The sequence below is a fragment of the Streptomyces sp. PTY087I2 genome, from assembly GCF_001687325.1.
Classification (GTDB): Bacteria; Actinomycetota; Actinomycetes; order Streptomycetales; family Streptomycetaceae; genus Streptomyces.
Genome location: NZ_LZRD01000030.1, coordinates 1 through 89,476, shown reverse-complemented (window position 1 = coordinate 89,476; position 89,476 = coordinate 1). Strand labels below are relative to the sequence as shown.

The 89,476-nt window shown below is 71.7% G+C and carries 83 protein-coding genes and 2 riboswitches; of the genes, 48 read left to right on the top strand and 35 right to left on the bottom strand.

Going from position 1 to position 89,476, the window contains the following annotated elements; genetic code table 11:
* The 4 genes from A3Q37_RS29120 to A3Q37_RS29105 form a co-directional block, all read right to left on the bottom strand.
* Positions 1-672, bottom strand: a 672-nt coding sequence (locus A3Q37_RS29120; RefSeq protein WP_304364745.1) for a biotin/lipoyl-containing protein, incomplete at its 3' end; no start/stop codon positions are given.
* Between the two features lie 62 nt (positions 673-734).
* Entirely contained in the window at positions 735-2,123 is a 1,389-nt protein-coding gene (gene lpdA, locus A3Q37_RS29115; RefSeq protein WP_030583661.1) for a dihydrolipoyl dehydrogenase, read from the bottom strand.
* Between the two features lie 343 nt (positions 2,124-2,466).
* Positions 2,467-4,014 (bottom strand): leucyl aminopeptidase, encoded by a 1,548-nt coding sequence (locus A3Q37_RS29110; protein ID WP_065488953.1) that lies wholly within the window; start codon positions 4,012-4,014, stop codon positions 2,467-2,469.
* Positions 4,015-4,216: 202 nt separating this feature from the next.
* Positions 4,217-4,999, bottom strand: a complete 783-nt coding sequence (locus A3Q37_RS29105; RefSeq protein ID WP_065488951.1) for an adenosylcobinamide-GDP ribazoletransferase — start codon at positions 4,997-4,999, stop codon at positions 4,217-4,219.
* Positions 5,000-5,087: 88 nt separating this feature from the next.
* On the opposite strand from A3Q37_RS29105, the gene A3Q37_RS29100 reads away from it, so the two are divergent.
* The gene (locus tag A3Q37_RS29100; RefSeq protein WP_065488949.1) at positions 5,088-5,852 is read left to right on the top strand and encodes a hypothetical protein; all 765 of its coding nucleotides are present in this window, start codon (positions 5,088-5,090) and stop codon (positions 5,850-5,852) included.
* On the opposite strand, the gene A3Q37_RS37390 is transcribed toward A3Q37_RS29100, so the two are convergent.
* The 3 genes from A3Q37_RS37390 to A3Q37_RS29085 all read right to left on the bottom strand — a co-directional run bounded on the left by A3Q37_RS37390 (position 5,800) and on the right by A3Q37_RS29085 (position 9,189).
* Positions 5,800-6,537: a hypothetical protein gene (locus A3Q37_RS37390; RefSeq protein WP_065488947.1), complete on the bottom strand. Its 738-nt coding sequence runs from the start codon at positions 6,535-6,537 to the stop codon at positions 5,800-5,802. The genes A3Q37_RS29100 and A3Q37_RS37390 overlap by 53 nt on opposite strands.
* Positions 6,538-6,687: 150 nt before the next feature.
* Positions 6,688-7,803: a nicotinate-nucleotide--dimethylbenzimidazole phosphoribosyltransferase gene (cobT, locus tag A3Q37_RS29090; RefSeq protein ID WP_065488945.1), complete on the bottom strand. Its 1,116-nt coding sequence runs from the start codon at positions 7,801-7,803 to the stop codon at positions 6,688-6,690.
* A 183-nt stretch (positions 7,804-7,986) separates the two neighbouring features.
* Positions 7,987-9,189 carry a bifunctional adenosylcobinamide kinase/adenosylcobinamide-phosphate guanylyltransferase gene (locus A3Q37_RS29085; RefSeq protein WP_065488943.1) on the bottom strand — a complete coding sequence of 401 codons (1,203 nt, stop codon included), beginning with the start codon at positions 9,187-9,189 and terminating at the stop codon, positions 7,987-7,989.
* A 79-nt stretch (positions 9,190-9,268) separates the two neighbouring features.
* On the opposite strand from A3Q37_RS29085, the gene A3Q37_RS29080 reads away from it, so the two are divergent.
* Entirely contained in the window at positions 9,269-9,478 is a 210-nt protein-coding gene (locus tag A3Q37_RS29080; protein WP_010057779.1) for a hypothetical protein, read from the top strand.
* A gap of 63 nt (positions 9,479-9,541) precedes the next feature.
* Here the strand turns inward: A3Q37_RS29080 and A3Q37_RS29075 are convergent, their stop codons facing one another.
* The 3 genes from A3Q37_RS29075 to A3Q37_RS29065 form a co-directional block, all read right to left on the bottom strand.
* On the bottom strand, positions 9,542-10,630 hold the full coding sequence (locus A3Q37_RS29075) for a S1C family serine protease (protein ID WP_065488941.1): 1,089 nt from the start codon (positions 10,628-10,630) through the stop codon (positions 9,542-9,544).
* A gap of 70 nt (positions 10,631-10,700) precedes the next feature.
* Positions 10,701-11,408, bottom strand: coding sequence for a methyltransferase domain-containing protein (locus A3Q37_RS29070; protein ID WP_079138032.1), 708 nt, complete (start codon positions 11,406-11,408; stop codon positions 10,701-10,703).
* Positions 11,409-11,491: 83 nt separating this feature from the next.
* Positions 11,492-12,091 carry a DUF3043 domain-containing protein gene (locus A3Q37_RS29065; RefSeq protein ID WP_065488936.1) on the bottom strand — a complete coding sequence of 200 codons (600 nt, stop codon included), beginning with the start codon at positions 12,089-12,091 and terminating at the stop codon, positions 11,492-11,494.
* Positions 12,092-12,432: 341 nt separating this feature from the next.
* Between A3Q37_RS29065 and A3Q37_RS29060 the strand changes: the two genes are divergently transcribed.
* From A3Q37_RS29060 to A3Q37_RS29040, 5 genes are all read left to right on the top strand, one after another.
* Positions 12,433-13,218: a PspA/IM30 family protein gene (locus A3Q37_RS29060; RefSeq protein ID WP_024263376.1), complete on the top strand. Its 786-nt coding sequence runs from the start codon at positions 12,433-12,435 to the stop codon at positions 13,216-13,218.
* Between the two features lie 10 nt (positions 13,219-13,228).
* Positions 13,229-13,507 (top strand): PspA-associated protein PspAA, encoded by a 279-nt coding sequence (locus tag A3Q37_RS29055; RefSeq protein ID WP_006123934.1) that lies wholly within the window; start codon positions 13,229-13,231, stop codon positions 13,505-13,507.
* Positions 13,508-13,671: 164 nt separating this feature from the next.
* The gene (locus tag A3Q37_RS29050) at positions 13,672-14,991 is read left to right on the top strand and encodes a sensor histidine kinase (protein ID WP_065488965.1); all 1,320 of its coding nucleotides are present in this window, start codon (positions 13,672-13,674) and stop codon (positions 14,989-14,991) included.
* On the top strand, positions 14,988-15,704 hold the full coding sequence (locus A3Q37_RS29045) for a response regulator transcription factor (RefSeq protein WP_065488931.1): 717 nt from the start codon (positions 14,988-14,990) through the stop codon (positions 15,702-15,704). The genes A3Q37_RS29050 and A3Q37_RS29045 overlap by 4 nt, the downstream gene beginning before the upstream one ends.
* A 198-nt stretch (positions 15,705-15,902) precedes the next feature.
* Positions 15,903-19,058 (top strand): efflux RND transporter permease subunit, encoded by a 3,156-nt coding sequence (locus tag A3Q37_RS29040; RefSeq protein ID WP_065488929.1) that lies wholly within the window; start codon positions 15,903-15,905, stop codon positions 19,056-19,058.
* Between the two features lie 128 nt (positions 19,059-19,186).
* Here A3Q37_RS29040 and A3Q37_RS29035 read toward each other — a convergent pair whose 3' ends face one another.
* Together A3Q37_RS29035 and nadA are read right to left on the bottom strand one after the other, a co-directional pair.
* The gene (locus A3Q37_RS29035) at positions 19,187-21,364 is read right to left on the bottom strand and encodes a tetratricopeptide repeat protein (protein WP_065488926.1); all 2,178 of its coding nucleotides are present in this window, start codon (positions 21,362-21,364) and stop codon (positions 19,187-19,189) included.
* Positions 21,365-21,578: 214 nt separating this feature from the next.
* Positions 21,579-22,763, bottom strand: coding sequence for a quinolinate synthase NadA (gene nadA, locus A3Q37_RS29030; RefSeq protein WP_079138030.1), 1,185 nt, complete (start codon positions 22,761-22,763; stop codon positions 21,579-21,581).
* A gap of 243 nt (positions 22,764-23,006) precedes the next feature.
* Here nadA and A3Q37_RS29025 point away from each other — a divergent pair, with 243 nt between their 5' ends.
* On the top strand, positions 23,007-23,363 hold the full coding sequence (locus A3Q37_RS29025; protein ID WP_006123927.1) for an iron-sulfur cluster assembly accessory protein: 357 nt from the start codon (positions 23,007-23,009) through the stop codon (positions 23,361-23,363).
* Between the two features lie 94 nt (positions 23,364-23,457).
* Here the strand turns inward: A3Q37_RS29025 and A3Q37_RS29020 are convergent, their stop codons facing one another.
* Positions 23,458-24,897, bottom strand: a complete 1,440-nt coding sequence (locus tag A3Q37_RS29020) for a hypothetical protein (protein ID WP_065488922.1) — start codon at positions 24,895-24,897, stop codon at positions 23,458-23,460.
* A gap of 217 nt (positions 24,898-25,114) precedes the next feature.
* Positions 25,115-25,312 (bottom strand): hypothetical protein, encoded by a 198-nt coding sequence (locus A3Q37_RS29015; protein ID WP_065488918.1) that lies wholly within the window; start codon positions 25,310-25,312, stop codon positions 25,115-25,117.
* 156 nt (positions 25,313-25,468) lie between these two features.
* Between A3Q37_RS29015 and A3Q37_RS29010 the strand changes: the two genes are divergently transcribed.
* Positions 25,469-26,443 (top strand): carbohydrate kinase family protein, encoded by a 975-nt coding sequence (locus tag A3Q37_RS29010; RefSeq protein WP_006123924.1) that lies wholly within the window; start codon positions 25,469-25,471, stop codon positions 26,441-26,443.
* A 15-nt stretch (positions 26,444-26,458) separates the two neighbouring features.
* Here A3Q37_RS29010 and A3Q37_RS29005 read toward each other — a convergent pair whose 3' ends face one another.
* Entirely contained in the window at positions 26,459-27,841 is a 1,383-nt protein-coding gene (locus A3Q37_RS29005; RefSeq protein WP_065488913.1) for a cysteine desulfurase/sulfurtransferase TusA family protein, read from the bottom strand.
* Positions 27,842-28,113: 272 nt separating this feature from the next.
* On the opposite strand from A3Q37_RS29005, the gene coxB reads away from it, so the two are divergent.
* The 4 genes from coxB to A3Q37_RS28985 all read left to right on the top strand — a co-directional run bounded on the left by coxB (position 28,114) and on the right by A3Q37_RS28985 (position 32,605).
* The gene (coxB, locus tag A3Q37_RS29000; RefSeq protein WP_065488910.1) at positions 28,114-29,082 is read left to right on the top strand and encodes a cytochrome c oxidase subunit II; all 969 of its coding nucleotides are present in this window, start codon (positions 28,114-28,116) and stop codon (positions 29,080-29,082) included.
* Complete coding sequence (ctaD, locus tag A3Q37_RS28995; RefSeq protein ID WP_032784633.1) at positions 29,079-30,815, top strand: cytochrome c oxidase subunit I; 1,737 nt, start codon at positions 29,079-29,081, stop codon at positions 30,813-30,815. Before coxB ends, ctaD begins: the two co-directional genes overlap by 4 nt.
* Positions 30,812-31,210, top strand: a complete 399-nt coding sequence (locus tag A3Q37_RS28990) for a cytochrome c oxidase subunit 4 (protein ID WP_010057805.1) — start codon at positions 30,812-30,814, stop codon at positions 31,208-31,210. Before ctaD ends, A3Q37_RS28990 begins: the two co-directional genes overlap by 4 nt.
* A 141-nt stretch (positions 31,211-31,351) precedes the next feature.
* Positions 31,352-32,605 carry an Ig-like domain-containing protein gene (locus tag A3Q37_RS28985; RefSeq protein ID WP_065488963.1) on the top strand — a complete coding sequence of 418 codons (1,254 nt, stop codon included), beginning with the start codon at positions 31,352-31,354 and terminating at the stop codon, positions 32,603-32,605.
* 84 nt (positions 32,606-32,689) lie between these two features.
* On the opposite strand, the gene A3Q37_RS28980 is transcribed toward A3Q37_RS28985, so the two are convergent.
* Positions 32,690-33,091, bottom strand: a complete 402-nt coding sequence (locus A3Q37_RS28980; protein ID WP_065488904.1) for a response regulator transcription factor — start codon at positions 33,089-33,091, stop codon at positions 32,690-32,692.
* Between the two features lie 199 nt (positions 33,092-33,290).
* On the opposite strand from A3Q37_RS28980, the gene A3Q37_RS28975 reads away from it, so the two are divergent.
* The 6 genes from A3Q37_RS28975 to A3Q37_RS28950 all read left to right on the top strand — a co-directional run bounded on the left by A3Q37_RS28975 (position 33,291) and on the right by A3Q37_RS28950 (position 40,462).
* Positions 33,291-33,911, top strand: coding sequence for a heme-copper oxidase subunit III (locus A3Q37_RS28975; protein ID WP_003969635.1), 621 nt, complete (start codon positions 33,291-33,293; stop codon positions 33,909-33,911).
* A gap of 56 nt (positions 33,912-33,967) precedes the next feature.
* Positions 33,968-34,777: a c-type cytochrome gene (locus A3Q37_RS28970; protein WP_032780254.1), complete on the top strand. Its 810-nt coding sequence runs from the start codon at positions 33,968-33,970 to the stop codon at positions 34,775-34,777.
* Positions 34,774-35,826 (top strand): ubiquinol-cytochrome c reductase iron-sulfur subunit, encoded by a 1,053-nt coding sequence (locus A3Q37_RS28965; RefSeq protein ID WP_065488901.1) that lies wholly within the window; start codon positions 34,774-34,776, stop codon positions 35,824-35,826. Before A3Q37_RS28970 ends, A3Q37_RS28965 begins: the two co-directional genes overlap by 4 nt.
* A complete protein-coding gene (locus A3Q37_RS28960) occupies positions 35,823-37,472 on the top strand; it encodes a cytochrome bc complex cytochrome b subunit (protein ID WP_065488896.1) in 1,650 nt (549 codons plus the stop codon). Before A3Q37_RS28965 ends, A3Q37_RS28960 begins: the two co-directional genes overlap by 4 nt.
* A 124-nt stretch (positions 37,473-37,596) precedes the next feature.
* Positions 37,597-38,661, top strand: a complete 1,065-nt coding sequence (gene trpD, locus A3Q37_RS28955; protein ID WP_032770744.1) for an anthranilate phosphoribosyltransferase — start codon at positions 37,597-37,599, stop codon at positions 38,659-38,661.
* A 96-nt stretch (positions 38,662-38,757) separates the two neighbouring features.
* Positions 38,758-38,875, top strand: a riboswitch (SAM riboswitch).
* 207 nt (positions 38,876-39,082) lie between these two features.
* Positions 39,083-40,462 (top strand): aminotransferase class V-fold PLP-dependent enzyme, encoded by a 1,380-nt coding sequence (locus A3Q37_RS28950; RefSeq protein WP_065488893.1) that lies wholly within the window; start codon positions 39,083-39,085, stop codon positions 40,460-40,462.
* A gap of 77 nt (positions 40,463-40,539) precedes the next feature.
* Here A3Q37_RS28950 and A3Q37_RS28945 read toward each other — a convergent pair whose 3' ends face one another.
* Positions 40,540-40,821 (bottom strand): Lrp/AsnC family transcriptional regulator, encoded by a 282-nt coding sequence (locus A3Q37_RS28945; RefSeq protein WP_065488891.1) that lies wholly within the window; start codon positions 40,819-40,821, stop codon positions 40,540-40,542.
* Positions 40,818-41,567, bottom strand: a complete 750-nt coding sequence (locus tag A3Q37_RS28940; protein WP_065488889.1) for a rhomboid family intramembrane serine protease — start codon at positions 41,565-41,567, stop codon at positions 40,818-40,820. The genes A3Q37_RS28945 and A3Q37_RS28940 overlap by 4 nt, the downstream gene beginning before the upstream one ends.
* A 194-nt stretch (positions 41,568-41,761) precedes the next feature.
* On the opposite strand from A3Q37_RS28940, the gene A3Q37_RS28935 reads away from it, so the two are divergent.
* The 5 genes from A3Q37_RS28935 (at position 41,762) to A3Q37_RS28915 (ending at position 47,286) form a co-directional block, all read left to right on the top strand.
* On the top strand, positions 41,762-42,004 hold the full coding sequence (locus tag A3Q37_RS28935) for a hypothetical protein (RefSeq protein ID WP_003969643.1): 243 nt from the start codon (positions 41,762-41,764) through the stop codon (positions 42,002-42,004).
* 39 nt (positions 42,005-42,043) lie between these two features.
* On the top strand, positions 42,044-43,405 hold the full coding sequence (locus A3Q37_RS28930; protein ID WP_065488887.1) for an NYN domain-containing protein: 1,362 nt from the start codon (positions 42,044-42,046) through the stop codon (positions 43,403-43,405).
* Positions 43,406-43,698: 293 nt separating this feature from the next.
* The gene (locus A3Q37_RS28925) at positions 43,699-44,724 is read left to right on the top strand and encodes an NlpC/P60 family protein (protein WP_065488885.1); all 1,026 of its coding nucleotides are present in this window, start codon (positions 43,699-43,701) and stop codon (positions 44,722-44,724) included.
* 260 nt (positions 44,725-44,984) lie between these two features.
* A complete protein-coding gene (locus tag A3Q37_RS28920) occupies positions 44,985-46,013 on the top strand; it encodes a C40 family peptidase (protein ID WP_065488875.1) in 1,029 nt (342 codons plus the stop codon).
* Between the two features lie 16 nt (positions 46,014-46,029).
* Positions 46,030-47,286 carry a hypothetical protein gene (locus A3Q37_RS28915; RefSeq protein ID WP_079138029.1) on the top strand — a complete coding sequence of 419 codons (1,257 nt, stop codon included), beginning with the start codon at positions 46,030-46,032 and terminating at the stop codon, positions 47,284-47,286.
* On the opposite strand, the gene A3Q37_RS28910 is transcribed toward A3Q37_RS28915, so the two are convergent.
* The gene (locus tag A3Q37_RS28910; protein ID WP_065488871.1) at positions 47,262-48,512 is read right to left on the bottom strand and encodes a glycosyltransferase 87 family protein; all 1,251 of its coding nucleotides are present in this window, start codon (positions 48,510-48,512) and stop codon (positions 47,262-47,264) included. The genes A3Q37_RS28915 and A3Q37_RS28910 overlap by 25 nt on opposite strands.
* Before the next feature lie 106 nt (positions 48,513-48,618).
* On the opposite strand from A3Q37_RS28910, the gene A3Q37_RS28905 reads away from it, so the two are divergent.
* A complete protein-coding gene (locus A3Q37_RS28905) occupies positions 48,619-49,761 on the top strand; it encodes a glycosyltransferase family 4 protein (RefSeq protein WP_065488961.1) in 1,143 nt (380 codons plus the stop codon).
* 196 nt (positions 49,762-49,957) lie between these two features.
* Here A3Q37_RS28905 and A3Q37_RS28900 read toward each other — a convergent pair whose 3' ends face one another.
* Complete coding sequence (locus A3Q37_RS28900; RefSeq protein ID WP_065488869.1) at positions 49,958-51,754, bottom strand: long-chain fatty acid--CoA ligase; 1,797 nt, start codon at positions 51,752-51,754, stop codon at positions 49,958-49,960.
* Between the two features lie 277 nt (positions 51,755-52,031).
* Between A3Q37_RS28900 and A3Q37_RS28895 the strand changes: the two genes are divergently transcribed.
* The 6 genes from A3Q37_RS28895 to A3Q37_RS28870 all read left to right on the top strand — a co-directional run bounded on the left by A3Q37_RS28895 (position 52,032) and on the right by A3Q37_RS28870 (position 56,990).
* Positions 52,032-52,838, top strand: a complete 807-nt coding sequence (locus tag A3Q37_RS28895) for a metallophosphoesterase (protein WP_065488867.1) — start codon at positions 52,032-52,034, stop codon at positions 52,836-52,838.
* 109 nt (positions 52,839-52,947) lie between these two features.
* Positions 52,948-53,397, top strand: a complete 450-nt coding sequence (locus A3Q37_RS28890; RefSeq protein ID WP_032761660.1) for an SRPBCC family protein — start codon at positions 52,948-52,950, stop codon at positions 53,395-53,397.
* Positions 53,398-53,402: 5 nt separating this feature from the next.
* Positions 53,403-54,590 carry an ArsA-related P-loop ATPase gene (locus A3Q37_RS28885; RefSeq protein WP_065488865.1) on the top strand — a complete coding sequence of 396 codons (1,188 nt, stop codon included), beginning with the start codon at positions 53,403-53,405 and terminating at the stop codon, positions 54,588-54,590.
* Between the two features lie 82 nt (positions 54,591-54,672).
* Entirely contained in the window at positions 54,673-55,140 is a 468-nt protein-coding gene (locus A3Q37_RS28880; RefSeq protein WP_065488863.1) for a DUF5304 domain-containing protein, read from the top strand.
* A gap of 75 nt (positions 55,141-55,215) precedes the next feature.
* Positions 55,216-56,157 carry an ROK family glucokinase gene (locus A3Q37_RS28875; RefSeq protein WP_030086593.1) on the top strand — a complete coding sequence of 314 codons (942 nt, stop codon included), beginning with the start codon at positions 55,216-55,218 and terminating at the stop codon, positions 56,155-56,157.
* A gap of 80 nt (positions 56,158-56,237) precedes the next feature.
* Entirely contained in the window at positions 56,238-56,990 is a 753-nt protein-coding gene (locus tag A3Q37_RS28870; RefSeq protein WP_065488860.1) for an endonuclease/exonuclease/phosphatase family protein, read from the top strand.
* Between the two features lie 44 nt (positions 56,991-57,034).
* Here the strand turns inward: A3Q37_RS28870 and A3Q37_RS28865 are convergent, their stop codons facing one another.
* Positions 57,035-57,730: a hypothetical protein gene (locus tag A3Q37_RS28865; protein ID WP_065488857.1), complete on the bottom strand. Its 696-nt coding sequence runs from the start codon at positions 57,728-57,730 to the stop codon at positions 57,035-57,037.
* A complete protein-coding gene (locus A3Q37_RS28860; protein WP_065488855.1) occupies positions 57,723-58,502 on the bottom strand; it encodes a carboxylesterase in 780 nt (259 codons plus the stop codon). The genes A3Q37_RS28865 and A3Q37_RS28860 overlap by 8 nt, the downstream gene beginning before the upstream one ends.
* A gap of 235 nt (positions 58,503-58,737) precedes the next feature.
* On the opposite strand from A3Q37_RS28860, the gene A3Q37_RS28855 reads away from it, so the two are divergent.
* From A3Q37_RS28855 to A3Q37_RS28840, 4 genes are all read left to right on the top strand, one after another.
* A complete protein-coding gene (locus A3Q37_RS28855; protein WP_176711531.1) occupies positions 58,738-59,493 on the top strand; it encodes a 1-acyl-sn-glycerol-3-phosphate acyltransferase in 756 nt (251 codons plus the stop codon).
* 31 nt (positions 59,494-59,524) lie between these two features.
* The gene (gene macS, locus A3Q37_RS28850) at positions 59,525-60,778 is read left to right on the top strand and encodes a MacS family sensor histidine kinase (protein WP_065488853.1); all 1,254 of its coding nucleotides are present in this window, start codon (positions 59,525-59,527) and stop codon (positions 60,776-60,778) included.
* A complete protein-coding gene (locus tag A3Q37_RS28845; protein ID WP_065488851.1) occupies positions 60,775-61,479 on the top strand; it encodes a response regulator transcription factor in 705 nt (234 codons plus the stop codon). Before macS ends, A3Q37_RS28845 begins: the two co-directional genes overlap by 4 nt.
* An 84-nt stretch (positions 61,480-61,563) precedes the next feature.
* Positions 61,564-62,562 carry a 2-hydroxyacid dehydrogenase gene (locus tag A3Q37_RS28840; RefSeq protein WP_065488850.1) on the top strand — a complete coding sequence of 333 codons (999 nt, stop codon included), beginning with the start codon at positions 61,564-61,566 and terminating at the stop codon, positions 62,560-62,562.
* Between the two features lie 3 nt (positions 62,563-62,565).
* Here the strand turns inward: A3Q37_RS28840 and A3Q37_RS28835 are convergent, their stop codons facing one another.
* The gene (locus A3Q37_RS28835; protein WP_107471606.1) at positions 62,566-64,464 is read right to left on the bottom strand and encodes an anthranilate synthase family protein; all 1,899 of its coding nucleotides are present in this window, start codon (positions 64,462-64,464) and stop codon (positions 62,566-62,568) included.
* A 92-nt stretch (positions 64,465-64,556) separates the two neighbouring features.
* Positions 64,557-64,625 (bottom strand): trp operon leader peptide, encoded by a 69-nt coding sequence (locus tag A3Q37_RS38390; RefSeq protein WP_106429850.1) that lies wholly within the window; start codon positions 64,623-64,625, stop codon positions 64,557-64,559.
* 102 nt (positions 64,626-64,727) lie between these two features.
* Between A3Q37_RS38390 and A3Q37_RS28830 the strand changes: the two genes are divergently transcribed.
* Both A3Q37_RS28830 and A3Q37_RS28825 read left to right on the top strand, forming a co-directional pair.
* Complete coding sequence (locus A3Q37_RS28830; RefSeq protein WP_065488957.1) at positions 64,728-66,074, top strand: class II 3-deoxy-7-phosphoheptulonate synthase; 1,347 nt, start codon at positions 64,728-64,730, stop codon at positions 66,072-66,074.
* A gap of 163 nt (positions 66,075-66,237) precedes the next feature.
* Entirely contained in the window at positions 66,238-66,480 is a 243-nt protein-coding gene (locus tag A3Q37_RS28825; protein ID WP_065488849.1) for a bacterioferritin-associated ferredoxin, read from the top strand.
* Between the two features lie 24 nt (positions 66,481-66,504).
* Here the strand turns inward: A3Q37_RS28825 and bfr are convergent, their stop codons facing one another.
* The gene (gene bfr / locus A3Q37_RS28820; RefSeq protein ID WP_007451289.1) at positions 66,505-66,984 is read right to left on the bottom strand and encodes a bacterioferritin; all 480 of its coding nucleotides are present in this window, start codon (positions 66,982-66,984) and stop codon (positions 66,505-66,507) included.
* 158 nt (positions 66,985-67,142) lie between these two features.
* Between bfr and A3Q37_RS28815 the strand changes: the two genes are divergently transcribed.
* Positions 67,143-67,775 carry a sulfite oxidase-like oxidoreductase gene (locus A3Q37_RS28815; RefSeq protein WP_065488848.1) on the top strand — a complete coding sequence of 211 codons (633 nt, stop codon included), beginning with the start codon at positions 67,143-67,145 and terminating at the stop codon, positions 67,773-67,775.
* Between the two features lie 7 nt (positions 67,776-67,782).
* Here A3Q37_RS28815 and A3Q37_RS28810 read toward each other — a convergent pair whose 3' ends face one another.
* The 5 genes from A3Q37_RS28810 to thiO form a co-directional block, all read right to left on the bottom strand.
* Positions 67,783-68,655 carry a deoxyribonuclease IV gene (locus A3Q37_RS28810; protein WP_065488847.1) on the bottom strand — a complete coding sequence of 291 codons (873 nt, stop codon included), beginning with the start codon at positions 68,653-68,655 and terminating at the stop codon, positions 67,783-67,785.
* Between the two features lie 6 nt (positions 68,656-68,661).
* Entirely contained in the window at positions 68,662-70,596 is a 1,935-nt protein-coding gene (gene pknB, locus A3Q37_RS28805; RefSeq protein ID WP_065488846.1) for a Stk1 family PASTA domain-containing Ser/Thr kinase, read from the bottom strand.
* Between the two features lie 153 nt (positions 70,597-70,749).
* A complete protein-coding gene (locus A3Q37_RS28800) occupies positions 70,750-71,544 on the bottom strand; it encodes a thiazole synthase (RefSeq protein ID WP_065488844.1) in 795 nt (264 codons plus the stop codon).
* Positions 71,545-71,546: 2 nt separating this feature from the next.
* Positions 71,547-71,759 carry a sulfur carrier protein ThiS gene (gene thiS / locus A3Q37_RS28795; RefSeq protein WP_065488842.1) on the bottom strand — a complete coding sequence of 71 codons (213 nt, stop codon included), beginning with the start codon at positions 71,757-71,759 and terminating at the stop codon, positions 71,547-71,549.
* Positions 71,756-72,964, bottom strand: a complete 1,209-nt coding sequence (thiO, locus tag A3Q37_RS28790) for a glycine oxidase ThiO (RefSeq protein WP_065488840.1) — start codon at positions 72,962-72,964, stop codon at positions 71,756-71,758. The genes thiS and thiO overlap by 4 nt, the downstream gene beginning before the upstream one ends.
* Positions 72,961-73,074: riboswitch (TPP riboswitch) on the bottom strand. (Overlaps the previous gene by 4 nt.)
* 52 nt (positions 73,075-73,126) lie before the next feature.
* Here thiO and A3Q37_RS28785 point away from each other — a divergent pair.
* From A3Q37_RS28785 to A3Q37_RS28760, 6 genes are all read left to right on the top strand, one after another.
* Complete coding sequence (locus A3Q37_RS28785; protein WP_065488838.1) at positions 73,127-73,468, top strand: hypothetical protein; 342 nt, start codon at positions 73,127-73,129, stop codon at positions 73,466-73,468.
* A 140-nt stretch (positions 73,469-73,608) separates the two neighbouring features.
* A complete protein-coding gene (locus A3Q37_RS28780) occupies positions 73,609-74,784 on the top strand; it encodes an NAD(P)/FAD-dependent oxidoreductase (protein WP_255311976.1) in 1,176 nt (391 codons plus the stop codon).
* Between the two features lie 71 nt (positions 74,785-74,855).
* Positions 74,856-75,221, top strand: a complete 366-nt coding sequence (locus A3Q37_RS28775) for an Rv2175c family DNA-binding protein (RefSeq protein ID WP_065488835.1) — start codon at positions 74,856-74,858, stop codon at positions 75,219-75,221.
* A 104-nt stretch (positions 75,222-75,325) separates the two neighbouring features.
* Complete coding sequence (gene thiE, locus A3Q37_RS28770; protein WP_065488834.1) at positions 75,326-75,985, top strand: thiamine phosphate synthase; 660 nt, start codon at positions 75,326-75,328, stop codon at positions 75,983-75,985.
* A gap of 148 nt (positions 75,986-76,133) precedes the next feature.
* The gene (metF, locus tag A3Q37_RS28765; protein WP_065488833.1) at positions 76,134-77,051 is read left to right on the top strand and encodes a methylenetetrahydrofolate reductase [NAD(P)H]; all 918 of its coding nucleotides are present in this window, start codon (positions 76,134-76,136) and stop codon (positions 77,049-77,051) included.
* Between the two features lie 49 nt (positions 77,052-77,100).
* On the top strand, positions 77,101-78,033 hold the full coding sequence (locus A3Q37_RS28760; protein ID WP_065488831.1) for a US12 family protein: 933 nt from the start codon (positions 77,101-77,103) through the stop codon (positions 78,031-78,033).
* Positions 78,034-78,073: 40 nt separating this feature from the next.
* On the opposite strand, the gene A3Q37_RS28755 is transcribed toward A3Q37_RS28760, so the two are convergent.
* From A3Q37_RS28755 to A3Q37_RS28735, 5 genes are all read right to left on the bottom strand, one after another.
* The gene (locus A3Q37_RS28755) at positions 78,074-79,588 is read right to left on the bottom strand and encodes an NAD(P)/FAD-dependent oxidoreductase (RefSeq protein WP_176711530.1); all 1,515 of its coding nucleotides are present in this window, start codon (positions 79,586-79,588) and stop codon (positions 78,074-78,076) included.
* 31 nt (positions 79,589-79,619) lie between these two features.
* A complete protein-coding gene (locus tag A3Q37_RS28750; protein WP_065488825.1) occupies positions 79,620-80,237 on the bottom strand; it encodes a DUF4126 domain-containing protein in 618 nt (205 codons plus the stop codon).
* A gap of 375 nt (positions 80,238-80,612) precedes the next feature.
* Entirely contained in the window at positions 80,613-81,224 is a 612-nt protein-coding gene (locus A3Q37_RS28745) for a TetR/AcrR family transcriptional regulator (RefSeq protein WP_065488824.1), read from the bottom strand.
* A gap of 53 nt (positions 81,225-81,277) precedes the next feature.
* On the bottom strand, positions 81,278-83,365 hold the full coding sequence (locus A3Q37_RS28740) for a YhgE/Pip domain-containing protein (protein ID WP_065488823.1): 2,088 nt from the start codon (positions 83,363-83,365) through the stop codon (positions 81,278-81,280).
* Positions 83,337-84,179, bottom strand: a complete 843-nt coding sequence (locus A3Q37_RS28735; protein WP_065488822.1) for an ATP-binding cassette domain-containing protein — start codon at positions 84,177-84,179, stop codon at positions 83,337-83,339. The genes A3Q37_RS28740 and A3Q37_RS28735 overlap by 29 nt, the downstream gene beginning before the upstream one ends.
* A gap of 519 nt (positions 84,180-84,698) precedes the next feature.
* Between A3Q37_RS28735 and A3Q37_RS28730 the strand changes: the two genes are divergently transcribed.
* Genes A3Q37_RS28730 through A3Q37_RS28715 form a run of 4 tightly spaced genes read left to right on the top strand, consistent with a single transcriptional unit; the run spans position 84,699 to position 89,390 of the window.
* The gene (locus tag A3Q37_RS28730; RefSeq protein WP_369691474.1) at positions 84,699-85,355 is read left to right on the top strand and encodes a TnsA-like heteromeric transposase endonuclease subunit; all 657 of its coding nucleotides are present in this window, start codon (positions 84,699-84,701) and stop codon (positions 85,353-85,355) included.
* Entirely contained in the window at positions 85,352-87,412 is a 2,061-nt protein-coding gene (locus tag A3Q37_RS28725) for a Mu transposase C-terminal domain-containing protein (RefSeq protein ID WP_065488818.1), read from the top strand. Before A3Q37_RS28730 ends, A3Q37_RS28725 begins: the two co-directional genes overlap by 4 nt.
* Positions 87,409-88,419: a TniB family NTP-binding protein gene (locus A3Q37_RS28720; RefSeq protein ID WP_079138028.1), complete on the top strand. Its 1,011-nt coding sequence runs from the start codon at positions 87,409-87,411 to the stop codon at positions 88,417-88,419. The genes A3Q37_RS28725 and A3Q37_RS28720 overlap by 4 nt, the downstream gene beginning before the upstream one ends.
* Positions 88,416-89,390: a TniQ family protein gene (locus tag A3Q37_RS28715; protein ID WP_107471604.1), complete on the top strand. Its 975-nt coding sequence runs from the start codon at positions 88,416-88,418 to the stop codon at positions 89,388-89,390. Before A3Q37_RS28720 ends, A3Q37_RS28715 begins: the two co-directional genes overlap by 4 nt.
* Positions 89,391-89,476 lie beyond the last annotated feature (86 nt).

Below are 89,476 nucleotides of genomic sequence, written 5' to 3'. Positions count from 1 at the left end.
CGGGGCCTCCTGGGCCGGGGCGGCGGGCTGCGCCGGAGCGGCGGCCGGAGCCGCGCCCGGGGCGCCGATGACGGCGAGCTTGGCGCCGACCTCGGCGGTCTCGTCCTCGCCGACCACGATCTCCAGCAGCACACCGGCGACCGGGGCGGGGATCTCGGTGTCGACCTTGTCCGTGGAGACCTCGAGGAGGGGCTCGTCCTCCGCGACCTCCTCGCCGACCTCCTTCAGCCAGCGGGTGACGGTGCCCTCGGTGACGCTCTCGCCGAGCGCGGGGAGGGTGACGTCGGTGCCGGAGGCGCCACCGGCCGGGGCAGCGGCCGGAGCCGGAGCCTCGGGAGCCGGAGCGGCGGGGGCCTCGGCGGCCGGGGCCGGAGCCTCGGCCGGGGCGGCAGGCGCCTCGGCGGCGGGGGCCGCGGCCTCGGCCGGAGCGCCGGAGCCGTCGTCGATGACGGCCAGCTCGGCGCCGACCTCGACGGTCTCGTCCTCGGCGACCTTGATGGAGGCCAGCACACCGGACGCGGGGGCGGGGATCTCGGTGTCGACCTTGTCGGTCGAGACCTCGAGCAACGGCTCGTCGGCCTCGACGCGCTCGCCCTCGGCCTTCAGCCAGCGGGTGACAGTGCCCTCCGTGACGCTCTCGCCGAGCGCCGGAAGGGTTACGGAAACCGACATGGTTTCAGTTGCTCCTTACGAAAATGCGGAAGTGGTCGGTCGTCGCGCCCGGGACCGGGGGATCAGTCGTGGGCGTGGAGGGGCTTGCCGGCCAGCGCCAGGTGAGCCTCGCCCATCGCCTCGTTCTGCGTCGGGTGTGCGTGGATGAGCTGGGCGACCTCGGCGGGCAGCGCCTCCCAGTTGTAGATCAGCTGGGCTTCGCCGACCTGCTCGCCCATGCGGTCGCCCACCATGTGGACGCCGACCACGGCACCGTCCTTGACCTGGACGAGCTTGATCTCGCCCGCGGTCTTCAGGATCTTGCTCTTGCCGTTGCCCGCGAGGTTGTACTTGAGGGCGACGACCTTGTCCGCGCCGTAGATCTCCTTGGCCTTCGCCTCGGTGATGCCGACGGAGGCGACCTCGGGGTGGCAGTACGTCACCTTGGGCACGCCGTCGTAGTCGACCGGGACGGTCTTCAGACCGGCCAGGCGCTCCGCCACCAGGATGCCCTCGGCGAAGCCGACGTGGGCGAGCTGGAGGGTGGGGACGAGGTCGCCCACGGCCGAGATCGTCGGGACGTTGGTCTGCATGTACTCGTCGACCAGGACATAGCCGCGGTCCATCGCGACGCCCTGCTCCTCGTAACCGAGGCCCTGCGAGACCGGGCCGCGGCCGATCGCGACGAGGAGGATCTCCGCCTCGAAGGTCTTGCCGTCGGCGAGCGTCACACGGACGCCGTCCTGCGTGTACTCGGCCTTGTCGAAGAAGGTGCCGAGGTTGAACTTGATGCCGCGCTTGCGGAACGCGCGCTCAAGAAGCTTGGAGCTGTTCTCGTCCTCGACCGGGACGAGGTGCTTGAGGCCCTCGACGATCGTGACCTCGGTGCCGAAGGACTTCCACGCCGAGGCGAACTCGACGCCGATGACGCCGCCGCCCAGCACGATCGCGGACTTCGGGACGCGGTCCAGCTTCAGCGCGTGGTCCGAGGAGATGATCCGGTTGCCGTCGATCTCCAGGCCCGGCAGCGACTTCGGCACGGAGCCGGTCGCCAGCAGCACATGGCGGCCCTGGACGCGCTGGCCGTTCACGTCCACCGAGGTGGGGGAGGAGAGCTTGCCCTCACCCTCGATGTAGTGGACCTTGCGCGAGGCGATGAGACCCTGGAGACCCTTGTACAGGCCCGAGATCACATCGTCCTTGTACTTGTTGACGGCCTCCATGTCGATGCCCTCGAAGGTGGCCTTCACGCCGAACTGGGCCGACTCGCGGGCCTGGTCCGCGATCTCGCCCGCGTGCAGCAGGGCCTTCGTGGGGATGCAGCCGTTGTGCAGGCAGGTACCGCCGACCTTGCCCTTCTCGATCAGGGCGACGTCCAGGCCCAGCTGCGCTCCGCGCAGGGCCGCGGCGTAACCGCCACTGCCACCGCCGAGGATCACTAGGTCGAAAACGGTGCTGGCGTCGTTCGCCACGTCACGTCCTCCATGCATGTGCGCCGTACGCCGGGCCCCGTCGCTGGGGTGTGACCGGCCGGTCGGCTGGTGTGCGGCCGCTTTTGTCTTCGGCCCTGTGGTGGGGGCCCTGTCCTGCCGAGAACCCATCTTCGCACTTGTCGACGGTGGGCGGGACGCGGGGCCCGGGTCCGGGACGGATGATCGTCCGTTCCGGAGGGTTACTGCTGCGTAGATACCTACGGATCCGGTCGGTGTTCGTCGAGAGCGAAACCCCGCCCCCTTCTCACCGGCACCGCCCGGACAACACGTACGGCCCCGGACCTTATGCCCGGGGCCGTACGTGTCATCGGCGGATTCCGGCTCAGCCCAGGTCGCCGTCGGCGGTGCGCTCGGCGAGCCGCACCAGCGTGCGGACCGCGGAGCCGGTGCCGCCCTTCGGCGTGTAGCCGTACGGGGCGCCCTCGTGGAAGGCCGGACCCGCGATGTCCAGGTGCGCCCAGGCGATGCCCTCGCCCACGAACTCCTTGAGGAACAGACCGGCGACCAGGCCGCCGCCCATCCGCTCGCCCATGTTGGCGATGTCGGCGGTCGGGGAGTCCATGCCCTTGCGCAGGTCGGCGGGGAGCGGCATCGGCCAGGAGGCCTCGCCGACCTCGTCGGCGATCTCGTGGATCGACGTACGGAAGGCGTCGTCGTTGGCCATGATGCCGAAGGTGCGGTTGCCGAGCGCCAGCACCATCGCACCGGTCAGGGTCGCCACGTCGACGATCGCGTCCGGCTTCTCCTCCGAGGCGCGGGTCAGCGCGTCGCCCAGGACGAGCCGGCCCTCGGCGTCGGTGTTGAGGACCTCGACGGTCTTGCCGCTGTACATGCGCAGGACGTCACCGGGGCGCGTGGCGTTGCCGGAGGGCATGTTCTCGGCGAGCGCCAGCCAGCCGGTGACGTTGACCTTCAGGCCCAGGCGGGCGGCCGTGACGACGGCGGCGAACACGGCGGCCGCGCCGCTCATGTCGCACTTCATCGTCTCGTTGTGGCCGGCCGGCTTGAGCGAGATGCCGCCCGAGTCGTAGGTGATGCCCTTGCCGACGAAGGCCAGGGTCTTCTCCGCCTTCGGGTGCGTGTAGGCGAGCTTCACCAGGCGCGGGCCGTTCGCCGAGCCCTGGCCGACGCCGAGGATGCCGCCGAAGCCGCCCTTGACGAGGGCCTTCTCGTCGAGGACCTGGACCTTGATGCCGTGCTCCTTGCCCGCGGCGGCGGCCACGGCGGCGAAGGACTCGGGGTACAGGTCGTTCGGCGGGGTGTTGATGAGGTCGCGGGCCCGGTTGATCTCCTCGACCAGGGCCAGGGCACGCTCGACGGCCGCCTTGTAGGCCTTGTCGCGCGGCTTGCCGCCGAGCAGGGCCACCTCGGCGAGCGGCTGCTTCGGGCCGCTGTCCTTGGACTTGGCGTCCTTGGGGGCCAGCTTGTTCTCGCCGCCCTGGTAGGCGGTGAAGGCGTACGAGCCGAGGAGCGCGCCCTCGGCGACGGCGGCGGCGTCCTCGACGGAGCCGGCGGGCAGCGCGAAGCCCGCCTTCTTCGAGCCGGACAGCGCACGGGCCGCGGTGCCCGCCGCACGGCGCAGCGCCTCGGCGTCGTAGGCGTCCTCCTTGTCCGGGACCGGACCGAGGCCGACCGCGACGACGACCGGGGCCTTGAGGCCGGACGCGGCGGGCAGCTTGGTCAGTTCGCCCTCGGCACCGGTGGCACCCAGGGTCGCGAGGACGGCGGCGAGCTTGCCGTCGAACGCCTTGTCCACGGCCTCGGAGCCGGGTGCCAGGACCGGTCCCTTGACGCCCTTGGCGACGCCGACGACGAGTGCGTCGGCGCGCAGCGTCGCCGCACCGGCAGTGCTGAGAGTGAGAGCAGTCACGGTGGTGAAATCTCGCTTCCGTTGAGTTCGAGTTCGGTCGAGGGGTGGGCCGACCGTGCCCGGCGCATCGTAGACGCCCCGACGATGTGCCGGGAATGAGCCTACGCGCGCACTTCCTGCTCCGTGACGGCGGCGGGCCTTCCCGACCGTCTTTCCGACCGGTAAGGCGGTCGGGAAACGGCCCCCGGGGTGTGCCGCACCGTCAGGTCCCGAACGTCAGCACCACCAGGGCCGCCGTCGCCGCGGTCTCCTCCACGCCCCCGAAGACATCCCCGGTGACCCCGCCGAACCGCCGCACGCAGTGCCGCAGCAGCAGTTCGGCGGCGGCGAGCGCACCCAGCACCGCGAGCCCGTGGCGCAGCGCCCCGTACGGACCGAACACGGCACCCGCCGCCGCGCACAGCGCCACCGTCGCCGCCACCGCGAGCAGCGCCCGCCCGGCCGGAACCGTGCCCGCCACCGTCGCCCCGAGCCCCTCCGGCCGGGCCGCCGGGACGCCCTGACGGGACGCCAGGGTCAGCGCCAGCCGGGCGGCGACGGCCGCGACGACGGTCCCGAGCGCCCCGTGCGCCCAGCCCTCCCCGTACAGCTCGAAGAGGACCGCGACCTGCGCCAGCAGCACCAGCAGCAGGGTGATGACACCGAACGGCCCAATGTCGGACTGCTTCATGATCCGCAGCGCGTCCTCGGCCGGTTTCCCGCTGCCCAGCCCGTCCGCCGTGTCCGCCAGACCGTCGAGATGCAGCCCCCGGGTGAGCACGGCCGGCACCGCGACCGAGGCCACCGCCGCGAGCAGCGGCCCCGGGCCGGCCAGCAGCGACAGCGAGCCGAGGGCGGCGGCGAACAGCCCCACGACGAGCCCGGCGAGCGGGGCGCAGAGCATGCCGGAGCGGGCGGTCGCGCGGTCCCAGCGGGTCACCCGGACCGGCAGCACGGTCAGGGTGCCGAAGGCGAAACGTATGCCGTGGCTGTTCAGGGAGGTCACCGCGCGCAGGCTAGCCGCTGGGCCGCACGGATAGATTGGGCGAAACGCGCCTGTCTGTGCGAAACCTGACGTATCGGGAGTGGGTGGCATGGGTCACTGGTGGCACGAGAACATCGCGGAGCCGGGCAAGCTGCCGCTGCTCCTCGCGCTGGCCGCCTTCGTCCTGACCTTCGCGATCACCCGCACCATCACCCGCATGATCCGCGCCGGGAAGGGCCCGTTCCGCAACATCACGCCGGGCGGGGTGCACATCCACCATGTGGTGCCCGGGGTCGTCCTCTCCGTCGTCGGCGGGTTCGGCGCGGTGGCCAGCGGGCGGCACGGGGTGGCCGCCGGGGTGTTCGCGGTGATCTTCGGGGTGGGGGCCGGTCTGGTGCTCGACGAGTTCGCCCTGATCCTGCACCTGGACGATGTGTACTGGACCGAGGAGGGGCGCCAGAGCGTGGAGGTGGTGGTGCTCACCGCCTCGCTGGTGCTGCTGGTCCTGGCGGGCTTCTCCCCGCTCGGCGTCGACGACGTCAGCGACGAGGAGCAGCAGGGCAGGCTCGGCGTCATCACGACGTACGTCATCAACTTCTGCTTCGTCCTGATCTGCCTGTTCAAGGGCAAGCTGCGGATGGCGGTGCTCGGCACCCTCGTCCCGTTCGTCGCGCTGGTCGGCGCGATCCGGCTGGCCCGCCCCGCGTCCCCGTGGGCCCGGCGCTTCTACCGCCACCGCCACCGGACCCGCTCCCGGGCGATGCTGCGGGCCTACCACCACGATGTGCGGTGGGCCGGGCCGCGCCGGAAGTTCCAGGACCTCATCGGCGGCGCCCCGGACCGGGTTCCGCTGCCGCCCGGCCCCAAGTCCTGACCGCCGCGCCGGGGTCCCGGGCAGTGCGCCGCCGCCCGCGCCACTCCCGTACGCCGCACACCACCAGGACGGCGGCGATCGCGGCCAGATGCTCGCGGCCCGCCAGGTTGTCCTTGACCAGGACCTCCACCACCATCGCGAGGACCACCAGCGCCCCGGTGAACCAGGCGCGCCGCTGGTGGCAGACGTACACCGCGAGCCCGACGACCGCCGCCGACGGACCGGTGTCCACCACCTGCGCGTCGGAGGCGGGCAGCCCCAGGAACGTCTCCGGCCCGAGGGCGATGCCGACCCGGGCGTACAGCGTCCCGGCCAGCGTCGCCCCGTACGCCACCGCGAGCGTGCGCCACCGCCCCAGGCACACCTCCGCCACCCCGAACACCAGCAGGATCTGGGCCAGCGCACCCCACACCGGCAGATGGAGCGCGGGCACGAACAGCGACAGCGGGGTACGCAGCAGGGCCGACGGCAGCGGGTCCTCGGCCCGGACGGCACCGAGGCTCCGCACCGGCTCGTAGCCCCAGGGCTGGTTCTGCGTCACCTGGACGACGGCCGTCAGCGCCACCGCGGTCAGCGTCAGCGCGAGCGCCCGCACTCCGTGCGCGGCGAGCCCTTGCCGTACGGCGGTGAACAGCGAGCCCCACTCCCGTACCGCCGCCCGGCGCAGCGCGGAGAGACGGTTCATCCGCTCTTCAGGAACAGCATGGAAAGGGCCCCCGGTCGGTCGTTCGGTCGGTTCGTCGGTCGGATCCCTTCCGAAGACGGACCGGGGCGGCACGAAGTTGAGCGGCATCGGGGTGACGCCGATCTCGTCCGCGCGGTGGGGGAGCGGCCCTCAGGACCGGTCGACGGCCGCCGCCTCCTCGGACTCCGACGCCTCTGCTCCCTCTCCCTCGTCCTCCTCGGCCTTCTCCGGCTCGCGCTCCGGGAGTTCGGCGGCCAGCGCCGCCGCGGCCTGCACCAGCGGCAGGGCCAGCAGCGCACCGCTGCCCTCGCCCACCGTCACCCCGTGGTCCAGCAGCGGGGTCAGCGCCATCCGGTCCAGCGCCTTCGACTGCGCGGGCTCCCCGCTGACCTGGCCGGCCAGCCACCAGTCCGGCGCCCGGAACGCCGCCCGCTGCGCCACCAGCGCGCAGGCCGCCGAGACCACCCCGTCCAGGATCACCGGCATCCGGCGCACCGCGCTCTGCAACAGGAACCCCGTCATCGCCGCCAGATCCGCCCCGCCCGACGTGGCCAGCAGCTCCACCTGGTCGCCCAGCACCGGCCGGGCCCGGCGCAACGCGTCCCGGATCGCCGCGCACTTACGCATCCACGCCAGGTCGTCGATGCCCGCACCACCGCGCCCGGTCACCACGGAGGCGTCCGTTCCGCAGAGGGCGGCGACCAGGGTGGCCGCGGCCGTCGTACCGCCCACGCTGAGGTCGCCGAGCACCACCAGATCGGTGCCGGAGTCCGCCTCCTCGTCGGCGATCGCCACACCGAGGCGGATCGCCTGCTCGGCCTCCTGTGCGGTCATCGCGTCCTCGACGTCGATCCGCCCCGAACCCCGTCGCACCCGGTGCCGCACCACGGACTCGGGCAGCAGCTCCGGATCGCAGTCCAGCGATACGTCCACGATCCGCGTGGGCACCGAGAACCGCCGGGCCAGCACGGCGGTCGGGCTCGCCCCGTCCAGGACGGCCCGCACCAGCTCGTACGCGCCGCCCGCCGGCCGGCCCGAGACACCCAGCTCCGCCACCCCGTGGTCACCGGCGAAGAGCACCAGGCGCGGCTGCTCGACGGCCTTGACCGGCACGGACTGCTGCGCGGCGCTGAGCCACTCGCCCAGCTCGTCCAGGCGCCCGAGCGCTCCCGGAGGGACGGTCAGCCGCTCGCGCCGCTCCTCGGCATCGCGCCGCACACCCCCGTCGGGGCGTTGGATCAGGTCGGAGAAGTCGTCCAGGTTCACGGAGGTCTGCCTCGCGGGTCGTCAGGTCGGTCCGGTCCGGGAACCCTGCGGGCCCCCGCCCGGAACAGTACCGGTCAGCCCCGGAGACGGGACGGGCCGCGAGCGGCGGAACCGGCCACGCCCGTACCCCACGGGAGCCGCAGGCCCGAGCACTGGCACCCCCTCACCCGCTGCCGCCCCCCTTCACCCCCGCAGCACCAGCACCTGCCCCGCCGCCACCAGCAGCACCTGCTCGCACTCGGCCGCCACCGCCGCGTTCAGCCGCCCCAGCTCGTCCCGGAACCGCCGCCCCGCCGCCGTCGCCGGGACCACCCCCGACCCCACCTCGTTGGTCACCAGCACCACCTGCCGCCGGGTTTCCCGCACCGCGGCCACCAGCTCCGCGACCCGCTCCCGCAACGCCGCCTCGCCGCCGTCGCGCCACCGCTCGTCCTCCCAGGCCCCCACCCGGTCCATCGCGTCGGTCAGCCACAGCGACAGGCAGTCGATCAGCAGCGGCGGCCCGTCCGCCCCCAGCAGCCCCGTGAGTTCGCAGGTCTCCTCGGTCCGCCAGACGCCCGGCCGGCGCTCCCGGTGCAGTCCGATCCGAGCCGCCCACTCCGGGTCCCCGTCGCGGCGGCCGCCGGTCGCCACGTACACCACCTCGGGGAACGTCTCCAGACGCTGCTCCGCCTCCAGCGACTTCCCCGACCGCGCGCCCCCTGTCACCAGCACCCGGCGCGGCACGTCCGGCACCGCGTGGTACTCGCCCACCACCAGCGTCGTCCCGTCCGGCACCGCCCGCGCCCCGGCCGCCGCGAGCCGCCGCTCCAGCGCCGGGCCCGGCGGGGCGTCATGGTCCAGATGGACCGCGATCACCTCGGTCGTCGGGCCCACCGCGTCGGCCGCCCGCAGCCGGGCCACCGCGTCGGGGCGCCCGATCACATCGAGGACGACCATCTCGTACGGCCGCTCCACCCGCTCGGGCAGCCCGGCGGGGGCGGCGCCCGGCGGCAGGTACAGCAGCCGCTCGCCCTCCGGGGAGGTCACCTCGTAACCCGTCCCCGGGGCGTCCATCGCCACCGCCCGGACCCGGTGCCCGCTGATCAGCGTCAGGACCTGGCCGTCCGGGACCCGCGCGGCGGGCGGCAGCAGGGCGGGCAGTTCGACGGCGGGCCCGTCGTGCGGGTGGGTCAGCAGCACCTGGCGGACCGCGCTCAGCGAATGCCCCGCACGGGCGGCCGCGAACATCGCGCCGGGGGTGAGGTCGAGCAGCAGCGCGTCGTCGACCAGCAACGCCGTCGCGGCCCGCGCCCACGGGCCGCGGGCCGATGCGCAGACCGCACAGGGGCAGGAGGGGCGCGGCAGCCCGTCGGGGGCTCCGGTGCCGAGCAGTGTCAGTTCCACCCCTTGATCCTCCCGTGTCCCCCGGTCAGGTGCGCGCCCGGCTAGGCTGCGGAGCAGCAACGCGACCCAGGAGGCGGACATGGCGTGGACGTGGCGGTTCGAGAAGTCCGACGGTACGGAGACGGAGCCGGCGTTGCAGCCGGAGGAGTTCACCACCCAGGGCGACGCGGAGTCCTGGATCGGTGAGTACTGGAAAGAGCTCCTGGAGGGCGGTGCCGCACAGGTGACGCTCTTCGAGGACACCACCAAGATCTACGGCCCGATGAGCCTTCAGGCCGACGGCGCCTGACGCGCGAGCGGTCGAAAGGGGCGGTACGGGAAACCCGTACCGCCCCTTTCGGACTCCGGGGGCTCAGATCTCCCCGAGCGTGACCTCCGCCGTCCGGCTGTCGCCGTCGCGCGTGTACGTCACCGTCACCTTCTGGCCCGGCTTGTCGCCCGCCAGCGCCTCGGAGAGCGAGGTGATCGTGGTGACCGGGGTGTCACCGATCTTCGTGATCGTGTCCCCGGGCTTCAGCCCCGCCTTGTCCGCGGCCCCGCCCCGCTCCACGCTGACCAGCGCCACCCCGGCGGGGCGGTAGTCGGCGTCGACGACCGTGCGGCCGGTGATGTTCAGCGCGGCCCGGCCGGAGTCGGTGACCTTGCCGTCCTTGATGATCTGGTCGGCGACCGTCTTCACCATCGACACGGGGATCGCGAAGCCGATGCCCGGCGCCGCGCTGTCGCCCATCTGCGGGTCGGTCGCGGCCAGGGTCGGGATGCCGATCACCTGACTGTCGAGGTTCACCAGCGCACCGCCGCTGTTGCCCGGGTTGATCGCCGCGGACGTCTGCACCATGTTGGCGATCGTCGCGCCCGTGCCCCCGCCCGCGCGGCTCTCGCTCACGGTCCGGCCGAGCGCGGAGACGATGCCCTGGGTGACGCTGCTGGACAGCCCCAGCGGCGAGCCCATCGCCAGGACGATCTGCCCGACCTCGACCTTCTCCGCGTCGCCGAACTTCGCGGCCCGCAGCCCGTCCGGCACCTCGTCGAGCTTGATCACGGCCAGGTCCTGCTCCGGGTAGGAGGAGACCAGCGTGGCGCTCAGCACCGCCTCCCCGGTGGCGACGCTGACCTTGAACTTCTTCTCGTCACCGACCACATGGGCATTGGTGACGATGTGCCCCTTGTCGTCGTACACGATCCCGGAGCCGAGCCCCTCCGAGGCGTCGATCTGCACCACCGACGGCAGCACGTCGTTGATGACGTTCCGGTAGGCGTTCTCCAGATCGTCGGGGGCGCGCTTCACCGCACCCTGCGCCGTGCCCGACGCGCTGGCCTCGGGGGCCGGGGCCGCCGGATCCGTACCGGAGCAGCCGCCGGCCAGGGCGATGGCGCAGACGGCCGCGGACAGGGGGAGCAGCAGCCTGCGCGCCCGGCTGCGGGAGGGGGATGCGTCCATATCCGGAGTCTGGGGCCCGGCCCGTACGGGTGCCCCTGCTGATGGGCCGAACGGGCCCGCCGCCCTCCGGCTAGCCGCGCACCCCGCACAGATGCAGCAGCGCCGCCACACCCCGGTACGGGTCGGTCCGCCCGGCCCGGTCCTCCAGGGTCAGGACCCGCTCCAGCTCCTCGGCCGGCAGCTCCACGTCGTCGCCGACGTTGTCCGTGAAGACCCGCACCCCGTACCAGGCGTGCAGCGGCGCGGCGATTCCGGCGAGCGTGGCGCGCAGGGCGTCGAGCCGGTCCGCGCGCACGGTGAGGCCGAGGCGGTCGGTGTACGCGGCGGTGTCGAAGGCGGTCAGGGCCGCACCGAAGTCACCGGCGAGCCCCGGGCGCATCGCGAGCGCGTCCGCGTTCCGTACGAGCAGGGAGAGCAGACCGCCCGGTGCCAGCATCCGGGCGAGCCCGGCCAGCATCGGGTCCGGCTCCTCGACGTACATCAGGACGCCGTGGCACAGCACCACGTCGAAGCTGCCGGGCAGGAAGTGCACGCCGGTGTCCCGGCCGTCGCCCTCGATCAGCCGGACCCGCTCCCGGATGCCCTCCGGCTCGCCCGCCAGGGCCGCCCGGGCCGAGGCCAGCATCTTCGCGTCCGACTCCAGCCCGGTCACCGAATGACCGGCCCGCGCGAGGCGCAGCGCCTGGGTGCCCCGGCCCATGCCGACGTCCAGGACGCGCAGCCGACGGCCCACCGGGAACCGTCCGGCTATCTGCTCGTCCAGCTGCCGGGCGACCAGCTCCTGACGGACCGTGTCGCGTACGCCGCCGAGACCCGCCGGCCGTGCCGAGGAGACCCCGGTGAAGCCGGAGGCCTCCGTGCTCAGGGCCGCTCTCCGCGCTTGACCTGCGGCTTCGGCAGCCGCAGCCGGCGCATCTGGAGCGTGCGCATCAGGCCGTACGCCACGGCGCCGCGCTTCGGCGTGTCCGGGAAGCGCTCGCGGAGCTGCTTCCTCAGGCGGAACGACAGACCGATCGAGTCGATCACGATCAGGATGATCACACCGAGCCACAGCAGCAGCGAGATGCTCTGGATGTTCTGCACCTGGATCACGCTGAGGATCAGGATGATCACGGCGAGCGGCAGGAACCACTCGGCGACGCAGAAGCGCGAGTCCACGTAGTCGCGGACGAAGCGCCGGACCGGGCCCTTGTCGCGGACCGGGAGGTACTGCTCCTTACCGCTCGCCAGTGCCTCACGCTGGCGGGCCAGGTCGGCGCGGCGCGCTTCGCGCTGGCGCTTCATGGCCGCCTTGCGGTCGGCGGGCGCCGCGGACGCGGCACGCCGCCGCTGCGACTGGGCCTCGCTGCGCTTGGGGGTGGGGCGACCCTTGGGAGCCTGCGGGTCGCGGGGCTGCTGGGAGAGGTCCGCCGTCACCTTGTCGGTGGGGGCCTTCTCTGTCTTGGCACGGCTACGGAACACAAAACCCAAGGGTACGGGGTCGGCGCGCCGACCCGGTGCCCCGGGCGGGCACGATCCGGCAACGGAGCGGGTGCCCACAAGGGCCCCGACCGGCCGATACGGGCGTTTACCGGCTGTTCCGAAGCCCGTCACGGGCCGGTCCGGCAGTCCGTCGGGGACGGTCCCGGGGCCTCACCTACACCCTGGGCGGGAGCGTTCGCCGGACGCAGTCGTCCTTGGGGAGGAGCACATCCGCGTCCGAACAGTGCGGTAATAGAGGCAGGGCCCGTACTGTGGGTTCTATCGGGAGTGCTGGAGCTCAGTCCGTCAGAAGGGGGCGCGCGAAGCCCATGAGCGGTGTCATGAAGCGTATGGGGATGATCTTCCGCGCGAAGGCAAACAAGGCCCTTGACCGGGCCGAGGATCCGCGCGAGACCCTCGATTACTCGTATCAGAAGCAGCTGGAGCTGCTTCAGAAGGTGCGTCGCGGCGTCGCCGACGTGGCGACGTCCCGCAAGCGCCTGGAGTTGCAGCTGAACCAGTTGCAGGGCCAGTCGTCCAAGCTGGAGGACCAGGGCCGCAAGGCGCTGGCGCTGGGCCGTGAGGACCTGGCGCGCGAGGCGCTGTCACGGCGCGCCGCCCTCCAGCAGCAGGTCACCGACCTGGAGACGCAGCACACCACGTTGCAGGGCGAGGAGGAGAAGCTCACCCTCGCGGCCCAGCGCCTCCAGGCCAAGGTCGACGCCTTCCGCACGAAGAAGGAGACCATCAAGGCCACCTACACGGCGGCCCAGGCCCAGACCCGGATCGGCGAGGCCTTCTCCGGCATCTCCGAGGAGATGGGCGACGTCGGCCTCGCGATCCAGCGGGCCGAGGACAAGACGCAGCAGCTCCAGGCGCGGGCCGGCGCCATCGACGAGCTGCTCGCCTCCGGCGCCCTGGACGACCCGACCGGCACGGCGAAGGACGACATCGCCGCCGAGCTGGACCGGATCTCCGGCGGCAGCGACGTGGAGCTGGAGCTCCAGCGCATGAAGGCCGAGCTGGCCGGCGGTTCCTCGTCCTCGCAGCAGGCCATCGAGGGCGGCGCCCAGGACGGTTCACAGCAGTCGCAGCAGTCGTCCCCGCACAAGTTCGACAAGCAGTAAGGGCAGCGTCATGATCGTACGGATCATGGGGGAGGGCCAGGTCAAGCTGGCCGACAGTCACTTCGTCGAGCTGAACGAGCTCGACGACGTCCTGCTCAAGGAGATGGAGAGCGGCGACGGCCCCGGCTTTCGCACCACCCTCCACGCACTCCTGGACAAGGTGCGCGAGCTCGGCACTCCGCTGCCGGACGACTCCCTGGAGCCGTCCGAGCTGATCCTGCCGGCGCCCGACGCCACCCTGGAAGACGTCCGCGCCATGCTCAGCGACGACGGGCTCATCCCCAACTGACCCACGGGCCGCCCACCAGCACCCAGGGCCTGTCGGCCCCAGCACCCCTGCCCCGCGTCCGGTCCGCCGGCCGCGGGGCAGGGGTGCTTCCGGGCCGGGCCCCCGCCCGTGCTTGTCGGGGAAGGCTCACGCCGCCGAGGAGCGGCCGCGTACCGTTGCTGGACGTGACCACCCTTTCGTCCGGCTTCGCGCGCGCCCGCCGCTGGCTGCGGGATCATCCGCTCGCGTTCGACGCGGCCCTGGCGTTCTGCACCCTCGTCGCGATGATCTTCAGCTCGTTCACCGCCCCGGGCGACGGCCACGGGCCCCCGGCCTTCGGGGCCCGTACCCCCGAGCTGTTCAGCGTGTTCCTGATGACCCTCGCCGCCGCGGCCCTCGGCCTGCGGCGCCGCCGCCCGATGCAGGTCCTCGCCGTCACCGCGGCGCTCGCGGCCGTCGAGTACATCGTGATGGACCCGCCCGCCCCGGTGGTCATGAGCACCGTCATCGCCCTCTACACCGTCGCCTCGCGCACCGACCGCCCCACCACCTGGCGGGTCGGGCTGCTGACCATGGGAGGGCTCACCGCCGCCGCGATGGTCTTCGGCTCCACCCCCTGGTACAGCCAGGAGAACTTCGGTGTCTTCGCCTGGACCGGTCTCGCCTCCGCCGCCGGGGACGCCGTACGCAGCAGGCGCGCGTTCGTCGACGCCATCCGGGAGCGGGCCGAGCGGGCCGAGCGGACCCGGGAGGAGGAGGCCCGCCGCCGGGTCGCCGAGGAGCGGCTGCGGATCGCCCGGGACCTCCACGACGTCGTCGCCCACCACATCGCCCTGGTCAACGTCCAGGCCGGGGTCGCCGCCCACGTCATGGACAAGCGCCCCGACCAGGCCAAGGAAGCGCTCGCCCATGTCCGCGACGCCAGCCGCTCCGCCCTCAACGAGCTCCGGGTCACCGTCGGCCTCCTGCGCCAGCAGGGCGACCCCGAGGCGCCCACCGAACCGGCCCCCGGGCTCGCCGTCCTCGGTGAACTGGTCGCCACCTTCCGCAACGCCGGGCTCCCCGTCGAGGTGGCCTGCGCCGACCGCGAGCGGCTGCCCGCCGCCGTCGACCTCGCCGCCTACCGGGTCATCCAGGAGGCCCTGACCAACGTCCGCAAGCACGCGGGCGCCGGGGCCAGGGCCGAGGTGAGCGTCGTACGGGTGGGCGCCACCACCGAGGTCACCGTGCTCGACAACGGCCGGGGGAGCGCCGGCCGGCGCCCCGGGGCCGCACCGGGCGGCGGGCCGGGACCGGCCGACGGAGGTCCGGCCGACGGGCAGGGCCTGGACGGCGGCCACGGCCTGGTCGGCATGCGGGAACGCGTCACCGCCCTCGGCGGGGCCCTCACCGCGGGACCTCGGTACGGCGGCGGCTTCCGGGTCCATGCGATCCTTCCCGTCGAGGCCCGCACGGGTGAACCGGACCGGCCGGGCACAGCGGGCGGGACGGGGCTCCGCCGATGAACCAGCCGACGCCCGACGCCCGGGAAGCGCCGATCAGGGTGCTGCTCGCCGACGACCAGGCGCTGCTGCGCAGCGCGTTCCGGGTGCTGGTGGACTCCGAGCCGGACATGGAGGTGGTCGGCGAGGCCGCCGACGGGGCCCAGGCCGTCGAGCTGGCCCGCGCCACCGGCGCCGACGTGGTCCTCATGGACATCCGGATGCCGGGCACCGACGGGCTCGCCGCCACCCGCATGATCAGCGCCGACCCGGAGCTGGCCGCGGTGCGGGTGGTCATGCTCACCACCTTCGAGGTCGACGAGTACGTGGTCCAGTCGCTGCGCGCCGGAGCCTCCGGCTTCCTCGGCAAGGGCGCGGAGCCGGACGAACTCCTCAACGCCATCCGGATCGCCGCGGCCGGCGAGGCGCTGCTCTCCCCGGCGGCGACCAAGGGGCTCATCGCCACGTTCCTGGCCCAGGGCGGCCGTTCGGAGGAGGGGCCGGACAGCGCGGAGTACGCGGAGCGGCTGGCGGCGCTCACCGGCCGCGAACGCGAGGTGCTGGTGCAGGTCGCGGGCGGCCACCCCAACGACCGGATCGCCGAGCGGCTGGAGGTCAGCCCGCTCACCGTCAAGACCCATGTGAACCGGGCGATGGCGAAACTCGGCGCCCGGGACCGGGCCCAACTGGTGGTCATCGCCTATGAATCGGGCCTGGTGCGCCCCCGCGCGGACTGACGCGGACCGACCTGGAGGGCGGGCACGGTGTACGGAGGTGTACTCCACCTGCGGTATGCGCGGCCATGAGAAAGCAGCCCGGCGGGCGACGTTTCGGCTGTGCGGAGCGGAGATCGTAGGACTGGGCTGGAGGGGTGGTCCCCGCTGTTCCCCCTTCCCCGCCCTCTGCCGCGTACGCCACAGAAGAGAGACCCACCCATGTCCTGGCTGTCCAGATTCAGCCTCGCGCAAAGGGCCCTGATCGGGCTGATCTCGATCGTCGCGCTCGTCTTCGGCGCGATAGCGATCCCGCAGCTCAAGCAGCAACTGCTGCCCACCATCGAACTGCCGATGGTCTCGGTGCTGGCGCCCTACCAGGGTGCGTCCCCCGATGTGGTCGAGAAGCAGGTCGTCGAACCGCTGGAGAACTCCCTCAAGGCCGTCGACGGCGTCGAGTCCGTCACCTCCACCGCCAGCGAGGGCAACGCCCTCATCATGGCGACCTTCGACTTCGGCGACGAGGGCACCAAGCAGCTCGTCGCGGACATCCAGCAGGCGGTCAACCGGGCCCGCGCCCAGCTGCCCTCCGATGTCGACCCCCAGGTCATCGCCGGTTCCACGGACGACATCCCGACCGTGGTCCTCGCCGTCACCTCCGACAAGGACCAGCAGACGCTGGCCGACCAGCTCGACCGCACGGTCGTCCCGGCCCTCCAGGACATCGACGGCGTCGGCCAGGTCACCGTGGACGGCGTGCAGGACCTCCAGGTCTCCGTCGTCCCCGACGACCGGAAGCTCGCCGCGGCCGGCCTGAACGCGGCCACGCTCGCCCAGGCCCTCCAGTCGGGCGGCGCCACCGTCCCGGCCGGCTCCTTCTCCGAGTCCGGCAAGAGCCGCACCATCCAGGTCGGCGGCCCCTACACCTCCCTGAAGCAGATCGAGGACCTCCAGGTCGTCGCCAAGGCCCCGGCGGGCGGCGGGGACGAGCCGGGAAAGCCGGTGCGCCTCGGTGACGTGGCCGAGGTGAAGCAGGAGCCGTCCACGGCGGTCTCCATCACCCGCACCAACGGCAAGCCGAGCCTCGCCGTGATGGCGACGATGGACAAGGACGGCAGCGCCGTCGCCATCTCGGACGCCGTCAAGGACAAGCTGCCCGACCTCCGTAAGGACCTCGGCGCGGGCGCCGAGCTGACCGTCGTCTCCGACCAGGGGCCCGCCGTCTCCAAGTCGATCTCGGGGCTGACCACGGAGGGCGCGCTCGGCCTGGTCTTCGCGGTCGTCGTGATCCTGGTCTTCCTCGCCTCGATCCGCTCGACGCTGGTCACCGCGGTCTCCATCCCGCTCTCGATCGTCCTCGCGCTGATCGTGCTCTGGACCCGCGACCTGTCGCTCAACATGCTCACCCTCGGCGCGCTCACCATCGCCATCGGCCGGGTCGTCGACGACTCGATCGTGGTCCTGGAGAACATCAAGCGGCACCTCGGCTACGGCGAGGAGCGCCACGAGGCGATCATCAACGCGGTCAAGGAGGTCGCCGGAGCGGTCACCTCCGCGACGCTCACCACCGTCGCGGTCTTCCTGCCCATCGGTCTGGTCGGCGGCATGGTCGGCCAGCTCTTCGGCTCGTTCTCGCTGACCATCACCGCGGCGCTGCTCGCCTCCCTGCTGGTCTCGCTCACCGTGGTGCCGGTCCTGTCGTACTGGTTCCTGCGCGCGCCCAAGGGCACCCCCGAGGACGCGGCGGAGGCCCGGCGCCTGGCCGAGGAGAAGGAAGCGGCCAGCAGGCTCCAGCGGATCTACGTCCCGGTCCTGCGCTTCGCGACCCGCCGCCGGATCACCAGCCTCGTCATCGCCGTCGCCGTGCTGCTGGGCACCTTCGGCATGGTCCCGCTGCTGAAGACGAACTTCTTCGACGCCGGTGAGCAGGAGGTCCTGACCGTCAAGCAGGAACTCGCCCCCGGCACCAGCCTGGAAGCCGTCGACGAGGCGGCTCGCAAGGTCGAGAAGGTCCTGACCGAGGACAAGGGCGTCAAGGACTACCAGGTCACCGTCGGCTCCTCCGGCTTCATGGCCGCCTTCGGCGGCGGCACCGGCGCCAACCAGGCCTCCTACCAGGTCACCCTGAAGGACGCCGCGGACTACGAGGACGCCCAGGACCGTATCGACGAGGCCCTCGGCAAGCTCGACGGCATCGGCGACACCACCATCACCGCGGGCGACGGCTTCGGCGCCCAGGACCTGAGCGTCGTCGTCAAGGCCGCCGACGCCGACGTCCTGAAGAAGGCGTCCGAGGCGGTCCGGGACGAGGTCGCCACCCTCAAGGACGTCACCGACGTCCAGAGCGACCTGGCGCAGAGCGTCCCGCGCATCGCGGTCACCGCCAACGACAAGGCGGCCGCCGCCGGATTCGACTCCGCCGCCCTCGGCGGGATCGTCGCCGGAGCCGTACGCGGTACGCCCGCCGGCTCCGCGACGCTGGACGACACCGAGCGCGACATCGTCATCCGGTCCGCGAAGCCGGCCGCCACCGTGGCCGAGCTGAAGGCCCTGCCGCTCGGCCCGGTGAAGCTCGGCGACATCGCCGACGTGAAGGTCGTCCCCGGCCCGGTCTCGATGACCCGGATCGACGGACAGCGCTCGGCGACGATCACCGCCAAGCCCGTCGGCGACAACACCGGCGCGGTCTCCACCGATCTCGCCGCGAAGATCGACGCCCTGGACCTGCCGGAGGGCGCCACCGCCACCATCGGCGGCGTCACCGAGGACCAGAACGAGGCCTTCGCCCAGCTCGGCCTCGCCATGCTGGCGGCCATCGCGATCGTCTTCATGCTGCTGGTGGCCACGTTCCGGTCGCTCGTCCAGCCGCTGATCCTGCTGGTCTCCGTGCCGTTCGCGGCGACCGGCGCGCTGGCCCTCCTGCTCGTCACGGGCACCCCGCTGGGCGTCCCCGCGATGATCGGCATGCTGATGCTCATCGGCATCGTGGTCACCAACGCCATCGTGCTGATCGACCTGATCAACCAGTACCGGGCCCAGGGCCTCGGGATCATGGAGGCGGTCGTCGAGGGCGGCCGCCACCGCTTCCGCCCGATCCTGATGACGGCGCTCGCGACCATCTTCGCCCTGCTCCCGATGGCGCTCGGCGTCACCGGCGAGGGCGGCTTCATCTCGCAGCCGCTGGGCGTCGTGGTGATCGGCGGTCTGATCAGCTCCACGCTGCTGACCCTGCTGCTCGTGCCGACGCTGTACGCGATGGTCGAGCTGCGCAAGGAGCGCCGCGCGAAGAAGAAGGCCGCCAAGCGCGCGGCCAGGGCGGGCGTCCCGGATCAGCCGGAGCCGGAGGAGGCCCGCGAGGGCGAGCCGGCGCAGGCCTGACCCGCAGGCGGAACCCGAAGGCCTGAAGGAAGGGGCCCGGTCCACGCACCCCGCGTGGGCCGGGCCCCTTCTGGGTGCTTTCCGTACGGCCGCGCCTACGACGGCGTACGGCAGGCCTCAGGGAGCCCTCAGGCCTCCCCTCCCAGCGCCTGGACGATCCGGCTCCACATCTCCCCGCGCTGGTCGGGGAGCCGGACGCTCAGGGCGACCGTCTCCCGCACCAGCCGGGCCCGGGTCTCCTCCGGGGCCTTGTGCCGGAGCGCGGCGAGGTCGTCCGGTTCGAAGCCGTCGGTGGCCCCCGCGAGCACCAGGGCCACCTGCGCGTGGGTGAGCGAGGAGAGCCGGTCGCCGAAGACCTGCCCCTCGATGCCCCCGCCGTGCATCAGCGCCACGCCGTCCCCGGCCTCCAACGCCCGGTCCACGTACGCCTGAAGGGCCTCGCGGTCCTCGACGAGACGGTAGGCGGCGTCCAGACCCTCGGCGCGGCCGATGTCGAGCATCGCCACATGGGCCAGCGGGGTGTCCCCGGGCGGCTGGACCGTCAGGAGGCGCGGGTGCTCCTCCAGATAGGCCCGCGACTCCTTCCAGTCCGCGCACTCCAGCCACTGCGCCAACTGCTCCTGGAGGATCAGCGGATCGTAGGCGGCGGTCACCCCGTGGGCGAGGACGGCCTCCCGGAGCAGGGCGTGCCGCCGCGCACCGCGCGGGTGCAGGACGGCCAGCTCCTCCAGCGCCACCGCCGCACCCTCCCCGCCGAGGACTTCGGCGTTCTGCGACCAGAAGTCGCGGGAGCGGGGCCAGTCCGGTGCGAACATCCAGGCGCTGACGAGATCCAGGGTCTCCCGCGACAGCGCGAGCCAGTCCGGAACGGGCGTGAACGTCTCCTCCTCCCACGCCGTGCGCACCGCCGCGGCATCGCCGTGACCGCGCAGCGCCTGCCGGGCCCGTACGGTCACGGCGTCCGGGCCGCCGGCCCGCTCCGCGTCCTCGTCGAGCCGGTTCACCAGCTCGGTCACCCCGGTCGCGGGCCAGGGGTCAGGGCAGCGCAGCAGGAAGGCGCTCCGCTCCACGGCGAGGCGCCGGGCGACCGCTGGATCGGCCTCCGCGAACTCCTTGACGCTCTCGTCGAACTCCTCGATCGCCGCCGCGTGTTCGCCGGTACGGGCGAGGGCCCGGGCCAGATCGTCCAGAGCGGCGACGAGCGCGGAGACCGGAGGGGCGCCGCCGGGGGTCTCCAGCGCCAGGGACCGGTGGAGGGCCAGCGCCTCCCAGAACGCTTCGACAGCCCCCTCGTCATCGCCGCTCCCCTCCAGGTGTGTGCCGAGCACCTGGAGGGCGCGGGCCAGCTCGGGCAGGAAGGCGTCCCCTCGGTCCCGCAGGAGCTCGACGGCCTCCCGCGCCGGGGGCAGGGCCTCCTCCGGGCCACCGGTGACGGGCGGGCTCCCGGCGAGGGTGCCCAGCGCGGCGGCGAGTCCGGCGCCGAAGGCCTCGGGGCGCTCCGCCGCCAGCTCGCGGTACAGGGCGACGGCCTCCTCCGCGACCTTGCGGCCCGTCGGGTCGCCGGCCCGGGTGAGATGAGCGGCGAGGCCGTCGAGCGCGGTGGCCAGCTCGGGGCGGAAGGCGCCCGGCCGCTGCTCGGCGAGCGCGCGGAAGCGGCTGCGCGCCTCCTCGCCCGCGTCGACCGCCCCGGAGACGTCGCTCACGGCCGCGCGGTGGTGACCGAGGGCGTGGGCGGCCGAGGCGAGCCGGGGGAGGTAGGTGCCGGGATCCTCCTCGGCGAGGGACCGGAGGAGCCCGACCGCCTCCTCCGCACAGGGCACGGCGTCCACGGCCTCCCCGGCGTCCGCCAGCCGTCCGGCGCAGTTCAGGAGGTACGCCGCGAGCGCCGGGACGGACGCGCCCGGCTGCTCCTCCTCGACCAGCTCGCGCTGGAGCCGTACGGCCTGCTGCGCGAACGCCACGGCGGCCGCCGGGTCCCCGGTGTCGGCGACGCGATCGCCCAGGGCGCCCATGGCCATGGCCAGCTCCGCCTGATAGTCCCCGGGGCGCTTCATGCCGAGCTCGGCGTAGATCCGGGCGGCCTCCTTCGCCGGGGCCAGCGCGCCGGAGCGGTCCCCGGCGGCGGCACGCAGACCGGAGAGCCGGTGCAGCGCCCCGGCGAGCGAGGGCAGTCCGGAGGCAGGATCCCGCTCCGCGTCACTCCGTCGATCCCGTACGTCCGCCTCGGCCCGCGCCAGCGCCTCGGCGGGGTTTTCCGCCGCCCCCGTTTCCTCGCCCGCACCCGTCCCACGGTCCTCGTGGTTCATGCCCGCCCCACCGTCCTTGCCGTTCCCACCCGCGCGAAAACTCGCTGCGGTGAGTAGCAGCGTAGTTACGCGGTGGCGTCATCCGTGGCCGTATGGCAGAACCGGCCCGACCGAGGGGCGTATCCCGGCCACGGCTCCCGGGGCACGTGAAAGCCCCGGCACACCGACCAGCGGCATATCGGGGCTTCCGGGCGTTCCCGTAACGGATACGGCGTTACGGCAGCGCCAGCATCCGCTCCAGCGCGAGCTTGGCGTACTTCTCCGTCTCCGGGTCGACCTCGATCCGGTTGACCAGCTTGCCGTCGGCCAGCGACTCCAGGGCCCAGACCAGGTGCGGCAGGTCGATGCGGTTCATCGTCGAGCAGAAGCAGACCGTCTTGTCGAGGAAGACGATCTCCTTGTCCTCGTCGGCGAAACGGTTCGCCAGGCGGCGTACCAGATTCAGCTCCGTACCGATGGCCCACTTCGAGCCGCGCGGGGCCGCCTCCAGGGCCTTGATGATGTACTCCGTCGAGCCCACGTAGTCCGCGGCCGCGACGACCTCGTGCTTGCACTCCGGGTGCACCAGCACGTTGACCCCGGGGATCCGGGCCCGGACGTCCTCGACCGACTCGACCGAGAAGCGGCCGTGGACCGAGCAGTGGCCGCGCCACAGGATCATCTTGGCGTCCCGCAGCTGCTCGGCGGTGAGGCCGCCGTTCGGCTTGTGCGGGTTGTAGACGACGCAGTCGTCAAGGCTCATCCCCATGTCCCGCACGGCCGTGTTGCGGCCCAGGTGCTGGTCGGGGAGGAAGAGGATCTTCTCGCCCTGCTCGAAGGCCCACTCCAGGGCCCGTTTCGCGTTGGACGAGGTGCAGATCGTGCCGCCGTGCTTGCCGGTGAAGGCCTTGATGTCGGCGGAGGAGTTCATGTACGAGACGGGCACCACCTGGTCGGCGACCCCGGCCTCCGTCAGCACGTCCCAGCACTCGGCGACCTGCTCGGCGGTGGCCATGTCGGCCATCGAGCAGCCGGCCGCCAGGTCGGGCAGCACGACCGCCTGGGCGTCCGTGGTCAGGATGTCCGCGGACTCGGCCATGAAGTGCACACCGCAGAAGACGATGTACTCCGCCTCCGGGCGCGCGGCGGCGTCACGGGCCAGCTTGAACGAGTCACCGGTGACGTCCGCGAACTGGATGACCTCGTCGCGCTGGTAGTGGTGGCCGAGGACGAACACCTTGTCCCCGAGCTTCTCCTTCGCGGCACGGGCGCGCTCCACCAGGTCCGGGTCGGACGGGGAGGGGAGGTCGCCGGGGCATTCGACGCCGCGCTCGCTCCTCGGGTCGGCCTCGCGGCCGAGCAGCAGCGCGAGGGGTGTGGGAGTTACGTCCAGGGGCTGGGCCGTGGTCACGTCACGCACCCTTTCTTCTCTGCGTTCTGCTCTGCGGCTTCGGCGAACGCGCCTTTTCGTCTATTTGACGCTATCTATGATAGCCGCTTCGTGTCACTTTGACGATGCCGATAGCGTCGATGTGACGCATCCCCCGGGCGAGCGGGTGTGCGAGCATGAAAAGGAACAGACACGCGCTTGGCCCGGAATGATTCCGGGGCTGAGACGGTTGAACCGTCGGCAAGCAGTCCGTACAACCCGGGAGAGAAGCAGATGTCCGTATCGGACGAGACCACCACCGTGAGCGACGGCATCCTCCTGTCCGACGCCGCCGCAGCCAAGGTCAAGGCCCTGCTGGAGCAGGAAGGCCGCGAGGATCTGGCGCTGCGCGTCGCCGTTCAGCCCGGCGGTTGCTCGGGCCTGCGCTACCAGCTCTTCTTCGACGAGCGCTCGCTCGACGGTGACGTGGTGAAGGACTTCGACGGTGTCAAGGTCGTCACCGACCGGATGAGCGCCCCGTACCTGGGCGGCGCCTCCATCGACTTCGTCGACACCATCGAGAAGCAGGGCTTCACGATCGACAACCCGAACGCCACCGGCTCCTGCGCCTGCGGCGACTCGTTCAGCTAAGCGCCGCGAGCGGGAAGCACGCGGCATACGGAGGCGGCCCCGGGAATCACTCCCGGGGCCGCCTCCGTACGCATGCCCTACGCGCGCCTCCGCGTCAGCCGCGCGGCACCGCACCGCCCGAGGCCGCGTCGATCACCGTGCGGTCGCCCAGCGGCTTCTCCAGCGTCACCGTCCGGGTCAGCTCCTTGGCGATCATGATGCAGGCCTTCTTGCCCTCCTGCGGCTTCTCCGTCACCGTGATCCGCACCTGGCCCGCGCTCTCCTCGGCGCTCGCCGTGTACGTACTGCACACCCCGCCCCAGAAGGTCACCTCAAGCGTCCGCCCGTCCGCGCCGTACGAGGTCACCTTCCGGTCCCCGGAGGGCGTCGGCGTCTCCGGCTTCTCGATGAACTTCGGGTCCACCGCCACCTGCGTGACCGTGTTCTCCGGGCCGCCCGGCGCCTGGCGGACCGTGAAGAGCCAGGACGGCACCAGCGTCTGCCGGCCGTCCACGTAGTTCAGCGCGAGACCGAACACCGCGTCCTCGACCGTCTGCGTCACCGGCGCCCGCTTGCCGTTCGACGGCACGCACTGCGGATCGGCGGGGGGCTTCGGCTCGCCCTCCAGCGGTACGGGAGTGGCGCAGCCGCCGATGTCCCGGCCGCCGTCGCCCTTGCCCCGGCTCGCCTCGTTGAGCTGCTTCAGCGCCTCGTCCGCGCTGACCGCCGGGTAGGTGGCGCCCTTCTCCAGCGCCTTCAGGTGTCCGCTGCCGCCGGTCACCTTGCCGTCCGGGCCCACCTGGACCCCGGTCGACCAGCCGTACGTCGGGAGCCCGTCGACCTTCGGATCGGCGTTCACCACGCGGACGTCGCCCATCAGCTGGCCCGCGTTCAGCGCCGCGTCGTCCTGGCCGGCCGCCTTGAGCACCGGGGCCGCGGCCGCCTTCGCCGCCTTCTCGCTCACCGGGTCGCCGCCGGACTCCGTGGCGCCGTTCGCGCACATCTTGCCCGGCTCGCAGGGCTTGGACGGGGTGGTGCGGGCGAACGTCCAGGTGCCCGGGGCCTGCTTGGCCACCTTCAGGAGCGCGCCGGGACCGTCGTCGTCGCCGACCACCCACGAGGTGCCCTCGGTGCGCGGCGAGCCCGGGATGCCCAGCGCCTTCGCCAGCCGGGCGACATCGGCGGATGCCACCGTGCCCTTCGCGTGGTGGACGGCCGCCTCGTCCGGACCGTCGGGCAGCTCGCCCGCGGCCCGGTAGATCACGGGCGGGCCGCCCGGGTCCGGTTCACCGGGGGCGATACCGGCGGGCGGGGAGTCCGAGGCCGAGGACGGGGAGCCCGGGCCGTCCGCCGCGGTGTCCAGGGCCAGCAGGGGGGCCGATTTCTTCGCCGCCGTACCGCTGTCGGCCCCGCCGCCGTCGCCCGAGGCGGTCGAGGCCCAGTACGCCCCGCCGCCTCCGGCCAGCAGCACGGCCGCGGCCACCGAGGCCACCGCGAGCGGCGGACGCCGCCGCCGGGGGCCGGTCACGTCGTTGTCGGGTCGCTCGGTGCTCACCGGATCGCTCCTTCGCCTGCGTTGCCGTCGCGGCGCCTACCGCGTGCCCCCGGACGGGGACACCGGTGGGACGGAGCCGAGGAGCGTACGGTTCCACCGGCCGGGAAAGACCCGGACGCGGGCATCGCACGATTCACGCCGGGGCGGGCGCGGAAAGGCCGAAAGGCGATCCCGCCCGGCCGGTCCCTCGCCGGACCTTGCCGGTCCTCGCCGGTCCTCAGTCCCCGTACTCGGACATCGCGTCGATCAGCCGCGCCGACGCGGGCGGTACTGTCACCCCGCTGATCAGGGCGGGCTTCACCGGAACCGGGGCGCTCTTCACCGGCGTCGTCCAGTGCGGAGCCATCCGCGCGCAGTCACCGCGCAGTGCGGCCAGGCTCAATTCCGACTCGGGCAATGCGGTGTGCTTCGACATATCCGCACCGTAACCACGGTCGCACTCAGGTAGAAAGCCCTACTATCGGGTAGTTTTCCCTTTTCCTGGAGGTCGGGTCACCCGGTAGCGTGAACTGTCACGTCGTCCCGGAGGGCGCACTCACGGCCCTTCGCCTTCCGCAGGAGCAGTCTCCCCGTGCGTATTGCAGTCACCGGCTCGATCGCCACCGACCACCTCATGACCTTCCCCGGCCGCTTCGCCGACCAGCTGGTCGCGGATCAGCTGCACACGGTCTCCCTCTCCTTCCTGGTCGACAACCTCGACGTCCGCCGCGGCGGTGTCGCCGCCAACATCTGCTTCGGCATGGGCCTGCTCGGCACGAAGCCGATCCTGGTCGGCGCCGCCGGGGCCGACTTCGACGAGTACCGCGCCTGGCTCGACCGGCACGGCGTCGAGACCGGCTCGGTCCGTATCTCCGAGGTCCTGCACACCGCCCGCTTCGTCTGCACCACCGACGCCGACCACAATCAGATCGGCTCCTTCTACACCGGCGCGATGAGCGAGGCCCGCCTCATCGAGCTGAAGAGCGTCGCCGACCGCGTCGGCGGCCTCGACCTCGTCTCCATCGGCGCCGACGACCCCGAGGCGATGCTCCGCCACACCGAGGAGTGCCGCTCCCGGAACATCCCGTTCGCCGCCGACTTCTCCCAGCAGATCGCGCGCATGGACGGCGAGGAGATCCGCATCCTCCTCGACGGCGCCACCTACCTCTTCTCCAACGAGTACGAGAAGGGGCTCATCGAGTCCAAGACCGGCTGGAGCGACGAGGAGATCCTCTCCAAGGTCGGCCACCGCGTCACCACCCTCGGCGCCCGCGGTGTCCGGATCGAGCGGGCCGGCGAGCCGGTCATCGAGGTCGGCTGCCCCGAGGAGGACACCAAGGCCGACCCCACCGGCGTCGGCGACGCCTTCCGCGCCGGCTTCCTCTCCGGCCTCGCCTGGGGCGTCGGCCTGGAGCGCGCCGCCCAGGTCGGCTGCATGCTCGCCACCCTGGTCATCGAGACGGTCGGCACCCAGGAGTACACCCTGCGCCGCACCCACTTCATGGACCGCTTCACCAAGGCGTACGGTCACGAGGCCGCCGCCGAGGTCCAGCAGCACCTGGCGTGAACCGCACCCTCTGACTCAGCCGAGCCGGCGGACCACATAGGCCGAACCCCGGTCCGCCGGCTCCTCGCCCACGTACTTCTGACCGCGCATCTCGCACCAGGCCGGGATGTCCAGGCGCGCCGCCTCGTCGTCGGCGAGCACCGTCACCGTGGCGCCCACCGCTACCTCCCCGATCACCTTTGCGAGTTCGATCACCGGGATCGGGCAGCGGCGGCCCAGCGCGTCGACCACCAGCGACGCGGCGGGCGCGGGGGAGGAGGGCGCGGACACCGGGGCCCCGAGCCGCTCCCGTACCTCCGCGACCACCCCCGGCACCACCTCCAGGAAACGGTCCACGTCCGCCTCCGTCGTACCGAGCGGCAGCGACACCCGGACGTTCCCCTCCGAGAGCACCCCCATCGCCTTGAGCACATGGCTCGGTGTCAGCGTGCTGCTCGTACAGGACGAACCGGACGATACGGAGAACTCCTTCCGGTCCAGCTCGTGCAGCAGGGTCTCCCCGTCGACATAGAGACAGGAGAAGGTGACCAGATGCGGCAGCCGCCGCACCGGATCGCCCACCACCTCCACATCGGGCACCCGCTCGGCCACCACGCTCCGGATCCGGTCCACCAGGGCCCGCAGCCGCACCGCCTCCGCCGCGGCCCCGTCCCGTACCGCGCGCAGCGAGGCCGCCGCCGCCACGATCGCCGGCAGGTTCTCGAACCCCGGCGCCCGCCCCGACTCCCGCTCCCCGGCCGGGCCTTGGGGCGAGAAGCGGGTTCCCTTGCGGACCGCGAGCAGCCCCACCCCGGCCGGTCCGCCCCACTTGTGCGCGCTCGCCGTCAGCAGCGACCAGCCCGCCGGGACCGGCCCCCAGCCGAGCGACTGGGCCGCGTCCACCAGCAGCGGAACCCCGGCTTCGGCGCAGAGCGCGGCGACCTCGGCCACCGGCTGCTCGGTGCCCACCTCGTGGTTGGCCGACTGGAGACAGGCCAGCGCGGTGTCCGCCCGCAGCGCCGCGCCGAACACCGCCGGGTCCACCGCCCCGAACCGGTCCACCGGGACCTCCGTGCACGAACCGCCCGCCGCCTCGTGGGCCGCCGCCGAATGGAGCACCGACGAGTGTTCGACCGCCGAGTGGGCCAGATGGCGGCCGACACGCCGACGCCCCGAAAGAGCCCCGGCAATTCCCGCGTGCACCGCCGTCGTCCCGGACGAGGTGAAGACCAGCTCGTCGGGGCGGCACCCGACGGCCTCCGCGGCCGCTTCCCGGGCCGCGTCCAGGAGCAGCCGGGCCCGCCGCCCCTCCCGGTACAGCCTGGCGGGATCGGCCCAGCCCTCGTCGAGCGCGGCAAGCAGCGCCTGGCGTGCGACGGGGTGCAGGGGGGCGGCGGAGGCGGCATCGAAGTAGGGCACCCCGCCACGCTAGCCCGCACCCGGCCCGGCCTCGCCGGGGGCCGCTCCTCCCGGGCGGGCGAGTGGGCGTCAGATGGGGCCCGGAGGCCCGCATTCCACCCCAAGGGGGTGTCGGGCGGCGCGTTGGGCACCCTCCCCGCGCGACCCCAAATAGCGTCCAGTAGGGTTTGGTCCGCATAAACATCCAAACCCCTGCCCGCGTCAGGGCGGCGACCGACCAGAGACATACGGGCGCGCCGACCGTGCGGGCGAGACTCTCGGGAAGGCGCTACGTGAGTCCCAACGGCTCCGACCGCTCGTCGCGGCGCCCGATGCGGCGGAAGCTGCCGCAGGTGCTGACTGCGGGCCTGGTCCTGGCGACGGCCTCCGGTTGTTCATACAACTGGGAGGATTTTCCCCGCCTCGGTATGCCCACCCCGGTGACGGAAGAGGCCCCTCGGATCCTCTCCCTCTGGCAAGGCTCGTGGGCGGCAGCGCTCGTCACGGGTGTCCTTGTCTGGGGGCTGATCCTCTGGAGCGTCTTCTTCCACCGGCGTAGCCGGACCAAGGTGGAGGTACCTCCGCAGACCAGGTACAACATGCCCATCGAGGCGTTGTACACAGTGGTTCCCCTCATCATCGTGTCGGTGCTCTTCTACTTCACCGCGCGTGATGAGTCGAAGCTCCTCGAGCTCTCCGACAAGCCCGCCCACACCGTCAACGTGGTCGGCTTCCAGTGGAGCTGGGGCTTCAACTACATCGAGAAGGTGGATGGCCAGCCCGCGGCGGGCCCCGAGGTCCCCAAGGAGCTCGACGCCATCCCCGACCGGTTCCGCAAGGACTTCCCCGAGGGCGCCGGCGGCGTCTACGACGTGGGCATCCCCGGGACCCGCAACCCGCAGAACGGCAACCCGGGTCCGACCCTGTGGCTGCCGAAGGGTGAGAAGGTCCGTTTCATCCTCACTTCGCGTGACGTCATCCACTCCTTCTGGGTGGTGCCGTTCCTCATGAAGCAGGACGTCATTCCGGGCCACACCAACGCGTTCGAGGTCACTCCCACCCGGGAGGGCACCTTCATGGGCAAGTGCGCCGAGCTCTGTGGCGCCGACCATTCCCGGATGCTCTTCAACGTCAAGGTCGTCTCCCCCGAGCGTTACCAGCAGCACCTCAAGGAGCTCGCTGAGAAGGGTCAGACGGGCTACGTGCCGGCAGGCATCGCGCAGACGGATCCGGCCAGGAATGCGGAGAAGAACCAACTGTGAGCATCCTCAACGAACCTCAGGGTGCCGCTCCGGCAGACGACTCGTACGAGGACGAACTGCCCGTGCGGCGCAAGCAGCCGGGAAACATCGTCGTGAAGTGGCTGACCACCACCGACCACAAGACGATCGGTACGCTCTACCTGGTCACCTCGTTCGTGTTCTTCTGCATCGGCGGACTCATGGCGCTCTTCATGCGCGCCGAGCTGGCCCGTCCGGGCACGCAGATCATGTCGAACGAGCAGTTCAACCAGGCGTTCACGATGCACGGCACGATCATGCTGCTGATGTTCGCGACGCCGCTGTTCGCCGGATTCGCCAACTGGATCATGCCGCTTCAGATCGGCGCGCCCGATGTGGCGTTCCCGCGGCTGAACATGTTCGCCTACTGGCTGTACCTCTTCGGCTCGCTCATCGCGGTGGCCGGGTTCCTCACCCCGCAGGGTGCGGCCGACTTCGGCTGGTTCGCCTACTCCCCGCTCTCGGACGCGGTCCGTTCGCCGGGCGTCGGCGCCGACATGTGGATCATGGGTCTGGCCTTCTCCGGCTTCGGCACGATCCTCGGTTCGGTCAACTTCATCACCACGATCATCTGCATGCGCGCCCCCGGCATGACGATGTTCCGCATGCCGATCTTCACCTGGAACGTCCTGCTGACCGGTGTTCTGGTCCTGCTGGCCTTCCCGGTTCTCGCCGCCGCGCTCTTCGCGCTGGAGGCGGACCGTAAATTCGGTGCGCATATCTTCGACTCCGCCAACGGCGGCGCCTTGCTCTGGCAACACCTCTTCTGGTTCTTCGGCCACCCAGAGGTGTACATCATCGCGTTGCCATTCTTCGGAATCATCTCCGAGGTCATCCCGGTCTTCAGCCGCAAGCCGATGTTCGGCTACATCGGTCTGATCGCCGCGACGATCGCCATCGCCGGCCTTTCCGTGACGGTGTGGGCGCACCATATGTACGTCACCGGCGGCGTCCTGTTGCCGTTCTTCTCCTTCATGACGTTCCTCATCGCCGTACCAACAGGCGTGAAGTTCTTCAACTGGATCGGCACGATGTGGAAGGGGTCGTTGTCCTTCGAGACACCGATGCTCTGGGCCGTCGGCTTCCTGATCACCTTCACCTTCGGTGGTCTGACCGGCGTCATCCTCGCCTCGCCCCCGATGGACTTCCACGTCTCCGACTCGTACTTCGTCGTCGCGCACTTCCACTACGTCATCTTCGGCACCGTGGTCTTCGCGATGTTCTCCGGATTCCACTTCTGGTGGCCGAAGTTCACCGGCAAGATGCTGGACGAGCGGCTCGGCAAGATCACGTTCTGGACGCTGTTCGTGGGCTTCCACGGCACGTTCCTGGTGCAGCACTGGCTCGGTGCCGAGGGCATGCCGCGGCGTTACGCGGACTACCTCGACGCCGACGGATTCACCGCGCTGAACACGATCTCGACGATCTCCTCGTTCCTGCTCGGCCTGTCGATGCTCCCGTTCTTCTACAACGTCTGGAAGACCGCGAAGTACGGCAAGAAGATCGAGGTCGACGACCCGTGGGGGTACGGCCGTTCGCTGGAGTGGGCGACCTCCTGCCCGCCGCCGCGGCACAACTTCCTCACCCTGCCGCGGATCCGTTCCGAATCCCCGGCGTTCGACCTGCACCACCCGGAGATCACCGCGCTGGAGCAGCTCGGCCATGACTCCGAGTCGGACAAGGCTCTGGCCGGCGGCAAGGAGGCAGGCAAGTGAAGATCCAGGGACAGATGTTCATCTGGCTGAGCGTCTTCATCCTCGGCATGGCCGTCGTGTACGGCGTGTGGTCGAAGGAGCCGGTCGGCACCACGGCCCTCTTCCTGGCCTTCGGCCTGGCCATCATGATCGGCTTCTACCTGGCCTTCACGGCCAACCGGGTCGACGCGATGGCCCAGGACAACAAGGAAGCCGATGTCGCCGACGAGGCGGGCGAGCTGGGGTTCTTCTCCCCGCACAGCTGGCAGCCGCTCTCCCTGGCGGTCGGCGGGGCCTTCGCCTTCATGGGCGTCGTCTTCGGCTGGTGGCTGCTCTACTTCTCCGCCCCCCTGCTCCTGATCGGCCTCTTCGGCTGGGTCTTCGAGTACTACCGGGGCGAGAACCGCACCCAGTGACACCGCACCCCGTGCCACCGCACCGCCGGTGACACGCGCTACACCACGAAAGGCCCGCGCCGCCGCAAGCGACGCGGGCCTTTCGCCCGTTTGCAGTCACTGAACGCGCTGGAACGGAGGAACCTTCCTAGCGTGGAGCGCATGAACCACACGCCACGCATCCGCACCGTAGTGAGCTGCACCCTCCTGGTCGTGACCCTCGCCGCGGGTGCGACCGCATGTGGCTCGCCCGACGGCCACCCGCTCTCGACGAAGCCCTACGACGCGGGCGACCAGATCTCCTTCAACGGCCCCTCCGACAAGGAGAAGGCCGACCCCGACAAGCCGCTGGAAGTCACCGTCAAGGGTGACGACGGGCGCATCACCGACGTCAGCGCCGTGGACACCGGCGGCCGCCACCTCGCGGGCGAACTCTCCGCCGACGGCAGGCGCTGGCGCTCCACCGCCCCGCTCGCCGCCGGCACCGGATACACCGTCAGGGTCTCCACCGAGAACGGCGACGGCGCCCCAGGCGTCCGTACGCTCTCCTTCGACACCTCCTCGCCCAAGAAGCTGCTGAAGGTCGCCTTCGGCCCGGAGGCGGGCACCTACGGCGTCGGACAGCCCATCACGGCGGAACTCAGCGCTCCGATCACCGACAAGGCGGCCAGGGCCACCGTCGAGCGCGCCCTGAAGGTCCGCTCCACCCCGGCCACCACCGGCTCCTGGTACTGGGTCGACGACAAGAAACTGCACTACCGTCCGAAGGAGTACTGGCCGGCGAAGGCCACCATCGAGGTGCGCTCCAACCTGGCCGGCATCAAGGTGACCAACGCGCTCTACGGAGCCGAGGCCAAGCCCCTCAAGCTCACCACCGGCGACCGGATCGAGGCCGTCACCGACGCCTCGGACCACTCCATGACGGTGCTCCGCAACGGAGAAGTGATCAACACCATTCCGGTCACCACCGGCAAGCCCGGCTTCTCCACCCGCAACGGCGTCAAGGTGGTGCTCGCCAAGGAGCAGTTCGTCCGTATGCGCGGCGAGTCCATCGGCATCGCGGCCGGCTCGTCGGAGTCGTACGACCTGCCGGTCTACTGGGCCACCCGGGTGACCTGGAGCGGCGAGTACGTCCACGCCGCCCCCTGGTCCACCGGCTCCCAGGGCAACGCCAACGTCAGCCACGGCTGCACCGGCATGAGCATGAGCAACGCCGAGTGGTTCTTCGACACCGTGCGCGAGGGCGACATCGTCAAGGTCGTCGGCAGCCTGGGCGAGGACATGGACCCGTTCGGCAACGGGTTCGGCGACTGGAACCTCTCCTGGGAGAAGTGGCAGAAGGGCAGCGCCCTCCACGAAGGGGCGCCGGACAGCCCGCAGACGCTCCAGACCGCCCGGCTGCGGCCCCACGTCTGACCGGCAGGGCCCCCGCCACGTACGCCGAGAAGCCCCCACGCCCTCCTGCGGGCCGTGGGGGCTCCTCCGTGCCTCGGGCGGCTCTCAGGCCTCCACGGCGAGCCGCTGCCGCAGCAGCGCCGCCAGCGCGTCGGCGAACTCCACCGGGTCCACCGGCAGCGTCACGGCGGAGTCCGCCCGGCTCCAGGTGGCCAGCCACGCGTCCTGCGGGCGGCCGATCAGCAGGAGGACCGGCGGGCAGCGGAAGATCTCGTCCTTGATCTGGCGGCAGACGCCCATGCCGCCGACGGGAGCCGTCTCCCCGTCCAGCACACAGACGTCGATGCCGCCGCCGTCCAGCGCCTTCAGGACGGCCGGGAGCGTCGCGCACTCCAGGAACTCCACCGGTGGGACGTCCGCGGCAGGCCTGCGACCGGCTGCCAGCCTCACCTGCTCCCGGATGTTGGCGTCGTCGCTGTAGACCAGGACCGTGGCGGTCGCCTGCATTGTTCCTCCGTGACATCGACGTCGTCGGGGCTCTCGGGGCATGAACCGATGCGCGGATCGTACTCCGCCCGACCGGCCGTCAGCACCGGTAATGACGACGCCGGGATGGGCCGTTCGGCGCAGGGCAGGACCCCTGCGGACGGTACGGACACACCGAACGGCACCCCCCGGGGTGAGGGCGGGATAAGCGACCGACATAATGTCGGTCGTGGCGACAGCAACGACAGTAGAAACCGGGCACGCGCACCCGTCGGTCAATCGGCCGAACCTCACCAGCGTCGGAACCATCATCTGGTTGAGTTCCGAGCTGATGTTCTTCGCGGCCCTCTTCGCGATGTACTTCACCCTGCGATCGGTGATGGGACCCGATTACTGGAAGGAGATGTCCGATCATCTGAACTTCCCGTTCTCGGCGACGAACACCACGATCCTGGTGCTCTCCTCACTCACCTGCCAGCTCGGCGTCTTCGCCGCCGAGCGGGGCGATGTGAAGAAGCTCCGCACCTGGTTCATCATCACGTTCGTGATGGGTGCGATCTTCATCGGCGGCCAGGTCCTGGAGTACACCGAGCTGGTCAAGGACGCGGGGCTCTCCCTCTCGTCCGACCCCTACGGCTCGGTGTTCTACCTGACCACCGGCTTCCACGGTCTGCACGTGACAGGCGGTCTCATCGCCTTCCTGCTGGTCCTCGGCAGAACGTACGCGGCCAAGAGGTTCACCCACGATCAGGCCACCGCCGCCATCGTCGTGTCCTACTACTGGCACTTCGTCGATGTCGTATGGATCGGCCTGTTCGCAACGATCTACATGATCAAGTAACCCGGGCTCGCACCCGCCCACCATCGACGCAGAAGATCCTGACACCGGGGTAATCCGTGAAAAAGCTCTCCGCACGACGACGCCATCCGCTGGCGGCGGTCGTCGTACTACTCCTCGCGCTGGCGGCTACCGGGGGGCTGTACGCCGCGTTTGCGCCCGCGGGCAAGGCGCAGGCCGATGAAACCGCCCAGTCCCTCGCCATCGAAGAGGGCAAGAAGCTCTACGCCGTAGGCTGCGCCAGCTGCCACGGAACCGGCGGTCAGGGCACCACCGACGGGCCGTCCCTCGTGGGCGTCGGCTCCGCCGCCGTCGACTTCCAGGTCGGTACGGGCCGGATGCCCGCGCAGCAGCCGGGCGCCCAGGTACCGAAGAAGAAGGTCATCTACAGCCAGGCTGAGATCGACCAGCTCGCGGCGTACGTCGCGTCGCTCGGCGCCGGTCCGGTCACCCCGACCGACAAGCAGGTCGACCCGGCGGGCGCGGACGTCGCCAACGGCGGCGAGCTGTTCCGTACCAACTGCGCCCAGTGCCACAACTTCACCGGTAAGGGCGGAGCCCTGACGGAGGGCAAGTACGCACCGGACCTCGAGGGTGTGAGCCCGAAGCACATCTACGAGGCCATGCAGACCGGCCCGCAGAGCATGCCCTCCTTCCCCGACACGATGATGCCGGAGCAGGAGAAGAAGGACATCATCGCGTACATCGAGTCCGTGAACGGTGACGAGACGGAGAGCCCCGGCGGTCTGGCCCTCGGCGGTCTCGGTCCGGTCAGCGAAGGTCTGTTCGCCTGGATCTTCGGACTCGGCGCGCTCGTCGCAGTCGCCGTTTGGGTCGCGGCCCACACCGCTAAGGCCAAGAAGTCATGAGTAGCCAACAGATTCCAGAAGACAGCCTGCCCGTGGTGCAGGAGACCGCGCACGGCGCGGTCGAGGGTACGGACGACCCGTTCGCCGACCCGGGGCTGCCGGCCCACAAGCCGCGCATCCAGGACCTGGACGAACGCGCCGCGAACCGCTCCGAGCGGGCCGTCGCGCTCATGTTCACCCTCTCGATGCTGGCGACGGTGGGCTTCATCGCCTCCTACGTCATCTTCCCGGTGGACAAGATCGTCTACATCTGGCCGTTCGGCCATGTGAGCGCGCTCAACTTCTCCCTGGGTCTCACCCTGGGCGCGGCGCTCTTCTTCATCGGAGCGGGGGCCGTCCACTGGGCGCGCACCCTGATGTCCGACGTCGAGGTCGCCGCCGAGCGTCACCCGATCGAGGCGGCGCCCGAGGTCAAGGCCCAGGTCCTGGCCGACTTCAAGGCCGGTGCCGAGGAGTCCGCGATCGGCCGTCGCAAGCTGATCCGCAACACCATGTTCGGTGCGCTGGCCCTGGTGCCGCTCTCCGGTGTGGTGCTGCTGCGCGACCTCGGTCCGCTGCCGGAGAAGAAGCTCCGCAACACCCTCTGGGCGGAGGGCAAGCAGCTCATCAACATGAACACGATGAAGCCGCTGCGCCCCGAGCACATCACCGTCGGGTCGCTGGCCTTCGCCATGCCCGAGGGGCTCGACCCGGAGGCGCACGACTTCCAGACGCAGATGGGCAAGGCCGCCCTGATGATCGTCCGCATCGAGCCGGACGACATCAAGGACAAGCGGCAGCGTGACTGGGCCCACGAGGGCATCGTCGCGTTCTCCAAGATCTGCACCCACGTCGGCTGCCCGATCAGCCTGTACGAGCAGCAGACGCATCACGTGCTCTGCCCGTGCCACCAGTCCACCTTCGACCTCTCCGACGGCGCTCGCGTCATCTTCGGTCCGGCCGGCCACCCCCTTCCGCAGCTGCGGATCGGTGTCAACAGCGAGGGCAACCTCGAGGCGCTCGGCGACTTCGACGAGCCCGTCGGTGCTGCCTTCTGGGAGCGCGGATGAGTACTGCGACAAAGAACCCCTCCGCCGCCGAACCGGCGAGCGGGCGCAAGGCTCCGGCCGGCGAGCGGGTTGCCGACTGGGCGGACGGCCGGCTGGGCATCTACGGCCTGGCCAAGGCCAACATGCGCAAGATCTTCCCGGACCACTGGTCCTTCATGCTCGGTGAGGTCTGCCTCTACAGCTTCATCATCATCATCCTCACGGGTGTGTATCTGACGCTGTTCTTCCAGCCGAGCATGGGCGAGATCGTCTACCACGGTCCGTACGAGCCCATGCAGGGCATCCGGATGTCCGAGGCCTACGCCTCGACCCTGAAGATCAGCTTCGAGGTCCGCGGCGGTCTGCTGGTCCGGCAGATCCACCACTGGGCCGCGCTGATCTTCCTGGCCGGCATGTTCGTGCACATGATGCGCGTCTTCTTCACGGGCGCCTTCCGCAAGCCGCGCGAGATCAACTGGCTCTTCGGCTTCCTGCTGTTCGTGCTCGGTATGTTCACCGGGTTCACCGGCTACTCCCTCCCGGACGACCTGCTCTCCGGTACGGGTGTCCGCTTCACCCAGGGCGCGATCCTGTCCGTGCCGATCGTCGGTACGTACATCTCGATGTTCCTGTTCGGCGGCGAGTTCCCCGGCCACGACTTCGTGGCCCGGTTCTACTCGATCCACATCCTGCTGCTGCCGGGCATCATGCTCGGCCTGCTGGTGGCCCACCTGATCCTGGTCTTTTACCACAAGCACACGCAGTTCGCGGGTCCCGGCCGGACCAACAAGAACGTCGTCGGCATGCCGCTGCTGCCCGTGTACATGGCGAAGGCCGGAGGGTTCTTCTTCCTCGTCTTCGGCATCATCGCGATCATCTCGGCCATCGCCACGATCAACCCGATCTGGGCGCTCGGCCCGTACCGGGTCGACCAGGTGTCCACCGGCGCCCAGCCCGACTGGTACATGGGCTTCGCCGAGGGTCTGGTCCGTGTGATGCCGGGCTGGGAGATCAACCTGTGGGGCCACACGCTCGTCCTGGGCGTGTTCATCCCGCTGGTCGCCTTCGGCCTGGTGCTCGGTGTCATCGCGCTCTACCCGTTCATCGAGTCCTGGATCACCGGCGACAAGCGCGAGCACCACATCCTGGACCGCCCGCGCAACGCCCCGACCCGGACCGCGTTCGGCGTCGCCTGGATCACGGCGTACTTCGTCGGCCTCGTCGGCGGTGGAAACGACCTGTGGGCCACGCACTTCCACCTGTCGATCAACTCGATCACCTGGTTCGTCCGGATCTTCTTCTTCGCCGGACCGGTCATCGCGTTCATCGTCACCAAGCGGATCTGCCTCGGCCTCCAGCGCCGCGACAAGGAGAAGGTGCTGCACGGTCGCGAGACCGGCATCATCAAGCGCCTGCCGCACGGTGAGTTCGTCGAGATCCACGAGCCGCTCAGCCAGGAGCAGCTGCACACGCTCACGGCGCACGAGCAGTACAAGCCGCTCGAACTCGGCCCCGCGGTCGACGAGAACGGCGTCAAGCGCAAGATCTCCCCGGTCCAGAAGCTGCGCGCCAAGCTCAGCAAGGGGTACTTCGCCGACGGGAACCAGATCCCCAAGGCGACCGCCGAGGAGTACAAGGAGATCACCGAGGGCCACGCCCACCACTGATCACCTGACCTGATCGCCACCGCGAGAGCCCCGTCCAGAGCATGGACGGGGCTCTTCGCGGTCCCCGGGGCTGGATAGGGTGGAGCCACATCCAACTGACCGGCTGTGGACCCTGGAGCGGACCATGAACGTTGTGACCCCGAACGGCGGCGACAGCGTGGCGGACCGTTCCTGGCCCGGCCTCCTGAACCCCCTGCTGCGCGGCGAGAACCTCTCCTCCGAGGAGACCGCCTGGGCCATGGACCGCATCATGAGCGGCGAGGCCACCGACGCGCAGATCGCCGGGTTCGCCGTGGCGCTGCGGGCCAAGGGCGAGACCGTGGACGAGGTCACCGGCCTGGTCCGCGCGATGTACGCGCACGCCAACACCATCGAGGTGCCCGGCCGCACCGTCGACATCGTCGGCACCGGCGGCGACCTCGCCAAGACCGTCAACATCTCCACCATGTCCGCGATCGTCATCGCCGGCACCGGCGCCAAGGTCGTCAAGCACGGCAACCGGGCCGCGTCCTCGGCGAGCGGCTCCTCCGACGTACTGGAGAAGCTCGGCGTCAACCTGGAGCTGACCCCGCGCCGGGTGGTCGAGGTCGCCGAGCAGGCGGGCATCACCTTCTGCTTCGCCGTGAAGTTCCACCCCGCCCTGCGGTACGCCGCCAAGGCCCGCAAGGAGCTCGGCGCGCAGACCACGTTCAACATCCTGGGCCCCCTCACCAACCCGGCCCAGGTGCGCTCCCAGGCCGTCGGGGTCGCCGACGCCCGGATGGCGCCCATCGTCGCGGGCGTGCTGGCCGACCGGGGCAACTCCGCCCTCGTCTTCCGCGGCGACGACGGGCTCGACGAGCTGACCACCACCGCCACCTCCCGGGTCTGGGTCGTGCGCGACGGCGCGGTCCGCGAGGAGGCGTTCGACCCGCGCGACGTCGGACTGCCCATCGTCCCCGTCGAGGCGCTGCGCGGCGCCGACGCCTCGTACAACGCCGATGTGGCCCGCCGCCTGCTGGACGGCGAGACGGGCGCGGTACGCGAAGCGGTGCTGCTCAACTCGGCGGCAGCCCTGGTCGCCCTGGACCCCGGCCCCGGCACGCTGACCGAACAGCTCGCGGCGAAGATCGCGGTGGCGGCCGAGTCCATCGACTCCGGAGCGGCCAAGCGCGCGCTGGAGCGCTGGGTGGCGGCGAGCAACGCCTGAGGGCAACCCCCGGCGCACACCGTGTGACACAGGGCGCAGTCCGGATGCCGGACTGCGCCCTTGCGCGTGTGCATACGTATGGCAAGATGCTGCGCAGGTCATGAGTGACAGCGACTACGGCCCCGGCCCGCTGTCCGGCAACCCTCCGTCCGTGGCGGGGTGCCCCGGGTGAAGACCAGGCCGCAGGCAGCGAGGTCTGCGGCAAGCGCGGGCCCCTCGGCATCCAGCGGATGCCAGCCCCCGGGGTCCTGGTCCCTAGGGAGCCTTCTGTGAGCAAGCGAATGCGTTAGGGCTCGTCCCAGGGCTTCTCCACGCCCTGAGCTGACCGCCCTTCTTCAGCGCACCTTCTTTTCCTTCCTTCCCCGCGCCGCCGCGTATCCGCAGGCGCGTGGGTTTCGCCTGCCTGTTACGGGAGTTCGCCATGTCTGTCTCCACCGCTGCCATCGACCCGTCGGTTTGTGCCCCGCTGCCCGTTCTGGGCCAGGACGTCACCGTTCCGCTCGTCACCGGCGGTGAAGTCACCTACGCCGCGCTCGACTACGCCGCCAGCGCGCCCGCCCTCCAGCGGGTCTGGGACGACGTCGCCGCGTACGCCCCGTACTACGGCAGCGTCCACCGCGGCGCCGGCTACCTCTCGCAGCTCTCCACCGACCTCTTCGAGAACAGCCGCCGCACGGTCGCCGAGTTCCTCGGCTGCCGCGCCGACGACCAGGTGGTCTTCACCCGCTCCACGACCGACTCCCTCAACCTGCTGGCCGCCGCGATCCCCGCGGACTGCCAGGTCTTCGTGTACGAGACCGAGCACCACGCCTCCCTGCTGCCCTGGCGCGACGCCCAGGTCACCTACCTCAACGCCCCCCGCACCCCGGGCCAGGCCGTCGAGACGCTGGAGCGCGCGCTCGCCGACCGTGACCCGTACGGCCCGGCCCTCGTCTGTGTCACCGGCGCCTCCAACGTGACCGGCGAGCTGTGGCCGGTGCGCGAACTGGCCGCCGCCGCCCACGCGCACGGCGCCCGCATCGTCCTGGACGCAGCCCAGCTCGCCCCGCACCACCCCGTCGACATCGCCGAACTGGACGTCGACTGGGTCGCGTTCTCCGGCCACAAGCTGTACGCGCCCTTCGGCTCGGGCGTCCTCGCGGGCCGCGCCGACTGGCTCCAGGCCGCCGAGCCGTACCTCGCCGGCGGCGGCGCCTCCCGCAAGGTCGCCCGGCGCGCCGACGGCGGTGTGGACGTCGACTGGCACACCACGGCCGCCCGCCACGAGGCCGGTTCGCCCAACGTCATCGGCGTCTACTCCATCGCCTCCGCCTGCAAGGCCCTCACCGAGGCGGGCTTCGACAACCTCGTCGCCCGGGAGCAGGAGCTGGTGTCCCGGGTCCGCGAAGGGCTCGCCGAGGTCCCCGAGGTGCAGGTGCTCTCGCTGTTCGGCGACGACGCGCCCCGGGTCGGCGTCATCTCCTTCGTGGTGCGCGGCTGGAACAGCTCGCACTTCGCCGCCGCGCTCTCCGCGGAGTACGGCATCGGCGTCCGCGACGGCCTCTTCTGCGCCCACCCGCTCGTGCGCACTCTCCTCGGCAGCGACCCGCAGGACCCGGGGGAGTGCGGCGCCCCCGAGGCCGAGCCGGGCGAGCGTTCGCTCAACGCGATCCGCGTCAGCTTCGGGGCCGGCACGCCCGACGAGCACATCGAGCGGTTCCTGCGCGCGGTGACCGAGCTGGTCCGCGAGGGCGCCCAGTGGAAGTACCGCACCGAGGACGGCCGCTGCGTCCCGGACCGGGGCGAGGCCGCGCAGGTCTGAGGACGGGACCGTACGGAAACACCTCGGCCGGGGACGGGCGCGCTGCCCGTCCCCGGCCGAGGTGTACCGGAGAGGCCCTAGGCGTCGAGGCCGATGGCGAACGCCGCTTCCAGGTCGTGCTGGGAGTACGTACGGAACGCCACATGGGTGTCCGTGCCCTCGACGCCCGGGATCTTGCTGATCCGGCCCGGGATGACATCGGCGAGGTCGTCGTGGCGGGCGACCCGGACCATGGCGATCAGGTCGTAGGTGCCGGTGACGGAGAAGACCTCGCTGACGCTGTCCAGCGCGGCGATGGACTCGGCGATCTCCGGAATCCGGTCCACACTGGTCTTGATGAGCACGATCGCGGTGATCACGGCTGGCTGTCTCCCTCGGTGGCTGGAGCCTTCACTCTAGCTCTCCACCCGTAACGCCCCCAGGCATAGAGGAACCCCGCCGCGAACCCCGCCACATGCGCCAGATACGCCACCCCCGGCCCCGCGTCCGCGCCCTGCGCCGCCGCCCACTGGAGCCCGAACCAGAAGATCAGCACGATCCAGGCGGGAAAGCGCAGCGGCAGGAAGAAGAGGAACGGGAACAGGCTGGTCACCCGGGCCTTCGGGAAGAGGTACAGAAACGCGCCGAGCACCGCGGAGATCGCCCCCGACGCCCCGACCAGCGTCTGCTCGGAGTCCGCGTGCGCCGCCGCGTAACAGACCAGCGCCACATAGCCGCAGCCCACGTAGAACAGCGCGAACTGCGTCCGCCCCATGCGCTCCTCGGCCATCGCGCCGAACACGTACAGGAACAGCAGGTTCCCCAGCAGGTGCAGCCAGCTGCCATGCACGAACAGCGCCGTGAACGGGGTGATCAGGGCGTGCGCGGAACCCTTCCACAGCTCGGCGGGGATCACTCCCCACCGCTCGAAGTACCCGGCCTGCGCGGCGAGCAGCGCCTCCTCGCTCCCGTGGGCGGCGCCGCCGAACCCGGAGAGCGGGCTGATCAGGAACACCACCCCGCAGACACCGATCAGCCCGTACGTGACCGGGGCGCCGCTCGACACCGCCGCGTCCCGGATCCTCCCCGCCGTGGTCCGCCAGTCGGCCCGCCGCCACTCGATCATGTACAGAGCATGGCGTACCGGTCGAGAACGGGATGGAGCGCCTCGCCGTGCCGATGCCTATACGCGAGGCCGTAGGGTTACGCCAGGACTTCCGCAGTTCGACGGCGCACCGCGAGATCCTTGACGTAGACAGATGGAGTCGCGGCGGCGCGCCCGGCGCGGGCTCCTGGAGACGACGAAAGAGGACGCAAACGATGACGACGGTTCCCCTGCCGACGGACTCGACCCGCTGGCGCTGCACCCTGTGCGGCAACCTCACGCGCTTCGACGTGACCCGCTCCTCCAAGGTCGTGGAGTACGTGCACCTCGACCTGGCCGGTGAGTCGAGTGTCGAGGAGCGGGAGGTCGTCAGTGAGACCATCGAGTCGGTCCGCTGTCGTTGGTGCAACGCGGTGGACCAGATCGAACTGGTGGACAGGCCGGGTGCCGCTTCCTGAGGGAGCGCACCCTTCGACATATCTATGGGGTGACGGACGGTGGATCAGCCGACCAGCGGCGCCGGACCGGCCGATGAGGCCGACGGCGGTGCAGAGGCGCTCGGCCGTCCGCTGCCCGAGGGTGTGCGACGGCGGGTGATCGCGCTGGTCTCGGACGCCTTCGGTGCCCTGACCGTCGCCGAACTGCCGTCCCAGCTACGGCAGTACGCCCGGTTCACCCCGACCCGGCGGGCGAAGTTCGCGGGCAACGCGATGGCCGCCGCGCTGGAGAGCGACGCCGTCTTCCGGCAGCGCATCGGCGAGCGGCTCGGCCAGTCGCAGCCCGAGCTGACCGGCGCGCTGGAGGCGGGCGCGCCGCCCGCCGCCGCCGACCCCCTCGACGTGGCCGCGGCCGCCTATGTGCTGCGCCCGGCGGGCTGGGTCAAGCTGGTCGAATCGGCCGGCGAGGAGGTCCAGCGCGCCGACGCGGAACGAGCGGACGAGGAGACCCGGCGGGAGCTGGAGCAGCTGCGCGAGGAGCTGGAGCGGGCCCACGCCCACACCCGTACGGAGACCGAGCGGCTGCGCACCGAGCTGGAGGCGGCCCGCAAGGAGTCCGAGTCGCTGCACCGCAAACTGCGCAGCGCGCTCAGCGAGGTGAAGCGCGGCGAGGCCGCCCTGCGCCGCAGCGCCGCCGAGACCGACACCGTACGGGCCGAGTCGGCCGCCCAGCTCTCCGCCGTGGAGAGCGAGTCGCGCCGGCTCAAGGGGCGGCTGGGGGAGGCCGAAGCGGCCCTGGAGGCGAGCCGCCGCGCCGCCCGCGAGGGCCGCTCGGTGGAGGACATGCGGCTGCGGCTGCTCCTGGACACCGTGCTGGACGCGGCCGCGGGGCTGCGCCGGGAGCTGGCGCTCCCTCCGGCGACCACGCATCCCGCCGACACCGTGGACGCGCTGGAGCCGGGCCGGATGTCGCCCAAGGACATTGCCGCGCGCGCCCTTTCGGAGACCGATCCGGCGCTGCTGGACCAGCTGCTCGCGCTGCCGCAGGCGCATCTCATCGTGGACGGCTACAACGTCACCAAGACCGGCTATCCCCAGATGCCGCTGGAGAAGCAGCGGTTGCGGCTGCTGGGCGGGCTCTCGGTGCTCGCGGCGCAGACCGGCGCCGAGATGACCTGTGTCTTCGACGGGGCCGAACTGGCCGCCCCGGTGCTGCTCGCCCCGCCGCGCGGCGTACGGGTGCTGTTCAGCAAGCCCGGCGTCACGGCGGACGAGGTCATCCGTCAACTGGCCCGCGCGGAACCGCCGGGGCGGCCCGTGGTGGTCGTCTCCACCGACCGCGAGGTGGCGGACGGTGTGGCGAAGGCCGGGGCGCGGCCGGTCGCATCCGTCTTGCTCCTCAAGCGCCTTTCGCGCGTCTAAAGGTGTTTGGGCGGCATGTGTGACATGCCGGATTTGCGGGAACGTACCGTCAAGTCGCCGCTACACGCGGTGGGGTGAGAGTAAAGAAGTGCCGGGTGTGACGAGAAAAATCCTGTGAGGATTTGAACTGATCACAAGATGGTCACTAGGGTCAGGCCTCGAACCTTCGCACGGTTGATCACCCATTGGGGGTGACGGCGAAGGAACCGCCGAGTCCGTCATGTGCACGGAGCCGGGGATTCTGTCCCCCACAAGCCCGGTAGGCGGCTCTGAGGAAGAAGGAGCTCGCCTTCGTGGCGTCCCACCGTCGTCCCAAGCAGCCGAGCCGCACCCGCGTGACCGTGCTCACCGCGACCGCCGCCGCGGCCGTGGCCCTGACCTCCCAGGCCGCCCACGCCGACCCCAAGCCGACCAAGAGCGAGGTCAAGGCGAAGGTCGACAAGCTCTACCACGAGGCCGAGGCCGCCACCGAGAAGTACAACGGGGCCAAGGAGCAGCAGGACAAGCTGAAGAAGGAAGTCGACGCGCTCCAGGACAAGGTCGCCCGCGGCCAGGCCGAGCTCAACACGCTCCGCGGCGAGCTGGGTTCGATCGCCACCGCGCAGTACCGCTCCGGCGGCATCGACCCCTCGGTCGCCCTCTTCCTCGCCTCGGACCCGGACAGCTTCCTGGACCAGGCCTCCGCGCTCGACCAGCTGACGGTCAAGCAGACCGAGGCGCTCCAGAAGATCCAGTCCAAGCAGCGCACCCTCGCCCAGCAGCGCAAGGAAGCCCAGGACAAGCTCGGCGACCTCGCCGACGTCCGCAAGGCGCTCGGCGAGAACAAGAAGAAGTACCAGGGCAAGCTGGCCGACGCCCAGCGGCTCCTCAACACGCTGACGCAGGCCGAGCGGGCCAAGATGCAGCAGGAGGAGCAGCGCGCCAGCCGCGCCGCCAGCGACCGGGTCGAACTCGGCAACGAGGCCCCCGCGTCCGGCCGTGGAGCCGCCGCCCTCAGCGCCGCCGCCACCCAGATCGGCAAGCCGTACGTCTCCGGCGGCTCCGGCCCCAACTCCTACGACTGCTCCGGGCTGACCCAGTGGGCCTTCGCCCAGGCCGGTGTCGGCATCAGCCGGACCACGTACACCCAGCAGAACGACGGCACGAAGATCGGCCGCAGCCAGCTCAAGCCGGGCGACCTGGTCTTCTTCAACGGCCTGTCGCACGTCGGCTTCTACGCCGGCAACAACCAGGTCCTGCACGCCCCGAAGCCGGGCACCGTCGTCCGCTACGAGTCGATGGACTACATGGGCACCTTCCAGTTCGGCGTCCGCATCTGACACCGACGCGACGGCGCGCCACGGCACGCCCGAACGAGGGAATCGCCGCGCACCACGCTGACGCCCCCGCCCCGCCGGAGACCAAGGTCACCGGCGGGGCGGCGGCATTCCGGCCCTTCTTCCGGCCGTGGCGCGGTCTTTGGCCGACGCGTAGTCGTCCGATTACTGTCTGGCTGCTGCGCAGCTCCCGGACTCCGTCCGCCCGCCCGGGCGGCAGGGGCTGCGCACCACCGCGTCAGCGGAAGGGAGTGCGGCTACCAGTGGTGTCCCATCGCCGTTGCACACAGTCCGGCTTCACCAGAGGCGTCCGGGTCACGGTCGTCTCGGCGGCCGCCGCCACCGCGGCCGCCACCCTGACCGGGGCCCCGGCGAGCGCCGACCCGAAGGACACCCGGGAGAGCGCCAAGGCCGCCGTCGACCGCCTCTACGAGGAGGCCGAGCAGGCCACCGAGCGGTTCAACGAGGCCGGGGAGCGCGTGAAGCGGCTGCGCGGCGAGGCGGACCGCGCCCAGGACGCCACGGCCCGGGGCCAGGAACGCGTCAACGAGATGCGCAACGCGCTCGGCGCGATGGCGGGCGCCCAGTACCGCACCGGCTCCATCGACCCGGCCGTCGCCCTGCTGCTCTCCGCCGACCCGGACACCTACCTGGAGCAGGCCGCCGCCCTCGACCGGGCCGGCGCCCGCCAGGCGATGACCCTGGACAAACTGCGGCACGCCCAGCGCAAGCTTGCCCAGAGCCGCGCCGAGACCACCCGCGCCCTGACCGACCTGGAGCGCAACCGGGCCGCCGTCAGCCGCCACAAGCGCGCCGTCGAGGCCAAGCTCCGCGAGGCCCGCCGGCTGCTCGCCTCGCTGCCGCCCGAGCAGCGCGCCTCCTTCGACCGGGCCTCCCGCTCCGGCCGCGACGGGCTGCCCGACCTCTCCGGCGTCGCCCCCGGCTCGGCCCGCGCGATGTCCGCCGTGGCCGCCGCGCACCAGGCGCTCGGCAGACCCTACGTCTGGGGCGCCAACGGGCCCTCCGGATTCGACTGTTCCGGCCTGATGCAGTGGGCCTACGCCCAGGCCGGGGTGAGCCTGCCCCGCACCTCCCAGGCCCAGCGCTACGCGGGCCGCATGGTGCCCCTCTCCCAGGCACAGCCCGGTGACCTCGTCGCCTACCGGGCGGACGCCAGCCACATCGGCATGTACGTCGGCAACGGCCAGGTCATCCACGCCCCCTACCCGGGCGCCGCGGTCCGCTACGATCCGGTCGGCATGATGCCCGTCTCCTCGGTCACCCGGATCTGACCGTACGATCGGCAGGGTGGCCGTACGAGGACGTGACGCGCGCGGGGGACGCCCCCGAGGGCGGCGGCGTGCGGCGGGCCTGGTGCTCGCCGCGCTCCTGACCGCGTCCGCCTGCACGGCCTCCGCCGGCCCGGACACCTTCCTCACCACCGGGGCCCTCGACGCCACCCTGGAGCGCCGCGCGGCGGCCGTCCTCGCCCACGACCCGGCGGGCTACCTCGACGGCCTCGCCCCGGACGCCGCGAAGCTCCGGGCCACCCAGCGCACCGAGCTGGAACGGCTCGCCGACGTGCCGCTCAAGTCGTGGACGTACGACGTCAAGGGCATCACCGAGCAGGACGGGCAGTGGGCCACCGCCGAGGTGGAGCTGCGCTACCGGATCGACGGGTACGACACCGCCCCGGTCGCCACCCGCCGCGTCCTGGAGCTGATGCGCGACGGCGAGCGCTGGTACATCACCGAGGACCGGCCCGCCAAGGGCGCCTCCGGGCAGCTGTGGCAGCAGGGGGACGTGGACGTCGTCCAGGGCGCCCACAGCATCGTCCTGGGCGTCGGACGGGGCGAGGAGGAGCTGCGGCAGATCGCGGACACCGTGGACCTCGCCGTACCGGCCGTCTCGGACGCCTGGCCGCGCCCCTGGAACCGCCGGGTGGTCGTCCTCGTCCCGGACTCCGTCGAGTCCATGGCGGGGCTGCTCGGCTCGCCCGAGGCCAGCTACCGGGGCATCGCCGCCGTCACCACCGGCGAGGTCGGCGGCACCGGCGACCGCCCCGCCATCGCCGACCGGGTGATCGTCAACCCACAGGCGTACGCCACCCTGGGCAGCTTCGGGCAGCGGATCGTCCTGACCCATGAGACGACCCATGTCGCCACCCGGACCAGCACCTCCAGCGCCACCCCCGTCTGGCTCTCCGAGGGCTTCGCCGACTGGACCGCCTACCGGGGCGAGGACCGCGCCGCCGACACCATCGCCCCCGAACTGGCCGAGGCCGTCCGCGACGGCCGGACCCCGGCCGACCTCCCCGCCGACGGGGACTTCGGCTTCGACGGCGACCCGGCGAAGCTCGCGGGCGCGTACGAGGGCGGCTGGCTGGCCTGCGAGCTGATCGCCGCGCGATGGGGCAAGGAGAAGCTGATCGCCTTCTACGAGACCGTCGGCGCGCACGACGGGCGCGAAGGGGCGGTGGAGGAAGCCCTGAAAGCGGTGCTCGACACCACCCCCGAACAGTTCACCGCCGACTGGCGCGACTACCTCGCCACCCGGCTCGGCTGACCCTCCACCGCGCCCGGGACGGCCTGTACGCGTGGTCTCCCCGGCACCGTCGACCGCCACAGCCGCCGGGCCGCGATCAGCGAGGCCGCCACCAGCAGCCCGTTCCGTACGACCAGGAGCGTCACCCCGCGCGCGTCGCTCGCCACCACATGGCCGAAGCCGATCGGGAACTCCAGCAGCGTCACCCCCGCCGCCACCAGCACCAGGACCGCGGGCAGGGTCATCGCCGTCCCCCGGAACACCAGGCACACCGCGGCCAGACCGACCAGCCACACCACGTACTGCGGGCTGATCACCCGGCTGGTCACCGTGAACAGCAGCACCGCCGTGAACGCCGCCTCGGCCGGGGTGCGCGCCGCGAACGACCGGGCCCGCAGCCGCCACAGCAGCAGCCAGCCCAGTGCCAGGACCGCGAGCCCCAGCGCCAGCGTCGACACCAGCTCCACCCGCGGCCCGACGAACTCCAGCGAGCCGTAACGCAGCTCCACCCGCCCCTCCCAGCCGAACTGCCGCGCGATGTGGAAGACCAGCGCCCCCAGCGACTCGACCTCGGTGCCCCGGTCCCGCTGGAAGGCCAGGAACGCGAACGCCCCGGGCATCCACAGCGCGAACGCCGCCGCGAGACCCGCCGCGCTCAGCGCCGCCGACCCCCAGGCCGCCCGTGTCGGGCGCCCCTTGCGCACCCCCACCAGCAGCAGCGCCGGCCACCCCTTCAGCAGCGCCCCGAACGCGGCCAGCGCCCCCAGCGCCCGGGGCCTGCGCACCCCCGCCAGCAGCGCCGCCACCGCGACCGCCGTCACCATCAGGTCGTAGCGGGCGTAGACCGTCGGACCCAGCAGCGGCACCCCCACGACCCATACCCAGGCGCCCGCAGCCCGCATCCCCGGCCGCCGCCCCGCGTACAGCAGCAGCCCCAGTACCAGCGCGTCGCAGACCAGCACCAGCATGAAGAACGCCGTCGCGTACTCCCAGAACGGCAGCAGGGCGGGGGAGAGGATCGCCAGGGCCGCCCCGGGCGGGTACTGCCAGGTGACGTCGTCCAGCGGATACGTGCCGGTCAGCAGGGTCTCGTACCAGCCCCGGTAGATCACCGACACATCCACCGTGACGTCCGGGCCGGCCACCGTGACCACCTGGAACACGCAGGCCAGCAGCCAGCCGCGGGTCAACGCCCAGACCGCGTAGGGCCACGGTCCGGTGCCGGTGGGTGCTCGTCCCGTCGTCATCGCCGCCCTCGTCGTCGTTCGTCCCCGACCGCCCCCCGGCGGTTCATGATGCCGTCGGCGGAGGGCGCCAGCGGTGAAGCGCGGCCGTTCGGTACTGTCGGCGGCGATGGACAAGACCTTGATCGTGACCAACGACTTCCCGCCCCGCCCCGGTGGCATCCAGGCGTTCCTGCACAACATGGCGCTGCGCCTGGATCCCGAGAGGGTCGTCGTCTACGCCTCCACCTGGAAGCGCGGCGAGGAGGGCGCGGCGGCCACCGCCGCCTTCGACGCCGAACAGCCCTTCCCCGTGGTCCGCGACCGGACGACGATGCTGCTGCCGACCCCGCGCGTCACCCGCCGGGCCACCGAGCTGCTGCGCGACCACGGCTGCACCTCCGTCTGGTTCGGCGCCGCCGCCCCGCTCGGCCTGATGGCCCCGGCGCTGCGCCGCGCGGGCGCCCGCCGTCTGGTGGCCACCACCCACGGCCACGAGGCGGGCTGGGCGCAACTGCCCGCGTCCCGGCAGCTGCTGCGCCGGATCGGTGAGGGCACGGACACGATCACCTATCTCGGTGAGTACACCCGCTCCCGGATCGCCGCCGCGCTCACCCCCGACGCGGCCGGCCGCATGGCCCAACTGCCGCCCGGCGTCGACGAGAAGACCTTCCATCCGGGCTCCGGCGGCGACCAGGTCCGGGCCCGCCTCGGGCTGACCGACCGCCCGGTGGTCGTCTGCGTCTCGCGTCTGGTGCCGCGCAAGGGCCAGGACACGCTGATCCTCGCCATGCCCGCGATCCTGGCGCAGATTCCGGACGCGGTGCTGCTGATCGTCGGCGGCGGCCCGTACGCGAAGGAGCTGAAGCGGCTGGCCGAGGAGACCGGGGTGGCGGACTCGGTGCGCTTCACCGGGCCCGTGCCGTGGGAGGAGCTGCCCGCGCACTACGGGGCCGGGGACGTCTTCGCGATGCCGTGCCGGACCCGGCGCGGCGGGCTGGACGTGGAGGGCCTGGGCATCGTCTACCTGGAGGCGTCCGCGACCGGGCTGCCCGTGGTGGCCGGCGACTCCGGCGGCGCCCCGGACGCGGTGCTCGACGGCGAGACCGGCTGGGTGGTGCGCGGCGGCAGCGCCGAGGAGTCGGCGGACCGGATCGTCACGCTGCTCGGCGACCCGGAGCTGCGGCAGCGGATGGGGGAGCGCGGCCGGGCCTGGGTCGAGGAGAAGTGGCGCTGGGACCTGCTGGCGGAGAAGCTCAAGACGCTGCTGTGACCGTACGGGGGCGGCGGGCCGGGGGGCCGACGCCCGCCGCGCCGCCCTCTGTGCCGTACGCGAAGGGGGCCCGCGTGTGGCCCGTACGCCGAAGGGCCCCGCGTGTGCCGTACGCGAAAGGGGCCCGCACCTGGCCCACACGTACGCCGAGGGGCCCGCGCTTCTCGAAAAGCGCGGGCCCCCTCCGGCGTAACCCTCAGGCGCGGTAGATCGACTCCACCTCGTCCGCGAAGTCCTTCGCCACCACGTTCCGCTTCAGCTTCAGCGACGGCGTGATGTGGCCCGCCTCCTCGGTGAACTGGGTCGGCAGGATACGGAACTTGCGCACCGACTCCGCCTTGGAGACCGCCGCGTTGCCGTCGTCCACCGCCCGCTGCACCTCGGCCAGCAGCTCCGCGTCCTCGCGCAGCGACAGGGCCGTCGAGCCGGCCGGCTTGCCGTTCTCCTCGGCCCAGCGGCTCAGGAACTCCTCGTCCAGCGTGACCAGCGCCCCGACGAACGGGCGGCCGTCGCCGACCACCATGCACTCGGCGACCAGGGCATGGGCGCGGATCCGGTCCTCGATGACGGCCGGGGCGACGTTCTTGCCGCCCGCCGTCACGATGATCTCCTTCTTGCGGCCGGTGATCGCGAGGTAGCCGTCCTCGTCGAGCGTGCCGATGTCCCCGGTGTGGAACCAGCCGTCGGCCAGCGCCTCGGCGGAGGCCGCCTCGTTGTTCCAGTAACCGGTGAACAGGTGCTCGCCGTGCAGCAGGACCTCGCCGTCGTCCGCGATCCGCACGACCGAACCGGGCAGCGGCTGGCCGACCGTGCCGATCTTCGGCCGGTCCCACGGGTTGAACGCGGTGGCCGCGCACGACTCGGTCAGGCCGTAGCCCTCCAGGACCGTGAAGCCGATGCCCCGGTAGAAGTGGCCGAGCCGCTCGCCCAGCGGCGCGCCGCCGGAGATCGCGTACTCGCCCCGGCCGCCGAGCACCGCGCGGAGCTTGCCGAAGACCAGCTTGTCGAAGAGCTTGTGCTTGAGCTTCAGACCCAGCGCGGGACCCTGCGGGGTGGACAGCGCCCGGCTGTAGGCGATCGCCGTGTCGGCGGCCCGGTCGAAGATCTTGCCCTTGCCGTCCGCCTGCGCCTTCGCGCGGGCCGCGTTGTAGACCTTCTCGAAGACCCGGGGCACGCCCAGGATCAGCGTCGGCCGGAACGAGGCCAGCTCGTCGGTCAGGTTCTTGATGTCCGGGACGCAGCCGAGCTTGATCGGGGCCATCACCGAGGCCACCTCGACCAGCCGGCCGAAGACGTGCGCGGCGGGCAGGAACAGCAGCACCGAGCACTCGCCCGTACGGAACAGCGGCTTCAGCCGCTCCACCACGTTGCCGCACTCCGCGAAGAAGCTGCGGTGGGTGAGCACACAGCCCTTGGGGCGGCCCGTGGTGCCCGAGGTGTAGACGATCGTCGCCGGGTCGTCCGCCTTGGCGCTGACCATCCGCAGGTCCATGGTCTCGTCCGAGACCTCGGCACCCGCCCTGCCGAGCGCCTCCACGGCGCCCGCGTCGATCTGCCAGACGTGCGCCAGCTCCGGCAGGGAATCCCGTACGGAGGCCACGGCCGCGGCGTGCGCGTCGCTCTCCACGAGCACCGCCACCGCCCCGGAGTCACCGAGGATCCACTGCACCTGCTCGGCGGAGCTGGTCTCGTACACCGGCACGGTCACCGCGCCCGCGCTCCAGATCGCGAAGTCCAGCAGCACCCACTCGAAACGGGTGCGCGACATCAGGGCGACCCGGTCGCCGGGCTGCACACCCGAGGCGATCAGCCCTTTGGCGGCGGCTCTCACCTCGGCCAGGAACTGGGTGGCGCTGACGTCCGTCCAGACGCCGGCCACCTTGCGGCTCATCACCGCGACTTCGGGATGCTGAGCGGCATTGCGGCGGATGAGATCCGTCAGGTTGCCGTCCGTCGGGACCTCGTACAGGGCCGGAAGGCTGAACTCGCGCAAGACTGCTGCTCCTCATCGGGCTCCGGTGCCACGGCTCTGTGTGACGCACCGGCTGCGGTCCAAGATTGGCGGGTGCTCAGTGGGGTGAGCACGACTGGACTGCCCGGACGTTACCCACCGGTACTCGGTTCCGGATAGGGGGTTCCGGCCAGATGTCTTATGCATCACACATATAAATGGCCCTTTCGCGCACAGTAGTCCACCGGCGTCCCGACGTGGAAGTAACCGCAGGTCCGACGGTCTACCAGGGACGGAAGCCGCACTCTAGGGTGATCGCATGCGAGGCAGCGAACCGGACAGCCGGGACCCGGCCACCAGGGCGACCCGGATCCATGTGGTCAGCGACGTGCACGGCAACACCGAGGCCCTGGCCCGCGCGGGGGACGGTGCCGACGCGCTGATATGCCTCGGTGACCTGGTGCTCTTCCTCGACTACCGGGACCACTCGCGCGGCATCTTCCCCGCCCTCTTCGGCAAGGAGAACGCGAGCCGCATCGTCGCGCTGCGCACCGCACGCCGCTACGACGAGGCCCGCGCCTTCGGCCGCGAGCTGTGGGCCGGCCGCGACCGCAACACCGAGATCCTCGGCGCGGTGCGCGAGCAGTACGCCGAACTCTTCGCGGCCTTCCCCACCCCGACGTACGCCACCTACGGCAACGTCGACGTCCCGCACCTGTGGCCCGAGTACGCCCGCCCCGGTACGACCGTGCTGGACGGGGAGCGGGTGGAGATCGGCGGCCGGGTCTTCGGCTTCGTCGGCGGCGGCCTCAAGACCCCGATGAACACCCCGTACGAGATCAGCGACGAGGAGTACGCCGCCAAGGTCGAGGCGCTCGGCCCGGTCGACGTCCTCTGCTCGCACATCCCGCCCGAGGTCCCCGAGCTGACCTACGACACCGTCGCCCGCCGCTTCGAACGCGGCAGCACCGCCCTGCTGGAGGCGATCCGCGCCACCCGCCCCCGATACGCGCTTTTCGGCCATGTTCACCAGCCGTTGGTCCGCCGGATGCGCATCGGTACCACCGAGTGCGTCAACGTCGGCCACTTCGCCTCGACCGGAACGCCCTGGGCGCTGACCTGGTGAGCGCGGGCGGCCGGGGCGCGGACCGGAGCGCCCCGGGCACGCGATAGCCTGCACAGCGGCAGGCTCCTGCCGACAGCGACCGGTATCACCGCACTGGAGGGCCACGGCGATGGCTGAACACACCAGCTCGAGCATCACGATCGAGGCGGCACCGGCCGACGTCATGGGCGTGATCGCCGACTTCGCCCGCTACCCGGAGTGGACCGGCGAGGTCAAGGAGGCCGAGGTCCTCTCCACCGACGACCAGGGCCGCGCCGAGCAGGTCCGCCTCGTCCTGGACGCCGGGGCGATCAAGGACGACCACGTCCTCGCCTACACCTGGACCGGTGAGAACGAGGTCAGCTGGAGCCTCGTCAAGTCCCAGATGCTGCGCTCCCTGGACGGCACCTACGCCCTCACCCCGGTCGCCGGCGGCGAGCGCACCGAGGTCACCTACCGGCTCGCCGTCGACGTCAAGATCCCGCTGCTCGGCATGATCAAGCGCAAGGCCGAGAAGGTCATCATCGACCGCGCCCTCGCCGGTCTGAAGAAGCGCGTCGAGTCCGCCCCCAAGGCCTGAGCGACATGCGTACGGTCCTGGTCACCGGCCCCGGCGGCGCGGGCCGTACCACCGTCGCGGCGGCCACCGCACTGGCCGCCGCCGCCCGCGGCGGCCGCACCCTGCTGCTCTCCGCCGAGGCCATACCCGGCTTCCCGGCCGCCACCGGACCCACCCCGGTCGCCGACCGCCTCGACCACCTCCGCATCGACTCCGGCGAGCACTTCCGCGCCGAACTCACCGAACTCCAGAAGCGCGCCTCCGGCGTCCTGGACCTGCTCGGCGCGGGCCGGCTCGACGGCGAGGAGCTCACCGAACTCCCCGGTTCCCCGCAGCTCGCCCTGCTGCACACGCTGCGCCGCGCCGCCGAGGGCGACCTGTCCGGGTACGACACCCTCGTCGTCGACCTCCCGCCGCTGCCCGAGGCCCTGGCCCTGCTCGCCCTCCCGGAACAGCTCCGCCGCTATCTGCGCCGGCTGCTCCCCGCCGAACGCCAGGCCGCCCGCGCCCTGCGCCCCGTCCTCGCCCAGCTCGCCGGGGTCCCGATGCCCGCCCAGTGGCTGTACGAGGCCGCCGCCCGCAAGGACGAGGAGCTGGCCGCCGTCCAGGCCCTGATCGAGGACGAGGCCACCACGCTCCGGCTGGTCGCCGAGCCCGGCCCGGCCGCCGAGGACGCCCTGCGCACCGCCCGTACCGGCCTCGCCCTGCACGGGCTGACCGCCGATCTGCTGGTCGCCTCCCGCGTGCTGCCCCGGCACTCCTCCGACCCCTGGTTCGCCGCGCTCGCCGCCCAGCAGGAGAAGTGCCTGGACCACTGGCACCAGGACCTGGCCCCGGACCTGCCCGTGCACGAGGCCGCCCACCTGGGCCGCGACCCCGAGGGCGTGGGCGACCTGGCCGCGCTGGAGATCCCCGCCCCCGACGACCGGACGCCCGGCCGGACCGGCGACCCCTGGTGGACCGAGGAGGAGCAGGACCCGGAGGACGGGACCACGACCATCGCCTGGTGCCTGCCGCTGCCCGGGGCCGCCAAGGAGGACCTGCGTCTGGTCCGCCGGGGCGACGAACTGCTCCTGACCGTCGGCCCCTTCCACCGGATCGTGCGGATCGCCTCCGCGCTGCGCCGCTGCACCGTCTCCGGCGCGGCCCTGGCCGACGGGGTGCTGCGGGTGCGGTTCACCCCGGACCCGGCCCTGTGGCCGCGCACTTCCTGAACGCCGTGCGGCCATTCGGGTAACGTCGGTAGTACGTGAACCGCAGGCCGACCGTCGGCCGCCCGCGTCGCAGGAGTCCGCCATGAGTGAAGCCACCGACCGTCCCGCCGACGGCGACGCGTGGGCCGACGCCTGCGCCGAGGACCTCGCGGCCGAGAAGGCCCGCCGCCGCGCGCAGTACGGCCCGCAGCCCGGATCCGCCGCCGAGGAGCTGCGCAAGCTGGTCGACGCCGTCGCCGACAAGGTCTCCTCGCTCCAGACCCCGCTGTTCGGCGTCGCCGCCCCCGCGGTCCAGCAGGCCATCCGGCAGGCGAAGTCCGCCGTGGAACCGGTCATCGAACGCAACCCCCAGGTCTTCGACCACCTCGCCGCAGCGGGCAACGAACTGCTGGCCGCCTACCGCTCCGCGGTGGAGGGCCAGGAGAGCCGCTGGACCCGCACCACCGAGGGCGCCTCGGGCACCGCGGGCCCCTCGAAGCAGGCCGCCGACGACCCGTCCGACCCCCGGGACGAGGGCCCTTCCGGCACCGAACGCATCGACCTGGACTGACCGGCTCCGGCCGGTACCGGGCGCGGCCTCGGGTACGGTTGCCCCTAGCGGGGCTCGACCGAAACTGAGGGATTCATGGGACTCACCATCGGCGTCGATATCGGCGGCACGAAGATCGCGGCTGGAGTGGTCGACGAAGAGGGCCGGATCCTCTCGACGTTCAAGGTGGCGACCCCGCCGACGGCCGAAGGCATCGTCGACGCGATCTGCGCGGCGGTCGCCGGGGCGAGCGAGGGTCATGACGTGGAGGCCGTCGGCATCGGCGCCGCCGGTTACGTCGACGACAAGCGCGCCACCGTCCTGTTCGCACCGAACATCAACTGGCGTCACGAGCCGCTCAAGGACAAGGTCGAACAGCGCGTCGGCCTGCCCGTCGTCGTGGAGAACGACGCCAACGCCGCGGCCTGGGGCGAATACCGCTTCGGGGCCGGCCAGGGCCACGACGACGTCATCTGCATCACGCTCGGCACCGGCCTCGGCGGCGGCATCATCATCGGCAACAAGCTGCGCCGCGGACGCTTCGGCGTGGCCGCCGAGTTCGGCCACATCCGGGTCGTCCCGGACGGTCTGCTCTGCGGCTGCGGCAGCCAGGGCTGCTGGGAGCAGTACGCCTCCGGCCGCGCGCTCGTCCGGTACGCCAAGCAGCGCGCCAACGCCACCCCCGAGAACGCCGCCGTGCTGCTCGGCCTCGGCGACGGCTCGGTGGACGGCATCGAGGGCAAGCACATCAGCGAGGCCGCCCGCCAGGGCGACCCGGTGGCCATCGACTCGTTCCGCGAGCTGGCCCGCTGGGCCGGTGCCGGACTGGCCGACCTCGCCTCGCTGTTCGACCCGTCCGCGTTCATCGTCGGCGGCGGCGTCTCGGACGAGGGCGAGCTCGTCCTCGACCCGATCCGCAAGTCGTTCCGGCGCTGGCTGATCGGCGGCGAGTGGCGCCCGCACGCCCAGGTGCTCGCCGCCCAACTCGGCGGCAAGGCAGGGCTCGTGGGCGCGGCCGACCTCGCCCGCCAGGGCTAGGGGCCACTTCCGTACGACGCAGCGGACGCCCGTCGCCGCCCTCCGGGGCAGCGGCGGGCGTCCGCCGTATCGTGGCCCGCATGGTCCTGACGCCCCTGCCCGACTCCCGTACCGAGCCGGACGGTTCAGCCGTCATCCGAGTGCTGAGCTACAACGTCCGCTCCCTGCACGACGACACCGCGGCCCTGGCCCGGGTCATCCGCGCCTGCGCCCCCGATCTGGTGCTCGTCCAGGAGGCCCCGCGCTTCTTCCGCTGGCGCAAGGCCGCCGCCCGGCTCGCGAAGAGCAGCGACCTGGTGGTGCTGAGCGGCGGGGCCACCGCCGCCGGACCCCTGCTGCTGTGCTCGCTGCGCGCGCGGGTCGAGCGCACCGAGGACGTCCTGCTGCCCCTCACCCCCGGCCTGCACCGCCGGGGCTTCGCCACCGCCGTCGTGCGGATCGCCGGGGCCCGGCTCGGGGTGCTCAGCTGCCATCTGAGCCTCCAGCGCGACGAACGCCTCGCCCAGGCCGACCGGCTGCTGGAACAGCTCGCCTCGATGGGCGTGGAGCACGCGGTGGCGGGCGGCGACCTCAACGACGTACCGATGGGGAAGGCGTTCCGGCAGCTGGCCGGGGAGCTCCAGGACTGCCGGGCCGTCGCCCCGTGGGGCGGCGAGCTGACGTTCCCGCCCGACGCGCCCCGTAAGCGCATCGACGCCGTCTTCGCGACCCCGGGCATCGAGGTGCTCGGCTGCGGGGTGCCGGCCGGGCTCCCCGGGGTCAGTGACGCAGACCTGGGGGCGGCCACGGACCATCTGCCGGTCCTGGCCGCCCTCAGAGTGCCTGCCGGATGACGGTCACACGGCCCTCGCCCCTCAGGGGCCCCGCCGGGTGACGGTCACACGACCGCGCCGCGCCCCGGGTCGCCGAAGGTGTCGTCATCGTCGTCGCTCGGCATCCGGGCCACCAGGGTGGCGAAGCCGCCGAGGAACCCGCCGATGCAGAGCGTGGTGAGCCACCACGTCATCTCCCACTGGAGCAGCACCGCGATCAGCATCAGCACCGGCCCGCCGATCACCGCGAGCCAGGCGAACTTCGCCGTGACGTCGGCCTCCGGCAGCGGCGGCGGCTCCGGGGGCACGAAGTGGCCCTCGTCCCCGTCGTCCGGCTCGTCGATGCCGTCGTCCTTGGACTCGGGCAGCTCGTAGTCACGCGGGCCCGCGACGCCGGGCGCGAAGACCACCGAGCTGCCCAGCGGCTTCTTCTCGGGCGGCTTCGGTGGCGTCTTGCCGGAGCCTTTGTCCGCCGGGTCCCCGGCCGGGCCGTCGCCGGGCCCCGTCACATTGCGCTGGTCGTCCTCCAGCAGGGCCAGGTCCTCGATGGACTTGAACGGCTTGGCGCCCGGCGGATCCGGCGGCTCCTCCCCGTACCCCGCGACGATCGCGGCCCATGCCGCGTCCTCGTCGATCGCCCGCTCCTGCTCCGCTCCCTCGGCCCCCGCCGGCTTCGTCCCCTCCGGGACGGCCGCGGGCTCCGAGGGGCGCGGTTCGCGCTCCTCGTCGCTGCCTGTGCGATCCGCGTCGTGCTCAGCCACCGGACGTGCTCCCCTTCATCCCGACGTTCGGTGCGAGACGGCCGATGAACCGGTAGCTCTCATCGAAGATCCGCTCCGCATCATGGTCCAACGTCGCCACGTGGTAGCTCTGTTCCAGCAGGATCTCGGAAACATCCGTGGAGGAGATCCGGCTGAGGATCCGGGCGCTGTCGGCGGGCGGCACGACATGGTCCTGCGGGCTGTGCAGCAGCACCACCGGCTGGGTCACCTGGGGCAGCTCGCCGTCGACCAGCTTGAAGAACTTCCGCACCGAGTGGGCGCAGTGCAGTGGCACCCGGTCGTACCCCACCTCGTGCGAGCCGGGGAGCGCGATGTCGTCGGCCAGCCCCTTCGTCGTACGGACGAGGTGGCGGGCGACCGGCAGCGCGTACGCCGAGAGGCCGTGCACCTTGTTGGCCGGGTTGACCAGCACCAGACCGCTGATCGCGTCCCCGTGCTTGGCCGCGAGCCGCAGGGACAGCGCGCCGCCCATGGACAGCCCGAAGACGAAGACCTGCTCGCACGTCTCGGTGAGGACCCGCAGCTCCCGGTCCACCTCCGCGTACCAGTCCTGCCAGCCGGTGGCCGCCATGTCCTCCCAGCGGGTGCCGTGGCCCGGCAGCAGCGGCAGCGAGACCGTCAGTCCGCGCTCGGCGAGATAGTCGGCCCAGGGGCGCAGCGACTGCGGGGATCCGGTGAAGCCATGGCAGAGGAGGACGCCGACCTCTCCGCCCTCGTGGCGGAACGGCTCGGCTCCAGGGAGGACCGGCACCAGGGTCTCCTGTTCGTGGGACGGGGCGGGGAGGGCGCACCTGGGGGAGTGCTTGACGGATGACTTCACCGTACGCGACCGGACCGACACCGACCAGGGCCGTCACGCCCCCACGCAGCGCCCCGCACGGCCCGGCCGGGAGGCGGGTCCCCCTGCCGGGCGGCGGCCGCGACGACGGCACAGGCTAATCTCTAGCGACAGCACACAGGAGGAACCAGAGTTGATCTACGGCGCCATGAAGTTCTCCATCGGCGGGTCCCTGAAGCTCGCCTTCCGGCCGTGGGTGGAGGGTCTGGAGAACATCCCCGAGCGCGGTCCGGCGATCCTCGCCAGCAACCACCTCTCCTTCTCCGACTCGTTCTTCCTCCCGGCCGTGCTGGACCGCAAGGTCACGTTCATCGCCAAGGCCGAGTACTTCACCTCGCCCGGCGTGAAGGGCAAGCTCACCGCCGCCTTCTTCAAGGGCGTCGGCCAGCTCCCCGTCGACCGCTCCGGAGCGCGCGGCGCAGGCGAGGCGGCGATCAGGGCGGGCATCCAGGTCATCGAGAGCGGCAACCTCTTCGGTATCTACCCCGAGGGCACCCGCTCGCCCGACGGCCGCCTCTACCGCGGCAAGCCCGGCGGCCTCGCCCGGGTGGCGCTCGCCACCGGCGCCCCCGTCATCCCGGTCGCCATGATCGACACCGAGAAGATCCAGCCGCCCGGCCAGGTGGTGCCCAAGCTCATGCGCCCCGGCATCAGGATCGGCAAGCCGCTGGACTTCAGCCGCTACCAGGGCATGGACGGCGACCGCTTCATCCTGCGCTCGGTGACCGACGAGGTCATGTACGAGATCATGAAGCTCTCCGGCCAGGAGTACGTGGACATCTACGCCACCGCCGCCAAGCGCCAGATCGCCGACGAGGCGAAGGCCAAGGCCGAGGAGGCCAAGCGGGAGCGGAAGCAGGCCGCCGCGGGCAACGGAAACGGAACGGAACGGTCCGGCGCGTAACCGCGTCGTTGACCGTCCGGGGGGTGTGACCATGGCCAAGCGTGAGCGGGTCGTACGGATGTCGGTCGAGCTGCCGCTGTGGCGTGCGCTGACCGGCTACCGCGTCCTGACGATGATCTACGCGGTGCTGCTCGCGATCTTCGGCAAGGACGACTTCGGGCGGGAGCGGTTCGAGCGGCCCTGGATCGCCGTCGCCTATCTGGCGTTCCTCGCCGTGTGGACGCTCGCCACCCTGCCCAAGGTCCGCTCGGCGGCGAACTGCACCAAACGCTTCCTCGGCGCCGACCTCGTCGTCGCGCTGACCGGCATCCTGCTCACCCCGCTCGCCGACGTCGACTCCCAGTCCTTCGACGGCCCGACGCTGCCGTCGATCTGGACGGCCGGCGCGGTCCTCGCCTTCGCCATCAAGGGCGGCTGGCGGTGGGCGGCCTTCGCCTCCACGTTCGTCGCCGCCGCCAACATCATCCAGCGCGGCGAGCCCAGCCGGGACACCTACCACAACGTCCTGCTGGTCTGGGTCGCCTCCATCGCCATCGGGTACGTCGTCGAGGTCGCCCGCGCCAGTGAGCGCACCCTCGCCCGCGCCCTGGAGATCGAGGCCGCCACCCGCGAACGCGAACGGCTCGCCCGCGACATCCACGACAGCGTGCTCCAGGTCCTCGCCATGGTCCAGCGCCGCGGCACCGCCATCGGCGGCGAGGCGGCCGAGCTGGGCCGGATGGCCGGGGAACAGGAGGTCGCCCTGCGCACCCTGGTCTCCAGCGGCCTCGTGCCCCCCACCCGGGTCTCCGAGGACGCCGCCGAGGGCGCCGTGGTCCGCACGGTCGAGGTCGACGAGGAGGCGGGCCCCGCCGACCGGGCCCCCTGCGACCTGCGCGCCCTGCTCGCCCCGCACGCCGGATCCCGTACGAGCTTCGCCGAGCCGGGCGCCCCGGTGCTGCTCCCCGCCGCCGCGGCCCGGGAGCTGGCCGCCGCCGTCAGCGCCGCCCTGGACAACGTCCGGGTGCACGCGGGCCCGGACGCCCAGGCGTGGATCCTGGTCGAGGACGAGCCGGACGAGGTGATCGTCACGGTCCGGGACGACGGCCCCGGCATCCCCGAGGGACGGCTCGCCCAGGCCGAGGGGGAGGGGCGGCTCGGGGTGGCGCTCTCCATCCGCGGCCGGCTGCGCGACCTGGGCGGCACGGCAGAGCTGATCTCGGTGCCCGGACAGGGCTGCGAGGTCGAGTTGAAGGTTCCCAGAGCACCGAAGGTTTCCCGGGGGAAGGCAGGAACGGGCCGATGAGCACGCAGAACACACCGCAGGACGAGCAGGGGGCGGCGGACCGGCCCATCAGGGTCATGGTCGTCGACGACCACCCCATGTGGCGCGACGCGGTCGCCCGCGACCTGACCGAGTCCGGCTTCGACGTCGTCGCGACCGCCGGGGACGGCCCGCAGGCAGTGCGCCGGGCCAAGGCGGTCAGCCCGGACGTCCTCGTCCTCGACCTGAACCTCCCCGGCATGCCCGGCGTCCAGGTCTGCAAGGAGCTCGTCGGCTCCCACCCCGGCCTGCGGGTCCTGGTCCTCTCCGCGAGCGGCGAGCACGCCGACGTCCTGGAGGCGGTGAAGTCCGGGGCCACCGGCTATCTCCTGAAGTCCGCCTCCACCCAGGAGCTGACCGACGCCGTCCGCTCCACCGCGGCCGGCGACCCGGTCTTCACCCCGGGCCTGGCGGGCCTGGTCCTCGGCGAGTACCGCCGGCTCGCCTCCGACCCCGCCCCCGTGGCGTCGGACGAGCCGAAGGCCCCGCAGCTCACCGACCGGGAGACCGAGGTGCTGCGGTTGGTCGCCAAGGGCCTCTCGTACAAGCAGATCGCCGAACGGCTGGTGATCTCGCACCGCACGGTTCAGAACCATGTGCAGAACACCCTCGGCAAGCTCCAGCTGCACAACCGGGTGGAGCTCGTCCGGTACGCCATCGAGCGCGGCCTCGACGACGTCTGATCCGGCGGGGGCGGGGCCGCGGCCGTATATTCGGGCTGACCGGCCCTGCCCTGTTCCGTCCCCGGACCCAGCTCGGGAGAACCCGTGGAAATTCTGGCCTTCGGTGTGCAGTCCGACGAGAAGCCCCTGATCGAGAAGGCCTTCGAGGGGCTGCACGAGGTCCGCTGCCTGGACGTCTTCCTCAACCGGGACACCGCCCCCATCGCGGCCGGCCACGAGATCATCTCCACGAGCGTCAACGCCGACCTGAGCGCCCCGGTGCTCCAGACGCTCGCCGCGGGCGGCACGCAGATGATCGCCCAGCGCTCCACCGGCTTCAACAACATCGACCTGGAGGTCGCCGAGCGCCTCGCCCTGCGCGTCGCCCGGGTCTCGTCCTACTCGCCGTACTCGGTCGCCGAATTCGCCTGGACCCTCGCCATGGCCGTCAACCGGCGCATCATCCGCGCCGCGAGCCGCACCCGGGACTTCGACTTCCGCCTCGACGGGCTGCTCGGCCGGGACATGCGCGGCCGGACCGTCGGCGTGCTCGGCACCGGCAAGATCGGCGAGGCGTTCACCCGGATCGCCCACGGCTTCGGCATGAAACTGCTCGGCTGGGACGTCGTGGAGAACCCGGCCTGCGTCGAGCTGGGCATGGAGTACGTGGAAAAGGAGCGGCTGTTCGCCGAGGCCGACCTGATCAGCCTGCACGTACCGCTGCTGCCCGCCACCCAGCACATCATCGACGAGGGCGCCCTCAAGGCGATGAAGGACGACGCGATCCTCGTCAACTCCAGCCGCGGCGGCCTCATCGACACCGCCGCCCTGGTCACCGAACTCCGCGCGGGCCGCTTCCTCGGTGTCGGACTCGACGTGTACGAGGCGGAGGCCGGGCTGTTCTTCCTCGACAAGTCCCTGGAGGGCATCGACGACGACACCCTGGCCCGGCTGGTGACGTTCCCCAACGTCATCGTCACGTCGCACCAGGCGTACTACACCGAGGACGCGGTGGGCCAGATCATCGACGCGACCGTCAAGAACGTCACCGATTACCTGGCCCGCCGCCACAGCGAGAACGTCCTCGTGCCGAGGAACGCATAAAGCTCAGCGCGGCACGGGCAGCCCCGCCAGCAGCTCCGTCACGATCGCCGAGCCCCGCACGGTCAGCACCGACTCCGGGTGGAACTGCACCGAGGCGAACCCCGGCCCCCGCAGCGCGTGCAGCTCGCCGCTCTCCTCGTCGCGGCTCACCTCGATGCCGTGCGCGGCCAGCTCGGCGGCGGCCGGACCGCCGCACCGGGCGGTGAAGCTGTTGTAGAAGCCGACCGTCTCCGGCCGCCCGAACAGCTCGATCCTGGTCTGCGTCCCCTGGTACGGCACCGCCTTGCGGACGATCTCCAGGCCCAGCTCCGCCGCGATCAGCTCATGCCCGAGGCAGACCCCCAGCAGCCCGTGCCGGTGGTCCCGCACCAGCTCGGCGGCGATCTCCCGCAGCAGCCGCATCTTCGGGTCGGTGAGATCGCCCGGGTTGCCCGGGCCGGGGCCCAGCACCACGGGCCCGACGTGCGCCCGGACCGCCTCGCGCAGCCCCGGCTCGTCGTACCGGCGCACCGAGACGTCAAGCCCGGACGCCCGCAGCAGATGGGCCAGCATCGCGGTGAACGTGTCCTCGCCGTCCACCACCAGGGCGTGGCCGGACAGGTCCCGGACGCGCTCCTGCATCCGCAGCCAGAACGGGGCGAGCCCGCCGCGCCGGTCGTCCAGCGCCGCCTGCACCCGGGGGTCGGAGGCCAGGCGCGGCCGGTCCGCCTCCGCCGCCGGGCGGCCCGGCCGCACCCCGAGGGCGGCCAGCACCCCGGCCGCCTTGGCATGCGTCTCGGCGACCTCGCTCGCCGGATCCGAGTGGCGTACGAGCGTGGCCCCGACCGGCACCTTCAGCGAACCGTCGGGGGCGATGTCGGCCGTACGGATCAGGATCGGCGAGTCCAGGGTCTGCGCCCCGTTCGCGTCCCGGCCCAGCAGGGCCAGCGCCCCCGCGTAGTAGCCGCGGCCCCCGGACTCGTACCGCTCGATCACCCGGCACGCGTTCTGCACGGGGGAGCCGGTGACGGTCGCCGCGAACATCGTCTCGCGCAGCACGTCCCGTACATCCAGCGAGGACTTCCCGCGCAGCTCGTACTCGGTGTGCGCGAGGTGGGCCATCTCCTTGAGCCGGGGGCCGACCACCACCCCGCCCATGTCGCCCACCGTGCACATCATCTTCAGCTCCTCGTCGACCACCATGGACAGCTCCTCGCTCTCCTTGCGGTCCCCGAGGAACGCCAGCAGGCTCTCCGCGGTGGGCCCCTCGGCCGGGTAGCGGTACGTCCCGCTGATCGGGTTCATCACGACCGTCCCGCCCGACATCCGCACATGCACCTCCGGACTGGCTCCCACCAGCGTCCTGTCCCCGGTGTGCACCACGAACGTCCAGTACGCGCCCCGCTCGCCCGCCAGCAGCCGCCGGAACAGCGCCAGCGCGTCCGCCCGCCCGAACCCGGGGATCTCGCCCCGGAACGTCCGCCGGATCACGAAGTTCGCGCCCTCGCCCTGCCCGATCTCGTCCCGGATCACCCGCCGCACGATGTCCGCGTACGCCTCGTCCGGCACATCGAAGCCGCGGTCCGCCACGGTCACGTCATGCGCCGGCAGCGCCGCCAGCACCTCCGCGAGCCCCAGCTCATGACACTCGTCGGCGACCAGCACGCTCAGCGGGGTGCCGTCGTCGCGGACGTCGAACCCGCGCTCGGCGATCTGCCGGAACGGCACCAGCGCCAGCGCCGGCGACGCGCCCACCGGCAGATCGGCCAGCCGGTCCGCCTCCCGCACCCCGCCGATCAGCAGTTCGACGTGATCGTGGTCACGGCCGGGTGTCCGGCGGCGCAGCAACGCGAACGGCGGGGCGTCCTCCGCGAGCAGCCGGCGGATGAGGGCGGAGGCGGATCGGGACGGCATCCGGGACATGGGAGCAGCTTCCTTCCGGGGGAGAGGAACGGCTCCTGAACACGGAAAAGGCCGCCCCTCGGGCGGCCTTCGCGAAGTGTCAGCGCGATGAATCAGCGGGCCGCCGGATGAGCGGTCCACCACCAGTTCTGGATCGAGATCTGGATCTGTTGCGTCGACATACACCGACCCTAGCGGACGATCCGGGCACCGAAGCGGGTGTCTCAACTATTGAGCGTTCGAATGGACGCCCTCCTGGACCCCGTAATGTTGTGCACGTGACCGTGAACGCCAATACCTCCGTCGCCGGTGGCAACACCTGGCGAGACCTTCCCGCGGCGCAGCAGCCCGAGTACCCCGACTCCGAGGCGCTGCGCGATGTACTCGCGGACCTCGCGTCGTATCCGCCGCTCGTCTTCGCGGGCGAGTGCGACCAGCTGCGCGCCCGTCTGGGAGCCGTCGCCAAGGGCGAGGCGTTCCTGCTCCAGGGCGGCGACTGCGCCGAGGCCTTCGACGCCGTGTCCGCCGAGCACATCCGGGCCAAGCTGAAGACGCTGCTCCAGATGAGCGCCGTCCTGACCTACGCCGCCTCCGTGCCGGTCGTCAAGGTCGGCCGGATCGCGGGCCAGTACTCCAAGCCGCGCTCCAAGCCGACCGAGACCCGCGACGGCGTGACCCTGCCGACCTACCGCGGCGACTCGGTGAACGGCTTCGCCTTCACCGAGGAGGCCCGGGTCCCGGACCCGCAGCGGCTGAAGCAGATGTACCACGCGTCCTCCTCCACGCTGAACCTGGTGCGCGCCTTCACCACCGGCGGTTACGCCGACCTGCGCCAGGTCCACGCCTGGAACCAGGACTTCGTGAAGTCGTCCCCCGCGGGCCAGCGCTACGAGGCCCTGGCCCGCGAGATCGACAACGCCCTCAACTTCATGAAGGCGTGCGGCACCGACCCGGCCGAGTTCAAGGCGGTCGAGTTCTACGCCTCGCACGAGGCGCTGCTGATGGACTACGAGACAGCGCTGACCCGCACCGACTCGCGCACCGGCCAGCTGTACGACACCTCCGGCCACATGGTCTGGATCGGTGAGCGCACCCGCCAGATGGACGGCGCGCACATCGAGTTCGCCTCGAAGGTCCGCAACCCCATCGGCGTCAAGCTCGGCCCGACGACCACCGTCGACGAGGCCCTCGGTTACGTCGACCGCCTCGACCCCGAGCGCGAGCCCGGCCGGCTGACCTTCATCGTCCGCATGGGCGCCGACAAGGTCCGCGACAAGCTCCCCGAGCTGGTCGAGAAGGTCACCGCCTCCGGCGCGACCGTCGCCTGGGTGACCGACCCGATGCACGGCAACACCTTCGAGGCCGCCTCCGGCCACAAGACGCGCCGCTTCGACGACGTCCTGGACGAGGTCAAGGGCTTCTTCGAGGTCCACAAGGGCCTCGGCACCCACCCGGGCGGCATCCACGTGGAGCTGACCGGCGACGACGTCACCGAGTGCGTCGGCGGCGGCCACGAGATCTTCGTGGACGATCTGCACCAGCGCTACGAGACGGCCTGCGACCCCCGGCTCAACCGCAGCCAGTCGCTCGACCTGGCCTTCCTCGTCGCCGAGATGTACCGCGACCAGTAGAAGTCCTCGCCGGACGCACCTGTGGGGCACGGATCCATGTGATCCGTGCCCCACAGTCGTACCCAGGACTTTTGCGCCACCCTGGGGGCGGGTAAGGTTAGGTTAGCCTCACCGACGAAGACCGGGACGGCACCAGCGACCGACCCGCAGGGAGGTGAACCGCATGTACGTCTGCTCCTGCTTCGGCATCACGGAAGCACAGGTCAAGAAGCATGCGGACGCCGGTGCCTGCACACCCCGGCAGATCGCCTCGGCCTGCAAGGCCGGGACGGACTGCGGAGGATGTGTGCGCCGCATCCAGGCACTCCTGGGCCGGGGCGACTGCCCGCGCCGCGAACTGCTCGACCAGCGGCAGGAGCCCGTCGTCGCCTCCGTCGCCCGCCCGGTCCTCTCCGACGCCGCCTGAGACCGTCGTCGCCGACCGTCCGGACTAGCTCTCCGGCTGCTCGATCAGCTGCGCGATGTAGAGCGGCTCACCCAGCTTCTCGACCAGCTCCAGCTGGGTGTCGAGATAGTCGATGTGGTGCTCCTCGTCCTCCAGGATCGATTCGAAGATGTTCGCGGAGGTGATGTCCCCCTTGCCGCGCATCACTTCGATACCGCGCTTGAGGCGGTCGATCGCCTCCACCTCGACCTGGCGGTCCGCCTGGAACATCTCGGTGACCGTCTGACCCACCCGGACATGGAACAGCCGCTGATAGTTCGGCAGTCCGTCCAGGAACAGGATCCGGTCGGTGAGGATCTCGGCGTGCTTCATCTCGTCGAAGGACTCGGCCCGGGTGTACTTGGCCAGCTTGGTCCACCCGAAATTGTCCTGCATCTTCGCGTGCAGGAAGTACTGGTTGATCGCAGTCAGTTCGGCGGTCAGCTGCTCATTGAGAAACTCAAGGACCTCGGGGTCGCCCTGCATGACAAAGGCTCCTTCCAACCGGTGATCGATCTGGCAAGTTGGCCAGATCCTCGCACCGTGCTCAGCGGCCGTCCAGTAAGTGCACGCTTAGTACGAGTTGCCCCGATGAGGGTCGTCCCTGGTCATGACCACCCCTGCCTGTCTGTCACCATGGAGACATGGGTCAGCCGGAAAACCGGGAGAAGCGCGGAACAGAGCAGTCGGAGCTTCCACCAGGACAGCGATTGCAGCGCGGATGGCCGGTCACCCACTACGGGCCCGTTCCCAAGTTCAAGCCCGACCGCTGGGAGTTCCGCGTCTTCGGGGCCACCGCCGACGGCGACAAGCGCTGCTGGAACCACCAGGACTTCTCGGTGCTGCCGTTCTCCTCGGTCGTCGCCGATCTGCACTGCGTGACGAAGTTCAGCATGCTCGGCGCCGAATGGGGCGGGGTCCCCGCCCGGGCGATCCTCGACCTGGCGCCGCCCGCCCCCGACGCCACCCATGTGATGGTCTGGGCCGAGTACGGCTTCTCCTCGAACCTGCGCCTGACCGACTTCGCCTCCGAGCGCACCCTCTTCGCCACCCACAAGGACGGCGAACTCCTCACCGCCGAGCACGGCTTCCCGCTGCGTCTCGTCGTCCCGCACCTGTACGCCTGGAAGGGCCCGAAATGGGTCCGGGGCATCGAGTACATGACGGCGGACCGGCGCGGATTCTGGGAGGAGCGGGGCTACCACAACATCGGCGACCCCTGGTCCGAGCAGCGCTACTCCTACCAGGAGGAGCCGGGGGACGGCCCGGAGCTGTAAAGCTCTGCTAGGTCCGGCGGCTCTCCCGCAGCTCCTTCAGCCGGGCCACGTCCGCCGCGTGACCTCCCTTGCCGCCGGGCGTCTCGATGATCAGCGGTACGCCCTCGGTCGCCGGATGGGCGAACAGCTCGGCGAACGGCTCCGCCCCGATATGACCGGCGCCGATGTTCTCGTGCCGGTCCTTGTGGGCGCCCACGACGTCCTTGGAGTCATTGGCGTGAATCAGCTTCAGCCGCCCCTCGCCGACCGTCTCCACCAGCAGGTCCAGCGTCTGCCGCATCCCCGCCGGACCGGTCAGGTCGTGCCCGGCGGCGTAGATGTGGCAGGTGTCCAGACAGATGCCCAGCTTCGGGTGGGAGTCCAGCGCTTCGAAGTACGGCCCGAAGTCCCAGGTCCGCGAGCAGAGCGAGAAGCCCTGGCCGGCCGTCGACTCCAGCAGCAGATCCGGATCGTCGTCATGGGTCAGCTCGTCCAGCAGCGGCCGCATGTGCTCCCGCACCTGGGCCAGCGCCTCGGCGCGCGGCCGCCCGCCGGTCGCCGAACCGGTGTGCACCACCACGCCCAGCGCGCCGATCTCCCGGGCCCGCCGCAGCGAGTGGCGCAGGGACTCCACGGACTTCTCCACCGTCGCCTCGGTGTGCGAGCCGAAGTTGATCAGATACGGGGCGTGCACGTACGCCGGGATCGAGGCCGCCGCGCACTCGGCGCGGAACAGCTCGTCCTGCGCCGGGTTCCCGGCGGGCGTCGCCCAGCCGCGCGGGTTCGCCACGAAGACCTGCACGGTCTCCGCCGCCAGCTCGCGTGCGTACTCCAGGCCGACCTTCGCGAGGCCGCCCGCCACCGGGACATGCCCGCCCACCGGGTTCCGCAGAGCGTCCATGCTGTTCTACAACCCCCTGGTCCTGATGGTGATCGTGGAGCCCTCGGGGGCCTGTTCGCCGCCGTCCACGGACTGGCTCGCGATCTTGTCGCTGAAGGAGAGGAACGGCCGGTCGACCTTCACCTCGAAGCCCGCCTCCTCCAGGGTGCTCCGCGCCTCGTCGACGTCCCGGCCGGTGACGTCGGGGACGTCCAGCATGCGGGGGCCCTTGGAGACGGTCAGCTGGACCGTGTCGCCCTCGGCGGCCTCGGTGCCCCCGCCGGGGGACTGCTCGGCCACATCGCCCTCGGCCTCGGGGGAGTGGATCCGGCCGGGCAGCACCTCGGCCTTCAGCCCCTCGGCCGCCAGCTCGGCGGTGGCGTCCTCGGCGGAGAGCCCGGTGACGTCCGGGACGTCGATCGGGGCGCCCTTGCTGACGACGAGCGCCACGGCCGTGTCCGGATTGCGGTCGGCGCCGGCGCGGGGATCCGTGCGGATCACCTCGCCCCGGGCCACGTCCTCGCTGAACTCCCTGGTCACCATGCCCGGGACCAGGCCCACCTTCTTCAGGGAGCGCCGGGCGTCCGCGAGGGAGGAGCCCGCCACATCGGGCACCCGCACGATCTCCGGGCCCCGCGAGACGACGAGCTGCACCGAGCCGTTGCCCCGGATCCGGTCGCCGGAGGCGGGCTTGCTGCTGACGACCTCGCCCCGCTCGACCGTGTCGCTGAAGACCCGGTCCACGCCCTTCAGCCCGAGCCCGGCGTCCGCGAGCCGCTTCTCGGCGGTCTGCTGGGTCTGCCCGAGCAGCGAGGGGACCTGGGTGAACTGGCCGGAGTTGATGTACCAGACGCCCGTGCCGATCCCCAGGGTCAGCAGGACGGCGGTGAGCACGATGATCAGCCTGCGGTGCGGTCCGCCGAACGGGCCGCGTCGGCCGGCCGGGCGCCGGGGCGCGGTGTCGGGTCCCGTCGGCGGCATCGCCAGGCGGCTGGTGCGGTTCACCCCGGCCCCGTCGCCGTCCTCCGGAAGGGCCCGGGGGATCACGCTCGTACGGTCGTCCGCGCCGTCGTGGGAGTCCGACAGCGCCTGCGGCGGTACGGCGTCCAGCTCGGCGTCGGTCAGCCCGGCGCGGGCCTCACGGGTCTCGGCCAGCAGCAGCACCGCGTCGTGCGGGCGCACCTCGGGGTTGCGGGCGGTCGCGCTCGCCACCAGGGAGTCCAGCGCGACCGGCAGCCCCGGCACCACGGCGGACGGGGCCGGGACGTCGGCGTTGAGGTGCTGGTAGATGACCTGGGCGGCGTTCTCGCCGGTGTGCGGCTTGGCGCCGGTGAGCATCTCGTACAGCACGACCCCGCAGGCGTACACATCGCTGCGGGTGTCGGCGGTGCCGTGCTCGATCTGCTCGGGGGCCAGATACGACACCGTGCCCAGCAGCGAGCCGGTGGTGTCGGTGGCCGTGCCGACCGCCCTGACCAGGCCGAAGTCGGCGACCTTCACCCGGCCGTCGTCCCCTATCAGGACGTTCTCCGGCTTCATGTCGCGGTGCACGAACCCGGCCCGGTGCGCGGCGCCGAGCGCGGCGAGGACCGGCTCCAGGATGTCCAGCGCGGCCCGGGGCTGGAGGGCCCCGCGCTCGCGCAGCACGTCACGCAGGGTGCAGCCCGCCACATACTCCATCGCGAGATAGACGTACGCGCCCTCGGCGCCCTGGTCGAAGACCGCGACGACGTTGGGGTGCGCCAGGCGGGCCACCGACTTGGCCTCCCGGATGAAGCGCTCGACGAACGAGACGTCGGTGGCGAGCGCGGGGTGCATCACCTTGAGGGCGAGCACCCGGTCCAGGCGGGTGTCCACGGCCCGGTAGACCGTGGCCATCCCGCCGACGGCGATGCGCGCCTCAATCCGATAGCGGCCGTCGAGCAGCTGCCCGACGAGCGGGTCCTGGAGGGTCGTGTCCACCCCGAGAGTCTACGAGCCGCCACCGACACCCCGGACGGGCCGGGGCATTCCCGGGGCCGTTCCCTTACCGACCTGTGACAAGGAGGTTTTCAGCCCCTCCGGCGATTGAGGAGCGGGGGCCCGGGGGCAGCGCCCCCGATCACGTACGGCGGCTCAGAACGCCGGCCGCTCCGGATCCAGCACCGCCCGCCCACCCACCGGCGACGAAGCCTCCGCGAAGTGCCGGCGCGGAATCCGGCCCGCCCGGTACGCGAGCCGCCCGCCCTCCACCGCATGACGCATCGCCCCCGCCATCAGCTCCGGCTCCTGGGCCCGCGTCACCGCCGAGGCGAGCATCACGGCGGCGCACCCCAGCTCCATCGCCTGCGCCGCGTCCGAGGCCGTCCCGGCCCCCGCGTCGAGGATCACCGGCACCCCCGCCCGCTCCACGATCAGCTCGAAGTTGTGCGGGTTGCGGATGCCGAGCCCGGAGCCGATGGGGGAGCCGAGCGGCATGATCGCCGCGCACCCCACGTCCTCCAGCTTCCGGGCGAGCACCGGGTCGTCGTTGGTGTACGGCAGCACCACGAACCCGTCGTCGACCAGGATCTCCGCCGCGTCCAGCAGCTCGATCGGGTCCGGCAGCAGGGTCCGCTCGTCGGCCACCACCTCCAGCTTCACCCAGTCCGTGCCCAGCGCCTCCCGGGCCAGCCGGGCGGTCAGCACGGCCTCGCCCGCGGTGAAGCAGCCCGCGGTGTTCGGCAGGACCTGGATGGAGAGCCGCTCCAGCACCGAGAGCACCGAACCCTGCACGGTCGGGTCGAGCCGGCGCATCGCGACCGTGGTCAGCTCGGTGCCCGACGCGATCAGCGACCGCTCCAGCACCTCCAGGCTCGGCGCCCCGCCGGTGCCCATGATCAGCCGGGATCCGAACGTGGCGGGGCCCAGCGTGAAGACGTCGTCCGACATGGTCAGCCTCCCTGTACGGCCGTCAGGACCTCGATGCGGTCGCCCTCGCCGAGCGTCGTGGCGGCCCACTGGCCGCGCGGGACGACGCTCTCGTTGACGGCGGCGGCGACCCCGGAGGGCGCGGCGGTCAGGGTGGCGACGAGCCGGTCCAGCGCGGTGCCCGCGTCGAGCGTGCGCGGCTCCCCGTTGACCGAGACGGATACCTGTGGGCTCATACGGACTGCTCCTGGAGTACGGGGGTGGCGACGGCGGACGTGAACCGGCCCGGCGCGAACGGGCGGGCCGCCTCGGGCAGCTCGCCGGAGGTCAGGGCCTCGGCCAGCGCGTCCCCGGTGACGGGCGTCAGCAGAACGCCGTTGCGGTGGTGACCGGTGGCGAGGAGGAGACCGGGCAGGGCGGTCGGGCCGAGCAGCGGGGCGTTGTCGGGCGACGCGGGACGCAGCCCCGCCCGGGTCTCGGTCAGCGGCAGCTCGGTGATGCCCGGCACCAGCTCGTGGGCGTCGCGCAGCAGCTCGTACACCCCGCCGGCGGTGACCGTGGTGTCCCAGCCCATCTCCTCGCTGGTCGCGCCGACGACCAGCTCGCCGTTCTCGCGCGGTACGAGGTAGAGGTGGCCGCCCCGGACCACGGCACGCACGGTGCGGCTGAGGAAGGGGGCGTACGCCGGGGGCACGGTGAGCCGGAGGACCTGGCCCTTGACCGGGCGGACCGGCGGCACGAGCTCCGGCGGGAGCCCCGCGAGCCGGCCGCTGAGGCTGCCCGCGGCGAGCACGACCTGATCGGCCGCGAACTCCGTGCCGTCGCCGAGCAGCGCCCCGGCCGCCCGGCCCCCGTCGACGGTGAGCCGCTCGGCGGTCGTCCGGCGGAACGCGACCCCGGCCCGCTCGCACGCGGTCAGCAGCGCCGAGGCGAGGCGGCGCGGATCCACCTGGTGGTCGCCGTCGACCCGCAGGCCGCCCCGGACACCCGGGGCCAGCATCGGTTCCAGCCGCCGGCACTCACGGCCGCTCAGCCAGACCGACTCCAGGCCCGAACGCTCCTGGAGGGCGTGCAGTTCACGCAGATGCGCCCGGTCGTCGGAGTCCAGTGCGACGGCGAGCGTCCCGCAGGTCCGGAAGCCGGTGTCCCGGCCGCTCGCCTCCTCCAGCTCCTCGACGAACGCCGGATAACGGGCGGCGGAGGCGAGGTTGAGCCCGAGCAGCATCTGCTCGCCGTAGTGCAGTTCGGTGACGGCGGCCAGCATGCCCGCCGCGACCTGTGCGGCTCCGCCGCCCGGTGCGGGATCGGCCACGGTGACGGTCAGCCCGCGCTGCGCGGCCCGCCACGCGGTGACCAGGCCGATGATGCCGCCCCCGATGACGAGGACGTCGGATCCGGCGGTCCTCCTTGCGGCTCCTGAGGTGTTCCCCGAGGCGCACATGGGTGTCCAACCCCTCCCTTCGCCGGCATGACCCGGATCAGGTTCGTACGGTCGGAGGCCGTCCAGCCTCCCTCTCAGCCCGGTGCGTCCGGGCTCCCGCGAGTGTTCTACGTTGGCCACCCTAAACCCACCCGCCTTTCGCCCAGTAGGGGAGCAGCCACCATGGCCCGTTCGCTCGACGGACTCGTCCTCGCGCCCGTCGCCGACCAGGCCCCGGGCCAGGTCGGCACCCGTACCCGCTTCACGTACCACGAGGAGAACGGCCGGATCTGGGCCGAGTACACGGGCGGTGACGTGGTCCGCGGCCATCTCGTCGGCACCCGGGACGGGGACGCGCTGGACTTCCGCTACGTCCAGCTCAAGCAGGACGGAACGACCTCTTCCGGACACTGCCGCTCCACCGTCGTCGATCTCCCGGACGGCCGCGTGCGGTTGGAGGAGCGGTGGCGGTGGGAGTCCCAGGAGGGCAGCGGGACGAGCGTGGTGGAGGAAGTGGCCTCCTGACGGTCTCCTGGCGGCCGGTTGACGGACAGTGTCCTGGCGGCCGTCTTCCTGACGTTTCATCAGATGATTAAGGTGGGCGGGTGAGCGAGCAGCAGACGGAGAAGAGTCCCGCCCGGAACGTCGTGGTCGTCGGCGCGGGCATGGCGGGCGTGCAGAGCGCCGTCGCCCTGCGCGAGGCGGGTTTCACCGGTCCCGTCACCCTGATCGGCGCCGAGCCCCACCAGCCCTACGACCGCCCGCCGCTGTCCAAGGCCGTGCTGCTGGGCAAGGCCGAGGACTCCGCCTTCGACGTCGACTTCGAGGCACTGGACATCACCCTGCGCCTCGGCCTGGACGTCACCGCCCTGCGCGCCGCCGACCATGTGCTGGACACCGCCGAGGGCCCCGTCCCCTACGACTCCCTCATCCTCGCGACCGGCGCGGAGCCCCTCACCCTCCCCGGCACCGAGGGCGTGCCCGGCGTCCATCTGCTGCGCACCCTCGACGACGCCGCCCGGCTGCGGCCCGTCCTGGACCGGCAGCACGACGTGGTCGTCGTCGGGGCGGGCTGGATCGGTGCGGAGTTCGCCACCGCCGCCCGCGCCGCGGGTTGTGCCGTCACCGTCGTCGAGGCCGCGGCCCGCCCCCTCGCGGGCACCCTGCCTTCCGAGGTGGCCGCCCCGATGGCCGCCTGGTACGCGGAGAGCGGCGCCGAACTCCTCACCGGGGCCCGGGTCGAGCGCGTCGAGGAGGGGGCCGTGATCCTCGCGGACGGCCGGACCCTGCCCGCCGGGGCCGTGGTCGTCGGCATCGGCGCGCGCCCCGCCACCGGCTGGCTGGCGGGCTCCGGGATCGCGCTCGGCCCGGACGGCTCGGTCACCGCCGACAGCGCCCTGCGCACCTCGCTGCCCGATGTGTACGCGGTCGGCGACTGCGCCTCCTTCCCCTCCGCCCGCTACGGGACCCGCCTGCTGGTCCACCACTGGGACAACGCCCTCCAGGGCCCGCGCACCGCGGCCGCCGCGATCCTGGCGGCGGAGAGCGGCGAACCGCTCCCGGTCTACGACCCCGTCCCGTACTTCTGGTCCGAGCAGTTCGGCCGCTTCGTGCAGTACGCCGGCCACCACGCCGACGCCGACACCCTGCTGTGGCGCGGCGACCCGGCGGACGCGGCCTGGTCGGTGTGCTGGCTGCGCGAGGGCGCGCTCGTCGCCGTGCTCGCCGTGGGCCGCCCGCGCGATCTGGCCCAGGGCCGCAGGCTCATCGAGTCGGGGGCCGTCCTCGCCCCGGAGAAGGCCGCCGACCCCGCCGTACCGCTGAAGTCCGCCGCCCTCTGACCCGCCCCCGACACCCCCCGTACGGTCGGCCCGGCTACCGACTGTCAGTCCCAGGTGGCAGGCTTGTCCCTGTGACCGAGATTGACGCAAAGACCGATGCTCTCGTCCCTGCCTGGCTCCACCTTCCCGACATCGCCGAGATGCTCGATGTCGAGGTGACGCGCGTACGCCAGCTGGTCAAGGAGGGCCAGCTCATCGCCGTACGCCGTGGTGAGAACCGGACGCTCCAGGTGCCCGCCGCCTTCATCGACGGCAGCAAGGTGGTCAAGGGCCTCTCCGGCACCCTGACCCTCCTGAAGGACGACGGCTTCTCCGAGGAAGAGATGCTGGAGTGGCTCTTCACTCCCGACCCGACCCTGCCCGGCACCCCCGCGCAGGCGCTGAGCGAGAATCGCGGGACGGAGGTGAAGCGCCGCGCCCAGGCGCTCGCCGTCTGACCCATACGACAGGAAGCGGTGCACGGGCCGTCCGACACGGCCCGTGCACCGGCACGACCACGGGGGAGTCCACTCCGCCGTGACGACCACGGGGGAGTTCCACGATGTCCACGCCGTCCGCACCTCGCGAGCAGCTGTCCGACGCCCGGCTCTACCTGTGCACGGACGCCCGCAAGCGGCAGGGCGACCTCCCCGCCTTCCTGGACGCCGTGCTCACCTCCGGCGTCGACATCGTCCAGCTCCGGGACAAGGGCATGGAGGCCGCCGAGGAGCTGGAACACCTCGCGGTCTTCGCCGACGCCTGCCGCCGGCACGGCAAGCTCCTCGCCGTGAACGACCGCGCCGACGTCGCCCACGCCATCGGCGCCGACGTCCTCCACCTCGGCCAGGGCGACCTGCCCGTCCCCGCCGCCCGCGCGATCATCGGCGACGGCCGGCTGATCGGCCGCTCCACCCACGCCGAGGCCGAGGTCGACGCCGCCGTCGCCCAGGACGGCGTCGACTACTTCTGCACCGGCCCCTGCTGGCCCACCCCCACCAAGCCCGGCCGCCACGCCCCGGGACTCGGCCTCGTGCGCTACGCCGCCTCGCTCGGCAGCCGGCGCCCCTGGTTCGCGATCGGCGGGATCGACGCGGGCAATCTGGACCAGGTGCTGGACGCCGGGGCCCGCCGCGTCGTCGTCGTCCGGGCCATCACCGAGGCCGACGACCCGGCGGCCGCCACCGCCGAACTGGCCCGCCGCGTCCGGGAACACACGGTCTGAACTCCCGGCGTACGGACAGCGGACATCCAGGGCCTCTCGCCGGGGAAAGTCCGAGGAATGTCCGAGGGGTGGACAACAGTCCGGCAAAATCAGACAAAGTCTCCCGCTCTGGTTGGGTGAGTGTCCACCCCCTGGTTAACCTCCCCTTATGGCCCTTGGAACACCTTCGACCAGGACGGATCACGCGCGTACCGTGCGTGACCTGCTGGCGACCGGTAAAACGTCGTACTCCTTCGAGTTCTGGGCGCCCAAGACGGAAAAGGGTGAGCGCAACCTCTGGAACGCGCTGCGCCGGGTGGAGGCGGTCCGGCCGAGCTTCGTCTCCGTGACGTACGGCGCCGGAGGTTCCACCCGCGCCGGGACGGTCAAGGCCACCCAGGAGATCGCGGCGGACTCCACGCTGACCCCCGTCGCCCACCTCACCGCGGTCAACCACTCGATCGCCGAACTGCGCAACATGGTCGGCCAGTACGCCGACGCGGGCATCAGGAACATCCTCGCCGTCCGCGGCGACCCGCCGGGCGACCCGATGGGCCCGTGGGTGGAGCACCCGCAGGGCGTGAAGTACGCCGCCGACCTCGTCCGCCTCATCAAGGAATCGGGCGACTTCTGCGTCGGCGTCGCGGCATTTCCCGAAATGCACCCCCGGTCCACCGACTGGGAGACGGACATCGGTCATTTCGTCGACAAGTGCCGGGCGGGCGCGGATTACGCGATCACCCAGATGTTCTTCCGCCCGGAGGACTATCTCCGTATGCGTGACCGCGTCGTCGCTGCGGGTTGCGAAACACCGGTGATCCCCGAGGTCATGCCGCTCACCAGCGTGAAGCAATTGGAAAAGTTCTCCCAGCTCAGCAACGCGACCGTGCCCGCGTCGTTGAAAGAGCGCATCCTCGCCGCCAAGGACGATCCCGCCGCTGTACGCTCCATTGGCATCGAGTTCGCAACGGAGTTCTGCGCGAAGCTGCTGTCCGAGGGTGTGCCCGGGCTGCACTTCATCACGCTCAACAACTCGACGGCTACGCTCGAAATCTACGAGAAACTCGGACTGCACAAGCAGTCGTGACCGGTCGTACCCGCCCCCGAAGCGGTGACGGCCGAAGGAGGGGGCGGGCGTGGGCTGGACGGTCCTCTACATCGCATTCGGTCTGGTGGCACTGTGGCTGCTCGGCGAGGTGCTGCTGCAATACAAGGCACGACTGCGCTGGCGGCTGCTCGCCTTCGCCGGCTTCCTCGGTGTGGTGGTCGGGGTGCTGCTGGCCTCCGTCCCGGTCATCGTCGTCGGGACGCTCGCCTTCGCCACCGGCCAGACCTTTGTCACGCTGTCCTTCCGGCGCGGCTTCTCCACCGGCTGGGCCATAGGCGGCAACCCGGGGGAGAGCCGCCGGCGCAAGGGCGGCGGTGAGGGCGCGGCGACGAAGGAACCCACGCTGGAGGTCTCGGACCTGGAGGTCTCGGAGCCGGACGCCCCCGCCGGGTACGACGCGCCCCCGGCCGCCCCGCCCGCACCGTCCCTCTACGCGACGGAGCCGCTCCCCGACGACACCGGCCAGTACGGCGTGTACGGGGACACCGGCTACGACACGAACGGACACACCCACCAGGACCAGGGCCACGACGCGGACCCCTCGGCCCAGCCGCAGTACGCCGCGTACGACCCGTACACCGGCTACGGGCAGCAGCCGGCCCAGGACCCCTACGCCGGAACGTACGACTACGGCACCGGCGAGCAGAGCTACGCGGCCTACTCCGACCCGTACATCGGCACCACCAACCAAGCCCCCTCCTACGGCGGTTACGACACCTACGGCAACGGCTACGACAGCCAGGGCGGGCAGCAGAGCTACGCCGACCCCTACGCCCAGAGCTACGGCGCGGACCCGTACGCCTCGGGGGCGTACGCCACGGACACCCCGCCCGGCGGCGTCTGGGTCCCGCAGCAGCGCGACGCCGAGCAGTACCCCCCGATGCCACCGGAGCAGCCCACCGGACCCCCCTCGTACGGCAACGGCTACGACACCGGCCAGAACGAGCAGTACCGCTACTGAGCGCACGGCTGCCGGGGCGAGGCCCCGGCGGCCGTGCTCCTCAGCGCGAGCCGCGGAAGTCGTCGCCCTCCACCACGAGCCCGGCCACCAGCGTCCCCGACATCCCGGCGTGCGGGAGCCCGCCGCCCGGATGCGCCCAGCCGCCCGCGAGATACAGCCCAGGCAGCCGGGTGAGATTGCCCGGGTGCAGATACGCGCCGCCCGCCCCGGCCAGCGCGGGCGGCGGCACCGCCCCGCCCTCGGCCCCCGTCTCCGCCTCGGTCTCCGCCGGCGTACGGATCTCCGTGTGCAGGATCCGCTCCCGCAGCCCGGGCACGGCCGCGCCCGCCCGCTCCACCAGGACGTCGGCGAACCGCCGCCGCACCTCCGCGTCCCGCCAGTCCACCGGACCCTGCGGAGCCACCGTCGCGGTGAGCGTCACCGCCTCGTGCTCCGCGTCCGGCCGGGTCGCAGGATCGTCGGGGCGCAGCACCGTCACCGTGGGATGCCCGGCGATCCGGCCCGCGAACACCGCTTCCTGCTCCGCCGCCCCCTGTGCGCTGTGTACGACGGTCCGGTGCACCGCGTCCGCGTCCCGGGCGCCGCGCAGCGACAGCAGCACCGTGAACCGGCCCGCCGCGCCCGCGCCCGAACCCGCCCGGACCGGCACATCGCCCGCGCCCCCCACCTGCTGACCCGGCACCAGGCCCGGGCGCGGCCGGACCCCGAGCACCACCCGGTCGGCCTCGGCGACCTCGCCGCCCGCCAGCTCCACGCCCGCCGCCCGGCCGTCCTTCTCGACGACCCGGACCACCTCGGCCCCGAACACGAACTCCACCCGGCGGGCCACGCACCGCTCGTACACCGCCCGGGCCAGCTCCCGCATCCCGCCCATCACATACCAGCTGCCGAAGGTCTGCTCCATGTACGGCAACAGCGCGGCGCTCGCGGGGGCGGTGCGCGGGTCGAGGCCGTGGGCGAGCGCGTATCCGTCGAGCAGGGCGGCCAGCCGCGGGTCCGCCAGCTCCCACGCGCCGATCTCCGCGACCGTGGCCGCCTGCCGGGCCGGGCGCAGCAGCCGCCGCTGCCGCACCGCCGGATACGGATCGCGCCCCAGCACCTGGTGATCCGCGCGCAGCGGCTCCTCCAGCAGCGGCCGCCGGGAGCGGTCCCAGGCGTCCCGGGCCCGGTCCATGAAGTCGCTCCAGCGCTCCCCGGAACCCGCGCCCAGCGCCGCGTCCAGGGCGGCGGCCACCCCGGCCCGGGAGGCGTTCGGCAGGGACACCGCCGTGCCGTCCGCGAAGAGATGGCGGCTCGCCGGATCGACCTGGGTCAGCGTCACGCACTGCTCCAGGGACTCCTTGCCGGTCTTCACGAAGAGGTCCCGCTGGACGGCGGGCAGATGCAGCAGCCCGGGCCCGGTGTCGAAGACGAAGCCCTCGTGCTCATGGCGGCCGACCGAGCCGCCGTAGCTCGCGGACCGCTCGTAGACCGTCACCTTCTCGCCCGCGACGGCGAGCCGCGCGGCCGCCGCCATGGCGCCCGTCCCGGCGCCGATCACCGCAATTCGTGCCATGCCGGTGACTTTATCGACCACCACTGACAGTTCAGCCGGGAGGCAGGGGCCCACTTGCCCCGGCCAGCCGTTTCTCCTCGCGCCGCTGGGCCCGGCGGCGCAGGAAGCGGCGGATCCGGGAGGTCAGGAAGACCACCAGCACGATCCCGAGGAGCAGCAGCACCCCGGCGATCACGGCCGCCGCCACCGGGTTGAATATGGCGAACGTGACGACCCCGGCGACGCCGAGGTCCTCCACGATGCTCATCCCGATGTTGCTGAAGGGCTCCGGGGAGGTGTTGACCGCCATCCTCGTCCCGGCCTTCACCAGATGGCTCATCAGCGCCGTCGACCCGCCGATCGCCCCGGCCGCCAGCTCCGGCAGCGAACCGCTCTCCCCGGCGAGCAGGGCCGCGATCACCGCGCCCGCCACCGGGCGGATCACCGTGTGGGCGGTGTCCCAGACGGAGTCCACGTACGGGATCTTGTCGGCCACCACCTCACAGAGGAAGAGCACACCGGCCACGATCAGGACGTCGGTGCGCTGGAGCGCGGCGGGCACCTCGTCGGAGACGCCGGTCGCGCCGAACAGGCCGAGCAGCAGGACCACCGCGTACGCGTTGATCCCGCTCGCCCAGCCGCTGGTGAACACGAGAGGGATGACAGACACGCAGGTGATCGTAACGACCCCGCCCGGCGGCCGGGTGGGGTTCGCAGCGGTGCCCTGAGTATCCGTACCTAGGCGCACAGATGAGTACCTGCGCGGATAGGCCCCCACCTGCGCGGACGGCAGAGTGATGACCACGGAAGGGGCGCTGCGCCGGGACCGCCGGCACGGGGCGGCGGAACGGCGCGGTACCCCCGACGCAACGGGGGTGCGCGACGGAGCCCGGGGACCACGGGGGACATACGGGGTCACGGGGAACGGGTTTCCGACAAGCACGGAAGACGCCGGTCCGATGAGGTTCGCGGGGGATGCGAACCTCATCGGCCGGCGTCTTCGGCTTTCCCGGTGGCCTCCCGGTGCCTTCCCGGGCGTGCGGCCTCAGTGCCCGCTGACCCGCCCGTGCAGCAGCAGGGACAGCGCCGAGTGCACCTCGTCGATCGACCGCTCCGGCTGGAACGCCTGCCAGTCCAGCGCCGCCACCAGCACCATCCCGACCAGCGCGGCGGCCGTCAGCGGGATGTCGATCTCCTCGCTCAGCTCACCGCTGCGCACCGCGTCGCGCAGCACGCCCTCGACGACCGCCACGGCCTCCTGACGCACCACCAGCAGCGTGGACTGCCAGGCGCGGTTGGTGCGCCAGAGCTCGGCCACGTACAGCTGGGTGAAGGCCGGGTAGCGCTCGATGAAGGCGAGCCCGGCCCGGATCATCGAGTCCAGCGCCTCGACCCGGGTGCCGCCCCGCTCCTCGGACTCCTCGGCGGCGGCCCGCAGCGAGGCGGTGAGCAGTCCCACGCCGTGCCGGAGCAGCTCCTCGAACAGCTCGGTCTTGCTCTTGAAGTTGTAATAGACCGTGCCCTTGGCGACCCCGGCCCGCTCGGCGATCTCGTCGACGGTGGTCGCCGAGAAGCCCTTCTCGGCGATGAGCGTCACCGCCGCCTCGTAGAGCTTCTGCCGGGTGGCCTGGCGGCGCGTGGTGCCACTGCTTTCCATGGGGCCGATTCTTCCAGGCCCGGGCCCACCCGGGGACGCCACCGCGGGCGCGCTCACAGGCTCAGCTCCGGGTGCAGCCGGCTCAGGCTCCACACCTGCTTGCGGCGGGCGGTGAACGCGGTCAGGGCGAGCGCGCCGACGGTGAAGGCCGCCAGCACCGCGCAGCCCAGCCAGACCGGGGTGAGCGGACCGCCCGTGATCAGCCTGCGCAGCCCCTCGACGACGTACGTCATGGGGAGGTACGGGTGGATCGCGCCGAAGAACCCGGGGCTCGTCTGGACGGGGTACGTGCCCCCGGCCGAGGTCAGCTGGAGCATCAGCACCACCAGCACCAGGATCCGCCCCGCCGCGCCGAAGCAGGCGTTCAGCCACTGCACGATCGCCGCGAAGCAGCAGGTCACCAGGGCCAGGAAGCCGATCGTTCCGGCGGCGTGGGCCATCTGGAGGCCGAGGCCCCAGTGCAGGACGGCCATCAGGGCGCCGACCTGGGCCGTGCCGATGGCGGCGACCGGGAGCCAGCCGGCGAACGCGATCCGCCACGAGGAGGCCCCGGCGGCGAGCGCCCGCCGGTTGAGCGGCTGGATCAGCATGTACGCCACCATCGCGCCGACCCACAGGGACAGCGGGATGAAGTACGGGGCGAAGCCGGTGCCGTAGTTGGGGGCCTCGTGCAGCGACTGGGAGGCCAGTTGCACGGGGTCGGCCATGACGTCGGTCCGCGCGTCGCGGTCCTTCTTGTCGTAGTCCGGGATCTTGGCCACGCCGTCGTTGAGGCCCTGGGCCAGCTCGGCCGAGCCGTCGCCGAGCCGGAACAGCCCGCCGTCCAGGTTCTCCGCGCCGGTCTTCAGCTTGCCGACGCCGGTGTCCAGGCTGCCGGCGCCGGTCTGCGCGGTGCCGAGGCCCGTGTGCAGCGCCTGCGCGCCCTTGGCGACCTTCTTGGCGCCGGTGTTGAGCTCGTTGACCTTGGCCACGGCGGATGCCAGGTCGTCGTCCAGCGTCGGCGCGCGCTCGGCGAGGGCCTCGGCCTGCTTCTGGAAGGCGGTCAGCTGGGCGCTCAGCTTCTTCAGATCGCCGTTCTGGTTGGCGACCAGGGCGTTCACATCGGCGGCGATCTTCGCGGCGTCCTCGGCGGTGACCTTGGCGCGCTCCAGCGGCGGGCAGACCGTGGCGTCGGGCTCCTCGGCCTCCTCGCACTGGGTCCGGTGGATCTCGGCCAGGTCGTCGGCGGCCTTCCGGGCGCGGGACGCCGCGGTGGGCGCGGTCTTCACCAGTACGTCGAGGTTGTGCCGTACGGCCGCGGAGGTGTCGGCGACCAGCCGGGCGGTGTCCTGGATGGACTTCCCGTTGTCCTTGAAGAACGGGCGCAGGTCACCGGCGATCCCGTTGACCTTGTCGGCCAGGAGCTGGGTGCCTCCGGCGACCTGGCTGGAGCCCGTCGCGAGGTCCTTGGAGCCCTTGTTCAGCTTCACGATCCCGTCGGAGAGCTTCTTGCTGCCCGCCTTGGAGTCCTTGAGGCCGTCCGCGAGGTCCTTGGAGCCCTGCTTCGCCTTCGAGATACCGCCCTTGAGGTCGTCGGCGCCCTTGGCCGCCTCGGCGGTCTTGTCGTGCAGATCGGAGAAGTTGATGAAGATGCGGTCCAGGAACCCCCGGGAGGCGTTCGTGGAGGCGGCGTTGCGCACCTCGCCGAAGACCGTCTTCGAGATCTGCCCGACGATGTAGTTGTTGGCGTCGTTCGTCCGCACCTGGAGCGCGCCGGTCTCGGGGGAGTCCCCGCCGCTGGACGCGATCTTCTTGCTGAAGTCCGACGGCATCGTCAGCGAGAGGTAGTACGTGCCCTCCTCGACGCCCTTCTCGGCCTCGGCGGAGCTGACCTCGTGCCAGGCGAAGACCTTGGAGTCGAGCAGCTTCTCGCTGATCTCGTCCCCGGCGGTGATCCGCTTGCCGTCGCTGGTGGCCCCCTTGTCGTTGTTGACGAGGGCGACGGGCAGCTTGTCGAGCTTCCCGTACGGGTCCCAGAACGAGCACAGGTACAGGGCGCCGTAGAGCAGCGGCAGGAGCAGCAGGGCGACGAGCGCGGCGGCGGGCAGCTTCCCCCGGCCGAACCGCTTCAGCTCAAGCGCGGCCAGTTTCGGCGAACGCATCGGCCGTCTCCTCTTCGGTGGTGGGTTCCTGGGTGGCGTCTTCGGCGGCTTCCTCGGACGCGGACTTCCCGGTGGCCGGTTCCTCGGCGGCCGGTTCTTCCGCGGCGGTCCTCCCGGCGGCCGGTGCGGTGCGTACGACCCGGGCGTTCGCGGGGGACTCGCTGCACACGGCGAGCACCGTCGTCCCGGCGTCGGCCACGGAGCGCAGCAGCTCCCAGGCCTGAGCGCGTTCGGCGTCCGACAGCTTGAGGTCGGTGTCGTCGACGGCCAGCAGCCGCGGCTTGCCGATCAGCGCCAGCGCGACGGACAGCCGCAGCGCCTCCAGACGCTCCAGGTCGCGTACGGAGGTGCGCCCCGACTTCGGCAGCGTGGCGGGGTCGAGCCCCGCGGCCTCCAGGGCCTCGTCCACCCGGGCCTCGGCGGCGGCCCGGCGCTCGGCACGCGGGCGCAGCAGGGCGCGCAGGGGCGAGCCGTAACGGCCCTGGAGGAGGGCGCGTTCGCCCAGGTGCTCGGCGACGGTGAACGCGGGGTCCAGCTCGCTGACGCCCGGCACCGGACCCAGGGCGGCGATCCGGCGGACGGCGGCGGCCTGCTTCGGCAGACGCAGCCCGCCGGTCTCCGCATGGCCCTCGGTGGCGCGCATCCGGCCGGTCAGAGCGAGCAGCAGACAGGTGCGGCCCGATCCCGACGGTCCCTCGATGGCCACCAGTTCCCCCGGCTCGGCACTGAACGTCACGTTCCGGAAGACCCGGCCGCGCGGTCCTTCCAGTCCGAAGTCCTCGGCGCTGACAGCCGCGCCGTGCGGGCTCTCCACAGAGACCCTCCCCTATTTGAACTGACCAGTCAGTGCAAAAAGGTAGTCCGAACTCGCGCTCGAAGCAAAATGGCATGTCGGTTCGCATGTGATGTGGCGAAATCTCACGAGAGTTGGCAAACGGGTGGCGAGTTCTCATCTGAACTGGCAAGCCTGAACGCGTGAGCAAGCGAATGCGAAGTGTGACGGGCGGCGCTCCGGCGAGGGTCAGGGGCTTCGAGGTGAGCTATTTGGGGGGTGACGGAGTGGAGCGTCGGGAGCCGTTGGCCGTGGCCGCGCAGGTGCGGTTCGAAGACGGCCGCCCTGTCCGCGAGTTCCCCTCGTNTGTCGGTTCGCATGTGATGTGGCGAAATCTCACGAGAGTTGGCAAACGGGTGGCGAGTTCTCATCTGAACTGGCAAGCCTGAACGCGTGAGCAAGCGAATGCGAAGTGTGACGGGCGGCGCTCCGGCGAGGGTCAGGGGCTTCGAGGTGAGCTATTTGGGGGGTGACGGAGTGGAGCGTCGGGAGCCGTTGGCCGTGGCCGCGCAGGTGCGGTTCGAAGACGGCCGCCCTGTCCGCGAGTTCCCCTCGTTCCGTGGTCAGCGGAACTATTCGGGCCTGTACTGGTCGGTTACGGCAGGGACTCATGTCGGCTACGAGTCGTGGCTTGAGCGCGATCACCTGATGGCGCTGGACTTCGACCCGCAGGTGTCGGCGGTGGCCTCACAGCCGTTGTGGCTGTTCTGGGAGAACGCTGAGGGCAAGTCGGTGTCGCACGCGCCGGACTACTTCGTTCGCCGCGCGGACAGTTCGGTGTTGCTGGTGGACTCCCGTCCCCTGGAGCGTCGTCCCGCCCGGGACCTGGAGAAGTTCGCGGCGACAGAACGAGCCTGCGCGGAGGCCGGGTGGGCGTACGCCCTGTGGGGCGAGCTGGACCCGGTGGAGGTCCTGAATCTGCGGTGGCTGGCCGGCTACCGGCATCCGCGCTGTTTCAACGCCGAAGTTGCCGGACGGCTCCGGGAGTTCTTCGCTGTTCCGGGTCCGCTGATGGCGGGCGCCGAGAGCGCGGGTGACCCGATCGCCGTCCTGCCGGTGCTCTTCCACCTGATGTGGCGCCAGGAACTGGTCTGCGACATGTCGGTGTTGCTGGGAGATCGCACCGTGGTGCGGCTTGCCGGGGAAGGTGAGCGATGAGGGCCCGCCCGTTGCTGCACGTCGGGGACCGGGTGGTCTTCGGTGGCCTGGAGCACACGGTGGTGGCCGTCGCCGGGACGACGGTGCGGCTGCTGTCCGCCGCCGGGGAACCGTCCGCGGTGCTGATGTCCTATCTGTTCGCTGCCCCGGACTTCGAGGTGATCGGCTCGGTGCCGGTGGCGCCGCTTACCTCTCAGGGCCTGTTGGAGGGACTGCCGAAGGAGGTCGCTGAGGCCGCGTGCCGGTGGGAACGCCACCTGGTGGAGGTTGAGACCGGGCTTGCCCCGGATGCGCCTGCTGGGACGGCCCCGCGACCGGAGTACGACCCGGCGTCCCGGTCGCTGGCCGAGCGGGAGACCGCGAAGGCGGCCGAACTGCGGGCGGCCGGGGTGCGAGCGGAGCGGCGGACGGTTCAGCGGATGCGCCGACGTTACCGGGAGGAAGGGCTGTGGGGTCTGGTTGACCGGCGGTATGCGGCCCGGCCGAAGCCGACCGGGAACGTGGATTCCCGCGTGGTCGCGGCCACCGTCGCGGCGATCGAGGCCCAGACCGACACGTCCACGGGCACCAAGGCCCGGATGCTGCGGCAGGTCGAGCGGTTCGTGGCCGAGGAGCACGGGCCAGAGGTCACGATGCCGTCGCGGGCGACGTTCTACCGGCTGGTCGATGCGCTTTCGGCGGGCCGGCACACCTTCGGTTCCGCGCTCACCCGGCGGTCGATGGCCAACCGCCCGTCCGGGGTGTTCTCCGCGACGGTGGCCGCCCGGCCGGGTGAGCAGGTGCAGATCGACACCACCCCGCTGGACGTGATGGCCGTCATGGACGACGGCGTTCTGGGCCGCACGGAGCTGACGATCGCGGTCGACATCGCCACACGGACGATCTGCGCGGCGGTGCTCCACCCGGCGGGGGCGAAGGCGGTGGACGCCGCGCTGATGCTGGCCCGCATCGTCGTCCCGGAGCCGGTACGGCCGGACTGGGACGAGTCGTTGCGGATGTCCGCGTCCCGGATTCCGCACGCCCGCCTGGTCGACATCGACACCCGGCTTCAGCTGACGGCCGCGAAGCCGGTGATCGTGCCGGACACGATCGTGATCGACCGGGGCCGCGTCTACCTCTCCGAGACGTTCTTGCGCGCCTGCCGCACGCTCGGCATTTCGGTGCAGCCCTGCCACCCTCGCTCGCCCGCCGAGAAGGGCGTGGTGGAGCGGACATTTTCCTCGGTCAACACGCTCTTCTGCCAGCATCTGGCGGGCTACACCGGCCGGGATGCCACCCGCCGCGGCAGCGACGTCGAGAGCCGGGCGGCCTGGCCGGTCGCGGACCTCCAGGATCTGTTGGACGAGTGGATCGTGGCCGGTTGGCAGACGCGCCCGCACGAGGGTCTGCGGCACCCGCTCACCCCGGGCCGGCCGCTCTCGCCGAACGAGGCGTACGCGGCGATGGTCGCGGCGGCCGGATACGTGCCGGTCACGCCCACGGGTGAGGACTACGTGGAGATGCTGCCCGCTCTGCGGCGGCGCATCAACGACTACGGCGTCCAGATCGACTACCGCACCTACAACAGCCCGCAGCTCGCGCCCTACCGGCGCCGTGGCTCCGGAGCCCACGACAACGCCTGGGAAGTCCACTACGACCCCTACGACCTGACCCGGGTCTGGGTCCGTGACCACCACAAGGGCGGGTGGATCACCTGCGAGTGGACCCAGCTGCCGCTGATCCGGCAGCCGTTCGCCGACTTCACCTGGCGCTATGCCCGCAAGATCGCGGCGACCAGGGGCGTCGATGCCACCAACGAATCCTCGGTGGCTGTGGTGCTGGCGGGCATCCTCAAGCGCGCCGAGGACGGGCCGGGGCCCGACCGACGGGCCACCGCCAAGGCCCGCGCCGCCACCGCGATGCCCCGCAGACTGCCACCCGCACTCCAATCGGTGCCCGTCATCGAGGAACTGGACGACGAGGACGAGGCGACCACAGGTGCCTCCGAGGAGGCTGCCGTTGGTGAGGTCGTGCCCTTCGGCCTGTTCGACCCCTTCGCCGAGGGGGAGGACCAGTGACCCACGAGAGCGAGGGAATGCCGCCGCTGGCGAGCCTGGACGGCTGGCGGACGTTCATGTCTCAGAACCTGCCCGAGCCGCCGGCGTTGCTGCCCGAGGCGGCATGGCAGGGACTCGACCGCGTCGAGCGGGCTGTCTATGACCAGGCCCGCACCGGCTACCACGATGAACTGCTGCTGGTCAGCACCCCGGCGATCCGCAGGATCACCACAACGGGGATGAAGCTGATCGCCCGCAACGGGCGTCGGCAGACCGGCCGAAAGGGCCTGATCGTGTCCGGGCCGTCCGGCACCGGCAAGACCACCTCGGTCTCCCAGCTCGGCAAACGGCACCAACTCGCCGTCGACCGCCGATCCCCCGTCGATATCAGCGGTGAACAGGTCCCGGTTGTCTACATTGTCACCCCGCCCGCAGTGAAGCCCCGCGATCTGGTGGTCGAGCTGGCCGCGTTTCTCGGCCTGCCCTACGCCTACCGGGAGAGCCCGCAGGCGATCACCCACAATGTGATCTCCGTGCTGCACAAGGTCGGCTGCCGACTGATCGTCGTGGACGAGATCCATAACCTGGATCTGACCACCCGCAACGGCCAGGACGCTTCCGACCAGCTGAAATACCTCTTCGAGCAGATCCAGGCGACGTTCGTCTACGCCGGGGTGAACGTCAGCGAGAACGGCCTGTTCTCCGGCTTGCGGGGCCGCCAGCTCGCCGGACGCTTCATCACCCTGCACACCGGGGCCTTCGACCACGACACCACGCAGCAGCGCGAGGACTGGGAACGGGTCGTGGCCACCATGGAAAGCACCCTGCGGCTGCACCGCCACACCACAGGCACACTCCGCAAGCAGGCCGCCTACCTGCACCGCCGGACCGGCGGCATGATCGGCAGCCTTGACCAGCTGATCTACGAGGCCGCGAACGACGCCATCGCCGACGGCACCGAGAAGATCACCAAACGCCACCTCGAAGCCGTCGTCCTCGACACCGCCGCCGAGGAGAGCCGCCGATGAAGCGATGGGAACGGCCTGTTCGCCCGCTGCCCCTGCGAGCCCGGCCCATGAAGAACGAGACCGTGGTGTCCTTCGTCGCCCGGCTCGCCGCCGCGAACGACTTCCCCGCCTCGCTCCTGTTCCGGACCATCGGGGACTGCGTCCCCGGCAAGCACGTCCTCGACCGCGACGCGCGCATGAACACCGCCGCGCTGGACCGCCTGGTCGTGCTCTCCCGCACCCCCGCCGAGCACCTGCGCCGGGCCCTGCCCACCCTGCACGCCCCGCCTCAGTACCTGCCCCTGGCCACGGACCGGCCGGTGATCCGCTTCTTCCGCGGCGAGCCGCACCCACTCCGGGCCTGCCGCGTCTGCACTCTTCAGCACGGCCCGGCCACCGCGGTCGCCTGGGAGTACCGCAGCCTGAACCGCTTCGTTTGTCTGGCCCACCATCGCTGGATCGGCGAGGGCCCACACCTGGACCTGCGGTCCGCTCCGGAGATCGTCGCAGCCCAGGTCCAATACGCCCAGCTCGCCGCCCGCATCGGCTACACCGCGACCAGCAAGGCCCTCACCACCTCGTGGCAAATGACCTTCCGCTGGTTGAAGGAGAAGCGCCACCCCGCCCTGATCTCCCGCTGGACCACACGGGCCGCCACGCTCGGCGCCGATCACCGACTCCCCGGTGCCGTCCGCTTCCCCGAGATCGTGCAGCTGATGGAAGTCACCGGCGACCCCGACTGGCGTCGCCACGTCGCGATGGTCGAGCAACGCGACCTGAAGAACTTCTACCGCCACACCGCCCGCCGACTCGGGATCGAACCTGACGCCTTCACCACCAACAACGGGCGGGCGGACCCCCTCCGCGAATGGGTCCGCATCCTGCGGCACCGCTTCGCCACCACGCGCGACGAGCTATGGCGAGGCCACTACCGACAACCCAGCTGGCGAGCCCAGCCGAGTCCCTTCCCCGAAAGTTGCCACTTCGAATGAGAAAGCCAACCCGTGAATGTCTCACCACAACTGGCGAACCCCAGCTCACAGGACCGACACCTCGCCAGATCAAACGAGAACCGACA

Coding starts and splice junctions, on each gene's coding strand:
- A3Q37_RS28855 (WP_176711531.1), top strand. CDS start 58,738: ATGAAGTTCTCCATCGGCGGGTCCCTGAAGCTCGCCTTCCGGCCGTGG.
- A3Q37_RS29075 (WP_065488941.1), bottom strand. CDS start 10,630: ATGGACGCATCCCCCTCCCGCAGCCGGGCGCGCAGGCTGCTGCTCCCC.
- A3Q37_RS28910 (WP_065488871.1), bottom strand. CDS start 48,512: ATGACGACGGGACGAGCACCCACCGGCACCGGACCGTGGCCCTACGCG.
- macS (WP_065488853.1), top strand. CDS start 59,525: ATGGCCAAGCGTGAGCGGGTCGTACGGATGTCGGTCGAGCTGCCGCTG.
- A3Q37_RS28715 (WP_107471604.1), top strand. CDS start 88,416: ATGAAGCGATGGGAACGGCCTGTTCGCCCGCTGCCCCTGCGAGCCCGG.
- A3Q37_RS29080 (WP_010057779.1), top strand. CDS start 9,269: ATGGCGTGGACGTGGCGGTTCGAGAAGTCCGACGGTACGGAGACGGAG.
- A3Q37_RS28975 (WP_003969635.1), top strand. CDS start 33,291: ATGTCGGTCGTGGCGACAGCAACGACAGTAGAAACCGGGCACGCGCAC.
- A3Q37_RS29015 (WP_065488918.1), bottom strand. CDS start 25,312: ATGTCGAAGCACACCGCATTGCCCGAGTCGGAATTGAGCCTGGCCGCA.
- A3Q37_RS28845 (WP_065488851.1), top strand. CDS start 60,775: ATGAGCACGCAGAACACACCGCAGGACGAGCAGGGGGCGGCGGACCGG.
- A3Q37_RS28940 (WP_065488889.1), bottom strand. CDS start 41,567: ATGATCGAGTGGCGGCGGGCCGACTGGCGGACCACGGCGGGGAGGATC.
- A3Q37_RS28885 (WP_065488865.1), top strand. CDS start 53,403: ATGCGTACGGTCCTGGTCACCGGCCCCGGCGGCGCGGGCCGTACCACC.
- trpD (WP_032770744.1), top strand. CDS start 37,597: ATGAACGTTGTGACCCCGAACGGCGGCGACAGCGTGGCGGACCGTTCC.
- A3Q37_RS28740 (WP_065488823.1), bottom strand. CDS start 83,365: ATGCGTTCGCCGAAACTGGCCGCGCTTGAGCTGAAGCGGTTCGGCCGG.
- A3Q37_RS28785 (WP_065488838.1), top strand. CDS start 73,127: ATGGCCCGTTCGCTCGACGGACTCGTCCTCGCGCCCGTCGCCGACCAG.
- A3Q37_RS28800 (WP_065488844.1), bottom strand. CDS start 71,544: ATGTCGGACGACGTCTTCACGCTGGGCCCCGCCACGTTCGGATCCCGG.
- A3Q37_RS28875 (WP_030086593.1), top strand. CDS start 55,216: ATGGGACTCACCATCGGCGTCGATATCGGCGGCACGAAGATCGCGGCT.
- A3Q37_RS28825 (WP_065488849.1), top strand. CDS start 66,238: ATGTACGTCTGCTCCTGCTTCGGCATCACGGAAGCACAGGTCAAGAAG.
- A3Q37_RS28965 (WP_065488901.1), top strand. CDS start 34,774: ATGAGTAGCCAACAGATTCCAGAAGACAGCCTGCCCGTGGTGCAGGAG.
- A3Q37_RS28890 (WP_032761660.1), top strand. CDS start 52,948: ATGGCTGAACACACCAGCTCGAGCATCACGATCGAGGCGGCACCGGCC.
- thiO (WP_065488840.1), bottom strand. CDS start 72,964: ATGTGCGCCTCGGGGAACACCTCAGGAGCCGCAAGGAGGACCGCCGGA.
- A3Q37_RS29060 (WP_024263376.1), top strand. CDS start 12,433: ATGAAGCGTATGGGGATGATCTTCCGCGCGAAGGCAAACAAGGCCCTT.
- A3Q37_RS28935 (WP_003969643.1), top strand. CDS start 41,762: ATGACGACGGTTCCCCTGCCGACGGACTCGACCCGCTGGCGCTGCACC.
- A3Q37_RS29100 (WP_065488949.1), top strand. CDS start 5,088: ATGGGTCACTGGTGGCACGAGAACATCGCGGAGCCGGGCAAGCTGCCG.
- A3Q37_RS29045 (WP_065488931.1), top strand. CDS start 14,988: ATGAACCAGCCGACGCCCGACGCCCGGGAAGCGCCGATCAGGGTGCTG.
- bfr (WP_007451289.1), bottom strand. CDS start 66,984: ATGCAGGGCGACCCCGAGGTCCTTGAGTTTCTCAATGAGCAGCTGACC.
- A3Q37_RS37390 (WP_065488947.1), bottom strand. CDS start 6,537: ATGAACCGTCTCTCCGCGCTGCGCCGGGCGGCGGTACGGGAGTGGGGC.
- A3Q37_RS28725 (WP_065488818.1), top strand. CDS start 85,352: ATGAGGGCCCGCCCGTTGCTGCACGTCGGGGACCGGGTGGTCTTCGGT.
- A3Q37_RS29040 (WP_065488929.1), top strand. CDS start 15,903: ATGTCCTGGCTGTCCAGATTCAGCCTCGCGCAAAGGGCCCTGATCGGG.
- A3Q37_RS29025 (WP_006123927.1), top strand. CDS start 23,007: ATGTCCGTATCGGACGAGACCACCACCGTGAGCGACGGCATCCTCCTG.
- A3Q37_RS28835 (WP_107471606.1), bottom strand. CDS start 64,464: ATGTCCCGGATGCCGTCCCGATCCGCCTCCGCCCTCATCCGCCGGCTG.
- A3Q37_RS28745 (WP_065488824.1), bottom strand. CDS start 81,224: ATGGAAAGCAGTGGCACCACGCGCCGCCAGGCCACCCGGCAGAAGCTC.
- A3Q37_RS28985 (WP_065488963.1), top strand. CDS start 31,352: ATGAACCACACGCCACGCATCCGCACCGTAGTGAGCTGCACCCTCCTG.
- A3Q37_RS28880 (WP_065488863.1), top strand. CDS start 54,673: ATGAGTGAAGCCACCGACCGTCCCGCCGACGGCGACGCGTGGGCCGAC.
- A3Q37_RS28980 (WP_065488904.1), bottom strand. CDS start 33,091: ATGCAGGCGACCGCCACGGTCCTGGTCTACAGCGACGACGCCAACATC.
- A3Q37_RS29055 (WP_006123934.1), top strand. CDS start 13,229: ATGATCGTACGGATCATGGGGGAGGGCCAGGTCAAGCTGGCCGACAGT.
- A3Q37_RS28950 (WP_065488893.1), top strand. CDS start 39,083: ATGTCTGTCTCCACCGCTGCCATCGACCCGTCGGTTTGTGCCCCGCTG.
- A3Q37_RS29035 (WP_065488926.1), bottom strand. CDS start 21,364: ATGAACCACGAGGACCGTGGGACGGGTGCGGGCGAGGAAACGGGGGCG.
- A3Q37_RS28870 (WP_065488860.1), top strand. CDS start 56,238: ATGGTCCTGACGCCCCTGCCCGACTCCCGTACCGAGCCGGACGGTTCA.
- A3Q37_RS28755 (WP_176711530.1), bottom strand. CDS start 79,588: ATGGCACGAATTGCGGTGATCGGCGCCGGGACGGGCGCCATGGCGGCG.
- A3Q37_RS28960 (WP_065488896.1), top strand. CDS start 35,823: ATGAGTACTGCGACAAAGAACCCCTCCGCCGCCGAACCGGCGAGCGGG.
- thiE (WP_065488834.1), top strand. CDS start 75,326: ATGTCCACGCCGTCCGCACCTCGCGAGCAGCTGTCCGACGCCCGGCTC.
- A3Q37_RS28895 (WP_065488867.1), top strand. CDS start 52,032: ATGCGAGGCAGCGAACCGGACAGCCGGGACCCGGCCACCAGGGCGACC.
- metF (WP_065488833.1), top strand. CDS start 76,134: ATGGCCCTTGGAACACCTTCGACCAGGACGGATCACGCGCGTACCGTG.
- thiS (WP_065488842.1), bottom strand. CDS start 71,759: ATGAGCCCACAGGTATCCGTCTCGGTCAACGGGGAGCCGCGCACGCTC.
- A3Q37_RS28810 (WP_065488847.1), bottom strand. CDS start 68,655: ATGGACGCTCTGCGGAACCCGGTGGGCGGGCATGTCCCGGTGGCGGGC.
- A3Q37_RS28780 (WP_255311976.1), top strand. CDS start 73,609: ATGGCGGGCGTGCAGAGCGCCGTCGCCCTGCGCGAGGCGGGTTTCACC.
- A3Q37_RS28905 (WP_065488961.1), top strand. CDS start 48,619: ATGGACAAGACCTTGATCGTGACCAACGACTTCCCGCCCCGCCCCGGT.
- A3Q37_RS28815 (WP_065488848.1), top strand. CDS start 67,143: ATGGGTCAGCCGGAAAACCGGGAGAAGCGCGGAACAGAGCAGTCGGAG.